Genomic DNA, 100,388 nt, shown 5'->3' with positions numbered 1-100,388 from the left:
CGTCTGTTGTTTAAAAGACCCCGGCAAAACCCCCCGGCCGGGGCGGCTGGCCCCCCACACCCACACCACCCGGCCATGCTGACGGTGGGGCCGGAAACCGCCGGGGCTCCCCGGGGGAGCCCGGCCCAGGTTCTAGGGCAACTGCCAGTCCACCGGCTGTGCCCCTTGGCGGACCAGCAGGTCGTTGGTGCGGCTGAACGGCCGTGAGCCGAAGAACCCGCGGTCCGCCGACATCGGCGAGGGGTGGGCGGACTCGATGGCCGGGTGGTCGCCGAGGATCGGGCGCAGGTTACGGGCGTCGCGGCCCCACAGGATGGAGACGAGCGGCTTGCCGCGGGCGACCAGCGCGCGGATGGCCTGCTCGGTCACCTCTTCCCAGCCCTTGCCGCGGTGCGCGGCGGGCTTGCGGGGCGCCGTGGTGAGGGCCCTGTTCAGCAGGAGTACGCCCTGCTTGGTCCACGGGGTCAGATCGCCGTTGGACGGCCGGGGCAGTCCGAGGTCACTGTGCAGCTCCCGGAAGATGTTCTCCAGGCTGCCGGGCAGATTGGCCACGTCGGGCGCGACCGCGAAGCTGTGCCCGATGGCCATACCAGGGGTCGGGTACGGATCCTGCCCCATGATCAGGACGCGCACCTCGTCGAAGGGCTGCTGGAACGCGCGCAGAATGTTGGCGCCGGCCGGCACATAGGTACGGCCGGCCGCGATCTCCGCACGCAGGAAGTCCCCCATGGTGGCGACGCGCTCCGCCACGGGTCCCAGCGCGTCCGCCCATCCGGGCTCGACAAGTTCGTTCAACGGTAGTGCTGCCACAAGGCGTTACTCTACTCCTCATCTGTGACATCACATGTGGCGTCATCCTTGGCGTCCGTCCTTGTCGTCATCCTTGGCATCCATCCTTGTCGTCACCTCCGTCCTCGTCGCCCTCCGGAAGTCCGGTGTCCCTTGTCCTCAGTGCGTCCGGTGATCAGGCCCGTCCCGTCCGGTGGCCCCGTATGAGCTGGGTCCTGGGTGTCGACTCGGGCGGTTCGGGCCTACGTTGCGTGCTCGGCGCCGTGGAGCCGGGCGGGGCGGTCACGGTCGTCTCGTCCGCCGAGTCCGCCGAGCCGGTGCGTACGGGCCCCTCCGGCATCGACCCGGAGGAGTTCGCCACCCGGCTGCTGCCCGCCGCGCGGGCCCTGCTGGCGGAGGCGGGCGCGGAGGGCCTGTCGGCGGTCGCCGTCGGCGCCACGGGGATGGCGACGCTCGGTGACGGGCTCCGCGCCGCGCTGCCCGGCGTGCTGGAGCGCTCCCTCGGGGTGCGGCGGCTCGCGCTCGCCGCCGACGCGGTCACCGCGTACGCGGGCGCGCTCGGTCAGCGCCCCGGCGCCGTCGTCGCCGCGGGTACCGGCGTGATCGCGCTGGGTATGACGCCGGAGGGCTGGCGCCGCGCGGACGGCTGGGGCCATCTGCTGGGCGACTGCGGTTCGGGCGCCTGGATCGGCCGCGCCGGGCTGGAGGCCGCTCTCCGGTCGTACGACGGGCGACGCGGCGGATCGGCCGCGCTCCTGTCCGCCATGGAGTCATTTTTCGGTCCCGCCGGCGAGCTTCCCGGACTGCTCTACCCCCGCTCGGACCGGCCCGCCGTACTCGCCTCGTTCGCGCCGGAAGTGGCCCGCCGCGCGGCGGGTGACCCGGTCGCGCGCTCGATTCTCGCGCAGGCCGCGGAGCACATCGCGGACGCGGCGGCAGCGGTCTGCCCACCATCGGGTGAATGTGAAGTGGCCCTCACGGGAGGACTGTTCAAGCTCGGCGATCCCCTCCTCGGGCCGGTGCGCGCCGAGCTGTCCGCCCGGCTCCCGCATGCCACGACGGTCGCCGCGGCCACGGATCCGCTGGGTGGGGCGCTGTTCGTCGCGGCGGGGCTCGCCACCGGCACGCTCCGGCTGCCGTCCGATCCGCGCCTGCTGAACGTCTCGACAGAACAGGACAGATGAGCTGAAAAATACCTAACGGATATATAAGGACAGATGGCTCGCAGCCGCCCCCTCCCCGAACAGCCGCGCCCACAAAACCAGTAGCATTCGACGCCATGAGCACCCCCACTGGGCCCGCATCCGGCCTGCCCGTACGAATGCCGCGACCCCGCCAGTCGGGGCGCCACCGCCGTCCCGAACCGGTCGCGGCCCCCGAAGGTGCGCCCGCGCTGGTTCTCGCCGTTCCCGGCACCCCGTCCAGCGCCGTCCGCGGGCTGGCCGAAGAGGTCGTCAGCATCGCCCGTTCCGAGCTCCCCGGGCTCAACGCCTACATCGGGTACCTGGACGGCGACGACACCGAGTACCCCACCCTCCAGGCCGTACTGGCCGGGACCGCCGCGCTGCGCACGGAGCGCTACGAGCTGGCCAAGGCCGCCGGTCGTGAGGTGGCCGAGCCCGAGGGTCCCGCCGCCGTGGTCGTGCCGCTGCTGGCGGGCCCGGAGAGCGCGCTGATCGAAGGGATCGGCGCGGCCGTGACGGAGAGCGGCGCCGCCGTGGAGCTGACGGATGTGCTCGGTCCGCACCCGCTGCTCGCGGAAGGCCTGCACGTACGCCTCTCGGAGGCCGGTCTGGCCCGCGCCGACCGCGCCAGGCTCTTCACGGTCGCCACGGCGGCCGACGGGATCATCCTGGCCACGGTGGGCGGCGAGGAGGCGGTCCGTACCGCCGGGATCACCGGGATGCTGCTGGCCGCGCGGCTGGCCGTGCCGGTGATGGCCGCCGCGCTCGACACGGAGGGCTCGATCGCGGCGATCGCCGAGCAGCTCCGCGAGTCGGGTTCGACGCAGCTCGCGCTCGCGCCGTACCTGGTCGGTCCCGAGCTGCCCGCGGGTCTGCTCGACGCGGCCGTCAAGGAGGCCGACTGCGCCGCGGCGGAGCCGCTCGGCGCATACCCGGCCATCGGCAAGCTGGTGCTGTCGCATTACGCCACCACGCTGGGCATCACCCCGCAGCCGCAGGGAACACCCGCGCACTGACGCGCCCGCGTACGGCCGAGGCTCCGTCCTCGCGCCCGTACGCATGGGAAAGGGCCCGCACCGGATCACCCCGGCGCGGGCCCTTCCCGTGCCGGAGCCGCCCCTCAGCCGAAGATCACGCAGGACGCGGCCGGAGCGGCCAGGGCACCCGCCAGGACCGGAACGCCGGTGACCGGGTCGATGTCGAACCAGGTCACGTCGCCGGAGCGTTCGTTGGCCGCGTACAGTCTGCGGCCCGTCGGGTCCAGCACGAGATCGCGCGGCCAGTGCCCGCCGCAGGGCACGGTCGTGACGAGTTCCGGCTTCTCGTACGTCGGGTCGAGGGCGAGGACGGCGATGCTGTCGTGGCCCCGGTTGGCCACCCAGAGGAACCGGCCGTCCGGCGCCGCGACCACCTCGGAGGGGTAGCTCCCGCCCTCCGCGCCCGCCTCGCCGCCGGGCAGGACGGCGCTCTCGCCGACCGGTTCGAGCACCCCGTGCACCTCGTCCCAGCGGCAGACGGTGAGCACCGGTTCCAGCTCGCCCAGCACGTAGACGTGGCCGCCCGCCGGGTGGAAGGCGAGATGGCGGGGCCCGGTGCCGGGGCGCAGCGCGGTGGAGCCGTGCGGGATCAGTTCGCCGGCCGTGGTGTCCAGGGAGCAGATCCGTACGGTGTCGGTGCCCAGGTCGGGGCTGAGGATCCACCGCCCGCCGGGGGCGGCCACCACCTGGTGGGCGTGCGGGCCGCGCTGCCGGTCCGGGTGGGGTCCGGTCCCCTGGTTCTGGAGCACGCCGGTGACCGCCCGGGGGCGCCCGTCGGCGGCCACGGGCAGGACGGAGAGGCTGCCGGACCCGTAGTTGGCGGTGAGGAGACGCCCGGCGGCGAACGTGAGATGGGTCGGTCCCGAGCCGCACACGAGGACGGGGTCCCCGAGGGGGCTCGGCGCCGCGGACCCGGCGGCGGTGTCCCGGGGGCGGAAGGCGGCCACCGCGCCCTCGTCGGTCTCGGAGACGGCGTAGAGGACCGTGCCGTCCGGCGAGAGCGCGAGGTACGAGGGATCGGCCACGGCGTCCGTGACCCCGCGCGCGGTGAGCGCGCCGGTGCGCGCGTCCACGGCCGCGGCGATGATGCCGAGCCCTCCTGACGAGGTGAACGACCCGATGAAGGCCCGTCCGCCGTCGTGCCCACCGCTGTCGCCACTCACCGTGTCTCCCCTCCAGGCCCGCCCCGGTGCCCGGCCGACCGTAGCAGGCCGCGCCGGGAAGATCACGGCCCCGGGACGCTCTTCCCGGCGGGGCAGGTACGGGGAGGCGGCCGGCGCGGTCCCGCCCGGCGGGGCGGACTCCGCTCCGGACCGCCGCACACCGTCCGGACCTGGGACCGGGCCGTCAGTCCTGGGTGTCCAATTGGTCGGCGAAGGCGCGTAGCGCGTCGGCCAGTTCCTTCTTCGTGGGCAGTTGGTCGACCTTCTTGTCGAGCGCGTCGATGCGCCTGGCGAGTTCCTCAAGGTCGGCGGGGGTGCCGGGAGTGCCCGTGGGGCCGTCGGTGGGGTGGCCGGTGGGGTCGTTCGAGGGATCGCCGGAGGTGCCTCCCGTCGAATCTCCCGGGCTGGGCTCGGCGCCTCCGGAACCGCTGACGCTGCCGGCGTCCGTGCCGCCGGCGTCCGCGCCACTCCCGTCCGTGGTGCTTCCCCCCGTACCGCCGTCGGTTCCGACCCCGACCGTGTTCCCGTCGGCCGCCGGACCGGCGGTCGCGCCGACGCCCGCCGCTCCGCCGTCCGCCGACCCCGCCGCCATCGCGCCGCCGACTCCGAGGATCACCGCGACGGCGGCGCCCACGACCGCGGCCAGCGTTCTTCGTGTGCGCATCTGCGCTGAATCTGTCATGCACCGGACGCTAGTGACGGTTCTCGGCGGAAGAGGGACTTCCGCCGAACTTCTGCCGGACTTCTGCCGGATCCGGGCGAACGCGCACGGCCTCAGCCGTACCAGCGCACCTCCGGGCGGTACGGGGCGCACCGGGCCAGGCGGAGCCGGGGGCGCAGGTTGACCATGTCGTCCTGGGACAGGCAGCCGTCCTGGGAGCCGATCCGTCCCCCGGCGTCGCGCCACCAGTGCTGGCCGGGCGACCCGTCGCAGGCGGTGAGGAAGGGCGACGAGGAGTTCCCGTACGGCGCGGTGAGGCAGCGTCCGCCCACCGCGGTCCGGACGGCGCCGTCGGCGAAACTCCACCGCTGGGCCCGCGCGCCGTCGCACGCGTCCGTCACGACCTCGGCGGTTCCCTCCTTGCCGCCTCCCCCGGCCAGGCAGAGTTCCACCGTACGGCCGGAGTCCGTCGTGGCGATCGCGGACATGATCTCGCCGGGGCGGGGCTCCCGGTGTATTCTCCGGTACTCCTTGCCGACCCAGTTCCGGTAGCCGAGGCCGTACGGGAGGACCGCGGGGCATTTCCTCGGCACGCACCCCGTATGCCGGTAGTACGTCTCGAACACCGCTTCTTTCCTCTTCTTCCGCGCCGGACCCAGATTGGCGGGCAGCAGCGACATGGTGTAGCCGAGGTACGGCGTCACCGGGGGCCGGCCCGCCGCCTCGTAGGCGGCCCTTCTGACATATCTGCCCGCCACCGCGTGGTCGCTGTGGTCGCTGTGGTCGACGGAGCGCGTCTCATGGTGCCCGAAGGCGATGTTGTCGTAGTCCAGCGTCCGGACGCGCCGTGCCTTTTCGCGGTCGACGAACGCGGTCAGGGTGCGCAGCAGTTCGCCCTCGGTGTAGGCGCGCCCGCCGTCGACCGGCCGGATGTGCCGGATCTCGCCGCGGAAGAGCCTCAGCAGACTCTGGTGGTGGTTGGTGGTGGTGCCACTGCCCCTGGGCAGTCCGTCGGGCAGCCGGAGAAAGGTGAGCCGGACCCCGGCTCCGCCGGCTTCACCCGCTGTGCCTTCGGCTCCTCCGGTTCTCTCGGCCAGGGTGTACGAGAGGAGTCCGCGGCCGCCCACGACGACGTCGTCCCTCGTCCAGCGGTCCGCGGCGCCCGCCATCGCGGCGTACGCCGCCCGCACGCCGTCCTCCCGGCTTCTCACGTAGTAGCTCTTCCCGAAGGGGTGACCGGCGTCCCCGGCGGTCAGATAGACCGTGCTGACGGAACACCCCGCGGAGATGGTCCGCTGGATCTCCGGATTGACGAAGAGAAGGTCGTCGTCCTGATGGGCGACACCCACGACGAGCCGTTCGCAGGGCTCCGCCGGCCGTTGCCGGGGCGGGGCGGCGAGGGTGCCGAAGACCGCGCAGAGGGACAGGAGGGACACGGCCCACAGCGGGCGCCGGGGATTGCCTCGTACACCGGTTTTCCTCACGGCGAGATTTTTCATCACGGGGATACGGCGGCCGGGTGCGACGCGCAGGGGGCGTTCCCTTTACGGGGCAGCGACCACGTGATGGGGCGGTGACCGCGTGATGGGGCGGCGACCGGGCCGTTCGTCCGAGTGGCGCGCTCTGATGGCCCGGGGGACGGCGCCGGTGCAGCGTGGGGACATGGCACAGACGCCGGCCGTGGCCTCGGGCCCGCGGGGCAGACGCTCGGGGCCCGGCGCGGGCCGGGTCCGCCGCGTGGCCGGAGCGGGCGGGCGGCTGGGGCCGCTCGGGCCGCTGGCGGTGGTCGCGGTCGCGTACACCCTGGTCCAACTGGCCTTCGCACTGCCCGGTTCGGGGCTCGGCTGGGACGAGACGGTGTACGTCAGCCAGGTCGGCCGGGACGCGGAGGCGGCGTTCTTCAGCGCGCCGCGCGCCCGGGGCATCACCTTCCTCGTCGCACCGGTCACCGCGCTGACCACGTCCGTCGAGGCACTGCGGGTCTTTCTGGCGCTGCTGTCGGGAGCCGGGCTCTTCCTCGCGCTGCGGGTGTGGCGGCGGCTGCTGCCGGTTCCCGTGCTGGCGCTCGCCGGGGCGCTCTTCGCGGGGCTGTGGATCACCGTGTTCTACGGTCCGCGGGTCATGCCCAACCTGTGGGTCGCCTTCGGTGCCCTCTTCACCGTGGGCTGCTTCCTGCGGGCCGCGCGGGAGCGCTCCGACCGCGCCGCGCTCGCCGGGGTCGGCGCTGGTCTGGCGTTCGTCGCGCTCATGCGGCCGGGCGACGCGTGCTGGCTCGCCCTCCCGCTCGCCGGGGCTGCGCTGCTCGTCCGGTCCTGGCGGCGCCCGGCGCTGGTGCTGATGGTGGCCGGGGGCGTGGCTCTCGGCTGTGCCGAATGGGTCGTCGAGGCCTATGTCAGCCACGGCGGCCTCCTGGCCCGGTTACGGCGGGCCGACGAGATCCAGGGGGATCTGGGCTGGCAGCCGGCGTTCGGCCATCAGCTCCGCTCGCTGGACGGACGGCTGCTCTGCCGCCCCTGTGACGTGCCGTGGCGGCAGCCGCTGACCGCGGTGTGGTGGTTCCTCGTACCGCCCCTGACCGCGGGCGGGGTGCTGGCCGCCGTGCGGCTGCGCCGGACGGCCGTCGTCCTGCTGCCGACGCTGGCCGGTCTCACGCTGGCCGTGCCGTACCTGCTGCTCATCGGCTACGGGGCGGCGCGCTTCCTGCTTCCCGCGTACGCGCTGCTCGCGCTGCCCGCGGCGCTCTGTCTGACCTGGATCGGCCGGGCGGCGCGGCCCCGGCGGCCGGTCGTGGCCGCGCTGGCCGCGGCGCTGGCCGCGCATCTGGCCGTCCAGTACACCGTCCTGGACGGCGCGAGCGCGCGCAGCCGGATCAGCCGGGCGGCGTTCGGCCGGGCGGCGGCCGAACTGCACCGCCAGGGGGTCGGGCCGCCCTGTGTGATCAGCGGCGCCGAGGCCGTCAGGATCGCCTTCCGCACCGGCTGCGCGTCGCGGCAGACCGGCGGTCACGACGCGAGCGTCACCCCGGCCGGGCTCGCCGCGCTCGCCCGGGGGCGCCCGGTGGCGGTGGTGGTCACGGACGGGGACGCGCCGCCCGCGTACGCCCGTCACTGGCGGCTCCACCGGCTGCCGGAGCTGCCGGGGCTGCGGAACTGCCGCGCCTATCTCTCGCCGTCGGCGCGGCCGGTCCGTGACGCGCGGTCGGGACGGCCGGGCCGCTGATCCGTAGGCGGCGCCGCGTCCGACCCTCCGCGCTGACGCCGCCCCGTACCCAGGGCTCCGGTCACGAACCGTACGGGAGGCCACTCGTCAGGGTGGCTTTCCCGCTCCGCATGCGCGCGCAACCGCCCGCCTGGCCCGCCGGAGCTGCGTTCATGCCGCGCGGAGCGCCCTGCCGGGGTTGCGCCGGGGGCGCGCGCCGACGGCGTACCGGGCTGTCGAGCCTCCGTGCGCCGATCAGACGATATTGCTGCCCGTAGTTGATCCAACGCATGCTGTTACCTGGCTCCGGGTGCGTGAAATGCCGGGAGAAAGTGCTGCCCGCTCCTGCCCATTTCCCCATCAGCGAAGGGTGCGACATGTCCGGTTCAACGTTGCGTGACGCGGGGCGGCCCGGGTCCGGGGCCGACGTCCGCGCCATGGCGAAGGAGCTGCTCTCCCGTGGCTGCCACCCGCTTCTGCTGATCTCGGTCGCGGTGGTCTTCGCCGCAGCCGTGCGGTACGGCTGGGACACCGGCCTGGCGACGTTCGGCTTCCAGCTCTCGCTGCTCTGCTATCTCGCGGCGCTGGAGCGGCTGATCCCGTACGAGCGGGCCTGGCACCCCAGCCGCCGGGAGTGGCGCTGGTACGGGGTGTACTTCGTCCTCACGACGGTGGGCGGCACGCTGGCGCAGTCGCTGGTGGTGGCCGGCGCGGGCGCGCTCGCGACGGCGGATCCCCTGCTGCCCCTCTGGGCCGAGATACCCCTCGCCCTGCTGCTCGGCTCGCTGGCGGGCTACGCGGTGCACCGGCTCGGACACACCAACCGGTGGCTGTGGCGGCTGCACGGCGTGCACCACGTCCCCGACAAGGTGAATGTCGCCAACAACGGTGTCAATCACATCGCTGATGTCTTCATCTCCCAGGCCTTCGTCCAAGTGTCCCTGGCGGTCGTCGGGTTCTCGGAGACGGCGGTGTTCGGCGCGGGTCTGTTCGTCATCGCCCAGGGGTACTTCGTGCACGCCAACATCGACGTCGCCCTCGGCCGGCTGAACCATGTGTTCGTGGGGCCCGAGCAGCACCGGCTGCACCACAGCACGGATCTGGCGGAGGCCGGGCACTACGGCTCTGACTTCTCCATCTGGGACCGGGCGTTCGGCAGCTTCACCTGGCGGCCGGGGCGCGAACCGGCCGCGGTCGGCCTCGTGGACCCGCGGTCCTTCCCGGGGACCGGTGCGATCGTCGCCACCCTGGTCCACCCGGTGCGCCGGTCACCCAAGGCCGGCGGCTCCACCGGCTGATCCTCTCCCCTCCTCTCCTCTCCCCTCCCCGCGCCCCTCCTCCCTCCCTCACCTCACTGCTCACTCCCCATAAAACCCGCAATCCGCTCTCGCGTTCGCGCGCGCGGCATCCGGGCCCCGCCGGTCGCACCGGCGGCGGCACGGATGCGCGCGCCTGTCCTTCGCGCACGTTGCGTGTTGACCACCCAAGGAGCCGACATGGCTGAATCGCTCCGCACCACGCCTCCTGAGAAGATCGCGATCATCGGGATCGGCTGCCGCTTCCCCGGCGGCGCCAGTGACCACCGCACCTTCTGGCAGAACCTGCTCGACGGAAAGGACTGCATCAGACCGACGCCGCGCGACCGGTACGACGTGACCACGCTCGGCAGCAGGGACAAGGCCAAGCCGGGCCGGCTGGTGGGCGGCAGGGGCGGTTACATCGACGGCTTCGACGAGTTCGACCCCGCCTTCTTCGGCATCAGCCCCCGCGAGGCGGAGCACATGGACCCGCAGCAGCGGAAGCTGCTGGAGGTGTCCTGGGAGGCCCTGGAGGACGGCGGCCAGAAGCCGGCGGAGCTGGCGGGGAGCGATGTCGGTGTGTTCATCGGCGCGTTCACCCTGGACTACAAGATCGTGCAATTCGCCGACCTGCGGTTCGACACCCTGGCCGCGCACACGGCGACCGGCACGATGATGACGATGGTGTCCAACCGGATCTCGCACTGCTTCGACTTCCGCGGCCCCAGCCTCTCCATCGACACCGCGTGCAGTTCGTCCCTCGTCGCCGTGCACCTGGCCTGCGAGAGCCTGCGCCGCGGCGAGTCCACCCTCGCGCTGGCCGGCGGCACGCTGCTGCATCTCACGCCGCAGTACACCATCGCCGAGACCAAGGGCGGCTTCCTCTCTCCGGAGGGCCGCTCCCGTACCTTCGACGCCGGTGCCGACGGCTACGTACGCGCCGAGGGGGTCGGTGTCATCGCGCTGAAGCGTCTGGCGGACGCCGTCCGCGACGGCGACCCGGTGCACGCGGTGGTCACGGCCAGCGGGGTCAACCAGGACGGCCGTACCAACGGCATCACCGTGCCCAGCGCCGACGCCCAGGTCACCCTGATCGAGCGGGTCTGCGCCGAGGCCCGGGTCACGCCGGGCAGCCTCCAGTACGTCGAGGCCCACGGCACCTCCACGCCGGTCGGCGACCCCATCGAGGCCGCCGCGCTCGCCCGGGCGCTGGCCGTCGGCCGGGAGCCCGGCGCCGCCTGCTACGTCGGCTCGGTCAAGACCAACATCGGCCACTCGGAGTCGGCCGCGGGGATCGCCGGGCTCATCAAGACCGCCCTCAGCCTCAAGCACCGTACGATCGCCCCGCACATCAACCTGGAGCGGATCAACCCCGGAATCGACCTCGCCGCAGCTCCGTTCACCATCCCGACGCAGGTCACCGCGTGGCCCGCGCACCAGGGCCCGGCGCGCGCCGGCGTCAACTCGTTCGGCTTCGGCGGCACGAACGCGCACGTCCTGCTGGAGGAGGCGCCGCCGTCCTCCCCCGTGGACGGGCCGGCCCCCGCGGAGCGCCCGCGCTGCACCGTCCTCCCGCTGACCGCGCGGGACGCGTCCGCGCTGCCCGTCCTGGCGGAGGAGATCCACCGGGAGCTGACGGCCGCCGCCCCGGGCGGCGGGCCGGTGTCCTCCCTCGCCGACCTCGGCCACACCCTCACCCACCGCCGCCAGCACCACGACGCCCGGCTCTCCGTCGTCTACTCCTCCCGCGAGGACCTGGCCGAGGCGCTCCGCGCGGGGACCCGGGGCGAGGCCCACCCCCGGGTGCTCACCGGCCGTCGGCGCGACCCCGAACAGCGCAGGCTTGCCTGGGTGTTCACCGGGATGGGCCCCCAGTGGTGGGGCATGGGCCGGGAGCTGTTCGCCACGCAGCCCGTGTACCGCGAGGCGGTCGAGCGCTGCGACCGTGAGATCGCCGCCCTCACCGGCTGGTCCCTCGTCGAGGAGATGAGCGCGGACGCCACCAGCTCCCGGATGGCCGAGACCTGGCTCGCCCAGCCGGCCAACTTCGCCGTCCAGCTCGGTCTCGCCGCGCTGTGGCGCGCCCACGGGGTGCGCCCCGACGCCATCGTCGGCCACAGCACGGGTGAGGCCGCCGCGTTCTACGAGGCCGGGGTCTACAGCCTGAGCGACGCGGTACGGATCATCGTGCACCGCAGCCGCCTCCAGCAACGGCTGGTGGGGACGGGGACGATGCTCGCCGTGGGGCTCGCCGAGGAAGAGGCCGAGCGCCGGATCCAGCCGTACGGGGATCTGGTGTCCGTCGGCGCCGTCAACAGCCCGACCTCCCTCACCCTCGCCGGGGACGAGGCGGCCCTGACCGCGCTCGCCGAGGAGCTCCGCGCCGACCAGGTCTTCGCCCGCTTCCTCTCCGTCCGGGTGCCGTACCACAGCGCCCTCATGGAGGGGATCAAGGACGAGCTGCTCGACTGCCTCGCCGGGATCGAGCCGCGCCCCGCCCGTGTCCCCCTCTATCTGACGGGACGGGAGGGCCTGGCGCACGGGACGGAACTCGACGCGGAGTACTGGTGGAGCAATGTCCGCGACAGCGTCCGGTTCCGGCCCGCCGTCGAGCGCCTGGCCGACGACGGCCACCGCGTCTTCCTGGAGATCGGCCCGCACCCCGTCCTCGCCCACTCGATCAAGGAGTGCCTGGAGAGCCGGGCCGCCGAGCCGGGCGCGGAGGTGGTGACGCTGCCGTCGATCCGCCGTGAGGAGGACGAGCCGCTCCGCTTCACCACCTCGCTCGCCGCGCTGCACAACCTGGGCGCCGAGATCGCCTGGGACGTGCTCCAGCCCGGGGGCAGGACCGTACCGCTGCCGCGCTACCCGTGGAAGCGCGACCGGTACTGGCACGAGCCGCAGCCCGTGGCGCAGGTCAGGCTCGGGCGGGAGGACCATCCGCTGCTCGGCCGCCGGCTGGCCACCACGGAGCCCGTGTGGGAGGCGGAGCTCGACGTGGAGCGCGCCCCCTACCTCGCCGACCACCGGATCCAGGGCCGGGCCCTGTTCCCCGCCGCGGGCTATCTCGAAATGGCCGCCCAGGCGGTGCGGGCGCTGACCGGCGGCACGGAGGCCGCGTTCGGCTCCGTGGAGTTCCGCAAGGCCCTCTTCCTCCCGGACGACACGTCCCGCACCGTACAGCTCGCGTTCTCGCCGGAGAGCGCCGGCTTCACGGTCGCGACGGGGTCGGGCCCCGGTGAGGAGCGGGCCGTCCATGCCTGCGGTGTGGTCCGGGCCGGTCACCGCGCCGCGCCGCGGGCGCCGCTGGATCTCGACGGGATCAGGGCGCGCGGCGAGCGCCGGCTCGACGGTCCGGAGTGCTACGCCACGCTGAGCGGCCTCGGCTACCACTACGGGCCCGCGTTCCAGGGCATCGAGGAGGTGTGGACCGCGCCGGGCGAGGCGCTGGCGCGGATCCGTCCGCCCGAGGCGATCGGTGACGACGCCGCGGGCCACCACCTCCACCCCGTACTGCTCGACTCCTGCTTCCAGACCCTGCTGACCGTGGGGCTCGGGGACGGCGCGGACGGCGGTCCCGCCGAGGACGGCGCGGAGGGGTCCACGGGCATCCTGCTGCCGCTCTCCATCGACGAGGTGCGCACCGGCCCGGTCGGCGACCGGCCGCTGTGGGTGCACGCCACCGTCACCCGGCGGCCCGCCGGTGAACTCGTCGGCGACATCACCCTCTACGGGGACGACGGTGCCCCGCTCGGGCACATCGGCGGGTTCCGGGCCGCCGATGTCGAGAAGGCGTCGGCCAGTGTGGCGCTCGCCACGATCGACAACTGGCTCGCGGAACCCACCTGGACGGAGAGCCCGCTCGACACCACCGTGCCCGGCACCACGGCCCCGGGCCGCTGGCTGCTCTTCGCCGACGCGCCCGGCGGGGTCGCGGACGCGCTGGCGGAACTCGTCACCGCGCGCGGGGGCCACTGCCATCTCGTACGGCCGGGTGCCGCGTACGCCACCCGGCCCGGAAGCGGTGCCTCCACGGTGGTCCCGGGCAGCGCCGACGATCTGCGCGCGCTCCTCGCCGAGTTGGCCGGGGACGGAGACGGAGACGGGGCGGAACGGCCCGCCGGTGCCGCGCACACCACGGGCATCGACACGATCGTCCATTTATGGAACCTCGACCTGCCGGTGCTGGACGACACCGAGCGTTCGCGTCTGGAGGAGCACAGCACGCTCGGGGCGTACTCCCTGGTCGCCCTCGCGCAGGCGCTCCAGGAGGACGCGCGCCAACTCGCCTCCCCCGCCGCCCTGCACATCGTCACGCGCGGTACGCAGGCCGTCGGCCGGGACGCTCCCGTGGAGCCGCTGGGCGCGCCCGCCTGGGGCATCGGCCGGGTGCTGCGCCATCAGGAGCTGACCGCGCACCGGGGCACCCTGATCGACCTGGCCCCGTACGGCACCGACGGCACAGACGACACCAACGGCCCGGACGGCACCGGAAGCACCGGCGCCGACCGGGCGCGGGAGGCGCGGGCGGTGCTGGACGAGGTGCTGGTCGCCGCCGCGCGGCAGGGCCCCGCCGAGGACGAGATCGCCCTGCGCGGCGACCGGCGTCTCCTGTGCAGGCTCACCCGCCCCGACGGTCTCACCCGTCCCCTCGCGCCACGGCTGCGCCCGGACGGCGCCTATCTCGTCACCGGCGCGTTCGGCGCGCTGGGACAGCTCCTGTGCCGCTTCCTCGTCCGGCGCGGCGCCCGCCATCTCATCCTGGTGGGCCGCACCCCCCTGCCCGACCGCGCCGCCTGGCGGGGGCTCGACCCGGAGTCGGCGGCGGGCCGGGGCGCCCGGTTCGTCAAGGAGCTGGAGGCCCTGGGCGCCCACCCCGTCCACGCCTGCCTGGACACCACGGACGAGCGGGCGCTGGACGCGTGGCTGACCGCGTACCGGGGCCAGGACGCCCCGCCCGTGCGCGGGGTGTTCCATCTCGCCGGGCATGTCAAGGACACCCTGGTCCCCGCCATGGACCGGACCGCCTTCGACTCGGTCCTCGCCCCGAAGGCCGCCGGTGCCTGGCTGCTCCACCGCCGGCTGAGCGACGAGCCGCTGGACCACTTCGTCCTCTTCTCCTCCATCGCCTCGCTGCTCACCACGGCGGGCCAGGTCAACTACGCGGCGGGCAACGCCTTCCTGGACGCGCTGGCCCACCACCGCCGGGCCCGCGGGCTGCCCGCGCTCTCCGTCGACTGGGGCCCGTGGGCGACCGGCATGATCGAGGAGCTGGGCCTGGTACGGCACTACCGCACCAGCCGGGGCATGAGTTCGCTCTCCCCCGACGCGGGCATGGCTGTCCTGGAGCGTGTACTCGGCCAGGACCGCGCCCAGTTGCTGGTGGCGACGGTGGTCGACTGGAAGGTCTTCCTCGCCTGGTACGCGTCGCCGCCGCCGCTCGTCGCGGAGCTGGCCGCGGAGGCCGAGAGCGGCGCGGACGCGGGCGAGCACAGCAGCTTCCTCGACCTCTTCCGTACGGCGGACGAGGAGCGCCGCGCCGAACTCGTCGCCGAGCGCTTCTCGGTGGTGGCCTCGACGGTGCTGCGGGTGCCCACCGACCGGATCGACGGGACGAGCAGCCTCGCCGCCCTCGGTCTCGACTCGCTCCTCGCCATGGAGCTGCGCGCCCGGGTCCACGCCGAGACCGGTGTGGCCCTGCCGCTGGTGGCGCTGCTCAGCGGCGCTCCGGCGGGTGAGCTGAGCGATCAGCTGCACCAGGCGGCGGCAGCCCTCGTCGCGGAGGCGGCGGACGGAGCGGGCGCGGCGGCGGAGGTGGAGATCCACGAGGACGAGTCCCGCCATCCTCTGACGCAGAACCAGAAGGCCCTGTGGTTCCTCAAGCAGCTCAACCCCGAGGGCTTCGCGTACAACATCGGCGGCGCCGTCGAGATCAGGACCAGGATCGAGCCGGAGCGGATGTTCACGGCGTTCCGCGCCCTGGTGGAGCGGCATCCGATGCTGCGGGCCAACTTCACCATGGAGGAAGGCCAGCCCGTCCAGCGCGTCTCGACGGCGAACGAACCGGACGTGGCCCTCTTCGACGTGCAGGGGCGCGTCTGGGACGACATCCACGACATGATCGTCCGCGAGTACCGCCGTCCGTACGATCTGGAGTGCGACCCGCTCGTCCGGTTCCGGCTGTTCAAGCGCGGCCCGAACCGCTGGATCGTGATGAAGGCCGTCCACCACATCATCTCCGACGCGATCTCCACGTTCACCTTCATCGAGGAACTCCTGTCGCTGTACGACGGGCTGTGCTCCGGCCGGCCCGTCGAACTGCCGCCGGTGCCCGCCCGGTACCTCGACTTCCTCAACTGGCAGAACCGGTTCCTGGCCTCGCCCGACGCGCGGCGCATGCTGGACCACTGGCGGGCGAGTCTGCCCGCCGAGGTGCCGGCCCTGGACCTGCCCACGGACCGGCCGCGGCCCGCCGTGCAGACCCACAACGGCGCGTCCGAGTTCTTCGTCCTCGACACCGATCTCAGCGCCCGGGTGCACGCCCTGGCGCGCGAGCACGACGTCACCGTGTACATGGTGCTGCTGAGCGCCTACTACGTACTGCTGCACCGGTACTCGGGCCAGGACCAGATCATCGTGGGCTCCCCGGTGACCGGCCGTACGGAGGAGGAGTTCGGCTCCGTCTACGGCTACTTCGTCAATCCGCTGCCGCTGTACGCGGATCTGTCGGGCACCCCGTCCGTCGCGGCGCTCCTCGCCCAGGTCCGTCAGGTCGTCCTCGGCGGTCTCGACAACCAGGAGTACCCGTTCGTGCTGCTCGTCGAGGAGCTGGGCCTCCAGCACGACCCGAGCCGGTCGGCGGTCTTCCAGGCGATGTTCATCCTGCTCGCCCACAAGGTGGCGACGGAGCAGTACGGATACCGGCTGGAGTACATCGAACTCCCCGAGGAGGAGGGGCAGTTCGACCTGACGCTCTCTGCGTACGAGGACGAGGCGGAGCGGCGCTTCCACTGCGTGCTGAAGTACAACACCGACATCTTCCTGGCGGAGACAGTGGAGCGGATGGCCGCCCACTACATCCAGGTGCTGGACGCCCTCACCAGCGTCCCCGCCGAGGAACCGGTGGCGCGGCTGGACCTGCTGGGGGCCCGGGAGCGCGCCCGTATCCTGGGCGCGCCGGCCTCGCGGGGCCGGACGCTGCCGCACGACGTGCCGGTGCACCGGCTGATCTCCGAGGCCGCGGCCCGGGCGCCGGAGGCCGTCGCGGTCACCGTACCGTCCGAGTCGGGCGACACCCGGCGGCTGACCTACGGGGAGCTGGAACACGGTGCCCGGCTGCTGTCCGGCCGGCTGCGTGAGCGGGGTATCGGGCGCGGGGACGTCGTCGCCGTCTGCCTCGACAAGTCGCCGGAGCTGATCGTCGCGCTGCTGGCCGTGCTCAAGGCGGGCGCCGCGTATCTGCCGCTCGACCCGGCCCATCCCACCGACCGGCTCACCCTCATGGCGGAGAACGCGGGGGCGGCGCTCGTCGTCACCGGCGCCGGGGAGCGGGAGCGGTTCGCGGGGCTGGGGGTCGCGCTGCTCACCGAGGTCCCCGGCGTAGGGGGGCCCGGCGGGGCGGCGGAGAGCGCGCGGCCGGAGGCGGACGACGCGCCCGTCGACCTGGACGCGCCCGCCTATGTCATCCACACCTCGGGGTCGACGGGCCGGCCGAAGGCGGTACGGGTCAGCCACCGGGCGCTCGCGGCGGTCCGCGCGGCGTGGCACGAGGAGTACGGGCTCGACGCGGCGCCAGGGGTCCATCTCCAGATGGCGGGCGTCTCGTTCGACGTCTTCACGGGGGATCTCGTCCGGGCCCTGTGCTCGGGCGGCCGGCTCGTCCTGATCGGCCGTGACCTGCTCCTCAACACGGCCCGGCTGTACGGGACGATGACCGGCGAGGGGGTCGACTGCGCCGAGTTCGTCCCCGCGGTGGCCCGCGCCCTGATGGAGCACTGCGCCCACGGCGGGTACCGGCTGGACTTCATGCGGCTGATGATCGTCGGCTCCGACGCCTGGAAGGTCGAGGAGTACGAGCGGCTGCGTGCCCTGTGCGGTCCGGGGACCCGGGTCATCAACTCGTACGGCCTGACGGAGGCGGCCGTCGACAGCGCGTACTTCGAGGGCCCGGCGGACGGGCTCGCCCCAAACCAGCTGGTGCCGATCGGCAGGCCCCTGCCGAACTGCTCGCTGCACATCCTCGACGAGCACCGCGATCTCGTGCCGCCCGGGGTGACCGGTGAACTCTGGGTCGGCGGCGCGGGGCTCGCCCTCGGTTACGCGGGCGACCCGGAGCAGACCGCGGAGCGCTTCGTGGAGCTGACGCTGGGGCGTGGCCCCGGGGCGGCGCCCGAGCGGCTCTACCGCACGGGCGACCTGGCCCGGCGGGACGCCCGGGGGCTGATCCATCTGATCGGCCGCGCCGACGCGCAGCTCAAGGTGCGCGGCCACCGGATCGAGCCGGGCGAGATCGAGTCGCTGCTGGTCTCCCTGCCGGGGCTGAGCCGCGCGGTCGTCACCGTCCGCGCCGACGCCCGCGGCGAGTCCGTGCTGTGCGCGTACTACGTCCCGGTGGCGGGGGCCGCGCCGGACGCGGGCGAACTGCGCCGGCATCTCGCCACCCGGCTGCCCACCTATCTGATCCCGGCCCGCTTCACGGCGCTGGACGCCCTGCCGCTCACCGCGAACGGCAAGGTCGACGTCGCCGCGCTGCCCGAGCCGCCGGCCGAGTCCGGTGAGGAGAGCCACGAGCCGCCGGTCACGCTCTACGAGCAGCGGATGGCGGCGCACTGGCAGTCCCTGCTCTCCCAGGAACAGGTGGGGCTGCGCAGCGACTTCTTCGCGTCGGGCGGCAGCTCCATCAAGCTGATCGAGCTGATCCACCGGCTCCAGGCCGAGTTCAACATCACCGTGCCGGTCAGTCTGCTCTTCAAGGTCACGACGCTGCACGGCATGGCGAAGACGGTCGAGTCGATCATCACCGGCGAGATCTCCGGCGGAAGCCCGTATCTGACCTTCAACGCCGGCCGGGGTCCGACCCTGTTCTGCTTCCCGCCGGCGGGCGGGCACGGCCTCGTCTACCGGAGGTTCGCCGAGCACCTGCCCCAGCATGAGCTGGTCGCGTTCAACCATGTCGACGGCGACGACAAGGTGATCCGTTACGCGGATCTCATCGAGTCGCTCCGCCCGGACGGCGCCTGCTCGCTCTTCGGATACTCCCTCGGCGGCAATCTCGCCTTCGAGGTCGCCAAGGAACTCGAACGGCGCGGGCGCGCGGTCCCCCACGTGGTGATCATGGACTCGTACCGGATCGTGGAGGCCCAGGCGCTCGCGGACGAGCACATCGAGGCGTTCGAGAACGAGCTGCGCGGCCATCTGCACCGCCACACCGGCTCCACGGCGGTCGCCGACGCGACCCTCGCCCAGGCCAGGGAGTACCTGGACTTCTGCGGACGTACGCCCAACACCGGCACCGTCTCGGGCACGGTCAGTGTGATCTCCGACGAACGGAAGGCGCCGTTCTACGCGGCGGGGCAGCGCGGCACCTGGCACGGCACCTCGACCAGCCGTACGGAGCTGCTGCGCGGCCACGGCACCCACGCGGAGATGCTCGACGAGAAGTACCTGGCGCGGAACGCCGAACTCACCCTCGCCGTCATGACCGGAGCCACCGACCTCGCCGGAGATGAGCCCCATGTCGCGTGAGAACCGCCCCGTCTGGCACCCGCGTGAGCGGGCGCCGGGCGACCGTCCCCGCGTCATCGTCATCGGCGCCGGCATGGGCGGTCTGTCCACCGGCTGCTATGCGGAGATGAGCGGCGCCGAGACCCGGATCTTCGAACGGCACGTCCTGCCGGGAGGGTGCTGCACGGCCTGGTCCCGGCAGGGGTACGTCTTCGACTACTGCATCGAGTGGCTCACCGGCACCGGCCGGAACAACGACGCCAACCGGTTGTGGCGGGAGCTGGGCGCCCTCGACGGCAAGAGCATCGCGAACTTCGAGATGTTCAACACCGTCGTCGACGAGTCCGGCCGGGCGGTGACCTTCTACAACGACCCCGACCGGCTGGAGGCGCATCTCCTGGAGATCTCGCCCGCCGACGCCAAGCCGATCCGCGCCTTCTGCCGCGACCTGCGGCGCTTCATCGCCATCAACCACTATCCGTTCCTCACCCCGCCGCCCCTCCAGTCGGTCCGGGAGAAACTCGCCACGCTGCGGATCGTCCTGCCGGACTTCCTGCTGTTCTGGCGGACGGCGGCGACCCGGATGGAGCGGTTCACGGAGCGGTTCCAGGATCCGCTGCTGCGCCGGGCGTTCCCGTTCATCTTCTTCCAGGACCACGAGGTCTTCCCGCTGCTGCCCTACCTGTTCAACATGGCCAGCGCCCACCACAGCAACGCCGGCTTCCCGCAGGGCGGCTCGCTGGGGCTGGCGCGCTCGGTCGAGGAGCGGTACACCTCGCTGGGCGGGCAGGTCGACTACCGGGCGCGGGTGGAGCGCGTCCTGATCGAGAACGACCGGGCGATCGGGGTGGAGCTGCGCGGCGGGGAGCGGCACTACGCCGACCATGTGGTCGCCACCTGCGACGGCTACACCACCATCAACAAGCTGCTGGGCGGCGCGTACTCCAGCCCGAAGGTCGACACCCTCTTCAACGAGATGATGGACCGCCCGGAGATGCTCTACCCGGGGGTCGTCTCCGCCTTCGTCGGCCTCCGGGGCGAGTTCGGCGAAGCGGAGCGGCACAGCACCACCTATCTGCTCTCCGACGAGGACTGCGCGGCGCTGCCGAGCGTGAGTCAGAAGAGCCTGGTCGTGCAGCTCCGTTCGCGGTACTCGGACGGCTTCGCGCCGCCCGGCAACTCCGTCGTGCACTGCACGTACTTCAGCGACTACGCGTACTGGAAGCAGTTGCGGCGCACGGACCGCAAGGGGTACTGGGCGCGCAAGCAGGAGGTGGCCGACTTCGTACGGGCCTTCCTGGAGCGGCACCATCCGGGCATCGGACCGGCCATCGAGGTCATCGACGTGGCGTCGCCCGTGACCACGGAGCGGTACACGGGGGTGCAGGGCGGCTCCATCCTCGCGTGGAAGTCGTTCACCGACGCCGACGACGTGATCACCGCGCTGATCAACAAGGACCGGATGCGGCTGCCGGGGCTGCGCGGCTTCTCGCTGGCCGGGCAGTGGTTCGGCGGCGGGAGCCTGATCAAGGCGGCGTCGAGCGGACGGTTCGTGACGCAGTACCTCTGCGCGGAGCTGGGCCTGGAGTTCCGGGCCTGGGAGAGCGGCGGCACCGAGCCCTGGCACCCGGGAAAGCTGGGGAAGCTGCCGCAGCTCGAACAGCGGGGAGTGCGGTGAGCGCCACCGCGGCCGACCGCCGGGAACACGTACGCGAGAGCCCACGAGGACACCGAGGAGAGCACGGCATGGCGCCTGCCCGACCCCGCAGAAAATCCATGATCGTCATCGGTGGGGGGCTGGGTGGCCTGTCCACCGGGTGCTACGCGCAGATGAACGGCTACAGCAGCCAGGTCTTCGAGATGCACGAGATCCCCGGCGGCTGCTGCACCGGCTGGGGCCGCGGCGACTTCACCTTCGACTGCTGCATCAGCTGGCTGCTCGGCAACGGCCCCGGCAACGAGATGCATCAGATCTGGCTCGAACTCGGCGCCCTCCAGGGCAAGGAGATGCGCCACTTCGACGTGTTCAACATCGTGCGCGGCCAGGACGGCCGGGCCGTGTACTTCTACTCCGACCCGGACCGGCTCGAAGCCCATCTGCTCTCGCTCTCCCCCGCCGACGCACGTCTCATCCGGTCGTTCTGCGCCGGGCTGCGCAAGTTCCGTACCGCCCTGCCCGCCTACCCGTTCCTCAAGCCGGTGGGGCTGATGGGCCGGTGGGAGCGGTGGCGCATGCTGGCCGGCTTCGTCCCGTACCTCAATCTCTTCCGCACGTCGATGTCCGTCCTGATGACGGAGTACTCGTCCCGGTTCCAGGACCCCCTGCTGCGCGAGGCGTTCAACTACATCCTGCTGGAGAAGCACCCCAACTTCCCCGTGCTGCCCTTCTACTTCCAGATGGCGTCGCAGGCGAACCAATCGGCCGGGGTACCGGAGGGCGGCTCGCTCGGGCTCGCCCGCTCCATCGCGGACCGATACCGGCGGCTGGGCGGCGAGGTCACGTACAACGCGAAGGTCGAGCGGATCCTCGTGGAGAACGACCGCGCGGTGGGCGTGCGGCTGGTGGACGGGCGGGAGTACCGCGCGGACATCGTCGTCTCGGCGTGCGACGGCCCCGCCACTCTGATGAAGTTCCTCGACGGCCAGTACCTCGACGACGAGTACCGGCGGCTGTTCACCAAGACCATCGAGGAGCCGGGGATGGTCTTCCCCGGCTATGTCAGTGTGTTCCTCGGGCTGCGGGCGCGGTTTCCCGAGGGGGAGCCCACCACGACCCACCTCCTGGACGGGGCGACGGCCGCCAAGCTCACCGGGATCCGCCATCCGAGCATCAACGTCCAGTTCCGCAGCCGGTTCTACCCCGAGCTGTCGCCGGACGACACGACCGTCATCTACGCCACGTACTTCTCCGATGTCGAGCCCTGGCGGGAACTGAGCGAGGGGCCCGAGCAGTTCAGCCGGCTCCGCCGCGGCGGTGAGCTGCACACCCTGCCGGTGCGGCGGGGCCGTCCCTACTCGGCGGCGAAACGCCGGGTGCGGGACACCGTCGTCGACTTCCTGGAGGAACGCTATCCGGGGCTGCGGAACTCCATCGCGGTACGTGACACCTCCACCCCGCTCACCCAGATCCGCTACACGGGCAGCTACAACGGGACCGTCCTCGGCTGGCAGCCCTTCGTCGAGAGCGGCGAGACGATGGAGGAACTCGTCAAGAAGCACGGTCCCGCCCTGCCCGGCCTGGAGAACTTCTACCTCTCCGGCGTCTGGGCCACCACCGGCGGTCTGATCAGGGCCGCCGCCGCCGGACGGCAGGTCGTGCAGTTCATCTGCCGGGACGACGGCGTCGACTTCACCGCGTCGGTCGACGACACCGCGCCGCCGCCCACCCATGTCGTCGTGCCCGTAGGTCCGTAACCCGCAGGCCAGTAACCCGCAGGCCCGTGACCCGTTGACCCGTAACACGTAGGCCCGTACCCCCGTAAGCAGTTCCTTCCAGGACCGCGCAAGGAAAGGCGGACACCCCCATGTCTCCCCAGTCGCAACAGCAGTCCACACAGCGCCCCGAACCGCTCTCCTACCCCTTCTGGAACCTCGGCGGTCTGGATCCGCACCCCGGATACCAGCGGTTGTGGGACCAGCCCCTCGCCCGGGTGCGCCTGGCCTACGGCGAGGACTCCTGGCTGGCCACCCGGCACGAGGACGTCCGCGCCGTCCTCTCCGATCCCCGCTTCAGCATCGGCGAGGCGGTCCACCGCGACCATCCCCGTATCGAGCGGATGCCCAGGATCAGCGGCGGCCTCCTCACCAGCGCGGACCAGGACCACGGCCGGATGCGCTCCCTGCTGAGCAAGGAGTTCACCGCACGCCGGGTCGAGCGCCTGCGGGAGAGGATCAGGCGGACCGCTGACGGGCTGCTCGACCGTATGGAGGAGGCCGGCGCCCCCGCGGAGATGATCGAGGACTATGCCTTCCCGCTGCCCATGACGATCATCTGCGAACTGGTGGGGATCCCCTACGCCGACCACGTCCACGTACGGCACTGGGCGGACGTCGTCTGCTCGGGCAGCACCCCGCCCGAGACGATCCTGGAGGAGGCCGGCCTCTTCAACGCCCGGATGAACGGCTGGGTGGAGGCGCGCCGCCGGGAGCCGGCCGACGATCTGCTCACCATCCTGGTCCGGGGGCTCGACGAGGAGGGGATCATCGACGAGGGCGAGCTGATCGACATCCTCGGCGAACTCCTCATCGGCGGCTTTGTCACCACCACCAACCAGATCGGCAACTTCTTCTCGCTCATGCTGCTCCACCAGGAGAACGGCGACGACATGCTGGGCCGGCTGCGGGCCGACCCCGGCCTCATCCCGAAGGCCGTCGAGGAGCTGCTGCGCTTCGTGCCGCTGCTCAACGGGGTGGTCCTGCCGCGGTACGCGATGGAGGACATCGAGCTGGGCGGTGTGCTGATCCGGGCGGGAGAGCCCGTCATCGTCTCGCCGACCGCGGCCAACCGGGATCCCGAAGTCTTCCCGGAGCCGGACCGGGTGGTGCTCGACCGTCCGGGCAACACCCATGTCAGTTTCGGGCACGGAGCCCACTACTGCCTGGGCGCGCACCTCGCCCGGCTGGAGCTCCAGGTGACGCTGGAGCAGGTGATCAACCGCTGGCCGGGGCTGCGCCTCGCCGTCGGGGTGGACGAGCTGCGCTGGCGGTCGAAGGAGTTCTTCAGCGGCCTGTACGAGCTGCCCATCACCTGGTGACCCGCGGGCGGGCCTGCCGGGTCGAGGACACCCGTCCTCGACCCGGCAGGCCCTCGTCCTCGGGGCGCGGTCCGCTACCGCTTCCCGACGGGGCCGCCCTCGACGGTCTGTGCCGCCTCGGTGACGGGTACGGCCAGCCGCGCGGCCCGGGTCCTGGGGCCGAAGACCGCGAGGGTGAGCGCGCCGACGAGCCAGGCACCCGCGATGAAGTAGAAGACGCTCTGGTAGCCGGTGCGGTTGTAGAGCGCGGCGATGACCAGCGGGCCGACCGCGTTCGACAGACGGCCCAGACCGTACGAGACGCCGGTGCCGAGGGAACGGCCGCGGGTGTCGAACAGCTCCGGTGAATAGGCGTAGGCGAGAGCGGTGTAGCCGCGCTCGAAGAGGTTCACCAGGAAGCCGAAGACCACGATGAGGATCGGGTTGAAGGTGAGCCCGTAGAGCAGGCCGCAGAGCGCGATGACCGTGCCGAAGACGACCAGGCACCACTTGCGCTCGAACCGGTCGGTGACCATGGCGGCGAGGAAGGAGCCGAGCGGGGCGCCGACCGTGGTGAGGGCGATGTAGAAGATCGACTTCTCTACGCTGAAGCCCTCCTTGGCCAGCAGGGTCGGGGCCCAGCTGGAGTAGCCGAAGAACCCGATGGTCTGGGTGACCCACAGCACGGCGAGCAGCAGGGTGGGCAGCAGGTACTTCTTCTGCAGCAGCAGGCGCAGCGGGGCCTTGGCGATGGGGGCGAGGTCGACGGGTACCGCGGGTTCGGGCAGCGGGCCCTTCTCGGCCTCGACCCGGGCCTCGATCTCCCTCAGTACCTCGTCGGCCCTGGCGTGATCGCCCTTGCTCTCGTACCAGCGGGGCGACTCCTTGAGATGCCGGGCGAGGAACACGAAGAGGATGCCGAAGGAGCCCCACAGATAGACCAGCCGCCAGGACCAGTCGTTGAGCGGGACGACCACGCTGGCGATCAGGTTGGTGACGGGCGTGCCGCAGATGCCGATGACGATGGCGTACGCCTGGTACCTGCCGCGGACGGCGGCCGGGTAGATCTCGCTGACGTAGATCACGGCGACGACGGTCATCGCGGACAGGCCGGCGGAGGTGAGGACGCGCAGCACCCCGAGGGAGACGATGTCCCACGCGAAGACCGAGGCGAACGAGAAGAGCCCGAAGAACGCGGTGGTCAGGGTGAGGGTGCGTTTGCGGCCCCAGCGGTCGGCCATCCAGGAGGCGACGACCGACCCGAAGAACATGCCGACGAACGACAGCGAGGTCACGTAGGCGATGTGGTTGACCGTGACGCCCCAGAGATTGATCAGCCGGGGCGCGGTGACGGCGAAGGTGTTGATGTCGGCGAACTCGAAGAAGTACGCGAAGGAGACGGTCAGCAGGGTGACCTTGTGGAACCGGGAGACCGGCAGTCGGTCCAGCCGGTTGGCGGCGTTGGAGTGGTGCGGCATGGCGGGGCCCTTGTCGCTGGTACGGAGTGGGGAGGGGGACACCGGTCAGGCACCTTCACCAGGCCAGTACAGCCGCGTCGGGTTGGCGACCAGCAGCTTGTGCCGTTGCTCCGGGGTGGTGGCGACCAGGGGAACGTGGTCGACGAGGAGGCCGTCGTCGGGCATGTGGTCGGTGAGGTTGGGGTGGGGCCAGTCGGTGCCCCACAGGACGCGGTCGGGGAACTCCTCGACGGCGCGGCGGCCGAAGGGCACGACGTCGGTGTACGCGTGCCGCTCGCCGTTCAGGGCTGCGGGGCCGGTGCGGCTGAGCCGCTCCGGGCAGGACACCTTGACCCATACGTCGTTGCGGTCGACGAAGCGCAGGAAGCGGCTGAACTCCGGGCCTTCCGCGGGGCGGGTGACGTCGGGGCGGCCCATGTGGTCGATCACCAGCGGGGTGGGCAGCGAGGCGAAGAAGCTCTCCAGTCCGGGCAGGTCGGCGCTCTCGAAGTAGAGGACGACGTGCCAGCCCAGGGGGGCGATCCGTGCGGCGACGGCGGCGAGGTCGTCCTTGGGCGCCGCGTCGACGAGCCGCTTGAGGAAGTTGAACCGCACGCCGCGTACGCCCGCCTCGTGCAGGCGCCGCAGTTCGGCGTCGGTGATGTCCGGGCGCACCGTGGCGATGCCGCGCGCCCGTCCGCCGGACGCGCGGACCGCGTCCACCATCGCGGTGTTGTCGGCGCCGTGGCAGGTGGCCTGGACGATGACGCGGCGGCTGACGCCCAGGTGGTCGTGGAGTGCGAGGAGCTGCTCGCGGCCGGCGTCGCAGGGGGTGTACTTGCGCTCCGGGGCGAAGGGGAACTCTGCCTGGGGGCCGAACACATGGCAGTGGGTGTCGACGGTGCCGGGGGGCAGTGTGAAGGCGGGCTCGGACGGCTGCGCGTACCAGTCCAGCCAGCCGGGGGACTTGGGGACGGGTGTGCTCATGGGCGGTTCTCCTGTGGGTGGGTGCCGGGCGCCGGCCGGATCAGTCGCGGTAGCGCAGTCCCGCGGCTTCGAGCGGTTCGCGCATTCCGTAGATGTCGAGGCCGAGTTCCCCGGCGGCGAACCGGCGGCGCTTGCCGTCCTCCTTCTCCTCGCGTCCGCGTGCCGCCTCGGCCACCTCCGCGGCCCGCGCGGCGGGGACGACCACGACGCCGTCGGCGTCCGCGACCACCACGTCACCGGGGTGGACCAGGGCGTTGGCGCAGACGACGGGCACGTTGACGGAGCCGAGGGTGGCCTTGACGGTGCCCTTGGCGTGGACGGCCCTGCTGAAGACGGGGAAGTCCATCTTCTCCAGGTCCGCCACGTCCCGGCAGCCGCCGTCGATGACGAGGCCGCCGCAGCCCCGGGCGCGCAGTGAGGTGGCGAGCAGTTCGCCGAAGAATCCGTCCTCGGACTCGGTGGTGCACGCGGCCACCAGGACGTCGCCGGGCCGTACCTGCTCGGCGGCGACGTGCATCATCCAGTTGTCCCCGGGCTGGAGCAGTACGGTGACGGCGGTGCCGCTGAGGCGGGCGCCGGCGTAGACGGGGCGGAGGTAGGGGCGCATGAGTCCGGTGCGTCCCAGGGCCTCGTGGAGGGTGCTGACGCCGAAGGGGGCGAGTGCCTCGACGTCCTGCCGGGACGCGCGGGTGATGCCGCGGTGGACGACTCCGAGTTCGTACATGGTGGCCGCTCCTTGTTCTGTGGTCAGCGTCCCTGCCGGGTGAGCAGGGCGTCGAGGCGTGGGTACACGGTGCGTGCGTTGCGCTCCTGGACGGCGGTGAGGCCGGCGTCGGACAGTCCGGCCGCCTCGACATAGCGGCGGGTGTCGTCGAAGTGATGGCCGGTGTCCGGGTCGACGCCGCGGACCGCGCCGATCATCTCCGAGGCGAAGAGCACACTGCGGGTGGGGACGACGTCCAGCAGGAGGTCGATGCCCGGCTGGTGGTAGACACAGGTGTCGAAGAAGACGTTGTTCATGACGTGCTCCTCCAGCGGCGGCTTCCCCAGGGCCATCGCCAGGCCCCGGAAGCGTCCCCAGTGGTACGGGACGGCGCCTCCGCCGTGCGGGACGATCAGGCGCAGGGTGGGGAAGTCGGCGAACAGGTCGCCCTGGAGGAGCTGCATGAACGCCGTGGTGTCGGCGTTGAGGTAGTGGGCGCCCGTGGTGTGGAACGCCGGGTTGCAGCTGGTGCTGACGTGCACCATGGCCGGGATGTCGTACTCGACGAGTTTCTCGTAGAGGGGGTACCAGGAGCGGTCGGTCAGCGGCGGTGCGGTCCAGTGGCCGCCCGAGGGGTCGGGGTTGATGTTGACCGCCACGGCGCCCAGTTGCTCGACGGCGCGGGTCAGTTCGGGCAGGCAGGTGGCCGGGGCGGCGCCGGGCGACTGCGGGAGCATCGCGGCGGGCACGAAGCGCTCCGGGTAGAGGCGGCTGACGCGGTGGCAGAGGTCGTTGCAGATCTCCGCCCACCGGGACGAGGTGGTGAGGTCGCCGATGTGGTGGGCCATGAAGGAGGCGCGCGGCGAGAACACCGTGACGTCGATGCCGCGCTCGTCCATCAGCCGCAGTTGGTTGCCCTCCAGGCTCTCGCGGAGTTCGTCGTCGCCGATGCGCGGCCCGGACGGGCCGGGCGCCGCGGAGGGGGTGCCGAGCGCGGCGATCTGGGCGTCGCGCCACTCGCCCAGGGCGGGCGGCGCGGTCGTGAAGTGGCCGTGGCAGTCGATGATCATGTGCGGTCCTTCTCGGTGTCCGTACGGTCTTTCTCGGTGGTCGTACGGTCCGTGCCGGTGGCCGTACCGTCCTTCTCGGTGTTCCAGGCGCGGCGGGGAACCAGGACGTCACCGGCCATGATCAGCCGCGCGGTGCGCACCAGGGCCGACCTGGTGACGTGTGGGGTGCCGTGGGACCGGTCGAGGCCGAGTTCGACGCCGAACGCGCCGGCGGGGTGCTCGACCGAGACGGTGAGGCCGGTGCCGTCGCCGGTGGGGAGGCGCGCCGTCCGGTGGGCGACGGTGCCGTCCAGGACGCAGGCGGTGGCTACGGTGACGGCCGCGAGGACGCCGATCGACGCGTGGCACACGTGCGGGATGAAGCTGCGGGTGCTGAGGGTGCCGCCGTGCGCGGGTGGGGCGATCAGTGTCATCTTCGGGTAGTTCCTGGCGCTCACGTCACCGAGGCCCATCAGTTCGCCGCAGACCAGGCGCAGCGCCTCGACGCGCCGTTTCAGCTCCGTGTCGGCGTCGAGCTCCGCGACCGTCTCGTATCCGGTACGGCCGAGGTCGGCGGCGGCGACGAGGACCAGCGGCATGCCGTTGTCGACGCAGGTGACGTCGAGGGGGCCGACGCCGTCGGCCGTGACGCGGTCGCGGGCGTTGCCCGTGGGCAGCAGGACCCCGCAGACGGACCCGGCGGTGTCGAGGAAGTTGATCGTGACGGGGGACGCGGTGCCGGGCACGCCGTCGATACGGGTGTCGCCCGCGTATTCCACGGCGCGGCCCGCGGGGCCCTCGGGGGTGCGGACGGTGATCTCCGCGACCATCGAGGTGTTGAGGGTGAGCACCCGTGCCGTGGTCAGGTCCTCCTGGGGGACGAGCAGCCCGGACTCGACGGCGAACGGCACCACCGCGGCCAGCATGTTGCCGCAGTTGGGCGTGGTGTCGACGGTGTCGCCGCCGGGCTGCACCTGGGCGAAGAGGAACTCCAGATCCACGTCAGGCCGCTCGCTCCGCCCCACGATCCCGGCCTTGCTGGTCAGCGGGCCGGCTCCGCCCAGGCCGTCGATCTGGCGGGGGTCGGGCGAGCCCAGCGCGGCGAGGAGGACGGCGTCGCGTGCGGTGGGGCTCTCGGGCAGGTCGGTGGCGCGGAAGAAGGGACCGCGGGAGGTGCCGCCCCGCAGGAACCAGCAGGGGACCGCGGTCTGACCGCCATGTGGTCGGGGGTGCGCACCGTCCGTGGGTGCCACCGTCACGGGCTGCTCCATCGCTTCCCCTCGGCTCTGCGTACTCGGATGTGTCCCGGAGGGCACGGCACGACAACCTAGCTGTCGACCAAATTGTTGACAATATGATCGACGAAAAAATTTGCGGCATGATCGGCAGAGCGGGCGGGGTGGCTAGACTGCCTCCGACGGACACCGGGAGAGTCGTCGGACGTCAAGGGGAGCGGTGCAGGTGACGGAGAAGCGGGCCACGGGACAGGCGGGGCGCGGTACGGTCAGCGCCGGGATCCGCCAGGCGCTCGCGTCGGGGGACATGGTGCCGGGCCAGCGGCTCGTCGAGCAGGAGCTGTCCGACACCTTCCACGCCACGCGCAGTTCCGTGCGCGAGGCGCTGCAGGACCTCGCCGCGGAAGGGCTCGTGGAGCTGATCCCCCGCCGGGGCGCCCGGGTCCGGGTGGTCTCGGTGGACGAGGCCATCCAGATCACCGAGTGCCGTGCCTCCCTGGAAGGACTGTGCGCGCGCCGGGCGGCGGAGCTCGCCACCGAGGAGGAACGGGAGGCGCTGCGGGAGATCGGGGTCCTGATGCGCGAGGCGGTCGACGGCAGCGCCCTCGACACCTACTCCCTGCTGAACCGCCGGCTCCACGAGGCCATCGCGCGCATCAGCGGCCAGAAGGTGGCGGAGGGACTGCTGGACCGGCTGAACGCGCAGATGGTGCGCCACCAGTTCCGGCTCTCGCTGCGGCCCGGCCGCCCCGTACGGTCGCTCCCCCAGCACCTGGACATCATCGACGCGATCCGCGCGGGCGACGCCCCCGCCGCCGAGGCGGCGGCCCGCGCCCATCTGGAGAGCGTCATCACCGAGCTGCGCGCCACACCGGACCGCGCGGACCCCGCCGCCGGGCCGGCCGGCGGCCCGGCCCTCACGGGCCCGGCGGCGCCGTAGGGCGGGCGGCACCGGCCCCCTCCCCGGAGGATCAGCGGCCCGAGCGGCCCCGAATCTCGCACCCCGTGGCGCAGGATCGCACCGTTCACGCGCAGACCGCCGGCGGCCGGCCCCGGTCATGAAGGTTCGCCTTCTCGGGACGGGGGCCGGTGCTCCAGGAGGGTGCCCGGGGCGTCGAGGGCGCGGCCGGGGTCGGAGCGGCGGGGGTCCGACACGGGACAATGGCCGCATGACGCAAGGAAACGACGCGGCGACCGCCCATGCGTGGGCGGCGCTCGGCGGCCCGGACGGACTCGCGCGGTCGGTGACGTACGAAGGCGCGGGCGAGGTGCTGACCGCCCGCCTCCCCGTGCGGGAACTGGCTCGGGCGACCGTGGGCGCCTGCTCGCTGGCCGCCGCGGAACTGCTCGCGCTCCGCCGCGGGGTGTCCGTACCGGCGGTACGGGTACGGGAGGGGGCGGTCGCCACGGCGTTCGTCAGCGAGCGGTATCTGCGGATCGACGGGCGGACGCCCACGGCGTTCGCGCCCCTGTCCGGGTTCTGGCGCGCGGCCGACGGATGGGTCCGTACGCACGCCAACTACCCGCACCACCGCGCCCGGTTGCTGGGCGCCCTGGACATCCGGGACGCGGGTGACACCCCTGCGACGACCCGGCGGCTCGCGGACGCGCTGGCGACACGCCCGGCCCGGGAGATCCAGGAGGCCGTCTACGCGGCGGGCGGCCTCGCCGTGGCCGTGGCGCCCACGCCGTCGGCCCCCACCGTTCCCCTCTCCCCCGGCGGCGACGCGCTGCCTCTCGCCGAGACCCGCGCGGCCGGGGAGGGTCCGCCCCTGGTGCTGCCCTCCGCCGCTCTCCCGGCCGAGGGCGTACGGGTGCTGGACCTGACCCGGGTCATCTCGGGCCCGGTCGCGACCCGGACCCTGGCGCTGCTGGGCGCCGATGTCCTGCGGGTGGACTCGCCCCGGCTCCCGGAACAGGCGGACGCCCACACCGACACGGGTTCCGGCAAGCGCTCGACCCTGCTGGACCTCGCCGCCTCCCGCGACCGGCAGGTCTTCGAGGAGCTGCTCGACACGGCGGACGTCGTGGTGACCGGGTACCGCCCCGGCGCGCTGGACCGGCACGGGCTGGCCCCGGACGCGCTGCTGGCCCGGCGCCCCGGTCTGATCGTCGCGCAGCTCTGCGCCTGGGGCTGGTCCGGGCCGTGGGCAGCGCGGCGCGGCTTCGACAGTCTCGTCCAGGCGGCGAGCGGTATCGCCGCGAGCGAGGCGGCGGCCGACGGCACTCCGGGCGCCCTGCCGGCGCAGGCGCTCGACCACGGTACGGGGTATCTGATCGCGGCCGGGATCCTGCGTGCCCTGACGGAGCGTCAGACGGCGGGCGGGGGAAGGCAGCTGCGGTTCTCGCTCGCGGGGACCGCGTCCTGGCTGCTGCACGGGGTCCGGCACGCGCCGGTGGAGGGCGGCCCGTACGATCCGGCGCCCTGGCTCACCGAGACACCGTCCGCCTACGGGCCGCTGCGCCACGCGCTCTCCCCGGTGCACTACGCGGGCGCGCCGGTCACCTGGCCGGCCCCGCCGACACGCTGGGGCACGGATCTGCCGCGCTGGCGCTGACGCGCCGCGACACCTCCGTACGGAACCGGCCCCACCTGCCCGCTCGACCCCCTACCCGGTCCCGGTCCCGGTGGCCGCGGTGGCGGGATCGTCCGCCCGCGCCAGGTCGGTCAACCGGGCCCGGACGAGCGCGGGCACGAGGAGACCGGCGCGCAGCCCCTGCCGGGCGAACCGGGCCGCGTCGGCCCGCACCCCCGGGTCACCGCACCCCACCAGCTCCGCCGGCAGGAGCGCGGACTCGGGCGGCCCGGTCACCGACAGGGGGAGCAGCGCGGCGAGTTCAGCCCTCCCGGGCACGTCGGAGGACCCGCTCCCGGCCGCTCCGTCCGGGGCCGGTCGCGGGGCGAGTCGCGGGGCGGGGCAGGCGGCGAGAGACTCGGCGAGGAGTACGAGTCCGCGGTGGCGCACGCGGGGATCGGGGTCCCGGAGCAGTGGTCCGATGCCGGCCGACGGAACGTCACGGATGTCCTGGAACGGTGTGTCCGTCGGCGTCTTCACGTTCGGACACCAAGGGGGATATTCACGTCCCCACCAGTGGAATTCGTCCGGCCACGCCATCTTGACACCCGTCGCTCCGAATGGTGGTTTAGACCAATCGGTCACCGGCCGGTGACCGAGTCCAGCTCCCCTTGGAGTTGCCGTGCCCCGTTGGTCCCGAAGGCACCACCCCGGACGTTCCCTTCTCGGCCTCCCCCTACTCGGCGCCCTGGCACTGACGTTCACCGCCCTCACCCCGCTCACCGGCCTCACTCCACCCGCCTCCCTCACCGCGGCGCCCGCGGGCACGTCCGCCGCGCCGGACCGGCTCCCGGTCGTCACCCCCACCCCGCAGCGCATGACGGCCGCGGGACGCGCCCTGTCCGTACCGGACCGGGTCCGGCTGGTGGTCGGCGAGGGTGCCGACGCCGCCGGTCTCGATGTGATCAGGAAGGCCCTGACCTCGGCCGGGGCCCGCACGATCGACGAGGTGGCGCTCGGCGAAGTGGCCCTCGGCGCTGCCGAATCCGGCGGGCCCCCGGCCCGCGCCGGCGGCGGACGGGGGCCCGGCCTCACCGTCGTGGTCGGTTCGATCGGGGACGGGCCGGTGGCCCGCGCGCTGCGCGCGGCGGGCGGGAGCGTCCCCGACACGCTCGCCGCCGAGGGGTACTCGCTCGCCACCGCCGCGGGCGACCGCCGTACCGGCTCCACCGCCGTCCTCGCGGGCAACGACGCGGACGGTGTCTACTACGCGGCGCAGACCTTCCGGCAGTTGGTGACCCCCGCGAGCAGAACCATCTCGGCCGTGTCGATCACCGACCATCCCCTGATGGCCCTGCGCGGCAGCATCGAGGGGTTCTACGGCGCTCCCTGGTCGCACGCCGACCGGCTCGACCAACTCGCCTTCTACGGCGCGGTCAAGGCCAACACGTACATCTACGCGCCCAAGGACGATGAGTACTTGCGCGAGAGCTGGCGCGACGCCTATCCGGCCGACCGGCTGGCCGCCCTGCGCGAGCTGATCGAGCGCGCCACCACCCACCATGTCGACTTCACCTATGCCATCTCGCCCGGCCTCTCGATCTGTTACAGCGATCCCAACGACGTGCGGGCCCTGGAGAGCAAGCTCGCATCCCTCTACGCGCAGGGCGGGCGCAGCTTCTACGTGGCGCTGGACGACATCAGTTACACGAGCTGGAACTGCGACGCGGACCGGGCGAAGTACGGTGCTCCGGGCCGGGCGGCCGCAGGGCAGGCGCAGGCCGATCTGCTCAACGCGGTACAGCGCGACTTCATCGGAACACATGCCGGCGCCCAGCCGCTCCAGATGGTGCCCACCGAGTACTCCGACATGGCCGACTCGCCCTACAAGAAGGTGCTGCGCGAGCAGCTCGACCCCCAGGTCGTCGTGCAGTGGACGGGCAACGACGTCGTCCCGCCGTCGATCAGTGTGGCCGACGCCCGTGCGGCGTCGGCGGTCTGGGGACGCAAGGTGTTCCTCTGGGACAACTATCCGGTCAACGACTACGGGCAGACCACGGGCCGGCTGCTGATGGCCCCGTACGACCGCCGTGAGGCGGGGCTGCACGAGGAGTTGAGCGGCATCGTCCTCAACCCGATGAACCAGGCGGCCGCGAGCAAGGTCGCGCTCTTCGGCGGGGCGTCCTTCGCGTGGAACGACGAGGATTACGACGCCGGGCGGACCTGGCGCGCGGCGGCCGGTCATCTGTCGGGCGGCGACCCCGCGACCACGCGGGCGCTGCTGGCCTTCTTCGACACGCAGCATCTCGCGCCGACGTTCGGCCCGGAGAACTGGCAGCCGCAGGCACCGGCGCTGCGCGCGGCGCTGGACGGGTTCCGTGCCGTATGGGCCACGGGCTCCGCCCAGGAGCGGCGGGCCGCGCTGGGCGAACTCGCCGCCCGGGCACGTGAGCTCGCCGACGCGCCGGAGCGGATCCGGGAGGGGGTGGCGGACCAGGGCTTCCTCAGGGAGACGGCGCCATGGCTGACGGCGCTCGATCTGTGGGGCGACTCGCTCGACGCCACCGTGGAGGGGCTGCGGGAGCAGCTCGGCGGCGGCAGCGGGGAGGCCCGCTTCGCCGAGGCGGCCGAACTGGCCCGCCGGGCCGCCGCGATCAGGACGATCCCGGGCACGACGCGGCCGCAGGGCACGATCAAGGTCGCGGACGGGGTCCTGGACACCTTCATCCGGGAGGCGCCGGGCCTGCGCGGCTGAGCACGGCGGGCGCGGCCGAGCAGCACAGCGGTCGCGGCCGAGTACGACGGGGGCGGTTGATCCGGCGGGGCGGTGACCCGGCCGGGTCACCGCCCCGTTTCATCACGATCAGGTTTCGGGATGCCCTCGGAGTCTTGCCTTCCGCGCATGTAATCGATTCCAATCCTCGTGTAATCGATTCCACGAGGAGGTGGACCGACGATGGCGGCCATCAAGGACGTCGCGGCCGAGGCGGGTGTCTCCGCCGCCACGGTGTCCCGCGTACTCAACGACCATCCGTCGGTCAGCCCGGAGTCCCGCGCCCGGGTGCTCGCCGCCGTCGCCGCGCTGGGGTACCGGCCCAACGCGGTGGCCCGCTCCCTGCGGACCGACGAGACCCGCACCCTCGGCCTGGTCATCAGCGATGTGCTCAACCCGTACTTCACCTCCCTGGCGCGCGCCGTGGAGGAGGAGGCGCGGGCCCTCGGCTACAGCGTGATCATCGGGAACGCCGACGAGCGGCCCGAGCTCCAGGACCACCACGTCCGTACGCTGCTGGACCGCCGGATCGACGGGCTGCTCCTGTCCCCCGCCGACCGGGGGGCGAAGCTGATCCTCGACGCGGTGCGCGCCGCGACGCCCGTCGTCTTCGTGGACCGGTGGATCCCGGGGGTGGACGTGCCGGTCGTCCGGGCGGACGGCCGCGCCGCCGTGCGGGAACTGGTCGCCCATCTGCTCGCCCTCGGCCACCGCAGGCCGGCGATCATCGCGGGGCCCGCGGCCACCACCACCGGCAGCGAACGCGTGGACGCGTTCCGCGCGGCGCTCGGTGAGCACGGGGTGGCGCTGCCGGAGGCGTACATCGGCCAGGGGGACTTCCAGGCGGAGAGCGGGCGCCGGGCCGCCGAGCGCTTCCTCGATCTGCCGCGGCCGCCGGACGCCGTGTTCGCCGCGGACAACCTGATGGCGCTCGGCGCGCTCGACGCGTTCCGCGCCCGGGGTCTGCGGGTCCCCGAGGACATCGCGCTCGCCGCGTTCGACGACATCCCCTGGTTCGTGCACACGGACCCGCCGATCACGGCCGTCGCACAGCCGACGGACGAGCTGGGGCGGGCCGCCGTACGGGCACTGGTGGAGCGCATCGCGGGCCGCGAGCCGCCGTCCGTGACCCTGCCGGCCCGGTTGGTCGTCCGCAGCTCGTGCGGCGCGGGCCGCCCACCGGGCCGCGTCGGTGCCCCGCGGGGCCACGCGGACCCTCCACCGGGCCGCACGGAGCCGGGGTCACGGCAACCGGAGTCACCGGAACCGGGGTCACCGGCTCCCGTCCCGTCGTCGGAACGAAACCCATCAGCACGATCGCGAAGGAGCGACCCGTGAGTCACCCTGACGAGTTGCTGCGTGTCGAAGGGATACGCAAGACCTTCCCCGGCGTGGTCGCGCTCGACAGCGTCGACTTCGACCTGCGCCGCGGCGAGGTGCATGTCCTCCTCGGTGAGAACGGCGCCGGCAAGAGCACCCTCATCAAGATGCTCTCGGGTGCCTGCCGGCCCGACGCCGGACGGGTGCTCGTCGGCGGCGAGGACGTACGGATCCACGGCGCGCAGGACGCGGAGCGGCTCGGCATCGCCACCATCTACCAGGAGTTCAACCTCGTCCCCGACCTGACGGTGGCCGAGAACATCTTCCTGGGGCGCCAGCCGCGCCGCTTCGGCCTCGTCGACCGCAAGAAGATGGAGGCCGACGCGGCCGCTCTCCTGGAGCGGGTCGGCGTCACCACGCCGCCCCACACCAAGGTGCGCGAACTGGGCATCGCCCGGCTCCAGATGGTCGAGATCGCGAAGGCTCTCAGCCTGGACGCGCGCGTGCTGGTGATGGACGAGCCGACCGCCGTGCTCACCTCCGAGGAGGTCGAGAAGCTCTTCCGGATCGTGCGCGCCCTGCGCGAGGACGGGGTGGGCATCGTCTTCATCACCCACCACCTGGAGGAGATCGCGGCGCTCGGCGACCGGGTCACCGTGCTGCGCGACGGCCGCAGTGTCGGCCAGGTGCCCGCGTCGACGCCGGAGGACGAACTCGTACGGCTCATGGTGGGCCGCAGCATCGAGCAGCAGTACCCGCGCCGCCGCGCCGAGGCCGGCACCGCCCTGCTCAGTGTGAGCGGGCTGACCCGGCGGGGCGTCTTCCACGACGTGGGGTTCGAGGTGCGCGCCGGCGAGGTCGTCGGCATCGCGGGGCTGGTGGGCGCGGGCCGCACCGAGGTGGTGCGCGCCGTCTTCGGCGCCGATCACTACGACACCGGCACGGTGCACGTGGCGGGAACTCCCCTGCCGCGGTACGACGTCGGCGCGGCGATGGCCGCCGGGATCGGCCTCGTGCCGGAGGACCGCAAGGGCCAGGGGCTGCTGCTCGACGCCTCCGTCGCGGAGAACCTCGGCCTGGTCACCCTGCGCTCGGCGACGCGCGGCGGGCTGGTGGACCGCAAGGCCCAGCACACCGCCGCCGCCCGGATGGCCGGACAGCTCGGCGTGCGGATGGCGGGACTCGAACAGCGGGTGGGCACCCTCTCCGGCGGCAACCAGCAGAAGGTCGTCATCGGCAAGTGGCTGCTGGCCGATGTCCGGGTGCTGATCCTGGACGAGCCGACGCGCGGTATCGACGTCGGCGCGAAGGTCGAGATCTACCAGCTCATCAACGAACTCACCGCCGCGGGCCACGCCGTGCTGATGATCTCCAGCGATCTGCCCGAGGTGCTCGGCATGAGCGACCGGGTGCTGGTCATGGCCCAGGGCCGGATCGCCGGTGAACTCGACGCCGCCGAGGCCACCCAGGACGCGGTGATGGCGCTCGCCGTGAGCACCGGCCCGTCCGCCGCCCCCGTAGCGAACACCACGACAAACACCACGACGAACACCGTGACGAACGAGAACACCGACGAAGAAGGAGTGGAGGGCTCCCGTGGCCACTGACACGCTCAAGAGCGAGAAGAGCAACACGACAGGCGGCGGTGGCGCCCCGGGGCTCCGCCGTCTCCTCCTCGACAACGGCGCCCTGAGCGCCCTGGTCGTCCTGGTGGTGGCGATGTCGCTGCTGTCCGGCGACTTCCTCACCACGCAGAACCTGCTGAACGTCGGTGTGCAGGCCGCCGTGACCGCGATCCTCGCGTTCGGTGTCACCTTCGTCATCGTCACCGCGGGCATCGACCTGTCGGTCGGCTCGGTGGCGGCGCTCTCCGCGACCGTACTGGCGTGGTCGGCCACCTCCGAGGGGGTGCCGGTGTGGCTGGCGGTCGTCCTCGCCGTCGCCACCGGCATCGCGTGCGGGTTCGTCAGCGGCGCGCTCGTCTCGTACGGCAAACTCCCGCCGTTCATCGCCACACTGGCCATGCTCTCGGTGGGCCGCGGCCTCTCCCTGGTGATCTCGCAGGGCAGCCCGATCGCCTTCCCCTCCTCGGTCTCGCGGCTGGGCGACACACTCGGCGGATGGCTGCCGGTGCCGGTCCTGGTGATGATCGTGATGGGGCTGATCACCGCGGTGGTCCTGGGCCGTACCTACCTCGGCCGTTCGATGTACGCGATCGGCGGCAACGAGGAGGCGGCGCGCCTCTCCGGGCTGCGGGTCAAGCGCCAGAAGGTCGCCGTCTACGCGCTGTCCGGACTGTTCGCCGCCGTCGCGGGCATCGTCCTCGCCTCCCGGCTCTCCTCGGCCCAGCCGCAGGCCGCGCAGGGGTACGAACTCGACGCGATCGCCGCGGTCGTCATCGGCGGCGCGAGCCTGTCGGGCGGGGTCGGCAAGGCGTCCGGCACCCTGATCGGCGCGCTGATCCTCGCCGTGCTGCGCAACGGCCTCAACCTGCTGTCGGTGTCGGCGTTCTGGCAGCAGGTCGTCATCGGTGTGGTCATCGCACTCGCGGTGCTCCTCGACACGGTGCGCCGGCGCGCCGGATCGACCCCCGTCGCGGGCGGCGCCGCCGGTACGGGCGGGCCCGGGGGCGGAAAGGCGCAAGCGGTGAAGTACACGGTCGCCGCGGTGCTGGTGGCCGCCGTCATCGGCGGTGTCTCCTTCTGGAACAACGGCTCGTCCGGCGGCGCGACCAAGCTGGGGATGTCCGTCTCCACGCTCAACAACCCCTTCTTCGTCCAGCTGAAGGCCGGTGCCCAGGCCGAGGCGGCGGCGAAGGGCGTGCGGCTCACCGTCACCGACGCCCAGAACGACGCCTCCCAACAGGCCAACCAGATACAGAACTTCACCAGCGAGGGCATGTCGTCGGTGATCGTCAACCCGGTCGACTCGGACGCGGCGGGCCCCTCGGTACGCGCCGCCAACAAGGCGGAGATCCCGGTGATCGCCGCCGACCGCGGGGTCAACCAGGCGGCGGTCGCGACGCTCGTCGCCTCCGACAACGTCGCGGGCGGCGAACAGGCGGCACGCACCCTGGCCGAGAAGCTCGGCGGCACGGGCCGGATCGTGATCCTCCAGGGGACGGCCGGCACCTCCGCGAGCCGGGAGCGCGGCGCGGGCTTCGCCCAGGGCCTCAAGGCGTTCCCCGGTATCAAGGTCGTCGCGAAGCAGCCGGCGGACTTCGACCGCACCAAGGGCCTCGACGTGATGACGAACATGCTCCAGGCCAACGGTGACGTGAACGGTGTCTTCGCCGAGAACGACGAGATGGCGCTCGGCGCGATCAAGGCACTCGGCGCCCGGGCCGGCGCGTCGGTCCCGGTGGTCGGCTTCGACGGCACGCCCGACGGGCTGAAGGCGGTCGAGGCGGGCACCTTGTACGCGTCGGTGGCCCAGCAGCCCAGGGAACTGGGCAAGCTCGCCGTACGCAACGCGATCGAGGCCGCCGCGGGCGAGAAGATCGACGCTACGGTGAAGGTGCCGGTGAAGGTGGTCACGGCGGAGAACGTGGCCGACTTCTCCTGACGGCCGCCGCACACCGCACGCGCCGTACCCACCCGGCGCCGTACCCACCGCGTGCCCGTACCCACCGATGCCCCGAGGAAACGGAGAGAGACAGCGATGTACGACTACGACCTGCTGGTCGTGGGGTCGGCCAACGCCGACCTGGTGATCGGCGTCGAGCGGCGCCCCGGCCCCGGTGAGACCGTCCTCGGCTCGGACCTGTCGGTCCACCCGGGCGGCAAGGGCGCCAACCAGGCCGCCGCCGCGGCCCGCCTCGGCGCCCGTACGGCGCTGCTCGCGCGGGTCGGTGACGACGCGCACGGCCGGCTGCTGCTCGACTCGCAGCGCACGGCCGGTGTCGACACGGCGGGGGTACGGTCCGGCGGGGCGCCCACCGGGGTGGCGCTGATCACCGTGGACCCGTCCGGGGACAACAGCATCGTGGTGTCCCCGGGTGCCAACGCCCGGCTCACCCCCGAGGACGTACGGGACGCGGCGAAGCTGCTGGCGGGGTCGCGGGTGGTCTCCGCCCAGTTGGAGATCCCGTTGGAGACGGTCGCCGAGGTGGTACGGGTGCTGGCGCCCGGCACCCGCTTCGTCCTCAACCCGTCGCCCCCGGTGGAACTGCCCGCCGAGATCCTCGCGGCGTGCGATCCGCTGATCGTCAACGAGCACGAGGCACGGGTCCTGCTGTCGGCGGGTCGGTCCCCGGAGAACTCTCAGGAGGACTCTCAGGAGGACTCCCCCGGTGACGAACCGGCCGACTGGGCCCGGGCGTTGCTCGCGCTGGGGCCGCGCTCGGTGGTCATCACCCTGGGCTCGCGCGGGGCGCTGGTGGCGGACGCCCGCACCACGGCGCTCGTGCCGTCCGTACCGGTGCGGGCCGTGGACACGACGGGCGCCGGTGACGCGTTCACCGCCGCGCTGGCCTGGCGGCTCGGCACCGGCGAGGAGCTGGCCACGGCGGCCGCCTACGCGGCGCGGGTCGGCGCCGTGGCGGTCACCAGGGCGGGCGCCCAGGCATCGTTCCCGACGGCATCGGAAGTGGCGGCGCTGTCGAGCGGTGACCCGTCGGAGCGGGGAGCGTCCCGGTGAAGAAATCGGGCATACTGAACCGTCATCTCGCGGGCGCGCTGGCCGAGTTGGGCCACGGGGACGGTGTGCTGGTCTGCGACGCGGGTATGCCGGTCCCGGCCGGCCCGCGCCTGGTGGACCTGGCCTTCGTGGCCGGTGTGCCGTCCTTCGCCCAGGTGCTGGAGGGGCTGCTGGCGGAGCTGGTCGTGGAGGGCGCGACCGCCGCCCACGAGGTGCGGGAGGCCAACCCGGAAGCGGCGCGGCTGCTGGCACCGCTCCCGGACCTCGGCTTCGTCCCGCACGAGGAGCTGAAGAGGCTCTCGGCGGGCGCGCGGCTGATCGTACGCACCGGTGAGGCGCGGCCGTACGCCAATGTGCTGCTGCGGTGCGGTGTGTTCTTCTGACCCTGGTACGGCGGCGGCTCACCCCAGGCCGGTCACGACCCCGCGCAGCAGCAGTCCGCAGCCGAGGGCGAGGACGACGGTGGCCGAGGCGAACGGGGCCATCCGGTGGGTCAGCGCGAGGAACCGGCCCCGGGGCCGGGCGGCCAGCCTGCGGGTGGTGGTCTCCCGGAGCCGTACCACCGCGAAGCCGGCCGCGGCGAGGGTGACGGCGAGCCCGGCACCGTACGCGATCACCAGCAGGAACCCGAACCACGCCTGGCCGAGGGCGGCCGCGCCGACCAGCACCACGACGGCGGACGGGCTCGGGACCAGTCCGCCGGCGAAGCCGAGGAGGATGATCCCGCGCAGGCCGGGGGCGGGCGGAAGGTGGCTGTGCGCGTGGCCGTGGGCGTGCGCGTGCGCGTGGTCGCCGTCCTTGACGTGGTCGTGATCGTGGCCGGGGCTGTGACTGTGCCGGTGGCCGCGCGTGTGCTCGGGGTCCTCGCGCTCCACCGTGAGCGTGGCCACCGAGGTTTCGGCCAACTCGTGCTCGTGGGCGGGTTCGTGCCGATGCGCGGAGGCGAGTACCGGGAGCCGGTCCTTGTCCGCCGTCTCATGGGTGTGTCCGTGCGGATGACCATGACTGTGCCCGTGCCCAGGGCTGTGGCTGTGTCCGTGGGCGTGACCGTGGCTGTGGCCGTGCGGACGGCCACGGTTCCGCCACGCCCGGCGCAGCAGCAGCGCGCCCGCGATCGCGACCAGCGCGCCGCTCGCGATGGAGAGCGCGAACACCACGGTGGGCGCCGCGGCCGAGCCCGCCACGATCAGCGCGCCCAGGGCGAAGACACCGAGGGTGTGTGTCATGGTCACCGAGAGCCCGAGGGCCAGCACATCGCGCAGGGAGCTGCGACCGCCCGCCGTCGCCGCGGCCGCCATCATGGTCTTGCCGTGCCCCGGGGCCAGCGCGTGCATGGCGCCCAGCAGCAGGGACACACCGAGCGCGAACGCCGCGAAGCCGAGGGTGAGTTCGTGCCGGGCCACCAGTCCGGTCAGTGCCTGTGCCCAGCGGTCAGCCCCGCGCGGCAGCACCCCGGCCACCGGGGAACCGCCCTTCTCGTCCTCGCCCCCGGCCAGCGCGGGGCCGCCGGCGTGCACGGTGAAGGCGGCCGACGCCTGGTCGGGCGGTGAGGAGAGCAGATCGCCGGGGTACGAGGTCAGCCGCCGCGAGAGGGAGTCGCGCGGCAGGTCCCCCGACTCGCTGAGGGTCATCCGGTCGCCGCGCGCGGTGATCTCGCGCCAGCCCGCGCCGGTCGCTACCCCCGCCGGGTGGTAGGCGAGCCGCAGCGGCTCGTCGTCCGGCAGCGGCGCGCTCAGTTCGCACGTCACCCGCAGGGTCCGCAGCCCGGCCTGCCCCGGGCGCTCCTGCGCCTTCGCGCCGCCCGCCGTGAGGGCGACGGCCTTCCCGCCGCCCTCCCCCACCGTCAGCCGCGCGCCGGCCGCGGCGGTGTCGCACCGCGCGGTGGCCCACGCGGCCAGTTCGGCGGCGTCCAGCTCGTCGTTCCCGTCGGTGTCGATACGGCCCCGCTCCTGCGCGGCCGGGATCTCCGCCAGGTCCTCCACATGGTCCACGCGCAGCGTCTCCGGGGCGACGACCAGGCCGTCGTACTGGCTGACGGTGAAGTTCCCCAGCGGGTGTGCCTGCGCGGCCGAGGCGGGCAGCAGCGCGAGGGCGGTCCCGGTGACGAGGGTGGCGAGCGCGGTGGCGGTGGTACGCCGGGGAACGGACCGCACGGACCGCACCGCGCGACGCACCGTCGAGAAGCCCCCGGTCATGGAGCCTCCGGTCATGAAGCGCCCGGTCATGAGTCCTCCCGGGATCCGGATCCGGATCCGGATCCGGTCATCCCGGCCAGCGCGGACCTGGCCTCGCGCGCGCCCGTGGGCGAGAAGCCGGGGTTCAGGTCGAGCGCGGCCTCCAGGTGACGGCGCGCGGCCCGGTCGTCGCCGAGGGCCCGCTCGATCATGCCGCGGTGGTAGAGGAAGGAAGCGTTGCGGTAGCCGGGCGACGCGGCCGTCGCCTTCTTCGCGTACGTCAGCGCCTCGCGGTCCTTCCCGTTCGCGTGCAGCGCCCAGGCGAGCGCGTCCGCCGTGTGCACGCTCTCGCGGCGGGACCACTCGGCGCGCGCGGCCTTCAGTGCCTGCCCGGCGTCGCCGTGGTCGGCCTCGATGAGCGCGGACTCCAGGTCGGTGGCGACACCGTTGGCGCGGGCCAACCGGGTCCACGTACCGACGAGTTCGTACTGTTCCTCGGCCTGCTCCCGCTGCCCGGTCGCCTCGCGCAGCTCGCCGAGCGCGGCCAGCTGGCCCGGCAGGGGGAAGCGGCGTACGACCTCCTCCAGATCGCTCAGCGCCTCCTTGGTCCTGCCCTGCGCGGCATGGGTACGCCCACGCCCCTCCAGCGCGGGGACGTACCGCGGATCGGCCCGCAGCGCGGTCGCGTAGTGGCCGAGCGCTTCGTCGTACTGCCCCTGGCTCCAGGCGAGTTGGCCGAGCGCGGTGGCGACGTACGCCACATCGGCGGTGCCGGACGCCGACTTCAGCGCGCGCAGCAGCACCTCACGCGCGCCCTTCGGGTCGCCGCGCAGCTCCCGTACGTACGCGTACCGGGTGAAGACGGGGAGGCCGGGGCGGCGGTCGTCGGCGAGTTCGACGGCCTTCGACGCCTCGTCGTAACGGCCGAGTTCGACCAGCGCGTCGACCCTCGTGGCGAGGGCGCTCTCGCTGTACGGATTGACCCGCAGCGCCCGGTCGGCCTGGCTCAGCGCCGCCGGGAAGTCGTGCCGCGCGGCGGCCAGTGCCGAGCGCCCGGCGAGTGCGGTGTCGTTCTTGTCGGCGGGGCGCAGTGCGAGCGAGCGCTCGAACGCCTGCTCCGCCTGCGGATAGCGCGTCGGGTCGCCGCTCGTCCTGGCCTGCTCGATGTAGGCCGTGCCCAGGGTCGCCCATCCGGTGGCGTCCTTGGGCTGGTCCTTGAGGTGTTTCTGGAGGGACGCGATGCCCTGTGCGAGGTCCCCCGAGGCCAGCCGCTCGACGGGGACGCTCGCCGCGAGCGCGGGCGCGGCGCGTACGCCCCGGTCCTCGTCGCCGCCGGCGCCGAGCGCCACCGAGGTGGCGGTGAGCACCAGCGCGACGGCCGTGACGGTGAGGACACGGCGGCGGCGCCCCGTACCGGCGGCGCTCCCCCGACCCTCGCACTCATCCTCGCACTCATCCTCGCCCTCACGCTCACGCCCTCGCGCGAACTGCGGCTTCCGTACGAGCATCGGTCTCGCCTTCCTCGGTTCTCATGGTCGGGTGGTGCGGCGGGGGTGGCCCGGCGGCGCCCGTGGGGGAACGGATGACGCCGCCGGGCCGGTCAGACGGCCCCGGACTGCCGGTGGTCCGGGGTTCAGCCGACCCAGGACGGGCGCGAGCGGCGGGCCCGGAACCAGGTGGCGACGAGGCCGATCAGCAGGGCGACGACGGCGCCCACGCCGGCGGAGACCAGCATCACCGTGGTGTTGGACCATCCCGCGGTGAGCGAGTTCATGCCGCCCGTCAGCCCGGTGCCGGACGCCTTGGTCTCCACGTCGGCGGCGTCGACGTCGGAACCGGCCTTGGGCAGGGCCACGTACGGGAAGTTCTTCTCGAACTCCTTGTCGTTGGCGTCGACCTCGTCGCCCAGGTCGTTCTCGGCTCCGACGAGTTCGCCCTCGACGACCTGGAGCGCGATGTCGAGCACGTCGTCCGACAGCCGGCGTCCGTTCGGGAAGCCCGCGTTGTCACCGTCCAGCACGCCGAGCCGCTTCGGCTTCTCGACCGGCTTGATGGAGGTGTTGAGGCGCAGCATCTCCGACGGTGTGACCTTCGGGGGCTGGTTGAGGTCCTTCACACCGGTCAGGAAGACCGAGACGAGGTCGTCGCGCGGCTCCGCCGGGGCCTTGATGTCGTAGATCGCCTCGATGAGCTTCGGCAGCTCCGGCTCCGTGACGTTCTTCAGGAAGTCGCCGTCGTCCTCCGGCGAGGAGGCGTTGAACTTGTCCTTGTCCTTGACGGGGTTGACGACCTCGTTGACGAGCGGCATGCCGAGGCGCGACACCCGGGTGTACTCGCCGGAGGCGTTCTGGCGCTCCGTGGTCGAGTAGATGCCGATGATCGGCTGTTCCTTCGACTCCTGGAGGTACGAGTTCGGCACCTGGAGGGCGATGGAGTTGACGTTGTAGCCCTTGAGGGTGTCGTTGCCGACCTCGGACAGGTCACCGCCGTACAGCAGGTCGAAGACCCGCAGATCGGCGAAGAACGGGTCGTCGGCCTGACCGGCGAACGCCTTGATCCCGCCGGGGACCTTCGCCACCGCCTGGTCGCGGAGCTTCTTGTAGTCGGGCATCGACGCCTTGCCGACGTTCGACGGGGCGACCGGCAGGTTCTCGGCGACCTTGTGCTGGGAGACGACCTTCTTGTGCTCCAGCCGCAGCAGTTCGATGTCGTAGGTCTGCGTGAAGTTGAGCTCCGGGGAGTCCAGGCTCTCCACCACACCGGTGTTGTAGAGGAAGGTGTCCTCGTTCTTGCGGTGGTCCTTGAACGTGAACCGGTAGACGAGATCGTCCTGGGCGTCGCCGTTGTTGTCGATGCGGATGTCGTAGCGGGCGTCGGTGGCGAACGTGAAGAAGTTCGGTCCGCCCGCCGGCTCCTGGAACGGAAGGACGTTCGCGACGATGGTCGTGGTGTCGGGGTGGTCGGGGCTGACGAACGCGTAGAGGTCCGTGTTGTCGAACTGGGGCTGTCCCGAGATCAGGGGAGCCTCGCGGTGGCTGGAGGCCTGCGCGGCCTGTGGCGCCAGCGCGGCCACGCCGGTGGCGGCGAGCCCCCCGGCGGCCAACGCACCACAGGCGAGCAGCGCGACGCTCCCGCGTCCTCGCCACGTACGCCCGCTTCTGGTGATTGGGGTCATCGAGTCCGTCCTTCGTCCGCATCGGGGCCGTTCCGGCTTGCTGTACACGTCCTTACGTGCGCGACCCCGTTCTTGTTCGGTCTCGTTCGCGGCGAGTTGGGGCGCGGCAGGGCCGGTGGAGGCAAGAAGGCATGGCAGGGCTGGGACGTAGCCCGATCGGACCTCTTCAAAAAAATTTCCGGCCGGACCAATCCATCCGGAGCCGTGCAACGAAGAAGAGAAGACGGGGGGTGTTTCCGCACGTCAGAACGGTCTGTGCCGGATGCTCCCGGGCATGCGCGCGCCGGTCCCGGCGAGCGTGCGGCCCGCTCGCCGGGACCGGCGGTGGGGGGGTGCTCGCCGGGACCGGCGGTGGGGGGCCCGTCGCGTCGGACGGACCTCGCTTCTTCGGACCCGCGCGTCGACCTGTGCACCGGACATGACGCCCGGTGTGTCCCGAAGCGCTGACGTCGATGGCGTAGTTGTGGCTCTGGGCTAGCTGCGGGAGGCGGGAGCGATGACGGAACCGTGCGCCGACGCGGTGCCGGCCGGAGTGGAAGGATGGGCACCCGAGCCGCGGGTCACCGGCACGTGGCGGACGCGAAAGGTGTTACGGCACATGGCAGTTGTCCACCGCACCACGATGACCCCCACCAAGCTGGAGCTGCTCACCTCCTGGCTCCCCGCGCGGCCCTGGTACCGCGGCGGGGGAAGCGCCCCGGAGCTGAGCCGGACCGGCGGGTTCCGGCTCGACGATCCCCGCGGCGAGGTCGGGATCGAGTTCATGGCGGTCACCGACGCGTCGGGCGACCGGCCCCTCACGTACCACGTGCCGCTCACGTACCGGGGCGAGCCGCTCGCCGGGGCCGACGAGGCGCTCGTCGGGACCAGCGAGCACGGGGTGCTGGGACGGCGGTGGATCTACGACGGGGCCCATGACCCGGTGCTCGCCGCACAGCTCCTCGCCCTGCTCACCGGCGCCGCCGAGCCGCAGGCCCAGAGCCTCAGCGACACCCCCGACCCGTCCGTCGCCGGCGGCCTCGCGGGGGCCGGACCCACGGGTACGTTCGCGTCCCTGACCGTGACGGACGGGCCGGACGGCACCGATCTCCTGGTCCGGACTACGGGCGGCAGCGCGACAGCCGGCGGAACCGCCGGTGAGCCGGGGACCCCGCTGGCCATCCGCGTCAACCGGACGCTCCTGGCCGTCCCGGACGCCCCCGCCGGCGCGCCCGGGCTCCTCGGCCATGTCACCGCGGGATGGAGCCTCCCGGACGGAAGCACGGCACGCGGCCGATACGTCGTCGTGACCGGCCCCGCACCCGCCTGAGACCTCATACGGGCCCCGTCCGCCCCGTATCCGCGCACACGAAGCCGGCCGACGCGTGGGTCGGCCGGCTGACTGTCGCGTGCCTCAGACGACCGCGGGCTCCGGCTCCGGAGCCGCCTCGGTCTCGGCCTTGGGCTTCGACCCGGCCTTCGCGGAGGCGCCGGCCGGGGCGTTCCCCGCGGCCTCCCCCGACCCGTCTCCATCGTCGGCACCGTCCGCGCCGCCCTCGGCGATGTCCAGGAAGTGACGGATCGCGTCGACCGACAGTTCGAGTTCGTCGGCGGCGTCCAGCTCGCTCCCGAAGACCTCGACCGCTTCCGCCACAGCCTCGGCCAGCTCCGCCTCGGCCTTGCGCAGCTTGGCCTCGGCCTTGTCGACGGTGTCGACCACCGCCAGCTGCCGGCGCTGCTTCTCCTGGAGCTTCTGCTTACGGGACGGGCTCTTCTCGGGGGTTTGCGAAGTCATGACCAAGATCATATGCCGACCGTCGGCAATCCCCGAAATTCCCAACTGGCAGCCATCGAAGGCCATTCCACAGAGGGACGTCAAGCCCCGGTCAGCCGGTTCCGGCGGTGGCCTCGGGCCGGGCCGCCACGTCGGCGGTGGGGTCCGGTGCGCGGGTGACGGCGGAGACGGCCATCATGACCACGACGTTGAGGAGCAGGGCCACGATACCGACGTTGAGATCCTTGACCGCCTGCGGCAGGGCGGGCAGCAGGTCGCCGACGGTGGCACCGGAGAGGGTGACGACGGCGACCGTGGTCACACCGACGAAGATGCCCGCCGCGGCCCCCTGTTTGGTCACCAGTCGCCGGCCGGCCAGGCTCGCCACCAGGGCGGGGAAGAGCTGGGTCACCAGGGAGTACCCCATGAGCAGCAGGGAGACCAGGGAACTGCCGCCGTTGAAGGTGAAGTACAGGGCGATCAGGGCGAGCGCCGGCACCAGGAGCTGGGCCAGCCGCCCGACCTGGGTATCGGTGGTGTCCGGCCGGGCGAGGCGGTAGACGTTCTTGGCCAGGCAGGTGGCCGAGGTCATGAGCAGCAGCGAGCCGGGGACCAGCGCGGTGAGCAGCCCGGCCCCGCCGACGATCCCGACGACCCACGGCGGGAACGTGGCGGTGGTGATGCGCAGCAGGGCGAGGTCCGCGTCGGCGCCGTGCAGGCCGGGGACCACCAGGATCGCGGTGAAACCCACGAAGAAGACGAAGAGCAGGATGAGCTGGTAGAGCGGCATGAAGATCGCGTTGCGCCGGAAGACCCGTTCGTTCTGGGCCGTGTACGAGGCGCTGAAGGTGTGCGGCCACATGTAGAAGCCCACCGCCGAGAGCAGCACGGTCGAGGCGAACCACGACGGGCTCATCCCGCTGGAGGGCAGGGTGAGCAGACCCGGGTCGGCCTTGTCGACGGCCCGGAACATGTCCCCGACGCCGCCGAAGTAGTGCACCGGGAGGTAGATGCCGAGCACCAGCACGACGGCCAGGATCGCGACGTCCTTGAACACCGCGGTCCAGGCCGAGCCGTGAATGCCGGAGATGGTCACGTAGACGGTCAGGGCGACGGTGCCGATGATGACGGCCCAGTGGGAGGAGATGTGTCCGTACGAGGCCACCGAGACGATGATCCCGAGGCCCTTCAGCTGAAGGACGAGGTACGGCACCATCGCGACGACGCCGACCAGCGCCACCAGCGCGCCGAGCAGCGGACTCTCGAACTTGGCGACGAAGAAGTCGGACTGGGAGATCAGCCGGTGCGCTTTCGCGTACCGCCAGACCGCCGGCAGCAGCCAGTACGACAGCACGTAGGCGAGCGAGGCGTAACAGAGGATGTAGTAGGCGGGAGCGCCCTTGCCGTACGCCCAGCCCGAGGCGCCCAGGAAGGTGAAGGTCGTGTAGATCTCGCCGGCCAGCAACAGGAAGACGAACACCGAGCCGAATCCTCGGCCGCCGACCGACCACTCCTCCAGGTTCATGTCCTTGCCGCGGCGGGCCCGCAACCCGAGCAGCAGGGAGACGGCGAGGAAGACGAGGATGACGGCGATGGCGGTCACGAGGTGTGATCCTTCCGGTTGGCCGGGTCCAGCCGGTAGACGACGGCCATGGTCGCCGAGATCAGGACGACCCACATGACCAGCCAGAAAAGAATGAACGGCATACCGAGGACATAGGGCGTCACCCGGTTCGCGAAAAAGATCCCGCCGAGGATCCCGATGAACGGGATAACACCGAGCAGGTGAGTGGGTTTCACGTCAAGAACCTCCTGGGGCGGGCGGGGCTCCTTCGGGAGCGGCGCCTCCGGGGCGGTCGGCACGAGCGGCTCGGCCCGCCGGGCTGAGCGAGGGCGGCTCGCCGCGGCCCTGTGGGTTTCATCGTGCGGAAACAAGTTTCCAGCCTGGGAGATGTATAGGCCCGCCCGGTGACCTTGTCAACGCCTCTCAATAAGACGGATAAATCAAACTTTTAGTTGAAAATACGCCGACACCACGACGGCCGAGGCGGAACCGCAGGTCGGCGCGGCGCGAGGGGGCCCCACCGGCAGCCGCGCACCCCCATCCGGCGGCCACTCCGGCAGCCATGCCGACGGCCACCCCGACAGTCACGCGGCACGAGGGGTTGTTATTCCACAATGCAGAAAATACTATCCACATTGCAGAACCTGCCCGTTGCCCCCGATGACCCCCGGAGGAGACTCCATGGCACGCATGTTCCTCAACGGCCAGGCGATGGAGGGCGGCCCCTTCCACCACCACCTGCGGGGCGCCCCACTGATCGCGAAGACCCGTACCGCCCCCGGCCACCGCTTCTTCTCGATCCGGGACACCTGCCCCGGCCTGCTGCGCGACCCCGGCGTCGACACCACCGTGGAGGGCGAGGTCTACGACGTCCCCGACGAGGTGCTCCGCGACGAGCTGCTGCCCAACGAACCGGCGGAGCTGGAGTTCGGCATCATCGAGCTCCAGGACGGCTCCTCGTGTTTCTCGATGGTGCTGCGCCGTGGGGAGCTGGAGCGGGGCGGCCACACGGAGATCACCGCGTTCGGCGGCTGGCGCGCCTATCTGAAGAGCCTCGGCCGCGACGCCTGACCCCGAACACACCGCGAGACGACGACAGAAGGAACACGCACGATGAGCACAACCCCTCGGAAGATCGCCTTCATCGGTCTGGGCATCATGGGCGGCCCGATGGCCGCCAACCTCGTGAAGGCCGGTCACACCGTGACCGGATACAACCGCGGCCGCTCCCCCGTCGACACACTCGTCGCCGCCGGTGGCCGGGGCGCCGGCAGTGTCGCCGAGGCGGTCCGGGACGCCGAGGTCGTGATCACCATGGTCCCGGCCGACGCCCAGGTCAGAGAGGTCGTCCTCGGCGAGGACGGCGTCCTGCGCCATGCCGCGCCGGGCACCCTGCTGATCGACATGAGCAGCGTCACCCCGGAGACCGCGCTGGAGGTGGCGGCCGCCGGGCGCGAGAAGGGCGTCCGTACCCTCGACGCACCCGTCTCCGGCGGCGAGGCCGGCGCGATCGAGGCCGTCCTGTCCATCATGGTCGGCGGTGACGCCGACGACTTCGCCGACGCCCGGCCGGTCTTCGAGGCACTGGGCACCACCGTGGTGCACGTCGGCCCGCACGGCGCCGGCCAGACGGTCAAGGCCGCCAACCAGCTCATCGTCGCCGTCCATCTGCAGGCCCTGGCCGAGGCCGTGGTCTTCCTGCGGAACGCCGGGGTGGACCTCCCGGCGGCGCTCGACGTCCTGGGCGGCGGACTGGCCGGCTCCACCGTCCTCGCCCGCAAGCGCGAGGCGATGGTGAGCGGCGACTTCACGCCCGGCTTCCGTATCGACCTGCACCACAAGGACATGGGCATCGTCACCGACGCCGCCCGCGCGGTGGGCGCCCCGCTGCCGGTCGGCGCCCTCGTCGCCCAACTCGTCGCCTCCGCGCGCGCCTGCGGCGACGGCGGTCTCGACCACTCCGCGCTACTGCGGGGCGTCGAACGCCTCGCCGGCCGCACCCACCCCTGAACCCCGACCCGTTGGAGAACCCCATGGCTCGCATGACTGCGGCCCAGGCCGCGGTGGAGATCCTGAAGCGTGAGGGCACCACCCACGTCTTCGGTCTGCCCGGCGCGGCGATCAACCCCTTCTACGCCGCGATGCGCGGCGACGGCGGCCTGACCCACATCCTCGCCCGGCACGTCGAGGGCGCCTCCCACATGGCGGAGGGCTACACCCGGGCCAGGCCGGGCAACATCGGCGTCTGCGTGGGCACCAGCGGCCCCGCGGGCACCGACATGATCACCGGCCTGTACTCGGCCGCCGCGGACTCGATCCCGATCCTGTGCATCACCGGCCAGGCACCGGTGGCCAAGCTCCACAAGGAGGACTTCCAGGCGGTCGACATCTCCGCGATCGCGGGGCCGCTGACCAAGATGGCGATGACCGTCCTCGAACCCGCGCAGGTGCCCGGCACCTTCCAGCAGGCCTTCCACCTGATGCGCTCGGGCCGCCCGGGACCGGTCCTGATCGATCTGCCGATCGATGTCCAGATGGCCGAGATCGAGTTCGACCCGGAGACCTACGCGCCCCTCCCGGTCTACCGGCCGGCCGCGACCCGGGCGCAGATCGACAAGGCGATGGAGCTGCTCCAGGCCGCCGAGCGACCGCTGCTCGTCGCCGGCGGCGGTGTCGTCAACGCGGACGCGAGCGAGCTGCTGGTGGAGTTCGCGGAGCTGACCGGCGTTCCGGTGGTGCCCACCCTGATGGGCTGGGGCGCCATCCCCGACGACCATCCGCTCATGGCGGGCATGGTCGGGCTCCAGACGTCCCAGCGGTACGGCAACGCCACGATGCTCGCGTCCGACTTCGTGCTGGGCATCGGGAACCGCTGGGCCAACCGGCACACCGGCGGCCTCGACACGTACACCCGGGGACGTACCTTCGTCCATGTGGACATCGAACCGACCCAGATCGGCCGAGTGTTCGCCCCGGACCGCGGCATCGTCTCGGACGCCGGGGCCGCGCTGGAGCTGTTCGTCGAGGCCGCGCGGGAACTCCGGGACTCCGGGGCGCTCAAGGACCGCTCCGCCTGGTCGGACAGTTGTCGGGAGCGCCGGCGGACGATGCTGCGCAAGACCCACTTCGACAACGTGCCGGTGAAGCCGCAGCGGGTCTACGAGGAGATGAACAAGGCGTTCGGCCGTGACACGCGGTACGTCAGCACGATCGGGCTCTCGCAGATCCAGGCGGCGCAGATGCTGCACGTCTACCGGCCGCGGCACTGGATCAACGCCGGACAGGCGGGGCCGCTGGGCTGGACCCTGCCCGCGGCGCTGGGGGTCGCGACGGCCGATCCGGACGCCACCGTCGTCGCCCTCTCCGGTGACTACGACTTCCAGTTCCTGATCGAAGAGCTGGCCGTCGGCGCGCAGTTCAAGATCCCGTACCTGCATGTCGTCGTCAACAACGCCTACCTCGGGCTGATCCGGCAGGCCCAGCGCGGCTTCGACATGGACTTCTGCGTCCAGTTGTCGTTCGACAACATCAACGCGCCCGAGGTGGGCGGTTACGGCGTCGACCATGTCAAGGTCGCCGAGGGGCTGGGCTGCAAGGCCATCAGGGTCTTCGAGCCGGACCGCATCGGGCCGGCGCTGGAGGAGGCCAGGAAGCTCATGGCCGAGTACCGGGTGCCGGTGATCGTGGAGATCATCCTCGAACGGGTCACCAATGTCTCCATGGGCACCGAACTCGACAACGTCACCGAGTTCGAGGAACTGGCCACCGACCCGGAGCAGGCGCCCACCGCCGTCCTCGCTCCCGCGACCGGCGCCGCGGCTCCCCTCGGCTGACGCGCCGGTGTGCCGCGCCGGTGTGCGGTGCCGGCCGCGGCCGTACGTACGGCGGGCGGACCAGGCCGGTCTGCCCGCCGTACGGGGAGCAGGACGTACGGGGAGCAGGACGTCAGCGGAGGGTGACGGAGACCCGCACCTCGTAGTCCGGACGTCCGACGAGGGCGTGCTGGTACCAGGAATAGCGCACCCCCACACCCACGGCAATGTCCATGCCAAAATGTCGGGGTCATGCGCCGACGGCCGCGGTGTCCCTTCCGCTGCTGGTCAGCTGGATCCCCTGGCCCAGCAGCCCGCGCAGGATGAGCCCGATGCTGTCGGTCAGCGCGCGCATCGCGACCGGGTTGATGATCGGCTCCAGGCTGGGGATGCCCAGGTCGAACTCGCAGGAGAACAGGACCACCACGTCCCGGTCGGCCTGCCGGACGTCCCAACTGCCCGCGAACCGGGCGAAGTCCCCGGTGAGCTGGTCGAAGGTGATGTGCCGGGCGACGGGGTCGACGACGTCCCGTTCGGTCCAGTACAGGACGCCGCCGCGGAAGTTCACGGCCCAGGACGAGTCGACGGTGCCCGCCTCGTCGGCGGTCACCTTGATCTCGCGTACGGCGTCGGTGTGGTCGGAGTACCGTTCGAAATCACGGACCAGGCCGAACACCCGGTCCGCGTCGTCGTCGGTCAGCAGTCCCTCGATGTGTATGTGGCAGGCCATCGCATTCCTCCGGTGGGTAGGGGGGTGGGTAAGAGGCCGGTGGTCACCCCAGGACGAGCGGTCCTCCGGCGTAGGCCGTGCTCAGTGCCTCGGCCGCCCAGCCGAAGGAGGGCGGATGGAACTTGAGCGCCCCGGCACAGGCCGCCAGGTACGACGTCTCGTCACCGGAGATGTAGGACATGCCGCCGAGCGCCTCCAGACAGCGCGGCACCACACGGTCGACGGCGGCCTGAGCCGCGAACCGGCACACCAGTGACTGCGCCAGCTCGGCCTGGCCGACCGGGCCGCCGGTGTCCAGCACCGAGGCGGCGTCCGTCACGCCGCCCATGGCCGCTTCCAGCTCCACCAGGATCCGGGCCCGTTCGGCGGGGTCGCCCTTCCTCCGGTCGAGCACCCGCTCCGCCAGCGCGCTCGCCATCCCCAGGTACGAGGCCGCCATCAGCAGCTCGAACCAGACGAACCCCACGGTCTGGACGGGGTCCATGGAGCCGTCCTCGCCCCGCTCCGTACGGACCACCATGTCCGGTGAGACCCGGACGTCCCGCAGCCGTACCTCGTCGCTCTCCGCGCCGGCCAGCACGGTGCTGCCCCAGAACGGGTGCACCGAGATCCCGGGAGTGGTGGCGGGGATCACCGCCACGGCGAGGCGCGGGCCGCCGTCGGTGCCGGTGCCGGTGTCCAGCAGGACGGAGGCGGTGAGCAGGTCCATCGACGCGGACAGGCTGCACGGCTTCTTGGCACCGTTGAGGACGATGTCGTCGCCGTCCTGAACGGCCGTGATGGAGGAGGCGAGGATCGACTGCCCCGACCTGCCCTCGGCGAACCCGGAGGCCATCAGCAGCCGCTGTTCGGCGACCGCTTCGAGCAGCATCCACTCCAGGCCCTTGGTGACCTCGTACGCCTGGATCAGCCCGGCGACCGAGAAGTGGTGCATGGTGGTGGCCACCGCCAGGGACGGCGCGCGCGATCCCACGGCCCGCTGGAGCCGCACCGCCTCCACCGCGCTCGCGCCCAGCCCCTTGTGCTCCGACGGCACCAGCAGCCCCGCGCCCCCCGCCTCCTTGAAGAGGCCGAGCGCGGGGCCGCCGGGGCGCTCCAGCTCGTCCTGGGGCAGGGCGGCGAGGCGGCCGTCCAGTCCGGGGAGGAACCTCTCCAGTGCCGTGCGCTCGCGTTCAAGAAACCTCATCGCCGTCTCCTCCGGGTCCGTTCCAGGGTGGTGCCGTGAGCGTGCCGTCGATCCACCGGCCGATCCCGGCGGCGATCGGCTCGGACCGCCTGACCCAGCCGGTGTGGCCGAGCCGTTCGCCGTGGTGCCGGCGCGTCACGTCCGCGCCGCGCAGCAGGGCGCACAGGGCGTCCACCGCGCCGGGCGGCGCCAGCCGGTCGCCGCCGACCGAGACCGCCAGCACCGGCAGCCTCAGGGCCGCGATCAGCTCCTCGTACGGGACGTCCGCCCCGGCCGGCCGGTAGCGCCCAGTGCGGGCCATCCGGGCCCAGTCGCCCACCAGCACCCGGGACTGCCGTCCGGCGAAGCCCAGTACGTCGCCCGGCCAGTAGCCGCGCAGCCGGGCGACCGCCGCGACGGTGTTGGTGCCGAGCAACGGGATGAGCCCGGTCGGCGGCGGGTACGCGCGGAAGTACGGGGTGCCCGCGGCGACCAGCAGGATCCCGGCCAGATCGGCCGGATTGCGGGCGGCGTACATCAGGCCGATCTGGCCGCCGATGCTGTGCCCGAGCAGGAACACCGGGCTGCTGGGCGCCTGTTCGCGCAGCGCGGCCACCACCGCCGGACAGTCCACGGTGGCCAGCTCGTGGTAGCCGTACCGGGCCGAGGCGTCCGGCCGGGGCAGGCTGTCGCCGTACCCGCGCAGATCGGTCACCGCGACGCCGAGGCCGTGCGCCGCCAGGGCGGTGGCGAACGGCCGGTAGAAGCGCGCCCGTACACCGAGCGCGGGCCAGACGACGACGAGCGGCCGCCCCGCCGGCGCCGGCCAGTGGTGCACCGCGAGGGCGGCTCCGTCCGGCAGTGTCACGGTCAGCCGTACGGAACCGGCCCCGGCCGGCGGCTCGTCGGGCCGGTCACTCACCGGCCAGGCCCATGTAGGCCAGCCGGGCGGCCTGGGTCTCGGCGGACCACTCCAGCGCGGCCTTGATCCGCTCGTCCGGCGTGGTGTCCAGCAGCCGGCGCCCGGGCCAGATCTCGTGGTCGCCGATGACGTCGGCGATCTGCTGGACGCCTTCCTGGAAGAGTTCCTCCCGGCGTCGCAGGACCTCGAACACCGGCAGGGAGGCCCAGAGTTCGTTGCCGCGCTTCAGGAGGCCCGCCACATGTTCCGTGAGCCCCGGGTCCCGGGACAGATGCCGCTTGACGATCTCGCTGCCGACGGTCAGGTGCCGGATCTCGTCGATGCCCGCCCCGCGCTCCACGCTCGCCGCCGCGGGATCGACGATCTTCCACTTGCGCTCGCTGAGTTCACCGGTCGGCGCCAGCACCCCCTCGACCAGAACGGTCAGTACCAGCACCCCGGAGAGGAACGGGTGCGGCCCGTTCATCACGTCCAGCCCGAACTCCTCCAGCGGGTCCAGCACATGGGTGCGGTGCTCGCCGGCGTACCGCTCGACGACCTCGTCGATCTCCGCCTCCGGGACACCCACCTCGGTCATGTGCGCCCGGAACGCCTGGGCGTGCCGGGCCTCGTCCAGCAGCTGGGTGGCGTAGAACTCCATGGACTTCGCGTCGGGCGCGTTCGCCACCAGGGAGGTGATCGCCCGCGCGGCCTTGTCCTCGGCGATGGAGCGGAAGGAGAACTCGGTGAGCAGCGCGTCCCGCAGCGGGCCCGGCTTCCGCATGTGGTCCGGCGTCACCGCCTCCGGGCGGTGGCCGTTGACCAGGCCCCGGAGCGTACCCTGGGCGACATTGACCAGCCAGTAGTCCAGGTCGCACCGCTCCGGCGTGAGCCTCAGTTCGCGGGCGCCCGCGAGCACGTCGGGGGCCTGGTCCCAGTCTGCTTCCGGTGCGATGTTCGTCGTCATCGTGCCACCTCAAAGTCGGTCGGATCAGATGGTGTTGGTGATGCGGAGCAGCTGCCAGAGGGAGGACGGCCGGGGTCCGCCCCGGAACGCCACGTATTCGGGCTCGATCACCTGCGGCGCCCATTTGAGCTTGAACGCCTGCTGCGACCGGGCCGGGTAGAGAGACGCTCCCCGCTCGGCGATCAGCCGAACCGCGCGGCTGATCAGCGGACTCGCGTTCGCCGGCTCGGGGCCCAGCCCGGCGAACGGGGTGAGCCCGAGGTGCAGCCATCCGGCCCCCTCCCCGGCGAAGGCCGTCAGGGCCGTGAGATTGATCAGCTCGATCGTGCCGACGGCCGCCTCCGGGGTGCGCCGGGTCAGGTCGTACAGCCAGCCGGGCCGGCTGCCGTACGCGGGCGAGTAGGAGACGTACCCGATGACCGCGCCGTCGCGGTGGGCGGTGAACAGCCGCCGGTGCGGGGCCCCTCGGCCCTCGCGCTCGCCCACCAGGAACGTCATCCGCTTGACGTGCCGGCCCTTGTCCCGCAGCCACTTCCGGTCGATCTCGTCGAGCACCGGGAGGTGGGTGCCGGCCGGTGCCTCCCGGACCGTCACCCCTTCTCGCCGCGCCCGGGCCAGGTTCTGCCGGATCTTCGCCAGCGCCTTCCCCTTCAGCGAGAAACGCCCCAGGTCGATGCTGTACGAGCTGCCGAGCTGGTTGACCGTCCAGCCCCGGCCGGCGAACAGCTCCACATCCGCCGCCCGGACCTGGGCCGCCACCAGCCCGCGCCCGCGGCCGGCCACCCGCTCCTGGAACTCGGCCAGCAGCGCGCCGCGGTGCTCCGCCGGTGCGAACGGGCCGCCGAAGACGAACACACTGCCACCGCGGCGCCGGTACGCGATGACACCCGGCACCGAGGCGGAGGTGAAGTGCTCGGCCCCGTCGTTGTACGCGATGAACCCGCTGGGATGATCGGCGTACGCGGTGATGCTCTCCAGCGCGTCCGGCGACGGGGCTGTCATAGGGCGTGCGCCCCCGCCCGCCGCGCCTGGTGCGCCTTCTGCCGCTTGGTCTCCAGGTGCTCGAAGGGCAGGCCGACCGGCTTGGCGTAGTTGCCCAGCAGGCCGCGGTCGCCGAACAGATGGATCGGGACCATCAGCAGCGCCCACTCGGGGCGCACCAGCCACGCCCACAGCAGGACCACCGCTCCCGCCGTCAGCCAGGTGTGCATCACGTTGTAGAGGATGTGGAACGCCGGGTGGATCCGGCCGTCCTCGGAGAGTGTGTACGCGATCAGGCCCGGGATGTAGCCGATGAGGTCGATGTAGAGGAACAACAGGAAGGCCGGGCCCCAGCGCACCTCGTCGATGTGCCACAGGAAGGCGACGGCGGCCACCACGAGGACACCCAGGTACTCGGCCCGGGTCGTCAGGTAGTTCTGCCGGTGCCCGAAGGCCTGCTCCGCGCTCATGGATCTCCTTCGCTCGTGACGGCTGAGGACCTGACCCGCCGGCGGACCCGGCCGGATCGCACGGGGCCCGTCACACGGGGCCCGGCGCCGGTACGCGGGAGCCCGCCCGGGCGTAGATGTGGTGCCGCGTCCTGACCAGATGACGCACCGACGCCCGCCACGCCTCCTCGTTCGCCCGGAGGTCCGCCGCGGCCGCGCAGCCGGGTATCTCCGCCAGTGAACTGGGGAGCGGATGCCGGTGGAAGAGCACGGCGGTCTGGTCCAGCAGCCGGTCGAGTCTGGTCTTCGCCCAGCCCGGCACCACGTCGAAGAAGGCCGGGCGGATCAGGCGCTCGACGACGTCGGGGGCGAGGATCCGCAGCGGCTCGACCCGGATGCCCTCGGCGGCGGCCTCCTCGATGATCAGCTGGACCAGCCGCTCGGTGGTGAGCGCGTTCGCGCCGCCGCTGAGCCAGTACTCGCCCGTGCGTGCGCCGGAGTCCAGCAGGGAGACGATCGCCCGCGCCACGACGTCCCGCGGCACGAAGTCCACGTAGCCGGTGGGCTCGCTCGGTGTGAAGGGCAGCCGGTTGAGCAGCACCTGGTGGGCGAAGGTGTGCAGCCCCTGCGCCTCGGAGATCTCGCCGGTGACGGAGTCACCGATGATGATCGACGGGCGTACGATCACGGCCTGCGCGCCGCTGCCGGTGACGGCCTCCTCGCCGGCGACCTTGGACGACACGTACTGGGAGGGGCTGCTGCCCGCCCGCCCCGTCCGGTCGCCGCCCGCGGCGAGGATCTCCTCCCGCCGGGCCACGTAGGCGCTGCTGACATGGATCATCGGCGCGCCCGCGTCGACCGCGAAGCGGGAGATCCGCCGGGCCCCTTCGACGTTGTGGGTCCGCATCTCCTCGGCGGTGCCGCTGAACTTCACCATGCCCGCCGCGTGGACCACCACGTCGACTTCGGCGCACAGGGTCCGGTAGCGGGCCGGGTCGAGCCCGAGCCGTGGCCGGGAGATGTCACCGCGCACCACCTCGTCGCAGCCGGCGAGGGGCCGCCGGCGTGCCAGGCCGATGACGCGGTAGTCGCGCAGTTGGGGGATGAGCGCCGTGCCGAGCACCCCGGCACCACCGGTGAGCAGGACAGTTCTGGCTGGCGAAGTCATATGCGCGGCCTTTCGCGTGCTGTCGCTGAACGGGTTCGCGTGCTGTCGCTGAAGGGGTTCGCGTGTTGCTGAAGGGGGTCGCGTGCTGTCGCTGCGGGGGTTCGTGTGTCGCCGAAGGGGTCAGGAGAAGTTCTTCGCCATGGCCGTCAAGGAGTCGTCGAACGCCGTCAGCAGCTCGGCCTCCTCGGCCGGGGTGAGGGTGGCGGGCGGCGTGAGACGGACCACCGGGTGGGCGTTGAGCGAGTGGTTGACCACGACATGGCGGTCGACCATCTCCAGCAGCAGTTCGCCGGCCATGCTGGCGTTGTCGAGTTCGACACCGATCAGCAGACCGGCGCCGCGCACCTCGCGGACCAGGCGCGGTGCCCGCTCGGCGGCGATGGCGCGCAGGGCGCCGAGGAGCCGCGCGCCGGTCACCGCGGCCCGGTCCACCAGCCCCTCGTCCCGGATCACCTCGACGGTGGCGCGTACCGCCGCCATCGCGATCGGGGCGCCGGAGTAGGTGGAGGTGTGCAGGAAGGGATCGGTGTCGAAGGGCTCGAACACCTCCGGGGTCGCCAGCACGGCGGACACCGGCATGACACCGCCGGACAGCGCCTTGCCGACGAGCAGCATGTCCGGCCGTACCCCGGCGAGTTCACTCCCCCACCAGGCTCCGAGCCGGCCCAGCCCGGTCATCACCTCGTCCACCACGAGGAGCGCCCGGTGCTCCCGGCACAGCGCCGCCACCTCCGCGAGGTAGCCGGGCGGCGGCATGATCACCCCGGCCTCGCTCTGCACCGGTTCGACCACGACGCAGGCCTCGCCCTCGCCGCCGGTACGGAGCGCCTCGGCCAGTGCCGCGACCTCACCGAAGGGGACGTGGGTGACACCGGGCAGGAGGGGCCGGAACGGGTCCTGGTAGAAGGACTTGGCCGTCAGCGAGAGCGCTCCCACGGTCTTGCCGTGGTACCCGTTCTCCATCGAGATCAGCCGTCGTCTGCCGTGTGCCCTGGCCAGTTTGACGGCCGTCTCGGTGGCCTCGGCGCCGGATCCGGAGAAGTGCACCCGGTCCAGCCCGGCCGGTGCCACGGAGGTCAGCGCCTGGGCGGCGAGACCCACCGCGGGGTCGAGGAAGAGGCGGGTGGAGAGGGCCTGGCGTTCGGCCTGCCGCCGTACCGCCTCGACGACCCGCGGGTGGCCCGCGCCCGCGAAGAACACACCGTAACCACCGCAGTTGAGGAATTCCTGCCCGTCGGTGGTGGTGACGCGGGCGCCGGCGGCGGAGTCCTCGACGAGGCTGCCGAAGAGTGCCGCCAGTTGACTGCGCCCCCTGCCCAGATGTTTCCGGTGCAGGTCGATCAGTTCGTTCTCGGAGGGTCTGCTGTCCGACAAGCCGGCGTTCATCGTGAACACTCTCCAGGGGAAGGCACCGGCTCAGGCTCTCTGCGAGCCGCGCGGTGCCAGGTCGGGGGCGAGCGAGGCCCACTTGTCCGGGGCGCCGTTCCACTTCTCGGCGTCGTCGAGGGGCTGGACACGGGTGGTGGCCAGCGGCAGCAGCGGCGCGAGCCGCGCGTTCCACTCCAGGGCGGGGGCCAGTTCGGCGGGCACCTCGTCCTCCGGGTAGATCGCGTCGCTGGGGCACGCCTGGACGCAGTTGCTGCAGTCGATGCACTCGTCGGGGTCGATCACGAGGAAGCTGTCGGCCTCCCGGAAGCAGGCCACCGGGCAGTAGGTGACACACTCCGCGAACTTGCAGTGAACACACTGTTCGGTGACGACATGGGTCATGATCCACTCCCGTTGGTCAGTAGCTCTCCGTGGTCGTCGGCGAAGCGGTGGCCTGTCTCCAGGCCCACCGCGTAGGCGCCGGCGAGTCCCTCCTCGGTGGCCGCCCCGTAGTCGACGCCCAGCGTCTTGAGGTCGTCGGCGGGCCGCACCACCAGGACCCGGGCGCGGCCCAGCGGGGCACCGTCCACGATCTCCTCGGAGCCGTAGAGGTCCCGGTACAGCGGGAACGGGTCGGAGCCGATCACGATCAGCGAGGAGACCCCGGTCTCCGCCACCTCCCGGGCGGGGCAGGCGCAGGTGTACGAGGCGTCCACGTACGGCTCGCCGTCCACTTCGGCCGGTACCGCCCACGCGTGCAGCATCCGGGTCGAGGCATAGGCGACGGCGTCGTAGTTGGCCTCCGTCAGCCGGGCGGCGCCCGGCCCCGCGCGCTCCGGGCGGGTGGCGAAGACGACCGGCGCCAGGTGGCGTTCGACCCAGCTCCGGTCGCCGCTGAGGGTGTCGCGCAGGAGCTGCCGGCCCAGCCGCTTCGCGCCGGGGCCCTGGGTGAGTTCGGCGCCCGCCTCCGTCGTGACCTTGCTGGTGGCGAGGAGCAGATCGGGCGCGTCGTCCCGGAACAGCCCGGCGCGCAGCGTCGGCCCGTACTCCCGGATGCTCTCCAGCGCCACCTGGCTCATCCCGGTGCGCGCCGCTCCCGCCGCCGCCCGCAGCCAGTAGTCCACCCCCACCTCGCGCGCCCTGCCGATGGCGGCGAGGCCCCCGGAGAGGCCGGACGAGGAGGCCGTCCCGTACACCCGGGCGCGCAGCCCGCGTTCCTCGAAGGCGGCGAGCACACCGTGTCCGAAGACACCCTTGAGCATGCCGGACGCCACGGCGATGCCCGTGCCGCCACCGGGACCGGTGGCGCTGTCGGTCGTCACGTGAACGGTATTCCCTTCTCCAGCTGGGCGGTCATATGGGTACGCGCCGGTTTTCCGCTCGCGGTGCGGGCGATCCCGCCGCGCTTGACCTGGAGTACGGCGCGGGGCGCCACACCGAAGTCCGCGGCGATACCGGCGGCGACGGCGCCGGTGTCCACGGTCGCCGTCCGCTCGGGCACGACCAGGACGGTGAACCCGTCCTCGTGCGCCAGGGCGACACACTCGGCGACGCCCGGCTCCGCCAGCACCCGGTGCTCGATGTCCACGACGAACACGTTCACCCCGTTGACGGAGACGCGGTCGCCCCTGCGCCCGTGCAGATAGAGCCGGCCGGCCCGCAGCCGGCCCAGATCACCGGTGTCGAACCACTGGACGCGGTGGTCGGTGGCCCCGTCGTAGCCGTTGAAGAGGGTGCGCCCGCGCAGCCGTACGGTGCCGAGTTCGCCCTCCGGGCGGCGTGCCCCGTGCTCGTCGACGATCTCCAGGTCGAGCCCGGGGACCGGGGGGCCGAGGCAGGCGGCGCCCGGAGCGCCGCCGGTGCCGGACTCCTCGGCGAAGTTCGGGGCCGCGTCGGTGTACCGGTGGGAGGTGGCCATCAGCCCGGCCTCCGCGAGTCCGTAGCAGAACACCAGCGCGGACGGCGGGAACCCCCAGGGGCCGGTCGCGGCGAGGAAGTCGCGCACCGAGTCCCGGCGGATCGGCTCCGCCCCGCTGAACACGGTGTGCCACCGCCGCAGCAGACCGGGGTCCGGCCCGTCCGCCCGCGCGGCCTCCCCGATCCTGGCCGCGAGGTAGCGGAGCATGAAGTCGGGGAGGGCGCTGTGCACGGCGGGGGCGTCCCGGAGCAGCCGCAGCGCCGCCATGGGCCGGCGCAGGAACGTACCGGGCTCCTCCACCACGACGTTCAGGGCGCCGGCGAGTCCGCTGAGCAGCCCGACCAGACCCATGTCGTGATGGAGCGGCAGGGCGATCAGCCCGGAGTGGCCCGGCCGCATGCCCCCGACGGCGCGGATGGCCTCGGTGTTGCCGACGAGGGCCCGGTGGCTGAGCGGGATGGGCCGGGGCATCCCGGTGGATCCGCTGGAGTACTGGACGAAGGCGATGTCCTCCGGGTCCGCCTCGGCCGGCTCCCGCACCGGCCGCGCGTCCTCGACCAGTGTGATCTCCCGCAGCCCCGGGCCGCTGATGCGGTACGCGTGCCGGGCGCCCTGCTGCCGCGCGACGAGGGCGGTGTACTGGCCGGTGATCGTGCCGGGCACCCGGGGCTTGACCGAGACCGGCACGGCCCCCAGGTGCATCAGCCCGAGCAGCGCGAGCACCCCGTCCCGGGAACTGCTGATCCGCAGCAGGACCCGGTCGCCCGGCCGGACCCCCTGGGCGGCGAAACCGCCGGCCGCGGCGGCGATCCGCTCGGCCAGCAGGGGGTGGTGCAGTGTTTCCCGCCGGGGCGAGGTGCCGAAGGTGACCGTGGCGTCCTGCCGGTACGCCTGGCTCGCGATGGCCTCGGGGAGTGTGCCCGCCGCCATCAGCCGGCCCGTCCCGGGGTCCGGCGCAGCGCGGCCAGGTCGGCGCGGTGGATCCGTTGGGTGCCGCGTTCGACGAGGCCGAGGCGGACCCGTCCCCTGGCCACGACGGTGCCGTCGAGTTCCTCGATGTCCTGCGCGAGGGTGAAGCTGTACGCGGACCGTTCGGCGAGCGAGGTCCGTACGGCGACCTTGCCGACCGGGTTCCACTCCACCGATTTGACGTAGTCCAGGCTCAGTTGGAGCACGACGGCCACCAGCTCGCTGTCCCGCAGGTCCACGTCGTTGGCGAGTGCCCACTGCCAGCGTCCGGTCTCCAGCAACTGCGGATGGACGCTGTTGTTGAGGTGGCCGGCCCAGTCGAAGTCGTTCGGGCGCAGCTCGATCTCGGCACGGTGTTCCGTCACGTCCCACTCGTCCGCCGGCGTCGGGGCCGGCGCCGGTGGTGGCAGTGTGGTGGTGTCTCCCATTCCCGTTCCCCTGTCTTCCAGCAGTACGGCGACGGATCCCGCCAGGTCTCCCGTGTGGCTGATCGAGATCTCGGCGGCCAGCCGGCGCTCCGCCCACCAGCCGGCCAGCCGCCCGTGCGGGCGCAGCCGGGGCTGTCCCGCCGGCCCGTAGGTGATCTCGATCTCGGGAAAGGTGTACGGCGGTGCTCCGCCGAGTGTGCTCAGCGCCTTGACGCAGGCCTCCTTCGCGGAGAACAGTCCGGTCAGCGAGGCCGCGGGGTCGGGGCGGGAGCGGCAGTGGGCGAGCTCGGCGGCGGTGAAGACGGCCCGGCTAGTGAGCAGATGCCGTTTCGCGCGCAGCTCCGGCACGGACTGCAGATCGAATCCGGTCGACATCGTTGGTGCGGAGGCTGGCGAAGTAGGCGCGCTTGAGGTCATCGTAGGACTCCGCCTGGATTCCGGTCGCCTCGCGGACGAGGGCGAAGACGCTGGACAGCTTCTTGGCGTGGATGGGGCCCTCGTGGAGCGAGTCGTCCGCGAGTCCGTACTCCTCGTCGCCGGTGCGGACCCGCTCCCACCAGTTCACATGTCCCTGACGCTCCGTCTGGGCCTCGCGGGCGGAGCCGAAGGTCTCGCCGCCGTCCGGACGCACCCAGCTGTACGCCATCGACAGCACGTCCTTGACCGGGTAGACGCCGGTCTCCACCAGGGCCTTGGCGAAGGAGGCGAAGTACTGGCGGTGCTGCACCTCGTCCTTCATCACGGTGTGGAAGACGTCGTGGACCAGTTCGTCCTCGGTGCCGCGGGCGGCCCAGCCGTACGAGACACACGCCTCGATCTCCACACAGGCCTGGAGGACGCAGACCCGGGCGTAGTTGTCGCGCGGCAGTTCGCCGCGGCACTCGACCACCTCGGTCTCCTCGATCGGGTCGATGCCGGCCATCTCCATGAGGCGGCCGAAGGCGATCTCGTGGTGGGCCTCCTCCTCCAGCCAGTAGCGGGCGGACCAGGCGGCGGCGATGTGCAGGACGTCGGAGCCGAGCGGGTTGGACTCCCGTATCTCGTTGGCGAGTTTGACCCCGTCGACGGCGAGCCTGATGCCGGCGGGCTGGGTGGTGAGTTCGGCGCGGGCGGCGTGCCAGAGGGCGGCCCGGTCGGCGGCGGAGGGTCGGCTGAGGCGGCGTCCGTCGAAGAGGGCGTCGGTGCCCCAGCGGCGCTGCTCGTGGTAGCTCTGCTGGGAGCGGAGGACGTCGGTGATGGTCGCTCCCGCCTTCAGCTCCTGGACGATATCGGTCATGATCAGCATGGGTTGCGGCCTTCCGGTCGGAGGGTGCGGTGCAGGGCTGTCGCGACGGATCCGGTGGTGCGGTTGCCTGGGTGCCGGCCCGCGGGGGTCAGGAGGACTCGGCGGCGGTGAGCTGTGCTCCGAGCACCGCGAGGACCTCGTCCGCGGTGTGGTTGAGGGTCATGGTGGGCAGTTCCGCGTCGTCGTCGCCGAGTCCGGCGTCGGCGAGGGCGCCCGCGAAGGCGTCCAGGAGATCGATGGAGTTGATCGCCGTCGGGGAGGCGGCCAGGACGGCGGAGAGCGGACGGTCCGCGCCGAACACCTCGTCCTCGGGCAGTCCGAGGCGTCGGGCGACATGGGTTCTGAGCTCAGCGAACATGGGTGTCCTCCGGTAGGTGGCGATCGGCCTCGCCGGCAGGGGTCGGATCCCGGTGGACCGGGGTCCAGTCGGGGTGCCGGCCGAGCGCCGTCAGTACGTGTTCCAGCGGTCCGGCCTGCGCGGACGACGGCTGGGCGGGCAGGAACTGTGCCCCGGGCGCGCGCCGCCGTTCGTCGTCGGGCACCAGCCGGGCCAGGGGCAGTGCGGCCCGCACCACGTCCTCGGGCAGGGTGAGCGGCACACCGAGGGCCGCCGCCAGGTCCCAGCCGTGCACGACGTGGTCCAGGAAGTGGAAACCGATGGCGAGTCTGCCGGGGAAGGCTCCCTGGGGCCTGATCTCCGGCAGCAGGAACGGTGCCTCGGTGATCCCGGGTCCGGCGAAGGCGTCGAGCGCCCGCTCCGCCGCCGCCCGGTAACCGGCCCGCGGGTCGTCGCCGAGCGGGAGTTCCTTCCATACGGAGAGGTCCCCGCCGCCCCCGCCCGCCGACGCGGCGAATCCGTGGTGCTGCCCGGCCATGTGCTCGACCAGTTGACGCAGCGTCCAGTCCGCGCAGGGCGTGGGTCTGTCCCAGTCCCCGGGCGCGGCCAGGTCGATGATCCGGACCGTCTCCAGCACGGCGCTCCGGTCGAGGGCGACGATGTCGGTCGTGTCCACGGGTTTCCTTTCAGCGGGGGGTACGGGTCTGCCGCGCGGCCGCGGGCTCGCCGGTCGGGACGGGGCCGTCGGACGGCTCTTCCGGGAAGAGCTGTTCCTCGATGATCCGGTCCAGCTCGTCCTTGAACCGCTGGTTCGGTCCCGCCTTGGTGGGAAGCGCGGCGAGTCCCGGTGAGGTCGGTGCCATGTGTCCTCCATCAGGGCGGTGGGTTGGCCGGTGCGATGCCGGTCCTCCCGGTGGACCGGAAGGGCCCCGGGCAGGCCGGGCGGTGGTCGGCGCGCGGCCGGGTGACGGCCGGTCGGGGCGGTGCGCCCGGCCGGAGAGGGTGCGCTCGGCGGACCGCCGGACCGTGTCCGGACTTCGAGGGCGCGGCTTCACCATATAAGAGCACGGTCGTTCGTGCTAGCATTTTGCCTCCTTAGTGGCCTACGGAGGAGACCGGGCATGGATCCCACCGCGGCAGTAGCCGGCACCGTCCTCAACACCCTCTCCCGCGTCTCCGGACGGCTCGCGGGCGCGGGGGCCTTCACGCTGTTCCGGCTGCCGCTCGCGCGGGGCAAGGCGCGTCCGGCCGACCGGCGGCTGATGGAGACGGCGACGACCGGACAGGTGGAGATCAACGGCAAGACCGCGGTGACCTACCGCTGGGGCACCGGCGAGCGTCCGGTGCTGTGTGTCCACGGCTGGCAGTCGCGCGGCTCCCGGTTCGCCGACTTCGTCCCCGGGCTGCTCGACCGCGGCTACAGCGTCATCACCTTCGACACACCGGGCCACGGCGAGGCCACCGGGCGCAGCACCACGATCGTGGAGTACCGCGCCATCATCAGCGAACTCCACCGTGAGTACGGGGACTTCGAGGCGGTGGTCGCCCACTCGCTCGGCGTTCTGGCGACCTTCCTCACCCTGCGCACGCAGGTACGGACGGGACGGATCGCCGCGCTGAGCGGGGTCCCCGACTTCGACTACCTGGTCGACGAGTTCTGCGCCCAGCTCGGACTGCGCGCACCGCTCAAGGCCGCGCTGCGGGGCCGGATCGAACGGGACCTCTTCCCCGGGGAGCCGGACATCTGGAACCGCTTCTCCGTGCTGGACCGGCCGGAGGAGATCCAGGTGCCGATCCTGCTGCTGCACGACGAGGGTGACGAGATGGTCGGGGTCGCCCACGCGCACCGGGTCGCCGACGCCTACGGCGACCGGGCGCGGCTGACCGTCACCGAGGGGCTCGGGCACCGCCGCATCCTGGGCGACCCCGGCGTGGTGGCCACCATTCTGGACTTCGTGGACGAGGGACGCCGGGAGGAGGCACCCGGCACCGCGCCGGCGGCCGGCGAGCAGTCGCAGGAGACGATCCGATGAGCGGACTGCTGGCCGGCAAGAACATTCTGGTCACCGGCGTCCTGATGGACTCCTCGATCGCCTTCCACGCCGCGAGGCTGGCCCAGAACGAGGGCGCCCAGGTCGTCCTCACCGGCTACGGACGGCTCAGTCTGGTCGAGCGGATCGCGGGCCGGCTGCCGAAACCCGCCCCCGTCATCGAACTGGACGTCACCGACCAGCGGCACCTGGACGGGCTGGCGGACCGGATCCGCGAGCACCTGGGCGAGGACGCCCGGCTGGACGGGGTCGTCCACTCCATCGCGTTCGCGCCGGGCGACGCGCTCGGCGGCGGCTTCCTGGACACCCGCTGGGAGTCGGTCGCCACCGCCGTCCAGGTCTCGGCGTACTCCCTGAAGTCGCTGACCATGGCCTGCCTGCCGCTCATGGAGCAGCACGGCGGCTCGGTCGTGGGGCTGGACTTCGACGCGACGGTCGCCTGGCCCTCGTACGACTGGATGGGGGTGGCCAAGGCGGCGCTGGAGTCCACCTCCCGGTACCTGGCGCGGGACCTCGGCTCCTCCGGCATCCGGTGCAACCTCGTCGCGGCGGGGCCGGTCAAGACCATGGCCGCCCGCTCGATCCCCGGCTTCGAGACGTTCCACGACGTCTGGACCGATCGCGCGCCCCTGGGCTGGGACCTCTCCGATCCGGAGCCGGCCGCCCGCGGTGTGGTGGCGCTGCTGTCGGACTGGTTCCCGCGTACCACCGGCGAGATCGTCCACGTGGACGGCGGCGTCCACGCCGTCGGAGCCTGACACGTCCCTCCCCGCGCGGGTCCACGACGCCGTGGCACCCCGCGCCAGCTCCTCCGCATATTCCCCCTCCGGGGCGCCGACAGGCACCGGAACGGCAGTAGGCAAAGGATGCGATCACCCATGGACGATCACGCGAACTCCCTCGCCGTCGTCGGCATGGCGGGCCGGTTCCCCGGCGCGCCCGACGCGGAAAGCCTCTGGACGCTCATGATGGAACGCGGGGAGGCGATCCGCCCCGTCCCCCCGGACCGCTGGGACGCCGCGCGTCAGCTCGACCCCGCCAAGGACGTGCAGGCCGTCGGCGGTTTCCTCGACGGGGTCGACCGGTTCGACGCCGGCTTCTTCGGGATCTCCCCCCGGGAGGCCGCCGACATCGACCCCCAGCAGCGACTGCTCCTGGAAGCGGCCTGGCGCGCCGTGGAGGACGCGGGGCAGCGCCCCGCCGATCTCGAAGGCTCCCGGACCGGGGTCTACATCGGGGCGTCGTGGCACGACTACGAGATCCTCCGCAAGGAACGCGGCACCCCGCCCACCCAGCACAGCATCGTCGGCGGCGCCCTGGACGTGCTCGCCGCCCGGATCAGCTACCTCCTGCGGCTGCGCGGCCCGAGCCTCACGGTCGAATCCGGCTGCTCCTCCTCGCTCGTCGCCCTGCACCTGGCCGCGCAGGCGCTGCGGCAGGGCGAGGTCGACGCCGCGATCGTCGGCGCGGCCAACCTGATCCTGGCCCCCGACGTCTCCGTGGGCCTCACCCACTTCGGCGGCCTCTCCCCCGAGGGCCGCTGCGCCGCGTTCGCCTCCTCCGCCGACGGCTTCGTCCGGGGCGAGGGGGTGGCCGCCCTCTGCCTCAAGACCGTGGAGCGCGCGCTGGCGGACGGGGACCGGATCCACGGCGTCATCCTGCGGACGGCGGTCAACAACGACGGCGGGGGCGACAGCCTCGTCACCCCCGACCCGCGCGCCCAGGAGGAACTGCTCGGCGACATCTACGGGGCCGGTCCCGGCGCCGTGGACGCCGACTCCGTCGCCTATATCGAGGCCCACGGGACGGGCACGAGACGCGGCGATCCCGCGGAGGCCGCCGCGATCGGCCGGGCCGTGGCCAGACACCGTCGGGGCGGCCCCCTGCCGATCGGCTCGGTCAAGACGAACATCGGGCATCTGGAGGCCGCCGCGGGCATGGGCGGGCTGTTCAAGGTGCTTCTCGCGCTGCGGCACCGGGTCGTCCCGCCGAGCCTCCACGCCGAGGTGCTCAACCCGGACATCCCCTTCGACGACCTGAACGTACGGGTCCTCCGCGAGCCGCTCGAACTGCCGCGGACCGGACCGGTCCGGCTCGGGGTCAGCTCCTTCGGCTGGGGCGGCACCAACGCCCATGTGGTCGTGGCCGCTCCGCCCGAGGGGACGGACGGCGGCCGGAGCTCCGGCGCGGCTCTCCGGCCGGGCGTCGGCGCGGCGCCGGTCGCGGACCTGCCGGAGAGCCGGTCCGGCCGCCCGCCCACCGGGCTGCCCGGCTTCGTACCGCTGTCGGCCCAGGATCCCTCCGTACTCGCCGAGCGGGCCGCGCAGTTCCAGGAGCGGGTGCCCGGGACCGAGGCGGGCGTCGCCGAGCTGGCCGGGACGCTCGCCTGGCGCCGCGGTCACCTCCCGGTGCGGGCGGCGCTGCTGGCCACCACGCCCGGCGACCTGTCGGCCGCGCTCGCCGCCGTGTCCGAGCGGCCCGAGGACGACGGACACACCGCGGTGGTGACGGGACGGGCCGTGGCCCGGGGGCGCACCGCGTTCGTCTTCCCCGGGCAGGGCTCCCAGTGGAGTGGCATGGGACAGGAACTGTTCCGGGAGAGCCCGCTGTTCGCCGAGGTCGTGGGGCGCTGCGCCGAGGCGCTGCGTCCGCACCTGACCTGGGATCCGCTGGACGTCTTCGCGGGGAAGTCCGGCGACGGATGGCTGGAGCGGGTCGACACCCTCCAGCCCGTGCTGTGGGCGATGTCCCTGGGACTCGCCGAACTGTGGCGGGCCTCCGGTGTCGAACCCGACGTCGTCATCGGCCACAGCCAGGGCGAGATCGCGGCCGCCACACTCGCCGGGATCCTCTCGTACGAGGACGCCGCGCTCGTGGTGGCACGGCGCAGCGCCGTGGTCCGCCGGACCTGCGGGCGCGGGCTGATGCTCGCCGTGGACCTCGACCGCGACGCGGCCCTGGCGGCGGTCCGCCCCTCCGGGGGCCGGGTCGCGCTGGCCGCGCACAACGGACCGACCTCGTGCGTCCTGTCCGGGGACGCCGACGCCGTCCTCGCGCTCAAGGAGTCGCTGGACGCGGACGGCACGTACTGCCGGCTCGTCAATGTCGACTACGCCTCGCACAGCCCCCAGATGGCCGAGCTGCGCGACGAGTTGCTGGCCGGACTCGCGCCGGCCGTCCCCGGGCCGGGGAGCGTCGAACTGCTCTCCACGGTGTACGGCGAGCCGCTGGACGGCCGCCGGATGGACGCGGCGTACTGGGCGGACAACCTCTGCGGCACCGTGCTCTTCGCGGACTCCCTGACCCTCTCCCTGGACAACGATGTCAGCCATGTCGTGGAGATCAGTCCGCATCCGGTCCTGACCCCGGCCGTCGAGCAGCTGATCGCCGAACACGGGGCGTCCGCGGCGGCGTTGACCACACTGCGCCGGGGCGAGGGCGGCCCCGGCGCGTTCGCCCGCGCGCTCGCACGCGGCTACACCGCGGGGCTCGAACCCTTCGGCGGCCTGCCCCGGTGCCGTCCGGTCCCGCTGCCGGCGCACCCGATGCGGCCCGAGCGCCACTGGCTCCCGGACGGCGGGGCGGCGCCGCGCTCCGGGGCGGCCCGCGGGCTCGACGTCCGCCTCACCCCCTCCCCCGGCGAACGGGACGTCTGGCACGGGCCGATGGAACTCGCGGTCGCCGACCTGCCGTGGCTCGCCGACCACCGGGTCCACGACACGGCCGTCCTGCCGGGTGCCGCGACCCTGGCGCTGGCCGTGAACACCGCGCGCGCCCGCACCGGTTCGGCGCCGCGCGCGCTCCGCGACATCACGCTGAGCGCGGCCGTCGCCTTCGGCGAGGGCCCCGGGCACCTGGCCGTCGAGTGGCGTGACGACATCGCCGAGGGCGGCAGCTTCCGGCTGCTGTCACTGCCGGAGGGCGGCTCCTCCTGGACCGGGCACGCCACGGCCCGCGCCGACTACCGGGACGACGCCGGGCCCGTACCCGGCCTTCCCGGGTGGCTGGAGACGGCGCCGGTCACGGAACCCGGTCCGTTCTACGAGGCGTGCGCGGCGCGGGGGCTCGACTACGGGCCCGCCTTCCGCTGCGTACGCGCCCTGTACCGGGGGCCGGACGGGGACGAGGCGGTGGGCGACGCGGAACTCGCCGCGCCACTGCGGGCGGGCGCGCGGCCGTACGTGCTCCATCCGGCGCTGTGGGACGGCGCGCTCCAGGTCTCGCTCGCGCTGTTCGAGCGGGACGCGGCGGGCACGGCCCTGGTGCCCACCTCGATCCGGGCGGTCCGGGTGGCGGAGCGCCCCGCCGGGCCGCCGGTCACCCGGGTGTGGTCCCATGCCGTCCGGCACGGGGACGGCACCGTGGACGTACGGGTCTTCGACGGTGAGCGCCGCCCGGTATTGGCGATGGAGGGGCTGCGGCTGGCGGAACTGGCCGGCTCCGGCGCGGGCGCGGCCGGCAGCGACGCGGCGCGGCTGCACCGCCTGCGGTGGATCGAGGCCGCCGGGGCGCCCCGGCCCGGCGCCGCGGTGCCCGCCGGACCGTGGCTCGTCTGCGGCGCTCCTGGCGGCCTCGCGGAACCGCTCGCCGCCGCGCTGGCGGCCGAGGGCGCCGAAGTGGTCCGGGTGACCGGGCCCGAGGAGCGGGGCGCGCTCGGTGGCGTGACCGGGGCGGCCGGTGTCGTCTTCGCGGCGCCCCCGGCGGACGCGGGCCTCGGGGCCCAGCAGCGGGGACTGGACGCGCTCACCGACACCGTCCGCGCCTGCGCCGCCCTCGCGGCGGCGCCCCGGCTGACCGTGGTCACGGCGACGGGCCAGTCGGCCGCCGCCGGGGACCGCCCCGACCCCGGCGCCGCCCTCTACTGGGGCTACACGCGGGTGCTGCGGCGCGAACACGGCGAACTGGAGCCGCGCGCCGTCGATGTGGACCCGGCCGACAACGGCTGGGCCGGCGCGTGCGCCGTGGAGATCCTCGGCGCGGACCGCGAGGACCAGATCGCGCTGCGCGGGCGGACCCGGCTGGCCGCCCGGCTCACCCGCACCGGCGGCTTCGGGGAGCCGGACACCCCGCGCCCGCCCCTGCGCGCCGTGCGCCAGCCGTTCCGGGTGGCCGCCGTGCGCCCCGGCCTCTGGGAGGGCGTGGAGTGCGTACCGCTGGCCGGACGGCTGCCGGGCCCCGGTGAGATCGGGATCGAGGTCAACGCCGCCGCGCTCAACTTCATCGACGTGATGAAGGCGCTCGGCACCTACCCCGACCCCACGGGCAGCGCCCGGCTCCTCGGCGGGGAGTGCGCGGGCCGGGTCGTCGCCGTCGGCCCCGACGTGACCGGGTACCGCCCCGGGGACCGCGTGGTGGCCTGTGCGTTCGGCTCCCTCGCCGACCGGGTGACCGTACGCGCCGACCATGCCCGCCCGGTCCCGGACGGGCTCGGCGACCCGGAGGCCGCCGCACTGCCGCTCGCGATGGCCACCGCCTGGTACGGGCTCGCCGAACTCGGCCGTCTGGAGCGGGACGAGACCGTCCTGATCCACTCGGCCGCCGGAGGCGTCGGGCTCGCCGCCGTCCAGGTCGCCCGGCTCCTCGGCGCCCGGGTCGTCGCCACCGCGGGGAGCGAGGCCAAGCGCCGGTACCTCACCGGCCTCGGCGTCACCGACGTGTTCGACTCACGGGATCCCGGCTGGGCGCCGGCGGTCCGCGCGGCCACCGGCGGGCGCGGCGTGGACGTCGTCCTCAACTCCCTGACCGGGGCGGCCATCGAGGCCGGTCTCGACGTCCTCGCCGAGGACGGGCGCTTCGTCGAACTGGGCAAGAAGGACATCCACGGCGGCCACCGGATCTCCCTGGACGCCTTCCGCAAGGGCGTCAGCTTCGCCGCCGTGGACCTGGCCGGGCTGATGGAGCGCAGACCGCGGCGGTTCGCCCGGATCCTCGCCGAGGTCTGGGAGCACGTCACCGAGGGCAGGCTGACCCCGCTGCCGCTGCGCGCCCTCCCCTTCGCCGAGGCGGCGACCGCGCTGCGCGAGATGTCGCACGGCGACCACATCGGCAAGTTCGTCCTCACCGACCCGGGGAGCGTCCCGGCGGTGGCACCCGTACCGCTGCCCGACGGCCGCTTCCGGGCCGACGCCACCTATCTCGTCACCGGCGGCCTCGGCGCGCTCGGCCTCTCCCTCGCGGAGTTCCTGGCCGCCCGGGGCGCGGGCGCGCTCGCCCTCCTGGGCCGGTCGGCCCCCACCGCCGACGCCGAGCGGCGCCTCACGGCGCTGCGGGCGGCCGGCACCCGGGTCAAGACCGTACGGTGCGACATCGCCGACGAGCGGGCGCTGGACGGGGCGCTGCACCGCGTACGGGAGGAACTGCCGCCGCTGCGGGGCGTCTTCCACGCGGCGGGCGTCCTCTCCGACGCCACGATCGACACCATGACCCCGGCGTCGGCCGCCGCCGTGCTGGCCCCCAAGGCCACGGGTGCCCGCAACCTCGACGCGGCGACCGCGGACGACCCGCTCGAGCTCTTCGTGCTGTTCTCCTCCGCCGCCGCGCTGGTGGGCAACGCCGGGCAGGCCGCGTACGCCGCCGCCAACGCCCACCTCGACGCCCTCGCCGAGCACCGCCGCGCCCGGGGCCTGCCCGCCCTGAGCGTGCAGTGGGGGCCGTTCGAGGACATCGGGCTGGCGGCCGCGGACGAGCGGCGCGGCGCCCGGCTGACGGAACGGGGTATGGGCGGCTTCCCGGCGCACGAGGCCTGGCCGGCGCTGCTCCGGATGCTGGAACACGACGAGCCGGTCGTCGGTTACGTACCCCTCGACCCGCGGCAGTGGTTCGAGACGTACCCCGACACCGCCGCACTGCCGAGCTGGGAGCTGCTGCGCGCGGCGGCCGACGGCGGCGCGGTCGCCCGGCCGGGCGACGGGCTGCGCGACCGTCTCCTCACCGCTCCGCCGGACGCCCGGGCGGGCATCGGTGAGGCCGCGGTGCGCGAGCTGGCCGGACGGGTGCTGCGGCTCCCTCCGGAACGCGTCGGCCTGGAGACGCCGTTCAGGACGCTCGGCCTCGACTCCCTGATGAGCCTGGAGCTGCGCAACCGGCTGGAGGCCGCGTTCGGCACCGCGCTCTCCCCGACCCTGCTGTGGACCCACGGCACCGTACGGGCCCTGTCCGGGGCGCTGGTCGAGGACCTGGTGGCCGCTCCCCCGATCACGGACTGACCGCGGCCCGACCCTCGGCCGGAGTCCGTCCCTCGGCCCGACCGCTCACCGGATCGGCCGAGGGGCGCTCCCGGCCGAGGCGCCCCCGGTCGAGGAGCGCTCCCGGCCGTCCCCCCGCACCGTCCGGCCGTCCCCGCACCGCCCGGCTGTCGGCGCCGACAGCACCGGCTTGTTGTCCGAGGAGGAGAAATGTCCGATCCCCAGCACCTGCCGCTGACCGCCTACCAGCGGGACATCTGGGCCGCGAGCGCCATCGACGAGAGTCATCCGCAGTTCAACTGTGTCGTGCACGAACGTCTCACGGGACGCGTGGACGTTCCCGCCCTGCGGGCCTGCCTGGCCCGGGCGGCGCGGCGCCACGACGCGTTCTCGCTCTTCTTCGACGCGCGGGACGAGGTCCCCCACCAGTGGCGGGACCCCGAAGTCGGCTCCGCCCCGGACGGCGCCCTGGTCGGCCTCGTCGACCTCGGCGACGAGGCCGACCCGCGCGCCGCGTGCGCCGCCTGGGTCGAGGGGTCGCTGGCCCGCCCCTTCCCGCTGCGCCGCGGCCGGATGTTCGAACTCACCCTGCTTCGGGAGGGGCCCGGCGCCGTACACCTGGTCGTCAAGGCCCACCACATCATCACCGACGGCTACGGCATCTTCCTCTTCACCGAGCGGGTCTTCGAGGAGTACGAGCGGGTGAAGGCGGGCGCCGCCCCGCTGGACGGGCCCGTGCCCTCGTACGTGGACTTCCTCGCCGAAGAGGTCCGCTACACCGCCTCTCCGGAGTTCCGGCGGGACCAGGACTTCCACCGCCGTGCGCACGGCGATACGGAACCCGCCCTGTTCACCCGCGCCACCGCGCGGGCCGACCGGCCGACCGGGCGGCACGCGTTCACCGTCGACCGGGCTCTCGTCCGGCGCCTCCGCGAGCAGCAGCGGCTGGTGTTCCCCGTGGTGGCCGCGGCGTTCGCGACGTATCTCGGGCGGATCCACCGCACCCCGGAGGTGGTTCTCGGCATCCCCCTGCTCAACCGCCGCGGCGGCGAGGAGCTGGCGACCGTCGGGCACTTCGCCAACAACCTCCCCCTGCGGGTGCGGACACCCGCCACGGCGACCCTCCGCGAGATCGGCGCGGCCGTCGAGACCGGCAGCGAGGAACTGCGCGGCCACGAGCGCCTGGCCCTCGGCGACCTGCTCCGGGCGCTGCCGCGCGGCAGCGGGGCCGCGCCGCAGCTGTTCGACGTGACGCTGTCGTACCTGCCGATGCCCCCCGGTCACACCGTCGCCGGGCTCACCCGGGAGACGAGGGGGTCCGCCCCCGCGCACGCGCAGGACGCCCTGGCGGTCCATGTGCTGCACACCCGGGGCACCGACGACGTGCGGATCACCCTCACCTACGGGCGCGACGTCTTCGACGAGGACTTTCCCGTCGAGGCGCTGGCCGGCCACGTCGCCACCCTGATCCGGCGCGCGGTCGAGGAGCCCGACCGGCCGGTCGGGGAACTGCCCATGCTGGGGGCGGCCGAGCGCCGGGGCCTGGCGAGCGCCGCGCGCGGTCCCGTGGTGCCGTACGCCGACGGGCGCACCCTGCACGGCCTGTTCGAGGAGCGGGCCGCGCGCGACCCGGGCCGGATCGCGGTACTGCCCGCCGACCCGGCGGGCGGGAGCTCTCCTCTGACCTTCGGCGCACTCGACACGGCGGCCGACGAGGTCGCGCACGCCCTGCGCGCGGCCGGGATCCGCCCCGGCGACCGGGTCGCCGTCCTGCTGGAGCGCGGTCCGCTGATGGTCACGGCCGTGCTGGGCGTGCTCAAGTCCGGCGGCGCCTACGTACCGGTCGACCCCGGCCACCCGGCCGAGCGGATCACGTTCGTCCTGGCGGACAGCGGCGCCAAGGCCGTCCTGGTGGGCCCCGGCCCGGACGGCGGGGAAGCCGCCGCGGCGGCGGGCGGGGCCGTGGTGCTGCGCGTCGGCGATCTGCCGGACGCCCCGGACGCCCCGGTCACACCGCCCGGACCGCCGGAAGGCCCGGCCGCACCGCCCGGATCCGACGCCACCTCGCGCGATCTCGCCTATGTCATCTACACCTCGGGCTCGACCGGCCGGCCCAAGGGCGTCATGGTCGAGCACCACTCCGTCGTGAACCGCCTGGCCTGGATGCAGCGCGCCTACCCGATCGGCGCGGACGACGTGATCCTGCAGAAGACCCCGATCTCGTTCGACGTCTCGGTGTGGGAGCTGTTCTGGTGGGCCGTCGAAGGGGCCGCCGTCGCACTCGCCCCGGTCGGCGCCGAGCGGGACCCGCGGGCGCTGGCGCGCACCATCGCCGAACAGCGGGTGACCGTCACCCACTTCGTGCCGTCGATGTTCGGCCCCTTCCTCGACCTGCTGGAGGAGTCACCGGAGCTGCGCGCGCAGGTCCGCTCGCTGCGGTACGTCTTCTGCAGCGGCGAGGCCCTGCCACCGTCCCGCGTCGACCAGTTCAACCGGATCTTCGGGGCGCCCGGCGGCGACGGGCCCGCCCCGAAGCTGGTGAACCTCTACGGGCCGACCGAGGCGACCGTCGACGTCTCCTGCTACGAGTGCCCGGCGGACCCGGCGCTCCCCGTCCGGCGGGTGCCCATCGGCAGGCCGATCGACAACACCGAGCTGTACGTGCTCGGGGAACACCACGACGAGCCGCAGCCGTTCGGGGCGCCCGGCGAGCTGTGCGTCGCGGGGGCCGGCGTCGCCCGCGGCTACCTCGGCCGCCCGGAGCTGACCCGGGAGAAGTTCACCCCGTACCCCTCGGCCCCCGGCGGGCGCGTCTACCGTACGGGGGACCTCGCCCGGGTGCTCGCCGACGGCACCGTCGAGTACCTCGGCAGGATCGACGGGCAGGTGAAGATCCGCGGCAACCGGATCGAGACGGCCGAGGTGGCACACCGCCTGTCGACCGCCCCCGGGGTGCGCGACGCCGTCGTCGTCGACCGCGTGACGCCCGCCCGGGGCACCCATCTCGTCGGCTACTACGTGGCGGACGAGCCGGCCGAGGACGGCGCGCTGCGCGCCCATCTCGCCCGCGCCCTGCCGGAGTTCATGATCCCGGCGTATCTGGTGCGGGTCGACGGCATTCCGCTCACCCCCAACGGCAAGACCGACCGCCGCGCCCTGCCCGAGCCCGGGAACGCCGGGTCCGGGGAGCGGCCCGCCGCGCCGCGCGACGAGACCGAGGCGACGCTCGTCTCCGTATGGTCCGAGGTGCTGGGGCAGGAGAACATCGGCGTCCACGACGACTACTACGCGCTCGGCGGGGACTCCCTCCTCACCATCCGGATCCAGGCGCGGGCGGCCCGGCTCGGCGTCCACTTCGCCCCGAACGACCTCGTCCAGCACCCGACCGTGGCGGCGCTGGCCGCCCGCTGCACCGACGGGCCACGCGAGCAGTCCCCGGAGCCGGCGCCCTTCGCGCTGGTCCCCCAGGAGTCCCGGGACCGGCTGCTCCGTACCGGGAACGCCGAGGACGCGTTCCCGCTGACCCGCCTCCAGTTGGGGCTGATCTATCACAGCGCGGCCGGCGAAGGGTCCGCCGTCTACCACGACGTCTTCCACTACTCCTTCCGGCTGCCCTGGCAGGAGCCCGCCTTCCGGCAGGCGTTCGACCGGCTGGTCGCCCGTCACCCCGCGCTGCGGTCCTCCATCGACCTCGGCGGCCACGGTGAGCCGCTCCAGATCGTCCACCGGCGAGTGACGGGCACACTCTCCGTCGTCGACCAGCGGGGCACCGAGGAGGCGGCGGCCGACGCGGCCCTGAACGAGCACATCGAGCAACGGCGGTACCACGACTACGACTTCGCGACCGCCCCGCTCTACCACTTCCGGGTCCATGTCCGGGAGACCACCACCGAGCTGGTGCTCAGTTTCCACCATGTGCTGCTCGACGGCGGCAGTGTGGCGAGCCTGCTGCGGGAACTGCTGGAGGAGTATCTGCACACCCTGGGCGAGGGCGCTCAGACGCTCCCGGCCGACCCGCCGCCCTCACCCGTGCACCACGTCCTCGCCGAGCGCGCGGCGCTGGAGTCCGAGGACGACCGGCGGTACTGGAAGGAGCGGCTGGCCGGCGCGCGCGGCGTCCACCTCGACGGCTTCCGGCCCGCCGCGCCGGTCACCGGGCCGGCCGGCTCCGTCAGCCACCGGGCCACGCTGCCCGCGGGGCTGGAACACCGGGTCGCCGCCTTCTCGCGCGCGCACGCCGTCCCGGTGAAGTCCGTGCTCTTCGCGGCGCACTGCCTGACGCTGCGGCTGTTCTCCGGGCAGCACGACCTGACCACGGGGCTGCTCACGCACGGGCGTCCGGAGCGCGCCGACGGGGACCGCACCGCCGGTCTGTTCATCAACACCATCCCGGTCCGGATGGGCGACGCCGCCGGCACCTGGCTCGACACCGTGCGCGAGGCCCACCGGGAGGAGCGGCGCAGCCATCCGCACCGCCACTACCCGCTCAGCGCCATCCAGGAGGACTCCCCGCACGGGCCGAGCGTGGGAACCGCGTTCAACTACGTCAACTTCCATATCCTCGCGCCGGTCCTCGGCCACCGCGCCGTGGAACTGCGGTCGGTGCGCACCTTCGAGGAGACCAACTTCCAGCTCCTCGTCAACGCCGTCACCGACCCGGGGGACGGCGGTCTCTGGCTGCGTATCGACGGGGACGGTCGTACCTTCACCGAGGAGCAGGCCGCGCTGGTCGCCCGCGCCTACACCGAGATCCTCACCCGTGTCGTGGACCATCCGCACGACCCGGCGGACCTCGGCTTCCTCGCCACCGGGGGCGCCCTCGCCGCCGCGGGTGCTCCGGCCGGCGCGGAGCCGGGGGCGGCCCCGGACGTCGTACGGCTCTTCGCCGGGCAGGCCGCTCGTACCCCGGACTCCGTCGCCGTGGTCCAGGGGACGCGGCGGTGGACCTACCGGCAGCTCGACCGGGCCGCGGACCGGATCGCCCGGCGGCTGGCCGACGTCGGCGCGGGGGCCGGCACCCGGGTCGGCATCGCCATGGACCGCGCCCCGGAGACGGTGGCGGTGATCCTGGCGGTCGCCAGGGCGGGCGCCGCCTGCGTACCTCTGGACACCGGCTACCCGGCGGAGCGGATCGCCGCGATGCTGGAGCAGGCGCGGCCGGTGCGGGTCGTCGCGCACCGGGCCCACGCGGACCTGGTCGGTGACCGGTCCGTCCTGCTCCTGGCGGACGACCTCCTGCCGGACGATTTCGTGCCGGACGTCCTCCTGCCGGACGGCGAGCACGGTACGGCCGGTACGGACCTCGCCGCACCGGCCACCGGTACGGACGGTACTGACCTCCCCGGACCCGACCCCGACAGCGCGGCGTACGTCCTGTTCACCTCCGGCTCCACGGGCCGGCCCAAGGGCGTGGTGATGCCCCACCGCTCCCTCGGCAACCTGGTGGCCTGGCAGAACCGCAGGCCCAGCGGGGCGGCCGGGGGCACCACCGTGGCGTACGCGCCGCTCAGCTTCGACGTGTCGTTCCAGGAGCTCTTCTCCACGCTCTGCTCGGGCGGCACCCTCGTCCTCGTCACCGAGGCCGAACGCCGCGACATGCCCGCGCTGCTGCGCCTCCTCGACCGGCACGGCGTCGAGCGGATCTTCCTGCCCTACGTCGCCCTCCAGCAGTTCGCCGAAGCCGCGTGCGCGCTCGGCCCGGTGCCCCGCCGGCTGCGGACACTGATCTCCTCGGGCGAGCAACTGCGTGTGAGCGACGAGATCCGCCGGCTCTGCGCCCTGCTGCCGGGCGTCGTCCTGGAGAACCAGTACGGCCCGACCGAATCGCATGTCGTCACCAGCTTCACCATGACCGGCGATCCGGCCGCCTTCCCGCCGCTGCCGCCGATCGGCGCCCCCGTCGACGGCGCGGAGGTCCAGGTGCTGGACGACCGGATGCGGCCGGTCCCGGTCGGCGTCCGGGGCGAGATCCACCTCGGCGGCGTCTGCCTGGCCGACGGTTACACCGGAGCGCCGGAGCTGACGGCGGAGCGGTTCGTCCCGTATCCCGGGGAGGGCGGCGACCGGCGGCTGTACCGGACCGGCGACCTCGGCTACGTCCTGCCGGGCGGCGACCTCGTCTACGCCGGGCGGGCCGACGGCCAGGTCAAGATACGCGGCTTCCGGGTCGAGCCCGCCGAGGTGGAACTCGCCGTCGCCCGCCATGCCGCGTGGGGCTCCGGCGTCCGCGAGGTCGCGGTGGTGGACCGGCGGCGCGGCACGGACGCCTTCCTCGCCGCGTTCCTCGTGGGCGACGCGGACCTGACCGACCTCGGGGAGCTGAAGGACCACCTGCGGGCGACACTGCCGGAGCACCTGGTCCCCTCCCACTTCCAGTGGCTGCCCCGGATGCCGCTCACCCCCAGCGGCAAGCGGGACGACGCCGCGCTGCGGGCGGCCGAACTGACCGCGGCGGCGCCCCGGGCGGGCCGGCCGCCGCGCGACGGGCGCGAGCGGGCCCTCGTCGAGATGTTCGCCGAACTGCTGGACATCCCCGAACCGGGCGTCCACGACAGCCTCTTCGAGCTGGGCGGCACCTCGATCACCGCCATGCGCCTCGTCGTCCTGGTCGAACAGCGCCTGGGCGTCCGGCTGCCGCTGTCCGGCTTCGTCGCGGCCCCCACCGCCGCCGCCATCGCGGAGCTCCTGCGCTCCTCGGCGGTGCCCGCCCCCGGGGACGTGCTGGTGCCCTTCCGGCGGGACGGCGAGCGGCCGCCGGTCTTCCTCGTCCACCCGCTGGGCGGCAATGTGCTCTGCTATCTGGCGCTGGCCCGGCATCTCCCCGCCGACCAGCCCTTCTACGGGATCCAGGCGGCCGGCTTCGTACCGGGGACCGATCCGCACCGCTCGATCCCCGAGATGGCGCGCGCGTATGTCGAGGCGGTCCGGCGGGTGCGTCCCGAGGGGCCCTATGTCATCGGCGGCTGGTCGTTCGGCGGCTTCGTCGCCTTCGAGATGGCGCGGCTGCTGCGGGAGGACGGCCAGGAGGTGCTGCCCCCGGTGCTCCTGGACACGGTGGCGCTGAGCCCGGACGCCCCCCGGGACGTGAGCGACGCGTCCCTGTTCCACTTCTTCTTCTGGGAGCTGCTCTGGGCGGACAGCGGGAGCGACACCCCCGTCGAGGAGCTGACCCGGGAAGTCGGTTCCGAGGACGAGGTGTTCCGGCGCATCGCCGAGGTCGCCGGGCGGAACGGGATCCTCCCGGCCGGCGACCCGCACGGCGCGGCCCGCCGCCTCTACGCCGTCTTCCAGGCGAACTACCAGGCGCTGATGGACGAGCCGGGCGAGGTCACCGATCTGGACCTGACGCTCCTCCACGCGCGGGGCGACCTGCCGGACGTCCTCAAGCCCCTGCACGAGGGGGCGGGATCCCTGCACGGCGACCCCACGAACGGCTGGCGGACCAGGACGACCGGACGCATCGAGGTCATCGACGTCCCCGGCGACCATCTGCAGATCGTGGAGGAGCCGTATGTGAAGTACGTGGCGGAGCAGATCACCCAGCTGGTGGCGGCAGCCCTGCCGAGCGCCGGAGACGGAACCCGAGGGAAGCGGTGACGAGAGACATGACCAGGAGCAACGGAACGGACGGCAAGCGTCGTGGAACGGCGGTCGTCGTGGGCGCCGGGATCGGTGGCCTCGCGGCCGCCATCACCCTGCGCCGCGTCGGCTTCGACGTCGAGGTCCACGAGCGGGCGGGCGAACTGCGCCCGGCGGGCACCGCGCTGTCCGTCATGAGCAACTCCATGACGGCGCTGGCCTCCCTCGGCATCGATCTGCGGCTGGAGGAGCGCGGCCGGGTGATCGAGACGGCCGAGCTGATGACGAGCACCGGCGGCCGGATCAAGACGATGCCGTACCGGGACCTCGCCGAGAGCCTGGGCGCCCCGAGCGTGTGCATCTCCCGCAGCGAGCTCCAGGCGGCCCTGCTGGAGGCGGCCGGGGACTGCCCGATCCATCTCGGGTCGGCCGCCACGGGCTACGACATCGGACAGGACGGCGTACGGGTCCGCTTCGCCGACGGCGGGGAGACCCGCGCCGACCTGCTGGTGGGCGCCGACGGCATCCACTCCGCCGTCCGCCGGCAGCTCGCGGGACCGGAGCAGCTGCGGGAGGCCGGCTATCTCTGCTGGCTCGCCGTCACCCCGTTCGACCACCCCACGCTGACGCCGGGCTTCAACGGCCACTACTGGGGGCGGGGGCAGCGCTTCGGGCTGCACGACATCGGCCACGGGCACGCCTACTGGTGGGGTACGCGGAACATGTCCGCCGAGAGCGCCCGTGGCTGGAAGGGCACCAGGGAGGACATCGCCCGTACCTTCGGCGGCTGGGCCGATGTGGTCACCGAGGTGATCCGGGCCACGCCCGAGGAGGCGGTCCACGCCGTCCCCGCGCAGGACCGGCCGTTCCTGGAGCGCTGGGGCGAGGGTCCGGTGACCCTGCTGGGGGACGCCGCCCACCCGATGCTGACAGCCCTCGCCCAGGGCGGCAGCACGGCGATCGAGGACGCCGTGGTCCTGGCGCACAGCTGCGCGGCCGCGGCCGACCCGGTGAGCGGGTTGCGGGCCTACGAGGCGGCCCGGCGCGACCGCACCAGGTGGCTGGTCGACAACTCGTACTCCCTCAGCAGGAACGAGCAGGAGGAGCGCCCGCTGGCGATCGCGCTGCGCAACACCCTGATGCGGTACGCGCCGACGCCCCTGCTGATGCGCCCCTTCCGGACGGCGATGACGTACACCTCCCCCGACCTCGGCCGGGACGGCGCGGCACCGTCCCCCGCGTCGCTGTGAACGGGCCCGCCCCCGCGTGATCCGGTGGCCGGGGAGTGTGTCACCGGTGACACACTCCCCGGCCACCCGGCCCTCTCAGCGGGCCGGGCCGCGTCGGCCGACGAAGGCGGCGAGTCTGCGCACGCCCTCCTCGATGCCGGCCGGGTCCAGCGCGCTGCACGAGAGCCGGAGCTGGCCGGTGCCCCCGCCGTCCAGGTGGAAGTCGCGCATCGGCGTCCACAGGACACCGAAGTCGCGTGCCGACTGCTCCAGGGCCGCGGCGTCGGCGTCGAAGGGCACCCGCATGACGAGGAAGAAGCCGCCGTCCGGCATGTTCCAGCTGATGTCCGCCGCCTCCCGGGACGCGCGCGGGAAGTGCCGGTCCAGCGCGTCGAGGAGGGTGTCCAGGTTCTTGCGGTAGAAGGCGATCGCCTGCTCGTTGGCCTGGCGGAGCCGGCAGCCGGACTCCACGAGCATCCCGCCGATGACGGCCTGGCTGATGGACGAGGTGTTGACCGTCGTCATGCTCTTGATCTTCGACAGTTCGTCCGCGAGGAGGGTGCGCCGGCCGCCGGGGCCGACGACCTCCTGGTCCGCGACCACGTACCCGACGCGGGCGCCCGGCAGCGCGGTCTTGGCGAAGGAGCCCAGGTAGAGCACCCGGCGTTCGCGGTCCATCGACTTCAGGGTGGGGCGCGCGCCGCCGGTGCGCACGAAGAACCCGTACGGGTTGTCCTCCAGGATGAGCAGATCCTCCTGCTCCGCGATCTCCAGCAGCCGGCGGCGCTCGGGCAGCTCCATGCTGGCACCGGACGGGTTGGCGAAGTCCGGTACGACATAGAGCGCGCGCGGCCGTCCGCCGGCGGCCCGGGTCGCCTCGACCGCGGCGAGCACGGCCTCCGGGTCGGGGCCCGCCGCGCCCTCCGGGACGGGCCGTACCCGCAGATCGAGCAGCCGGGCGGCGCCGGTCACCCCGACGTAGCAGGGCGAGCTGACCAGCAGGGTGTCCTCGGGCGCGGCGAACAGGGCGCGCAGCGTGAGCAGCATCGCCTCCTGGCAGCCGGTGGTCAGCACCACGGATTCCGCGGGGACGTGGATGTCCTCGTCGTTGGCCAGGGTCTGGGCGACGAGGTCGTGGATGAGGCCGTTGGTCCTGCCGTACTGGAAGAGCTGGGTGCGGATCCGCTCGGCGCTCAGACCCCGGTCGCGCTCCAGATACGTGGTGTACGAGCGGAGATGACGGACCAGGTCCTCGGGTTCGAACCCGCCCTGGGCGGGCCTGCCGGGGGCGAAGGAGATCGCGTCGGGGAAGCGCGCGACGACCTCGTTGAGGAAGTTCATCGAGTCGAGCAGCGGGTCCCCGAGCGAGCCGTGCAGATCCCCGAGTTCCAGCGCGTGCCCACCGGCGGCCGGGCCGGTGGGGGCCGTGGCGCTGAGGGTGGTTCCGGCCGCGGTGGTGCCGGTGGTGTGCGACATCGTGTCAGCCCTTCGTTCCCGCGGGGCCGCCCCCGGCGAAGACCGTACGGAGATGAGCGGCGGCCTGTCCGACCGCCCGGCGGCCCGCGTCGAGCGTTCCGGCCATCGCGAAGAAGCCGTGGATGACCCCCGGGTAGCGGGTCAGTTCCACCGGGACGCCGCTCTCCCGCAGGCGCTCCGCGTACAGTTCGCCCTCGTCGCGCAGCGGGTCGTACTCGGCGGTGATGACCAGCGCGGGCGGCAGCCCCTTGTGGCTCTCGGCGCGCAGCGGGGAGGCGAGCGGGTCGCTGCCGTCGGCCTGGTGGGCCAGGTAGTTGTCCCAGTACCAGCGCACGGACTTGTCGTTGAAGAGCAGTGGGTCGGTGTGGGTGCGGCGCGACTCGGTGTCGGCGAGATGGTCGGTGTTGGGGTAGACGAGGAGTTGTCCGGCCAGCTCCGGGCCGCTCCGGTCGCGTGCCATCAGGGTGACGGCCGCGGCGAGGTTGCCGCCCGCGCTGTCGCCGCCGACGCAGATGCGGGAGGTGTCGGCGCCGAAGCGCGCGCCGGCCTCCTCGGCCGCCCAGCGCAGGCCCGCGTAGCAGTCCTCGACGGCGGCGGGGAACGGGTTCTCGGGTGCGAGGCGGTAGCCGACGGCGAGGGTGAGGCACCCCGCGGCGTTGGCGAGGCTCCGGCAGATGGCGTCGCAGGTGTCGATGGTGCCCAGGGTCCAGCCGCCGCCGAAGTAGTAGACGAGGACGGGCAGCGGTCCTTCGCCGGCGGGCCGGAAGACCCGGACGGGCAGCGGTCCTTCTGGCCCCGGGAAGGTCGTGTCGGTGACCTCCTCGACGGGTTCCGGTGTGCCCGCTCCGTCGAGGACCGCGGCGAGGTCGGCCTCGCGCGCCTCCTGGAGGGACATGGTGTAGAGCGGGCGGCCGCCCTCGGCGGCCTTCCGGTCGTACAGGGCCTGTAATTGCGGGTCGAGTGCCATGCTCTCCCTCTCCGGCCGGTCGGCCCGGCCGGTCGGTGAACCGCGTGGTCCGGTCGGAGACACGCGTGTCTATACGGGGGCGTCCACCAGCTTCGACGGGTCGGTGGCGACGGAGCGGAGCCGCTCGATGATGGCGCGGTCCGCCCTGGTGTAGGAGGCGGGGTCGTCGTGGAGCACCGAGGAGCCGTTGGCCGCCTCCAGGAAGGCGATCAGCTCGAAAGCGAGCTGGGGGACGTCGGTGTCCTCCGTGATCTCCCCGGCCTGGCGCGCCTCCTCGATGGACTGCTCGACGAAGGAGACCCAGTTGGTCTGGGCCTGGGCGACGGTGTCGTGCACCAGTCCGCGGCGGGCGTCGTACTCGGCGGAGACCGAGTAGAAGAAGCATCCGCCGGGGAAGACCCGCTGTTCGGAGTAGGCCAGCCACAGCTCGCACATGTGGCGGACCCGGCCGAGGCCGCTCGGCACCTCGCGCGCGGGCTGCACCACGCGCTCGATGTAGATCTTGACCGCCGCTCTGACGGTGGCGAGCTGGAGCTCCTCCTTGGAGCCGAAGAGAGCGAAGACCCCGCTTTTGCTGAGGCTCAGTTCCTCCGCGAGCCGTCCCAGGGACAGGCCGTCGAGACCTTCGACCGAGGCGATCGCCACGGCATGGCCCAGAATGAGCCGCCGTGTCTGGTTGCCGCGCTCGATGCGTCCGTCCGTCCTGGACACCGCCATGTCGCCACCTTCTCCCGTCGTCAGCCGGTGGTCCGCCGGCCGCCCCCATCATACAAAGTGAACGACCGTCCTATTACTGTACGCCCGTGCGGTTACTTGTGTAGAGTGGCCGCCATGGGTAGGGGGAGTCAACACACACCGCCACAGCTGACGCTGCGCGGGTACGAAGATGAAGCCGAACGCCGATTACCTCGCGAGGTCTGGGACTTCCTGGCCGGCGGAAGCGGCACCGAATCAATGCTGACCAGCGGCCGCACGGCCCTGGACCGGCTGCGGCTGCGGCCGCGCTGTCTGGTGGACGTCTCCGAGCGCGACCCGGGCACCACACTGCTCGGCGCCCGGCTGGCCGCGCCGCTGGGCATCGCGCCGATGGCCTACCACCGGCTCGCACACCCCGAGGGCGAGGTGGCGACCGCGCGGGCGGCCGGCGAGACCGGCACCCTGCTGACCGTGAGCATGTTCGCGAGCCGGTCGCTGGAGGACATCGCCGACGCGGCGAGCGGGCCGCTCTGGCTCCAGCTGTACTGGCTGAAGCGCTGGGACATCGTCGAGCGGCTGGCCAAGCGGGCCGAGGCCGCCGGATACCGGGCGCTGGTCCTGACGGTGGACGCGCCGAGCATCGCGCGCAGGCCCCGGGACATCCGCAACGGGTTCTCGGTCCCGGACGGCATCCGCGCCGTCAATGTGGACCCGGAGGTCATGGCGGCCTCGCACGGCGGGAACGCCGGCGAATCCGCCGTCGCCCGCCACGCGCGGGAGCAGTTCGACGCATCGGTCACCTGGGCCGACCTCGGCCGGCTGCGGGAGCTGACCTCGCTCCCGCTGATACTGAAGGGCGTCCTCAGTGCCGAGGACGCGGATCTCGCCGTGCGCCACGGCGTGGACGGAATCATCGTCTCCAACCACGGCGGCCGGCAACTCGATTCCGCCGTGGACGCCGTGGACGTCCTGCCGGACATCGTCGACACCGTCGGCGGGCGATGTCCCGTCGTCCTCGACGGCGCCGTCCGCAGCGGTACCGACATCGTCAAGGCTCTCTGTCTGGGGGCCAGCGCCGTATTCGTCGGCCGGCCCGTCCTGTGGGGGCTGACCCACTCCGGCGGCGACGGCGCCGCCTCGGTGCTGCGCCTGCTGACCGGTGAACTCGACGAGACGATGGCGCTGATGGGGGCCTCCGGAATCCGGGAGCTGAACCGGTCCGGCGTCGTACGGCGATAGGAAAGGTTATTCCCGGAACGGCCTTTCACGCCGAAGTGTGCCGTTGATTTTATTCTCACCCGATTATTAGGGGTGAGTTTTTCGGCATGCCCGAATTCATTCCCCGCACGTCAAAATTTGTGACACCTCCAAATCTACGACACGCCGGACCGAATAGAATTTCTTTACTTGCCTACCCGGCAGTAACGATAGACACTTCAGATTGTCGGCAGGGGAACCGGTAGCGGCGGAACGATATCGCCGTGGAATTGGAATAGGTGAGATATCCGTGAGGGATACGGAACCGCGCCACCCGGTGTGCGAGGACGGCGCGTGGGTGGACGAGATATTACTCGGCGGTTCGGACGGAGACATCGTGCTCCATCTGGGCGGCCCCGTGAGCCGGGGAGAGTTACGCCGACTGGTGGCCGAACAGCACGCGCGGTTCGCCGCCGCGGGGCTGGCCAAGGGCGGGGCACTGGCACTGCGCCTGCCGCCCTCGCTCGACTGCGTCACCGCGATGCTGGCCGGATGGCGGATCGGGGCCCAGGTCGCCCTGCTCGACTACCGGCTGACGACCCACGAGGTGGGCCGGGCCATCGCGAGACTCGGCCCGCAGCTGGTGGTGGAGCCGGTCGGTGACGTCCCGGGCACCCTGCGGGGGTTCTTCGAGATATCCACGCGCGTCACACCGCTGCGCGGCGGCCGGCCGGCCCGCACCCCGCACGCGCTGCTCCAGCTCAGTTCGGGCTCCACCGGCCCCTCCAAGGTGATCGGCCGCACGGTCGGTGACCTGCTGGCGGAGGTGGAGCGGTACAGCCGGCTCGACGGTTTCCCCCGCCGGGGCGAGCGGATCGTCCTGCTGGCCTCGATCGTGCATGTGCTCGGACTGGTGGGCGGCCTCCTCTACGGCCTCGCCGCCGGCGTCCGGATCGTCCTGCCGACCCGGCACACCGCCGACTCCATCTTCCGGGCCGTCGCGCTCGATCCCGAGCCGACCACCCTGCTGGGTGTGCCCTCCCAGGCGTCCGTGCTGGCCGCCGTCCAGTCACCGCCCCGACTGCCCCAGCTGGTACGGATGGTGACCGGTGGGGAAATCCTCAAGGAGTCGGTCAGGGAGCGGTTCACCACGGGGTACGGCGCCGGGCTCGGGGCGATGTACGGCATGACCGAGGCCGGGGTGATCGCCACCGACATCACCGGCGGCACCCTGCCCGGACTCACCCCGGTCCCGGGGCTCCCGGTGCGCGTCCAGGACAACCAGATCCTGCTCGGCCTCGCGGCCTCCCCGTACGTGGGACAGGTCGACCCGACCCGCTACGTGGACGGCTGGCTGCGCACCAACGACGCGGGCCATCTCGACCCGGACACGGGCCTGTTGACCGTGAACGGCCGACTGGACTCACAGATCTCCATCGGCGGGCTCAAGGTCGATCTCAGCGAGGTCGAGGCCGCCCTCTGCGCGCTGCCCGACGTGGCCGACGCCGTCGTCGTCCACGAGGCGGGCATCGAGGCCTTCGTCATCGTACGGAGTTCCGTCTCGGCCGGCAGTCTCTCCCAGGCCCTCGCGGCGCGGCTCGCCCCGTACAAGCGGCCGCGTACCCTGCACGTCCTGTCCGAACTCCCCAGGACCGCCACCGGAAAGCCGCTGCGCCAGGTGGCGGCCCTGCGCGCGGCGGCCAGAGCGGGAGCCGAGGTATGAGGGCCCGGGCGGACGGCGGGAACCGCTTCCGGCGGACCCCGCCCGGCTACGGATCAATCCGATGTACGGGACGTCACCCGGCGGACCTCGACACGTGCCGCGGCCCCGTCCGCGCCGCGGACGGCCACGCCGACGACATGACTCCCACCGACGACCAGGGCCGCGTCCGCGGCCGTACCCGGATCGTCCGGTAGCTCCAGCGGTACGGGCGAGGCCCCCGCGATCAGCGGCCACCGGCCCGGCGAGGGCATCCGGCGGCTCATCCCGCCGGCCCTGAGCCCCAGCCCCAGCGCCTTGCCGACCGCTTCCTTCTGTGTCCACAACCACAGGAAACCCACGGACCGTTCACTCTCCGGCAGCGCGGCCACCCACGCGGCCTCGGCCTTGTCGAGCCACCGCCGGGCCAGCGCCTGACCGGGCAGCACCCGCAGCGCCTCCACATCCACACCCACGTGACCGCCGGCGGTGAACGCCACCGCCAGCGCGCCCCGGGTGTGACTCATGCTCACCCGCACGCCCTCGGCCGCCCCGGCCATGACCGGCCGGCCGCCGGGTTCACGCTCCATCCAGATCGCGGACGGGTCCACTTCGAGCACCGCGGCGACCTGCCGCACCAGCAGGGCGCGTGCCCTGCCGCGCTCGTCGCCGTCCGTCGTGCACCACAGCACCGTCACCGTGTCCGGGGCCGGCCCCGGGCGTCCATCCATGAAAGGAAGTCAATCAAATGACCGCAGAGGTCCACCAGTTCATCGTCACCGCCCTCGAAAACATGAACTACGACGTCACGGACGTGACCGGCGACACCCCGCTGGGCCCGGCCGGACTGGATCTGGAGTCGCTGTCCGTGGCCGAGATCGCGATCCAGGTGGAGGACGCCTACGGCGTCAAGTTCGACGAGGACGAGATGGAGACCGTGGCGCTGCTCACCGTCGCCGGCCTGGTCAAGGAGATCGTCGACCGGGTGGCCGCCGCCAGGACCGTCTCCGCCGCCGCCGAGTGAGCGGCGGGCCGCGCCCGGCCGGTGCCCCGTGTGCTGTGCGGCACCGGGACACCGGCCGGGTCCGCGGCCCGGCACCACGGGTCGACCGGGAAAGTCCCCAGCCGCTGGGGAGCAGCAAACGCAGAGGGGAGACACGGCATGAACGCCAAGAACGACCGCGCGGAACTCGCGGCCGACCCGGCGCTCGGGGTCGGCAACGCGCTGACCACACTCGTCGCCAAGGGCATCGGCCTGGACGCGCCGGCACTGACCTTCGACACCGAGGTGGACGGGCATCCCGCCTGGGAAGCCTTCACCCTGGCCGAGCTGGGGGAACGGGTGGCGGCCCGGGCGGCCACCCTGCACGCCTGGGGCATCAGGCCCCGTGACCCGGTCGCGGTCTATGTCTCCGCCGCCGCCGACCAGGTGCTCAGCTATCTGGCGCTCGCCCACATCGGCGCCATCCCGGCCCTGGTCAACGGGCGGGTGCCCGGGGCGACCGCGGCCAAGTACATCCAGCGGCTCCGCGCCGTGGGCGTGCTCGCCGACGCGGCCCACGCCGCCGAGCTGGCGGGGCACGAGACGGACACACCGCTGCTGGGCGACGTGTCCGGACTGGGCGCGGGGAAGCCGGCCGACGCGCCGGCGCCGTACCGCCACCACGGCACGGAACCGGTCGTCATCACCCACTCCTCCGGGACCACCGGGCTGCCCAAGGCGGTCGCCCACTCCCACCACAGCCTCTTCGCCTCCGTCCGCCACCGGCTCTCGCTCCCCAAGGGGCAGGGCCTGAACCGGATGCTCGGCGCGCTGCCGGCCGCCCACGCCGCGACGGTCATCGCCGTCAACCTGGCGCTGTGCAACCGCGTCCAGCTGGCGCTGGTGTCCCGGCAGGACGGCACGGTCGTCCTCGACGCCATCGAGAGCTGGCGGCCCGAGGCCGTGCTCGGCTTCGCCGCGACCTGGTCGGAGCTGGCCGGCGAGGACCTGGCGGCGCGCGACCTCGACTCCGTGCGCGCCTGGTGGAACACCGGGGACTGCGCGCACGAGGCGCACGTACGGCGGCTGGTCGCGGTGGGCAACCGGAGCACCGCCACCGCCCAGGGCATCGTGCGGCGGCCGGGCTCGTTCTTCATCGACGGCCTCGGCTCCACCGAGATGGGCCACTCGCAGTTCTTCATCACCCACACCCCGGAGACCAACCGGTACGGCCGCTGCATCGGCAAGCCGCACGCCTTCTCGGACGTGACGGTCATCAGCGACGAGGGAGAGCACCTCGGCGCGGGACAGGTCGGTCAGCTCGGGGTCAACGCGCCGACGCTCGCGCTGGGTTACTGGAACGACTCGGTGACCACCTACCGGACCCGCAGGGACGGCTACTTCCTCACCGGCGACCTGGTCTACCGCGACGAGGCGGGCTACTACTTCCATGTGGACCGCGCGGTGGACGCGGTCGAACTCCCCGGCGGCGAGAAGCTGTTCACCGCCGCGTCGGAGGAGCGGATCCTCGCGCGCTGTCCCGGGATCCTCGAATGCACCGTCGTCGCGGTCCGCGACGGCGACCAGGTCACCACCTCGGTCCTGCTGGTCCCCGCGGCCGGCGAGGCCAGGACGGTCCCCGAGGAGGACCGGGCCAAGGAGGTGCTGGCGGCGCTGGAGGAGCATGTCGCGCGGACCGTCGCGCGGGTCGTGGTGGTCGATCCCGACCTCATCCCGCTCGGCCCCACCGGCAAGGTCCGCAAGGTGCTGCTGCGGGAGCGCTACCTCAAGGGCGAACTGCCCGTCGGGTCCGGCACGGACCTGCGCGCGGAGGCGGTGAGCGCGGTATGAGCACCTCCGTCGCCCCGGGCGCCGGCGCCGTCATCACCGGACTCGGTACGTTCACCTCGCTCGGCCGGGGCGCGTCCGACACCTTCGACGCGCTCTGCCACACCAAGTCGGGGCTGCGCCGTCCGCCCGCCGGCCACCTGCTGGACGGGACGGTCGACGTGGCGGGGCTCGCCCCCGACATCACCGCCGCCGAGGTACTGCCGCCCAGCGAGGGGCGGCTGGTGGACCGTTACGTCCTGATGGCGCTCGCCGCCGCCGACGACGCGCTCGCCGACTCCGGCATCGTCGTGGGCCGGGACGTGGACCCGCACCGGGTCGCGGTCGTGGTCTCCAGCGGGGCCGGCGGACTGACCACGTACGAGGCGCAGACCGCGGCGCGCGCCGAGCGGGGCGCGACCGCGATCAGCCCCTATCTGCTGCCCGGGATGCTGCCGAACATGGCGGCGGCCCGGATCGCCATCAAGCACGGGATCAGGGGCTGGAGCGCGGCCATCGCCACGGCCTGCTCCGCCGGCGCCCACGCGGTGGTGGAGGCGGCCCGGCTGATCCGGTACGGCGAGGCCGATGTCGTGGTCTGCGGTGGCGCCGAAGCGCCGCTCAACCCGACGTCCGCCCTGGCCTTCGCGCACGCCAAGGCGCTGGCGCGCGGCTGGGAGGACCCCGAGCGCGCCAGCCGGCCCTTCGACCGGGCCCGCAACGGATTCGTCCTCTCGGAGGGCGCCGGCGTCCTGGTGGTGGAGCGGGCCGCGCACGCGGACGGACGCGGCGCGGCCGGATACGCCGACCTGCTCGGGTGGGGGGTCACGACCGACGCCCACCGGCCCACCACACCGCGGCCCGACGGGGAGGGCGCGGCGGGCAGCATGCGGAACGCGCTGGCCTCCGGCGGGCTCGTGCCGGACGACGTCGGCTACGTCAACGCGCACGGGACGGCGACCAAGCTGGGCGACATCGCGGAGGCCAGGGCCATCAGGTCCGTCTTCGGCGAACGGTCGCCCGCGGTCAGCGGCACCAAGTCCATGACCGGCCATCTGCTCGGCGGTTCGGGCGCGGTGGAGGCTGCCGTGTCCGCGCTGGCCGTCGCCCGGGGCACCCTGCCGCCCACGCACAACCTGGACGAGGTGGACCCCCAGTGCGAGCTGGACCACGTACGGGGCGGTGCCAGGAAGCAGCGGGTCGAAGCCGCGCTGAGCAATTCCTTCGCTTTCGGCGGTCACAACGTCAGCGTGCTGCTCGGCACCGCCTCCACCCGGAAAAAGCGGTCCTGACCGAAGTGAACAGAACGAGAGCCAGAAAGAAACCGAAAGAAAAGACAAGGTGAGGAACGTCCGTGGACATTGATGGAATTGACCACGTCGAATTCTTCGTGGGCGACGCCCAGCAATGGGCGCACTTTCTCTGCTTCGCCTTCGGATTCCGCGTCCAGGGCCAGGCGGGTCCCGAAACGGGACTGCCGGGGCGGCGTTCGCTGCTGCTCGTACAGGGGGACATACGGGTCCTGCTGACCTCCGCGCTCGACCCCGAGGACCCGGCGGCCGTATACACCGCGCGGCACGGCGACGGCGTGGCGACGATCGCCTTCTCGGTGGCGGACACCCGGGGCGCGTTCGAGACCGCCGTCGCCCAGGGCGCGGCCGTGGCCGAGGAGCCGAGGGTGCTGGAGCGGTGCGGGGCCCGGGTGGTCACCGCGAGCGTGGCGGGTTTCGGGGATGTGACACACCGTTTCGTCGAGCGGACCGGTGACCCCGAGGAGTTCCTGCCGGGTCTGATGGAGATGGTGCCGTCCGGCCCCGCCGCGCAGGAGCCGCCGCTGCTGGCGGTGCTCGACCACGCGGCGATCTGCCTGCCCGCCGGGGAACTGGCACCGACCGTGGAGTACTACCAGAAGGTCTTCGGTTTCTCGCAGATCTTCGAGGAGTTCATCGAGGTCGGCGAGCAGGCGATGGACTCCAAGGTGGTGCAGAGCCCCAGCGGGAAGGTCACCTTCACGCTGATCGAGCCGGTCGTCGGCCGCAAGCCCGGCCAGATCGACGAATTCCTGGCCCGGCACGGCGGTGCCGGTGTGCAGCATCTCGCGCTGCTCACCGATGACATCGTCGGCACGGTCAAGACACTGGAGCAGCGCGGGGTGGCGTTCCTGCAGACCCCCGACACCTACTACACCGAGCTGGAGCAGCGCCTCGGCCGCCCGGAGCTCGACCTGGGGGCGCTGCGCGAGACGAACGTGCTGGTGGACCGGGACCACTGGGGCGAGGTCTTCCAGATCTTCACCCAGTCCATGCACATCCGCCGGACCTTCTTCTGGGAGGTCATCGACCGGCACGGCGCCCGCACCTTCGGCAGCGGCAACATCAAGGCCCTCTACGAGGCCAAGGCCCGCGAGCGCGCCACCGCGTGAGCGGATGCGCGGGTCCGGCCGCGCGGGCGGCCCGGCACCCGTCCCGACACCCGTGCCGGCGCGCGGCGCCCGGCCCCGGACGAACGACGGCACCACGACGAACGAGCAAAGGATGACAGTGTCTTCCGAGGATTCCCCGCTGTTCACACTGACCGACGCGGAGCGTGAGCTGCTCCCCACCGACGACGACATCATCGCGTACCAGGAACACGGCTGGTACCTGTCGAAGAAGATCTTCACCGACGAGGAGATCGACACCCTGGAGGCGGCCAGCGAGCGCTACTACGCCGGCCACCGCGACCGCACCCTGCCGGTGCGCCCGCCCAAGCTCGCCTCCTGGAAGCCCGAGGACGGCCCCGTACAGCGGCACAACGACTACATCCACTACGAGGACGACACCATCGGCCGGATCCTCGGCAAACCGCTGCTCGGCGCGACGGCCGCGCTGCTGGCGGGCGCCCGGGAGATCCGGGTCTTCCAGTCCACACTGATCTTCAAGCCGCCGCGGCCGGAAGAGACGTCGAACATCGTGCCCTGGCACTTCGACCGGCACTACTGGGCCAACTCCACCTCGGAGCGGATGCTGACCGCGTTCATCCCCTTCCACGACTGCGGTGAGGAGATGGGCACCATCACCATGGTGGACGGCAGCCACCGCTGGAAGGAGACCTCCGCCAACGACCAGACCTCGCTGCACTTCGCCGAGCGGGACCGCGACCAGCTGGACGACATGCTCACGGAGAACGCCGCCTTCAACGGTGTCGAGGTGCGCAAGGTGGCGATGGACATCCCCAAGGGCCATGTCAGCTTCCACCACTGCCTGACCTACCACGGCAGCGGTGCCAACCGCAGTGACAGGCCGCGCCGCGCGATCTCCTTCCACCTCCAGGACGGCGAGAACCGCTACCGCCCCTTCACCCGGTCCGACGGCAGCGAGGTCCACTACAACCACGACGTGCTGGTGCGCCGGGACGCGCAGGGCCGGCCCGACTACGCCGACCCGCGGTACTGCCCCGTGCTGTGGCGCAGCAGCTGATGCGTACGGTCGCGGTGGTCGGCACCGGCCTGATCGGGACCTCCGTCGCCCTGGCCCTGCGGGGCCGGGGCGTGACCACCTATCTGCTGGACCGGGATCCGGAGGCCGCGCGGGCCGCGGAGTCGCTGGGCGCGGGGATCGCCGGCGCTCCGCGCACCCCTGTGGACCTGGCGGTGATCGCGGTACCGCCCCTGAGCACGGCCGCTGTGCTCAGGGAGCAGCAACAGGGTCAGCTTGCCACCTACTTCACCGATGTGGCCAGTGTGAAGTCGATTCCCCAGCAGGCCGCGACCGAACTCCGATGTGATCTCACCCGTTATGTGGGCGGGCATCCGATGGCGGGCCGGGAGCAGTCGGGACCGCACGCCGCGCGCGCGGATCTCTTCCACAACCGCCCCTGGGTGCTGGCCCCCTCACACCACTCGCGGCCCGAGGCTCTGGAACACGCCACCCGGCTGGCCGAGTTGTGCGGGGCCAGTCCGCTCACGATGGCGCACGCCGACCACGACCGGGCCGTCGCGCTGACTTCGCACACCCCCCATCTGGTGTCGAGTCTGCTCGCGGCCCGGCTGGTGGAGGGCGACGAGTCGCAGTTGCGGCTGGCGGGCCAGGGGGTACGCGACATGACCCGGATCGCCGCCGGTGACGCGGCGTTGTGGTCGGAGATCCTCGCCTCCAACGCCCCCGCGGTCGAGGAGGTGCTGGAGGAGGTGGCCCGGGATCTCGACGCGGTCCGGGACGCCCTGCGCGATGTCAGCGGTCAGGACGCGGAGCGCCGGCGCTCGGGCTCCGCGCGCCTGACCGCGGCGCTCGCGCGAGGAGTGCGGGGACACGCCCGGATACCTGAGAGGAGAGCGACCATGGACGCGGATCGGCTCGACGTCTGTCTCGTCGGCATGGGGCCACGGGGCCTCTCGGTCCTCGAACGGCTCTGTGCCAACACCGAGGGGCACCGCGGTTCCGTCACCGTGCATGTGGTCGATCCGTACCCGCCGGGCGCCGGCCGCGTCTGGCGCACCGGCCAGTCACCGCATCTGCTGATGAACACCGTTGCCTCCCAGGTCACGATGTTCACCGACGAGAGCGTACGGATGCGGGGCCCGCTGGCCCCGGGTCCCAGCCTGTACGAGTGGGCGCGCGCCCTCAGCGGGCAGGGGCCGTACGACCTCGGCGAGGCCGGTCCGTACGACAAGGCGGTGCTGGCCGAGGCGGCTTCGCTCGGGCCCGACTCGTATCCGTCCCGCTCCCTCAACGGCCACTATCTGGAGTGGGTCTTCCGGAGGGTGCTCACGTCGGCGCGCGGCCGGGTCAGCACCGTGGTGCACAAGTCCCGCGCGGTGGCGCTGCACGACGAGGGGCCGGGCGGCACGCAGAGCGTACGGCTGGAGAACGGCACGGTGCTCGGCGGGCTGCACGCGGTGGTGCTGGCCCAGGGGCATGTGCCGGTTCGGGGTTCCGCCGAGCAGTTCGCCCGGGGGGACTTCGCCAAGCGGAACGAGTTACGTTACGTGGCGCCCGCGAACCCGGCGGACGTGGACCTGTCCGAGGTGCGTCCCGGGGAGACGGTGGCGCTGCTCGGTCTCGGTCTCAACTTCTTCGACTACATGGCCCTGTTCACGCTGGGCCGGGGCGGGGAGTTCGTGCGGGGGCCCGGCGGGCTCGCCTACCGGCCGTCGGGGCGTGAGCCGGTGATGGTCGCCTGCTCCCGCCGCGGTCTGCCCTTCCACTCGCGCGGCGAGAACCAGAAGGGAGCGCACGGCCGCCATACGCCGGCGGTGCTGACCCCGGAGGTGGTGGAGGAACTGCGGCAGCGGGCCCGGAGCGGCGGGCTCGGCTTCCGGGCCGATCTGTGGCCGCTGATCGCGAAGGAGGTCGAGACGGTCTACTACACCACCCTGCTGGCCTCGACCGGTGACACCACCGGGGCGCGGGCGCTGCGGGACGTGTATCTCGGCGCCCGGGACCGGGCCGAGGAGAGCCGCGTCCTCGACCTGGCCGGGGTGGCGCCGCGGGACCGCTGGGACTGGGAGCGCGTCGCCCGGCCGTACCTGGGGCGGAGCTTCGCCTCGCCGGAGGAGTTCACGTCGTGGCTGCTCGGCCATCTGCGGGACGACCTGGCGGCGGCCAGGGCCGGCAATGTGGACGGGCCGCTGAAGGCCGCGCTCGATGTGCTGCGCGATCTGCGCAACGAGATACGGCTGGTGATCGACCACGGCGGGCTGACCGGCCGGTCCCGCAGGGACGACCTCGACGGCTGGTACACCCCGCTCAACGCGTTCCTGTCGATCGGTCCACCGGCCCGGCGGATCGAGGAGGCGGTGGCCCTGATCGAGGCGGGGGTGCTCCGGGTGCTCGGCCCGGAGGTCGAGGTGGCCACCGACGAGAACGCCCGGGTGTTCACCGTACGGTCCCCCGCCGTGCCGGGGTCCCGGCTGAGCGCCACGACCCTGATCGAGGCGCGGCTGCCCGAGGTCGACGTGTCGGCGACGGCGGATCCGCTGCTGCTCCAGCTGCTCGCCGACGGGCAGTGCCGCACGTACGACATCACCGACCCGGACGGCTACGCGTACCGGACCGGCGGGGTGGCCGTCTCCGCGTCGCCGTTCCACCTCCTGGACACGTCGGGGACGCCGCATCCGCGCCGCTTCGTCTTCGGTGTGCCGACCGAGTCGGTGCACTGGGCGACCGCCGCGGGGATCCGGCCCGGGGTCGACTCCGTGACGCTGCAGGACTCCGACGCGCTCGCGCGGGCGGTACTGGCCCTCGCGGAGAGTCCGGCCGTGGGCGCCACGACGGTGAAGGCGGCCCTGAGATGAGGAGTTCACCGATGAGTTCACCTCCGGTCCCCGCGGCGGACCTCGACTCCGGGATCCTCAGCCCGGTGCGCGCCGGCACCCCGGCCGAGGCGGCGACCTCCGACAGCGCCTGTCTCCAGGCGCTGCTGGACGCCGAGGCGGCGCTGGTCAGGGCCCAGGCCGAACTGGGCGTGGTGCCCGCCTCCGCCGCCCGTACGATCACGGCGGCGGCGGTGGCGGAGCGGCTGGACCTGGTGGCGGTCGCACGCGCCGGACGGGGTGCGGCCAATCCGGTGGTGGGGATGGTCCAGGCGTTCACGGCCGTGGTCGCCGCCGACGATCCGGCCGCCGCCGACTACGTCCACCGGGGCTCGACCAGCCAGGACATCCTGGACACCGCGCTGATGCTGGTGGCCAGGCGGACGCTGGAGATCCTGGTCGGGGACCTCGACGCGCTCGGGGCGGCGCTGCGGCTGCTCACCGACCGGCACCGGGACACGCTCATGGCGGGGCGCACCCTGGGGCTGCACGCCGTACCCACCACCTTCGGGCTGAAGGCGGCCGGCTGGCTGCTGTCGGTGGACGGCTGCGCGGCCCGGCTGCGCGGGCTGCTCGACGGTGGGCTGCCCGCGCAACTGGGCGGCGCGGCGGGCACATTGGCGGGGTACCTCGAATACGCGCAACGGGACGCGGGCGAGGGCGAGGGCGCCGATCCGCAGCGGTACGCGGCGCGTCTGATGCGGCGGTTCGCGGCGGAGGTGGGGCTCGCGGAACCGGTGGCGCCCTGGCACAGCACCCGGGCGCCGGTCGCTGCCCTGGCCTCCGAACTCGCCCTGACCGCGGGCGTGCTGGGCAAGATCGCGGTGGATGTGCAGTTGCTCTCCCGTACGGAGACGGCGGAGGTGGCCGAGCCCGCCGCCACCGGGCGCGGGGTGTCCTCCGCGATGCCGCACAAGCGCAATCCGGCGCTGGCGACGCTGATCAGGTCGGCGGCCCTGCAACTCCCCGCGTACGCGAGCGTGCTGATGGGGGCGTTGCTCTCGGAGGACGAACGGTCGGCGGGGGCGTGGCACGCGGAGTGGCAGCCGCTGCGGGAGTGTCTGCGGCTGACGGGCGGCGCCGCGCACTCGGCGCGTGAACTGGTCGAGGGGCTGGAGGTGTTCCCGGAACGGATGGGGACCAATGTCACGCTCACCGGGGGGATGATCGCCTCCGAGCGGCTGGCGGCGGTACTGGCGCCGGCGCTCGGCAAGGCCGCGGCGAAGGAGCTGATGGGCCGGGTCTCGGCGCAGGCCGCCGCCACCCACCGGCCGCTGGCCGATGTCGTGGCCGAGACACCGGAGCTGGCCGGCCACTTCGCCCCCGGCGAGCTGGCCGAACTCCTCGACCCGGCCCACTACACGGGCGCCGCGCCCATGCTGGTGGAACGGGTCCTGAAGGGCGGCGGTATCTGACGGACACCCCGGACGGCCGGGAAACACCCGGCCGTCCGGGCACCAGGGGCGGGGTCCGGGGAGATGACCGATCGGTGATCTCCCCGGACCCCGCCCCGCGGTGTGTCCGGCGCGCGTCCGGTGTCTCCGGCGGGCGCGGTGTTTCCGGCGGGCGGGTGTTGTGTCCGGCCCGCGCACCTGTCGCGTC

General features: G+C 72.8%; 70 protein-coding genes. 34 read left to right on the top strand and 36 right to left on the bottom strand.

The features are described from left to right. Window positions 1-132: 132 nt before the first annotated feature. Window positions 133-810, bottom strand: coding sequence for a uracil-DNA glycosylase (locus ACFTZC_RS25365; RefSeq protein ID WP_382893427.1), 678 nt, complete (start codon window positions 808-810; stop codon window positions 133-135). A 182-nt stretch (window positions 811-992) separates the two neighbouring features. Here ACFTZC_RS25365 and ACFTZC_RS25360 point away from each other — a divergent pair, with 182 nt between their 5' ends. Then, window positions 993-1,973: an N-acetylglucosamine kinase gene (locus tag ACFTZC_RS25360; RefSeq protein ID WP_382893426.1), complete on the top strand. Its 981-nt coding sequence runs from the start codon at window positions 993-995 to the stop codon at window positions 1,971-1,973. A 95-nt stretch (window positions 1,974-2,068) separates the two neighbouring features. Further along, entirely contained in the window at window positions 2,069-2,989 is a 921-nt protein-coding gene (locus ACFTZC_RS25355; RefSeq protein WP_382893424.1) for a sirohydrochlorin chelatase, read from the top strand. 104 nt (window positions 2,990-3,093) lie between these two features. Here the strand turns inward: ACFTZC_RS25355 and ACFTZC_RS25350 are convergent, their stop codons facing one another. From ACFTZC_RS25350 to ACFTZC_RS25340, 3 genes are all read right to left on the bottom strand, one after another. Then, on the bottom strand, window positions 3,094-4,173 hold the full coding sequence (locus ACFTZC_RS25350; RefSeq protein ID WP_382893422.1) for a lactonase family protein: 1,080 nt from the start codon (window positions 4,171-4,173) through the stop codon (window positions 3,094-3,096). A gap of 184 nt (window positions 4,174-4,357) precedes the next feature. Further along, window positions 4,358-4,855 carry a hypothetical protein gene (locus tag ACFTZC_RS25345; RefSeq protein ID WP_382893420.1) on the bottom strand — a complete coding sequence of 166 codons (498 nt, stop codon included), beginning with the start codon at window positions 4,853-4,855 and terminating at the stop codon, window positions 4,358-4,360. Between the two features lie 92 nt (window positions 4,856-4,947). Next, the gene (locus ACFTZC_RS25340) at window positions 4,948-6,270 is read right to left on the bottom strand and encodes a PIG-L family deacetylase (protein WP_382893418.1); all 1,323 of its coding nucleotides are present in this window, start codon (window positions 6,268-6,270) and stop codon (window positions 4,948-4,950) included. Between the two features lie 226 nt (window positions 6,271-6,496). On the opposite strand from ACFTZC_RS25340, the gene ACFTZC_RS25335 reads away from it, so the two are divergent. The 6 genes from ACFTZC_RS25335 (at window position 6,497) to ACFTZC_RS25310 (ending at window position 23,807) form a co-directional block, all read left to right on the top strand. After that, entirely contained in the window at window positions 6,497-8,053 is a 1,557-nt protein-coding gene (locus tag ACFTZC_RS25335) for a hypothetical protein (protein ID WP_382893417.1), read from the top strand. 356 nt (window positions 8,054-8,409) lie between these two features. Continuing rightward, window positions 8,410-9,330: a sterol desaturase family protein gene (locus ACFTZC_RS25330; protein WP_382893415.1), complete on the top strand. Its 921-nt coding sequence runs from the start codon at window positions 8,410-8,412 to the stop codon at window positions 9,328-9,330. 198 nt (window positions 9,331-9,528) lie between these two features. Next, window positions 9,529-19,074, top strand: a complete 9,546-nt coding sequence (locus ACFTZC_RS25325) for an amino acid adenylation domain-containing protein (protein WP_382893413.1) — start codon at window positions 9,529-9,531, stop codon at window positions 19,072-19,074. Further along, window positions 19,064-20,731, top strand: a complete 1,668-nt coding sequence (locus ACFTZC_RS25320) for a phytoene desaturase family protein (protein WP_382893411.1) — start codon at window positions 19,064-19,066, stop codon at window positions 20,729-20,731. The genes ACFTZC_RS25325 and ACFTZC_RS25320 overlap by 11 nt, the downstream gene beginning before the upstream one ends. Window positions 20,732-20,829: 98 nt before the next feature. Further along, on the top strand, window positions 20,830-22,467 hold the full coding sequence (locus ACFTZC_RS25315; protein ID WP_382893436.1) for a phytoene desaturase family protein: 1,638 nt from the start codon (window positions 20,830-20,832) through the stop codon (window positions 22,465-22,467). Window positions 22,468-22,577: 110 nt separating this feature from the next. After that, window positions 22,578-23,807 carry a cytochrome P450 gene (locus ACFTZC_RS25310; RefSeq protein WP_382893409.1) on the top strand — a complete coding sequence of 410 codons (1,230 nt, stop codon included), beginning with the start codon at window positions 22,578-22,580 and terminating at the stop codon, window positions 23,805-23,807. Between the two features lie 74 nt (window positions 23,808-23,881). On the opposite strand, the gene ACFTZC_RS25305 is transcribed toward ACFTZC_RS25310, so the two are convergent. Genes ACFTZC_RS25305 through ACFTZC_RS25285 form a run of 5 tightly spaced genes read right to left on the bottom strand, consistent with a single transcriptional unit; the run spans window position 23,882 to window position 29,253 of the window. Continuing rightward, window positions 23,882-25,264 (bottom strand): MFS transporter, encoded by a 1,383-nt coding sequence (locus ACFTZC_RS25305; RefSeq protein ID WP_382893435.1) that lies wholly within the window; start codon window positions 25,262-25,264, stop codon window positions 23,882-23,884. Window positions 25,265-25,309: 45 nt separating this feature from the next. Beyond that, entirely contained in the window at window positions 25,310-26,230 is a 921-nt protein-coding gene (locus tag ACFTZC_RS25300) for an amidohydrolase family protein (RefSeq protein ID WP_382893407.1), read from the bottom strand. 40 nt (window positions 26,231-26,270) lie between these two features. Next, complete coding sequence (ligK, locus tag ACFTZC_RS25295) at window positions 26,271-26,954, bottom strand: 4-carboxy-4-hydroxy-2-oxoadipate aldolase/oxaloacetate decarboxylase (RefSeq protein WP_382893405.1); 684 nt, start codon at window positions 26,952-26,954, stop codon at window positions 26,271-26,273. A 23-nt stretch (window positions 26,955-26,977) separates the two neighbouring features. Continuing rightward, window positions 26,978-28,003 carry an amidohydrolase family protein gene (locus ACFTZC_RS25290; RefSeq protein WP_382893403.1) on the bottom strand — a complete coding sequence of 342 codons (1,026 nt, stop codon included), beginning with the start codon at window positions 28,001-28,003 and terminating at the stop codon, window positions 26,978-26,980. Next, window positions 28,000-29,253, bottom strand: coding sequence for a 4-oxalomesaconate tautomerase (locus ACFTZC_RS25285; protein WP_382893401.1), 1,254 nt, complete (start codon window positions 29,251-29,253; stop codon window positions 28,000-28,002). Before ACFTZC_RS25285 ends, ACFTZC_RS25290 begins: the two co-directional genes overlap by 4 nt. 190 nt (window positions 29,254-29,443) lie before the next feature. On the opposite strand from ACFTZC_RS25285, the gene ACFTZC_RS25280 reads away from it, so the two are divergent. Then, window positions 29,444-30,157 carry a GntR family transcriptional regulator gene (locus ACFTZC_RS25280; protein WP_382893399.1) on the top strand — a complete coding sequence of 238 codons (714 nt, stop codon included), beginning with the start codon at window positions 29,444-29,446 and terminating at the stop codon, window positions 30,155-30,157. A 229-nt stretch (window positions 30,158-30,386) separates the two neighbouring features. Continuing rightward, window positions 30,387-31,775, top strand: a complete 1,389-nt coding sequence (locus ACFTZC_RS25275; protein WP_382893397.1) for a CoA transferase — start codon at window positions 30,387-30,389, stop codon at window positions 31,773-31,775. Window positions 31,776-31,826: 51 nt separating this feature from the next. Here ACFTZC_RS25275 and ACFTZC_RS25270 read toward each other — a convergent pair whose 3' ends face one another. Further along, on the bottom strand, window positions 31,827-32,273 hold the full coding sequence (locus ACFTZC_RS25270; protein WP_382893394.1) for a hypothetical protein: 447 nt from the start codon (window positions 32,271-32,273) through the stop codon (window positions 31,827-31,829). A 142-nt stretch (window positions 32,274-32,415) separates the two neighbouring features. Between ACFTZC_RS25270 and ACFTZC_RS25265 the strand changes: the two genes are divergently transcribed. From ACFTZC_RS25265 to rbsD, 6 genes are all read left to right on the top strand, one after another. After that, window positions 32,416-34,488, top strand: coding sequence for a beta-N-acetylglucosaminidase domain-containing protein (locus tag ACFTZC_RS25265; protein WP_382893392.1), 2,073 nt, complete (start codon window positions 32,416-32,418; stop codon window positions 34,486-34,488). 201 nt (window positions 34,489-34,689) lie between these two features. Next, window positions 34,690-35,844, top strand: a complete 1,155-nt coding sequence (locus ACFTZC_RS25260) for a LacI family DNA-binding transcriptional regulator (protein WP_382893390.1) — start codon at window positions 34,690-34,692, stop codon at window positions 35,842-35,844. Then, a complete protein-coding gene (locus ACFTZC_RS25255) occupies window positions 35,841-37,433 on the top strand; it encodes a sugar ABC transporter ATP-binding protein (RefSeq protein WP_382893388.1) in 1,593 nt (530 codons plus the stop codon). The genes ACFTZC_RS25260 and ACFTZC_RS25255 overlap by 4 nt, the downstream gene beginning before the upstream one ends. Then, window positions 37,423-39,390 (top strand): substrate-binding domain-containing protein, encoded by a 1,968-nt coding sequence (locus tag ACFTZC_RS25250; RefSeq protein ID WP_382893386.1) that lies wholly within the window; start codon window positions 37,423-37,425, stop codon window positions 39,388-39,390. Before ACFTZC_RS25255 ends, ACFTZC_RS25250 begins: the two co-directional genes overlap by 11 nt. A gap of 96 nt (window positions 39,391-39,486) precedes the next feature. Next, window positions 39,487-40,464 carry a ribokinase gene (locus ACFTZC_RS25245; RefSeq protein ID WP_382893384.1) on the top strand — a complete coding sequence of 326 codons (978 nt, stop codon included), beginning with the start codon at window positions 39,487-39,489 and terminating at the stop codon, window positions 40,462-40,464. After that, on the top strand, window positions 40,461-40,847 hold the full coding sequence (rbsD, locus tag ACFTZC_RS25240) for a D-ribose pyranase (protein WP_382893382.1): 387 nt from the start codon (window positions 40,461-40,463) through the stop codon (window positions 40,845-40,847). Before ACFTZC_RS25245 ends, rbsD begins: the two co-directional genes overlap by 4 nt. Window positions 40,848-40,865: 18 nt before the next feature. Here the strand turns inward: rbsD and ACFTZC_RS25235 are convergent, their stop codons facing one another. The 3 genes from ACFTZC_RS25235 to ACFTZC_RS25225 all read right to left on the bottom strand — a co-directional run bounded on the left by ACFTZC_RS25235 (window position 40,866) and on the right by ACFTZC_RS25225 (window position 45,813). Continuing rightward, on the bottom strand, window positions 40,866-42,659 hold the full coding sequence (locus ACFTZC_RS25235; protein ID WP_382893433.1) for a sulfite exporter TauE/SafE family protein: 1,794 nt from the start codon (window positions 42,657-42,659) through the stop codon (window positions 40,866-40,868). 26 nt (window positions 42,660-42,685) lie between these two features. Continuing rightward, on the bottom strand, window positions 42,686-44,146 hold the full coding sequence (locus ACFTZC_RS25230) for a tetratricopeptide repeat protein (RefSeq protein WP_382893380.1): 1,461 nt from the start codon (window positions 44,144-44,146) through the stop codon (window positions 42,686-42,688). 125 nt (window positions 44,147-44,271) lie between these two features. Next, the gene (locus tag ACFTZC_RS25225; protein WP_382893378.1) at window positions 44,272-45,813 is read right to left on the bottom strand and encodes a DUF4331 domain-containing protein; all 1,542 of its coding nucleotides are present in this window, start codon (window positions 45,811-45,813) and stop codon (window positions 44,272-44,274) included. A gap of 598 nt (window positions 45,814-46,411) precedes the next feature. Here ACFTZC_RS25225 and ACFTZC_RS25220 point away from each other — a divergent pair. Continuing rightward, a complete protein-coding gene (locus ACFTZC_RS25220) occupies window positions 46,412-47,122 on the top strand; it encodes a 1,4-alpha-glucan branching protein (RefSeq protein WP_382893377.1) in 711 nt (236 codons plus the stop codon). 84 nt (window positions 47,123-47,206) lie between these two features. Here ACFTZC_RS25220 and ACFTZC_RS25215 read toward each other — a convergent pair whose 3' ends face one another. From ACFTZC_RS25215 to ACFTZC_RS25205, 3 genes are all read right to left on the bottom strand, one after another. After that, window positions 47,207-47,587 carry a hypothetical protein gene (locus ACFTZC_RS25215; protein WP_382893375.1) on the bottom strand — a complete coding sequence of 127 codons (381 nt, stop codon included), beginning with the start codon at window positions 47,585-47,587 and terminating at the stop codon, window positions 47,207-47,209. A gap of 91 nt (window positions 47,588-47,678) precedes the next feature. After that, complete coding sequence (locus tag ACFTZC_RS25210) at window positions 47,679-49,169, bottom strand: sodium:solute symporter (protein WP_382893373.1); 1,491 nt, start codon at window positions 49,167-49,169, stop codon at window positions 47,679-47,681. Continuing rightward, entirely contained in the window at window positions 49,166-49,366 is a 201-nt protein-coding gene (locus ACFTZC_RS25205; protein ID WP_382893371.1) for a DUF3311 domain-containing protein, read from the bottom strand. The genes ACFTZC_RS25210 and ACFTZC_RS25205 overlap by 4 nt, the downstream gene beginning before the upstream one ends. A gap of 445 nt (window positions 49,367-49,811) precedes the next feature. On the opposite strand from ACFTZC_RS25205, the gene ACFTZC_RS25200 reads away from it, so the two are divergent. From ACFTZC_RS25200 to gcl, 3 genes are read left to right on the top strand one after another with little or no spacing between them, the layout of a single operon-like run. Beyond that, entirely contained in the window at window positions 49,812-50,201 is a 390-nt protein-coding gene (locus ACFTZC_RS25200) for a gamma-glutamylcyclotransferase (protein ID WP_382893369.1), read from the top strand. A gap of 42 nt (window positions 50,202-50,243) precedes the next feature. Further along, on the top strand, window positions 50,244-51,140 hold the full coding sequence (locus ACFTZC_RS25195; protein ID WP_382893367.1) for a 2-hydroxy-3-oxopropionate reductase: 897 nt from the start codon (window positions 50,244-50,246) through the stop codon (window positions 51,138-51,140). 23 nt (window positions 51,141-51,163) lie between these two features. Continuing rightward, complete coding sequence (gene gcl, locus ACFTZC_RS25190) at window positions 51,164-52,963, top strand: glyoxylate carboligase (protein WP_382893365.1); 1,800 nt, start codon at window positions 51,164-51,166, stop codon at window positions 52,961-52,963. Between the two features lie 229 nt (window positions 52,964-53,192). Here gcl and ACFTZC_RS25185 read toward each other — a convergent pair whose 3' ends face one another. From ACFTZC_RS25185 to ACFTZC_RS25110, 16 genes are all read right to left on the bottom strand, one after another. Then, on the bottom strand, window positions 53,193-53,672 hold the full coding sequence (locus ACFTZC_RS25185) for an SRPBCC family protein (RefSeq protein WP_382893363.1): 480 nt from the start codon (window positions 53,670-53,672) through the stop codon (window positions 53,193-53,195). 43 nt (window positions 53,673-53,715) lie between these two features. Next, entirely contained in the window at window positions 53,716-54,858 is a 1,143-nt protein-coding gene (locus ACFTZC_RS25180) for an acyl-CoA dehydrogenase (protein ID WP_382893361.1), read from the bottom strand. Then, on the bottom strand, window positions 54,845-55,759 hold the full coding sequence (locus ACFTZC_RS25175) for an alpha/beta fold hydrolase (RefSeq protein ID WP_382893359.1): 915 nt from the start codon (window positions 55,757-55,759) through the stop codon (window positions 54,845-54,847). Before ACFTZC_RS25175 ends, ACFTZC_RS25180 begins: the two co-directional genes overlap by 14 nt. Next, a complete protein-coding gene (locus ACFTZC_RS25170) occupies window positions 55,752-56,705 on the bottom strand; it encodes a VlmB-like protein (protein WP_382893358.1) in 954 nt (317 codons plus the stop codon). Before ACFTZC_RS25170 ends, ACFTZC_RS25175 begins: the two co-directional genes overlap by 8 nt. Before the next feature lie 24 nt (window positions 56,706-56,729). Then, window positions 56,730-57,707, bottom strand: coding sequence for a bifunctional lysylphosphatidylglycerol flippase/synthetase MprF (locus ACFTZC_RS25165; RefSeq protein ID WP_382893356.1), 978 nt, complete (start codon window positions 57,705-57,707; stop codon window positions 56,730-56,732). Beyond that, complete coding sequence (locus tag ACFTZC_RS25160) at window positions 57,704-58,156, bottom strand: hypothetical protein (RefSeq protein WP_382893354.1); 453 nt, start codon at window positions 58,154-58,156, stop codon at window positions 57,704-57,706. Before ACFTZC_RS25160 ends, ACFTZC_RS25165 begins: the two co-directional genes overlap by 4 nt. A 70-nt stretch (window positions 58,157-58,226) precedes the next feature. Then, window positions 58,227-59,303 (bottom strand): SDR family oxidoreductase, encoded by a 1,077-nt coding sequence (locus ACFTZC_RS25155; protein WP_382893352.1) that lies wholly within the window; start codon window positions 59,301-59,303, stop codon window positions 58,227-58,229. 120 nt (window positions 59,304-59,423) lie between these two features. Beyond that, window positions 59,424-60,689, bottom strand: coding sequence for an aspartate aminotransferase family protein (locus ACFTZC_RS25150; RefSeq protein ID WP_382893351.1), 1,266 nt, complete (start codon window positions 60,687-60,689; stop codon window positions 59,424-59,426). A 30-nt stretch (window positions 60,690-60,719) separates the two neighbouring features. Continuing rightward, a complete protein-coding gene (locus ACFTZC_RS25145) occupies window positions 60,720-61,073 on the bottom strand; it encodes a 4Fe-4S dicluster domain-containing protein (RefSeq protein ID WP_382893349.1) in 354 nt (117 codons plus the stop codon). Then, window positions 61,070-61,993, bottom strand: a complete 924-nt coding sequence (locus ACFTZC_RS25140; RefSeq protein ID WP_382893347.1) for a hypothetical protein — start codon at window positions 61,991-61,993, stop codon at window positions 61,070-61,072. Before ACFTZC_RS25140 ends, ACFTZC_RS25145 begins: the two co-directional genes overlap by 4 nt. Continuing rightward, the gene (locus ACFTZC_RS25135) at window positions 61,990-63,519 is read right to left on the bottom strand and encodes an AMP-binding protein (protein ID WP_382893345.1); all 1,530 of its coding nucleotides are present in this window, start codon (window positions 63,517-63,519) and stop codon (window positions 61,990-61,992) included. The genes ACFTZC_RS25140 and ACFTZC_RS25135 overlap by 4 nt, the downstream gene beginning before the upstream one ends. After that, window positions 63,519-64,361, bottom strand: coding sequence for a 4'-phosphopantetheinyl transferase superfamily protein (locus ACFTZC_RS25130; RefSeq protein ID WP_382893343.1), 843 nt, complete (start codon window positions 64,359-64,361; stop codon window positions 63,519-63,521). Before ACFTZC_RS25130 ends, ACFTZC_RS25135 begins: the two co-directional genes overlap by 1 nt. Continuing rightward, on the bottom strand, window positions 64,297-65,262 hold the full coding sequence (locus tag ACFTZC_RS25125; protein ID WP_382893341.1) for a hypothetical protein: 966 nt from the start codon (window positions 65,260-65,262) through the stop codon (window positions 64,297-64,299). The genes ACFTZC_RS25130 and ACFTZC_RS25125 overlap by 65 nt, the downstream gene beginning before the upstream one ends. Before the next feature lie 97 nt (window positions 65,263-65,359). Continuing rightward, window positions 65,360-65,629: a hypothetical protein gene (locus ACFTZC_RS25120; RefSeq protein WP_382893339.1), complete on the bottom strand. Its 270-nt coding sequence runs from the start codon at window positions 65,627-65,629 to the stop codon at window positions 65,360-65,362. After that, window positions 65,619-66,284: a TIGR03086 family metal-binding protein gene (locus ACFTZC_RS25115; RefSeq protein ID WP_382893337.1), complete on the bottom strand. Its 666-nt coding sequence runs from the start codon at window positions 66,282-66,284 to the stop codon at window positions 65,619-65,621. Before ACFTZC_RS25115 ends, ACFTZC_RS25120 begins: the two co-directional genes overlap by 11 nt. Window positions 66,285-66,294: 10 nt before the next feature. Further along, window positions 66,295-66,471 carry a hypothetical protein gene (locus ACFTZC_RS25110; protein WP_382893335.1) on the bottom strand — a complete coding sequence of 59 codons (177 nt, stop codon included), beginning with the start codon at window positions 66,469-66,471 and terminating at the stop codon, window positions 66,295-66,297. Window positions 66,472-66,729: 258 nt separating this feature from the next. Here ACFTZC_RS25110 and ACFTZC_RS25105 point away from each other — a divergent pair, with 258 nt between their 5' ends. The 5 genes from ACFTZC_RS25105 (at window position 66,730) to ACFTZC_RS25085 (ending at window position 83,671) form a co-directional block, all read left to right on the top strand. Then, window positions 66,730-67,641, top strand: coding sequence for an alpha/beta fold hydrolase (locus tag ACFTZC_RS25105; protein WP_382893334.1), 912 nt, complete (start codon window positions 66,730-66,732; stop codon window positions 67,639-67,641). After that, window positions 67,638-68,417 carry an enoyl-ACP reductase FabI gene (gene fabI, locus ACFTZC_RS25100; RefSeq protein ID WP_382893332.1) on the top strand — a complete coding sequence of 260 codons (780 nt, stop codon included), beginning with the start codon at window positions 67,638-67,640 and terminating at the stop codon, window positions 68,415-68,417. The genes ACFTZC_RS25105 and fabI overlap by 4 nt, the downstream gene beginning before the upstream one ends. A 120-nt stretch (window positions 68,418-68,537) precedes the next feature. Further along, window positions 68,538-74,864 carry an SDR family NAD(P)-dependent oxidoreductase gene (locus tag ACFTZC_RS25095; protein ID WP_382893330.1) on the top strand — a complete coding sequence of 2,109 codons (6,327 nt, stop codon included), beginning with the start codon at window positions 68,538-68,540 and terminating at the stop codon, window positions 74,862-74,864. Window positions 74,865-75,053: 189 nt separating this feature from the next. Beyond that, window positions 75,054-82,439, top strand: coding sequence for an amino acid adenylation domain-containing protein (locus ACFTZC_RS25090; RefSeq protein ID WP_382893328.1), 7,386 nt, complete (start codon window positions 75,054-75,056; stop codon window positions 82,437-82,439). A gap of 8 nt (window positions 82,440-82,447) precedes the next feature. After that, the gene (locus ACFTZC_RS25085; RefSeq protein ID WP_382893326.1) at window positions 82,448-83,671 is read left to right on the top strand and encodes an FAD-dependent monooxygenase; all 1,224 of its coding nucleotides are present in this window, start codon (window positions 82,448-82,450) and stop codon (window positions 83,669-83,671) included. A gap of 75 nt (window positions 83,672-83,746) precedes the next feature. On the opposite strand, the gene ACFTZC_RS25080 is transcribed toward ACFTZC_RS25085, so the two are convergent. The 3 genes from ACFTZC_RS25080 to ACFTZC_RS25070 all read right to left on the bottom strand — a co-directional run bounded on the left by ACFTZC_RS25080 (window position 83,747) and on the right by ACFTZC_RS25070 (window position 86,810). Continuing rightward, window positions 83,747-85,126: a PLP-dependent aminotransferase family protein gene (locus tag ACFTZC_RS25080; protein WP_382893324.1), complete on the bottom strand. Its 1,380-nt coding sequence runs from the start codon at window positions 85,124-85,126 to the stop codon at window positions 83,747-83,749. Window positions 85,127-85,130: 4 nt separating this feature from the next. Next, the gene (locus ACFTZC_RS25075; RefSeq protein WP_382893322.1) at window positions 85,131-86,093 is read right to left on the bottom strand and encodes an alpha/beta hydrolase; all 963 of its coding nucleotides are present in this window, start codon (window positions 86,091-86,093) and stop codon (window positions 85,131-85,133) included. Between the two features lie 69 nt (window positions 86,094-86,162). Then, complete coding sequence (locus ACFTZC_RS25070) at window positions 86,163-86,810, bottom strand: TetR/AcrR family transcriptional regulator (protein ID WP_382893320.1); 648 nt, start codon at window positions 86,808-86,810, stop codon at window positions 86,163-86,165. Window positions 86,811-86,924: 114 nt separating this feature from the next. Between ACFTZC_RS25070 and ACFTZC_RS25065 the strand changes: the two genes are divergently transcribed. Both ACFTZC_RS25065 and ACFTZC_RS25060 read left to right on the top strand, forming a co-directional pair. After that, a complete protein-coding gene (locus ACFTZC_RS25065) occupies window positions 86,925-88,028 on the top strand; it encodes an alpha-hydroxy acid oxidase (RefSeq protein ID WP_382893318.1) in 1,104 nt (367 codons plus the stop codon). A 268-nt stretch (window positions 88,029-88,296) separates the two neighbouring features. Continuing rightward, on the top strand, window positions 88,297-89,709 hold the full coding sequence (locus ACFTZC_RS25060; protein ID WP_382893317.1) for a class I adenylate-forming enzyme family protein: 1,413 nt from the start codon (window positions 88,297-88,299) through the stop codon (window positions 89,707-89,709). 53 nt (window positions 89,710-89,762) lie between these two features. Here ACFTZC_RS25060 and ACFTZC_RS25055 read toward each other — a convergent pair whose 3' ends face one another. Beyond that, window positions 89,763-90,416, bottom strand: coding sequence for a 4'-phosphopantetheinyl transferase family protein (locus tag ACFTZC_RS25055; RefSeq protein ID WP_382893315.1), 654 nt, complete (start codon window positions 90,414-90,416; stop codon window positions 89,763-89,765). Between the two features lie 17 nt (window positions 90,417-90,433). On the opposite strand from ACFTZC_RS25055, the gene ACFTZC_RS25050 reads away from it, so the two are divergent. From ACFTZC_RS25050 to ACFTZC_RS25020, 7 genes are all read left to right on the top strand, one after another. Beyond that, a complete protein-coding gene (locus ACFTZC_RS25050) occupies window positions 90,434-90,709 on the top strand; it encodes a phosphopantetheine-binding protein (RefSeq protein WP_365816467.1) in 276 nt (91 codons plus the stop codon). A 138-nt stretch (window positions 90,710-90,847) separates the two neighbouring features. Further along, window positions 90,848-92,518 (top strand): class I adenylate-forming enzyme family protein, encoded by a 1,671-nt coding sequence (locus ACFTZC_RS25045; protein WP_382893312.1) that lies wholly within the window; start codon window positions 90,848-90,850, stop codon window positions 92,516-92,518. Beyond that, entirely contained in the window at window positions 92,515-93,786 is a 1,272-nt protein-coding gene (locus ACFTZC_RS25040) for a beta-ketoacyl-[acyl-carrier-protein] synthase family protein (protein ID WP_382893311.1), read from the top strand. Before ACFTZC_RS25045 ends, ACFTZC_RS25040 begins: the two co-directional genes overlap by 4 nt. Before the next feature lie 62 nt (window positions 93,787-93,848). Then, window positions 93,849-94,916 carry a 4-hydroxyphenylpyruvate dioxygenase gene (hppD, locus tag ACFTZC_RS25035; RefSeq protein WP_382893309.1) on the top strand — a complete coding sequence of 356 codons (1,068 nt, stop codon included), beginning with the start codon at window positions 93,849-93,851 and terminating at the stop codon, window positions 94,914-94,916. A 112-nt stretch (window positions 94,917-95,028) separates the two neighbouring features. Further along, entirely contained in the window at window positions 95,029-95,952 is a 924-nt protein-coding gene (locus tag ACFTZC_RS25030) for a phytanoyl-CoA dioxygenase family protein (RefSeq protein ID WP_382893307.1), read from the top strand. Then, window positions 95,937-98,768 (top strand): prephenate dehydrogenase, encoded by a 2,832-nt coding sequence (locus ACFTZC_RS25025; RefSeq protein ID WP_382893305.1) that lies wholly within the window; start codon window positions 95,937-95,939, stop codon window positions 98,766-98,768. Before ACFTZC_RS25030 ends, ACFTZC_RS25025 begins: the two co-directional genes overlap by 16 nt. An 11-nt stretch (window positions 98,769-98,779) precedes the next feature. Then, a complete protein-coding gene (locus ACFTZC_RS25020) occupies window positions 98,780-100,201 on the top strand; it encodes an adenylosuccinate lyase family protein (protein WP_382893303.1) in 1,422 nt (473 codons plus the stop codon). Window positions 100,202-100,388: the final 187 nt, after the last annotated feature.

Source organism: Streptomyces sp. NPDC056987 (assembly GCF_042673865.1).
Lineage (GTDB): Bacteria > Actinomycetota > Actinomycetes > Streptomycetales > Streptomycetaceae > Streptomyces.
This window is presented reverse-complemented; position numbering and strand designations above follow the sequence as displayed.

Bases quoted from the DNA above. Each gene is read 5' to 3' on its own strand.
- ACFTZC_RS25065 (WP_382893318.1), top strand. From the start codon at position 86,925: ATGGGTAGGGGGAGTCAACACACACCGCCACAGCTGACGCTGCGCGGG.
- ACFTZC_RS25220 (WP_382893377.1), top strand. From the start codon at position 46,412: ATGGCAGTTGTCCACCGCACCACGATGACCCCCACCAAGCTGGAGCTG.
- ACFTZC_RS25080 (WP_382893324.1), bottom strand. From the start codon at position 85,126: ATGTCGCACACCACCGGCACCACCGCGGCCGGAACCACCCTCAGCGCC.
- ACFTZC_RS25315 (WP_382893436.1), top strand. From the start codon at position 20,830: ATGATCGTCATCGGTGGGGGGCTGGGTGGCCTGTCCACCGGGTGCTAC.
- ACFTZC_RS25290 (WP_382893403.1), bottom strand. From the start codon at position 28,003: ATGATCATCGACTGCCACGGCCACTTCACGACCGCGCCGCCCGCCCTG.
- ACFTZC_RS25090 (WP_382893328.1), top strand. From the start codon at position 75,054: ATGTCCGATCCCCAGCACCTGCCGCTGACCGCCTACCAGCGGGACATC.
- ACFTZC_RS25260 (WP_382893390.1), top strand. From the start codon at position 34,690: ATGGCGGCCATCAAGGACGTCGCGGCCGAGGCGGGTGTCTCCGCCGCC.
- ACFTZC_RS25215 (WP_382893375.1), bottom strand. From the start codon at position 47,587: ATGACTTCGCAAACCCCCGAGAAGAGCCCGTCCCGTAAGCAGAAGCTC.
- ACFTZC_RS25180 (WP_382893361.1), bottom strand. From the start codon at position 54,858: ATGAGGTTTCTTGAACGCGAGCGCACGGCACTGGAGAGGTTCCTCCCC.
- ACFTZC_RS25185 (WP_382893363.1), bottom strand. From the start codon at position 53,672: ATGGCCTGCCACATACACATCGAGGGACTGCTGACCGACGACGACGCG.
- ligK (WP_382893405.1), bottom strand. From the start codon at position 26,954: ATGTACGAACTCGGAGTCGTCCACCGCGGCATCACCCGCGCGTCCCGG.
- ACFTZC_RS25335 (WP_382893417.1), top strand. From the start codon at position 6,497: ATGGCACAGACGCCGGCCGTGGCCTCGGGCCCGCGGGGCAGACGCTCG.
- ACFTZC_RS25345 (WP_382893420.1), bottom strand. From the start codon at position 4,855: ATGACAGATTCAGCGCAGATGCGCACACGAAGAACGCTGGCCGCGGTC.
- ACFTZC_RS25200 (WP_382893369.1), top strand. From the start codon at position 49,812: ATGGCACGCATGTTCCTCAACGGCCAGGCGATGGAGGGCGGCCCCTTC.
- ACFTZC_RS25305 (WP_382893435.1), bottom strand. From the start codon at position 25,264: ATGCCGCACCACTCCAACGCCGCCAACCGGCTGGACCGACTGCCGGTC.
- ACFTZC_RS25310 (WP_382893409.1), top strand. From the start codon at position 22,578: ATGTCTCCCCAGTCGCAACAGCAGTCCACACAGCGCCCCGAACCGCTC.
- fabI (WP_382893332.1), top strand. From the start codon at position 67,638: ATGAGCGGACTGCTGGCCGGCAAGAACATTCTGGTCACCGGCGTCCTG.
- ACFTZC_RS25050 (WP_365816467.1), top strand. From the start codon at position 90,434: ATGACCGCAGAGGTCCACCAGTTCATCGTCACCGCCCTCGAAAACATG.
- gcl (WP_382893365.1), top strand. From the start codon at position 51,164: ATGGCTCGCATGACTGCGGCCCAGGCCGCGGTGGAGATCCTGAAGCGT.
- ACFTZC_RS25095 (WP_382893330.1), top strand. From the start codon at position 68,538: ATGGACGATCACGCGAACTCCCTCGCCGTCGTCGGCATGGCGGGCCGG.
- ACFTZC_RS25020 (WP_382893303.1), top strand. From the start codon at position 98,780: ATGAGTTCACCTCCGGTCCCCGCGGCGGACCTCGACTCCGGGATCCTC.
- ACFTZC_RS25195 (WP_382893367.1), top strand. From the start codon at position 50,244: ATGAGCACAACCCCTCGGAAGATCGCCTTCATCGGTCTGGGCATCATG.
- ACFTZC_RS25040 (WP_382893311.1), top strand. From the start codon at position 92,515: ATGAGCACCTCCGTCGCCCCGGGCGCCGGCGCCGTCATCACCGGACTC.
- ACFTZC_RS25360 (WP_382893426.1), top strand. From the start codon at position 993: ATGAGCTGGGTCCTGGGTGTCGACTCGGGCGGTTCGGGCCTACGTTGC.
- ACFTZC_RS25085 (WP_382893326.1), top strand. From the start codon at position 82,448: ATGACCAGGAGCAACGGAACGGACGGCAAGCGTCGTGGAACGGCGGTC.
- ACFTZC_RS25110 (WP_382893335.1), bottom strand. From the start codon at position 66,471: ATGGCACCGACCTCACCGGGACTCGCCGCGCTTCCCACCAAGGCGGGA.
- ACFTZC_RS25055 (WP_382893315.1), bottom strand. From the start codon at position 90,416: ATGGATGGACGCCCGGGGCCGGCCCCGGACACGGTGACGGTGCTGTGG.
- ACFTZC_RS25070 (WP_382893320.1), bottom strand. From the start codon at position 86,810: ATGGCGGTGTCCAGGACGGACGGACGCATCGAGCGCGGCAACCAGACA.
- ACFTZC_RS25320 (WP_382893411.1), top strand. From the start codon at position 19,064: ATGTCGCGTGAGAACCGCCCCGTCTGGCACCCGCGTGAGCGGGCGCCG.
- ACFTZC_RS25145 (WP_382893349.1), bottom strand. From the start codon at position 61,073: ATGACCCATGTCGTCACCGAACAGTGTGTTCACTGCAAGTTCGCGGAG.
- ACFTZC_RS25230 (WP_382893380.1), bottom strand. From the start codon at position 44,146: ATGCTCGTACGGAAGCCGCAGTTCGCGCGAGGGCGTGAGCGTGAGGGC.
- ACFTZC_RS25165 (WP_382893356.1), bottom strand. From the start codon at position 57,707: ATGACAGCCCCGTCGCCGGACGCGCTGGAGAGCATCACCGCGTACGCC.
- ACFTZC_RS25160 (WP_382893354.1), bottom strand. From the start codon at position 58,156: ATGAGCGCGGAGCAGGCCTTCGGGCACCGGCAGAACTACCTGACGACC.
- ACFTZC_RS25170 (WP_382893358.1), bottom strand. From the start codon at position 56,705: ATGACGACGAACATCGCACCGGAAGCAGACTGGGACCAGGCCCCCGAC.
- ACFTZC_RS25075 (WP_382893322.1), bottom strand. From the start codon at position 86,093: ATGGCACTCGACCCGCAATTACAGGCCCTGTACGACCGGAAGGCCGCC.
- ACFTZC_RS25030 (WP_382893307.1), top strand. From the start codon at position 95,029: ATGACAGTGTCTTCCGAGGATTCCCCGCTGTTCACACTGACCGACGCG.
- ACFTZC_RS25155 (WP_382893352.1), bottom strand. From the start codon at position 59,303: ATGACTTCGCCAGCCAGAACTGTCCTGCTCACCGGTGGTGCCGGGGTG.
- ACFTZC_RS25120 (WP_382893339.1), bottom strand. From the start codon at position 65,629: ATGTTCGCTGAGCTCAGAACCCATGTCGCCCGACGCCTCGGACTGCCC.
- ACFTZC_RS25045 (WP_382893312.1), top strand. From the start codon at position 90,848: ATGAACGCCAAGAACGACCGCGCGGAACTCGCGGCCGACCCGGCGCTC.
- ACFTZC_RS25300 (WP_382893407.1), bottom strand. From the start codon at position 26,230: ATGAGCACACCCGTCCCCAAGTCCCCCGGCTGGCTGGACTGGTACGCG.
- ACFTZC_RS25245 (WP_382893384.1), top strand. From the start codon at position 39,487: ATGTACGACTACGACCTGCTGGTCGTGGGGTCGGCCAACGCCGACCTG.
- ACFTZC_RS25285 (WP_382893401.1), bottom strand. From the start codon at position 29,253: ATGGAGCAGCCCGTGACGGTGGCACCCACGGACGGTGCGCACCCCCGA.
- ACFTZC_RS25150 (WP_382893351.1), bottom strand. From the start codon at position 60,689: ATGAACGCCGGCTTGTCGGACAGCAGACCCTCCGAGAACGAACTGATC.
- ACFTZC_RS25135 (WP_382893345.1), bottom strand. From the start codon at position 63,519: ATGGCGGCGGGCACACTCCCCGAGGCCATCGCGAGCCAGGCGTACCGG.
- ACFTZC_RS25125 (WP_382893341.1), bottom strand. From the start codon at position 65,262: ATGACCGATATCGTCCAGGAGCTGAAGGCGGGAGCGACCATCACCGAC.
- ACFTZC_RS25325 (WP_382893413.1), top strand. From the start codon at position 9,529: ATGGCTGAATCGCTCCGCACCACGCCTCCTGAGAAGATCGCGATCATC.
- ACFTZC_RS25275 (WP_382893397.1), top strand. From the start codon at position 30,387: ATGACGCAAGGAAACGACGCGGCGACCGCCCATGCGTGGGCGGCGCTC.
- ACFTZC_RS25225 (WP_382893378.1), bottom strand. From the start codon at position 45,813: ATGACCCCAATCACCAGAAGCGGGCGTACGTGGCGAGGACGCGGGAGC.
- ACFTZC_RS25330 (WP_382893415.1), top strand. From the start codon at position 8,410: ATGTCCGGTTCAACGTTGCGTGACGCGGGGCGGCCCGGGTCCGGGGCC.
- ACFTZC_RS25235 (WP_382893433.1), bottom strand. From the start codon at position 42,659: ATGACCGGGGGCTTCTCGACGGTGCGTCGCGCGGTGCGGTCCGTGCGG.
- ACFTZC_RS25130 (WP_382893343.1), bottom strand. From the start codon at position 64,361: ATGTCGACCGGATTCGATCTGCAGTCCGTGCCGGAGCTGCGCGCGAAA.
- ACFTZC_RS25355 (WP_382893424.1), top strand. From the start codon at position 2,069: ATGAGCACCCCCACTGGGCCCGCATCCGGCCTGCCCGTACGAATGCCG.
- ACFTZC_RS25105 (WP_382893334.1), top strand. From the start codon at position 66,730: ATGGATCCCACCGCGGCAGTAGCCGGCACCGTCCTCAACACCCTCTCC.